General features: G+C 66.2%; 108 protein-coding genes and 1 pseudogene (1 of these 109 cut by a window edge). 49 read left to right on the forward strand and 60 right to left on the reverse strand.

Annotation, left to right across the window (positions count from 1 at the left end; translation table 11 throughout):
* Positions 1–566 precede the first annotated feature (566 nt).
* From ACFQZZ_RS19835 to narI, 4 genes are read left to right on the forward strand one after another with little or no spacing between them, the layout of a single operon-like run.
* Positions 567–4322 carry a nitrate reductase subunit alpha gene (locus tag ACFQZZ_RS19835; RefSeq protein ID WP_378682600.1) on the forward strand — a complete coding sequence of 1252 codons (3756 nt, stop codon included), beginning with the start codon at positions 567–569 and terminating at the stop codon, positions 4320–4322.
* A 1-nt stretch (position 4323) separates the two neighbouring features.
* The gene (gene narH, locus ACFQZZ_RS19840) at positions 4324–6045 is read left to right on the forward strand and encodes a nitrate reductase subunit beta (protein WP_378682603.1); all 1722 of its coding nucleotides are present in this window, start codon (positions 4324–4326) and stop codon (positions 6043–6045) included.
* Entirely contained in the window at positions 6042–6722 is a 681-nt protein-coding gene (narJ, locus tag ACFQZZ_RS19845; RefSeq protein WP_378682605.1) for a nitrate reductase molybdenum cofactor assembly chaperone, read from the forward strand. The genes narH and narJ overlap by 4 nt, the downstream gene beginning before the upstream one ends.
* Positions 6719–7459 carry a respiratory nitrate reductase subunit gamma gene (gene narI, locus ACFQZZ_RS19850; RefSeq protein ID WP_378682608.1) on the forward strand — a complete coding sequence of 247 codons (741 nt, stop codon included), beginning with the start codon at positions 6719–6721 and terminating at the stop codon, positions 7457–7459. The genes narJ and narI overlap by 4 nt, the downstream gene beginning before the upstream one ends.
* A 102-nt stretch (positions 7460–7561) precedes the next feature.
* On the opposite strand, the gene ACFQZZ_RS19855 is transcribed toward narI, so the two are convergent.
* The 8 genes from ACFQZZ_RS19855 to ACFQZZ_RS19890 all read right to left on the reverse strand — a co-directional run bounded on the left by ACFQZZ_RS19855 (position 7562) and on the right by ACFQZZ_RS19890 (position 12380).
* Complete coding sequence (locus ACFQZZ_RS19855; protein WP_378682610.1) at positions 7562–8014, reverse strand: VOC family protein; 453 nt, start codon at positions 8012–8014, stop codon at positions 7562–7564.
* Positions 8015–8132: 118 nt separating this feature from the next.
* Positions 8133–8579: a cupin domain-containing protein gene (locus ACFQZZ_RS19860; RefSeq protein WP_378682613.1), complete on the reverse strand. Its 447-nt coding sequence runs from the start codon at positions 8577–8579 to the stop codon at positions 8133–8135.
* Positions 8580–8705: 126 nt separating this feature from the next.
* Entirely contained in the window at positions 8706–9041 is a 336-nt protein-coding gene (locus ACFQZZ_RS19865) for a TfoX/Sxy family protein (RefSeq protein ID WP_378682616.1), read from the reverse strand.
* Between the two features lie 73 nt (positions 9042–9114).
* The gene (locus ACFQZZ_RS19870; protein WP_378682619.1) at positions 9115–10092 is read right to left on the reverse strand and encodes an alpha/beta hydrolase; all 978 of its coding nucleotides are present in this window, start codon (positions 10090–10092) and stop codon (positions 9115–9117) included.
* Between the two features lie 79 nt (positions 10093–10171).
* Positions 10172–10426: a hypothetical protein gene (locus ACFQZZ_RS19875; RefSeq protein WP_378682622.1), complete on the reverse strand. Its 255-nt coding sequence runs from the start codon at positions 10424–10426 to the stop codon at positions 10172–10174.
* Between the two features lie 122 nt (positions 10427–10548).
* Positions 10549–10845: a Clp protease N-terminal domain-containing protein gene (locus tag ACFQZZ_RS19880; RefSeq protein WP_378682625.1), complete on the reverse strand. Its 297-nt coding sequence runs from the start codon at positions 10843–10845 to the stop codon at positions 10549–10551.
* A gap of 15 nt (positions 10846–10860) precedes the next feature.
* Complete coding sequence (locus ACFQZZ_RS19885; RefSeq protein ID WP_378682628.1) at positions 10861–11121, reverse strand: hypothetical protein; 261 nt, start codon at positions 11119–11121, stop codon at positions 10861–10863.
* A 65-nt stretch (positions 11122–11186) separates the two neighbouring features.
* On the reverse strand, positions 11187–12380 hold the full coding sequence (locus ACFQZZ_RS19890) for a helix-turn-helix domain-containing protein (protein WP_378682631.1): 1194 nt from the start codon (positions 12378–12380) through the stop codon (positions 11187–11189).
* Between the two features lie 305 nt (positions 12381–12685).
* Between ACFQZZ_RS19890 and ACFQZZ_RS19895 the strand changes: the two genes are divergently transcribed.
* Positions 12686–12967: a hypothetical protein gene (locus ACFQZZ_RS19895; protein ID WP_378682633.1), complete on the forward strand. Its 282-nt coding sequence runs from the start codon at positions 12686–12688 to the stop codon at positions 12965–12967.
* A gap of 595 nt (positions 12968–13562) precedes the next feature.
* Here ACFQZZ_RS19895 and ACFQZZ_RS19900 read toward each other — a convergent pair.
* The gene (locus ACFQZZ_RS19900) at positions 13563–15197 is read right to left on the reverse strand and encodes a hypothetical protein (RefSeq protein ID WP_378682636.1); all 1635 of its coding nucleotides are present in this window, start codon (positions 15195–15197) and stop codon (positions 13563–13565) included.
* Positions 15190–15810 (reverse strand): IS607 family transposase, encoded by a 621-nt coding sequence (locus ACFQZZ_RS19905; protein WP_378682639.1) that lies wholly within the window; start codon positions 15808–15810, stop codon positions 15190–15192. The genes ACFQZZ_RS19900 and ACFQZZ_RS19905 overlap by 8 nt, the downstream gene beginning before the upstream one ends.
* Before the next feature lie 221 nt (positions 15811–16031).
* Here ACFQZZ_RS19905 and ACFQZZ_RS19910 point away from each other — a divergent pair.
* A pseudogene (locus ACFQZZ_RS19910) lies at positions 16032–16211 on the forward strand (DUF6968 family protein); the annotation flags it as partial.
* A 382-nt stretch (positions 16212–16593) separates the two neighbouring features.
* Here ACFQZZ_RS19910 and ACFQZZ_RS19915 read toward each other — a convergent pair.
* Positions 16594–17499 (reverse strand): saccharopine dehydrogenase NADP-binding domain-containing protein, encoded by a 906-nt coding sequence (locus tag ACFQZZ_RS19915; protein WP_378682642.1) that lies wholly within the window; start codon positions 17497–17499, stop codon positions 16594–16596.
* A gap of 141 nt (positions 17500–17640) precedes the next feature.
* Here ACFQZZ_RS19915 and ACFQZZ_RS19920 point away from each other — a divergent pair, with 141 nt between their 5' ends.
* Complete coding sequence (locus tag ACFQZZ_RS19920; RefSeq protein WP_378682645.1) at positions 17641–18600, forward strand: GlxA family transcriptional regulator; 960 nt, start codon at positions 17641–17643, stop codon at positions 18598–18600.
* A gap of 138 nt (positions 18601–18738) precedes the next feature.
* Here ACFQZZ_RS19920 and ACFQZZ_RS19925 read toward each other — a convergent pair whose 3' ends face one another.
* From ACFQZZ_RS19925 to ACFQZZ_RS19950, 6 genes are all read right to left on the reverse strand, one after another.
* A complete protein-coding gene (locus ACFQZZ_RS19925; protein ID WP_378682647.1) occupies positions 18739–19536 on the reverse strand; it encodes a sirohydrochlorin chelatase in 798 nt (265 codons plus the stop codon).
* On the reverse strand, positions 19533–20771 hold the full coding sequence (locus ACFQZZ_RS19930; RefSeq protein WP_378682650.1) for a uroporphyrinogen-III synthase: 1239 nt from the start codon (positions 20769–20771) through the stop codon (positions 19533–19535). Before ACFQZZ_RS19930 ends, ACFQZZ_RS19925 begins: the two co-directional genes overlap by 4 nt.
* Entirely contained in the window at positions 20768–21181 is a 414-nt protein-coding gene (gene nirD, locus ACFQZZ_RS19935; RefSeq protein ID WP_378682653.1) for a nitrite reductase small subunit NirD, read from the reverse strand. Before nirD ends, ACFQZZ_RS19930 begins: the two co-directional genes overlap by 4 nt.
* A gap of 64 nt (positions 21182–21245) precedes the next feature.
* Complete coding sequence (nirB, locus tag ACFQZZ_RS19940) at positions 21246–23795, reverse strand: nitrite reductase large subunit NirB (RefSeq protein ID WP_378682656.1); 2550 nt, start codon at positions 23793–23795, stop codon at positions 21246–21248.
* A 26-nt stretch (positions 23796–23821) separates the two neighbouring features.
* Positions 23822–25318, reverse strand: coding sequence for a nitrate/nitrite transporter (locus tag ACFQZZ_RS19945; RefSeq protein WP_378682659.1), 1497 nt, complete (start codon positions 25316–25318; stop codon positions 23822–23824).
* Between the two features lie 305 nt (positions 25319–25623).
* Complete coding sequence (locus ACFQZZ_RS19950; protein WP_378682662.1) at positions 25624–26883, reverse strand: MFS transporter; 1260 nt, start codon at positions 26881–26883, stop codon at positions 25624–25626.
* Positions 26884–26948: 65 nt separating this feature from the next.
* Between ACFQZZ_RS19950 and ACFQZZ_RS19955 the strand changes: the two genes are divergently transcribed.
* The 4 genes from ACFQZZ_RS19955 to ACFQZZ_RS19970 all read left to right on the forward strand — a co-directional run bounded on the left by ACFQZZ_RS19955 (position 26949) and on the right by ACFQZZ_RS19970 (position 30867).
* On the forward strand, positions 26949–27635 hold the full coding sequence (locus ACFQZZ_RS19955) for a FadR/GntR family transcriptional regulator (protein WP_378682664.1): 687 nt from the start codon (positions 26949–26951) through the stop codon (positions 27633–27635).
* A 148-nt stretch (positions 27636–27783) separates the two neighbouring features.
* Positions 27784–29268, forward strand: coding sequence for an MFS transporter (locus ACFQZZ_RS19960; protein WP_378682667.1), 1485 nt, complete (start codon positions 27784–27786; stop codon positions 29266–29268).
* 128 nt (positions 29269–29396) lie between these two features.
* Positions 29397–29969 carry a GNAT family N-acetyltransferase gene (locus ACFQZZ_RS19965; protein WP_378682670.1) on the forward strand — a complete coding sequence of 191 codons (573 nt, stop codon included), beginning with the start codon at positions 29397–29399 and terminating at the stop codon, positions 29967–29969.
* Positions 29970–30006: 37 nt separating this feature from the next.
* Positions 30007–30867 (forward strand): hypothetical protein, encoded by an 861-nt coding sequence (locus tag ACFQZZ_RS19970; RefSeq protein WP_378682672.1) that lies wholly within the window; start codon positions 30007–30009, stop codon positions 30865–30867.
* A gap of 17 nt (positions 30868–30884) precedes the next feature.
* Here ACFQZZ_RS19970 and ACFQZZ_RS19975 read toward each other — a convergent pair whose 3' ends face one another.
* From ACFQZZ_RS19975 to ACFQZZ_RS20005, 7 genes are all read right to left on the reverse strand, one after another.
* The gene (locus ACFQZZ_RS19975; RefSeq protein ID WP_378682675.1) at positions 30885–31871 is read right to left on the reverse strand and encodes an SCO2521 family protein; all 987 of its coding nucleotides are present in this window, start codon (positions 31869–31871) and stop codon (positions 30885–30887) included.
* Position 31872: 1 nt separating this feature from the next.
* On the reverse strand, positions 31873–32934 hold the full coding sequence (locus ACFQZZ_RS19980; RefSeq protein ID WP_378682677.1) for an SCO2522 family protein: 1062 nt from the start codon (positions 32932–32934) through the stop codon (positions 31873–31875).
* Positions 32935–32965: 31 nt separating this feature from the next.
* Complete coding sequence (locus ACFQZZ_RS19985) at positions 32966–33883, reverse strand: SCO2523 family variant P-loop protein (protein WP_378682680.1); 918 nt, start codon at positions 33881–33883, stop codon at positions 32966–32968.
* Positions 33884–33887: 4 nt separating this feature from the next.
* Positions 33888–35744 (reverse strand): SCO2524 family protein, encoded by a 1857-nt coding sequence (locus ACFQZZ_RS19990; protein WP_378682682.1) that lies wholly within the window; start codon positions 35742–35744, stop codon positions 33888–33890.
* 312 nt (positions 35745–36056) lie between these two features.
* Positions 36057–36908 carry a TIGR02569 family protein gene (locus ACFQZZ_RS19995; protein WP_378682684.1) on the reverse strand — a complete coding sequence of 284 codons (852 nt, stop codon included), beginning with the start codon at positions 36906–36908 and terminating at the stop codon, positions 36057–36059.
* 145 nt (positions 36909–37053) lie between these two features.
* Complete coding sequence (gene moeZ / locus ACFQZZ_RS20000; RefSeq protein ID WP_378682687.1) at positions 37054–38238, reverse strand: adenylyltransferase/sulfurtransferase MoeZ; 1185 nt, start codon at positions 38236–38238, stop codon at positions 37054–37056.
* 129 nt (positions 38239–38367) lie between these two features.
* Positions 38368–39399, reverse strand: coding sequence for a DUF3152 domain-containing protein (locus tag ACFQZZ_RS20005; protein ID WP_378682690.1), 1032 nt, complete (start codon positions 39397–39399; stop codon positions 38368–38370).
* 279 nt (positions 39400–39678) lie between these two features.
* On the opposite strand from ACFQZZ_RS20005, the gene ACFQZZ_RS20010 reads away from it, so the two are divergent.
* Entirely contained in the window at positions 39679–40344 is a 666-nt protein-coding gene (locus ACFQZZ_RS20010; protein ID WP_378682693.1) for a TetR/AcrR family transcriptional regulator, read from the forward strand.
* An 89-nt stretch (positions 40345–40433) separates the two neighbouring features.
* Here the strand turns inward: ACFQZZ_RS20010 and ACFQZZ_RS20015 are convergent, their stop codons facing one another.
* Complete coding sequence (locus ACFQZZ_RS20015) at positions 40434–40661, reverse strand: DUF3107 domain-containing protein (protein ID WP_378682696.1); 228 nt, start codon at positions 40659–40661, stop codon at positions 40434–40436.
* Between the two features lie 144 nt (positions 40662–40805).
* The gene (locus tag ACFQZZ_RS20020) at positions 40806–41360 is read right to left on the reverse strand and encodes a YceI family protein (protein WP_378682699.1); all 555 of its coding nucleotides are present in this window, start codon (positions 41358–41360) and stop codon (positions 40806–40808) included.
* Between the two features lie 101 nt (positions 41361–41461).
* Between ACFQZZ_RS20020 and ACFQZZ_RS20025 the strand changes: the two genes are divergently transcribed.
* On the forward strand, positions 41462–42298 hold the full coding sequence (locus ACFQZZ_RS20025; protein ID WP_378682702.1) for a helix-turn-helix transcriptional regulator: 837 nt from the start codon (positions 41462–41464) through the stop codon (positions 42296–42298).
* A gap of 5 nt (positions 42299–42303) precedes the next feature.
* Here the strand turns inward: ACFQZZ_RS20025 and ACFQZZ_RS20030 are convergent, their stop codons facing one another.
* The 3 genes from ACFQZZ_RS20030 to ACFQZZ_RS20040 are packed head-to-tail and all read right to left on the reverse strand — an operon-like array spanning position 42304 to position 44981.
* Positions 42304–42984: a ferritin-like fold-containing protein gene (locus tag ACFQZZ_RS20030; RefSeq protein WP_378682705.1), complete on the reverse strand. Its 681-nt coding sequence runs from the start codon at positions 42982–42984 to the stop codon at positions 42304–42306.
* 28 nt (positions 42985–43012) lie between these two features.
* A complete protein-coding gene (locus ACFQZZ_RS20035) occupies positions 43013–44068 on the reverse strand; it encodes an alpha/beta fold hydrolase (protein ID WP_378682708.1) in 1056 nt (351 codons plus the stop codon).
* A 55-nt stretch (positions 44069–44123) separates the two neighbouring features.
* Entirely contained in the window at positions 44124–44981 is an 858-nt protein-coding gene (locus ACFQZZ_RS20040; RefSeq protein ID WP_378682711.1) for a hypothetical protein, read from the reverse strand.
* Positions 44982–45398: 417 nt separating this feature from the next.
* Here ACFQZZ_RS20040 and ACFQZZ_RS20045 point away from each other — a divergent pair, with 417 nt between their 5' ends.
* The 5 genes from ACFQZZ_RS20045 to ACFQZZ_RS20065 all read left to right on the forward strand — a co-directional run bounded on the left by ACFQZZ_RS20045 (position 45399) and on the right by ACFQZZ_RS20065 (position 50368).
* A complete protein-coding gene (locus tag ACFQZZ_RS20045; protein ID WP_378682714.1) occupies positions 45399–47138 on the forward strand; it encodes a DEAD/DEAH box helicase in 1740 nt (579 codons plus the stop codon).
* 30 nt (positions 47139–47168) lie between these two features.
* Positions 47169–48404: a hypothetical protein gene (locus ACFQZZ_RS20050; RefSeq protein ID WP_378682717.1), complete on the forward strand. Its 1236-nt coding sequence runs from the start codon at positions 47169–47171 to the stop codon at positions 48402–48404.
* A 145-nt stretch (positions 48405–48549) separates the two neighbouring features.
* Positions 48550–49161, forward strand: a complete 612-nt coding sequence (locus tag ACFQZZ_RS20055; protein ID WP_378682720.1) for an acid phosphatase — start codon at positions 48550–48552, stop codon at positions 49159–49161.
* Positions 49162–49178: 17 nt separating this feature from the next.
* Positions 49179–49658, forward strand: a complete 480-nt coding sequence (locus tag ACFQZZ_RS20060; RefSeq protein WP_378683166.1) for a GNAT family N-acetyltransferase — start codon at positions 49179–49181, stop codon at positions 49656–49658.
* Positions 49659–49687: 29 nt separating this feature from the next.
* A complete protein-coding gene (locus ACFQZZ_RS20065; protein ID WP_378682722.1) occupies positions 49688–50368 on the forward strand; it encodes an endonuclease V in 681 nt (226 codons plus the stop codon).
* A gap of 14 nt (positions 50369–50382) precedes the next feature.
* Here the strand turns inward: ACFQZZ_RS20065 and ACFQZZ_RS20070 are convergent, their stop codons facing one another.
* The gene (locus ACFQZZ_RS20070; protein WP_378682725.1) at positions 50383–50820 is read right to left on the reverse strand and encodes a hypothetical protein; all 438 of its coding nucleotides are present in this window, start codon (positions 50818–50820) and stop codon (positions 50383–50385) included.
* 102 nt (positions 50821–50922) lie between these two features.
* Between ACFQZZ_RS20070 and ACFQZZ_RS20075 the strand changes: the two genes are divergently transcribed.
* On the forward strand, positions 50923–51867 hold the full coding sequence (locus ACFQZZ_RS20075) for a diacylglycerol/lipid kinase family protein (RefSeq protein ID WP_378682728.1): 945 nt from the start codon (positions 50923–50925) through the stop codon (positions 51865–51867).
* Positions 51868–52118: 251 nt separating this feature from the next.
* Positions 52119–52373 carry a WhiB family transcriptional regulator gene (locus tag ACFQZZ_RS20080; RefSeq protein WP_011211115.1) on the forward strand — a complete coding sequence of 85 codons (255 nt, stop codon included), beginning with the start codon at positions 52119–52121 and terminating at the stop codon, positions 52371–52373.
* A gap of 321 nt (positions 52374–52694) precedes the next feature.
* Here the strand turns inward: ACFQZZ_RS20080 and ACFQZZ_RS20085 are convergent, their stop codons facing one another.
* Both ACFQZZ_RS20085 and ACFQZZ_RS20090 read right to left on the reverse strand, forming a co-directional pair.
* Positions 52695–54209 (reverse strand): sensor histidine kinase, encoded by a 1515-nt coding sequence (locus ACFQZZ_RS20085; RefSeq protein WP_378682733.1) that lies wholly within the window; start codon positions 54207–54209, stop codon positions 52695–52697.
* A 24-nt stretch (positions 54210–54233) separates the two neighbouring features.
* Positions 54234–54449, reverse strand: a complete 216-nt coding sequence (locus ACFQZZ_RS20090) for a biotin/lipoyl-binding carrier protein (RefSeq protein ID WP_378682736.1) — start codon at positions 54447–54449, stop codon at positions 54234–54236.
* Between the two features lie 90 nt (positions 54450–54539).
* On the opposite strand from ACFQZZ_RS20090, the gene ACFQZZ_RS20095 reads away from it, so the two are divergent.
* Positions 54540–54614: a 50S ribosomal protein bL37 gene (locus ACFQZZ_RS20095; RefSeq protein WP_022597109.1), complete on the forward strand. Its 75-nt coding sequence runs from the start codon at positions 54540–54542 to the stop codon at positions 54612–54614.
* Positions 54615–54698: 84 nt separating this feature from the next.
* On the opposite strand, the gene rsrA is transcribed toward ACFQZZ_RS20095, so the two are convergent.
* Together rsrA and ACFQZZ_RS20105 are read right to left on the reverse strand one after the other, a co-directional pair.
* Positions 54699–54992, reverse strand: coding sequence for a mycothiol system anti-sigma-R factor (gene rsrA / locus ACFQZZ_RS20100; protein ID WP_378682739.1), 294 nt, complete (start codon positions 54990–54992; stop codon positions 54699–54701).
* Positions 54993–55065: 73 nt separating this feature from the next.
* The gene (locus ACFQZZ_RS20105) at positions 55066–55758 is read right to left on the reverse strand and encodes a sigma-70 family RNA polymerase sigma factor (RefSeq protein WP_378683169.1); all 693 of its coding nucleotides are present in this window, start codon (positions 55756–55758) and stop codon (positions 55066–55068) included.
* Positions 55759–55964: 206 nt separating this feature from the next.
* Here ACFQZZ_RS20105 and ybaK point away from each other — a divergent pair, with 206 nt between their 5' ends.
* On the forward strand, positions 55965–56459 hold the full coding sequence (ybaK, locus tag ACFQZZ_RS20110) for a Cys-tRNA(Pro) deacylase (RefSeq protein WP_378682742.1): 495 nt from the start codon (positions 55965–55967) through the stop codon (positions 56457–56459).
* A gap of 71 nt (positions 56460–56530) precedes the next feature.
* Complete coding sequence (locus ACFQZZ_RS20115; protein WP_378682745.1) at positions 56531–56842, forward strand: hypothetical protein; 312 nt, start codon at positions 56531–56533, stop codon at positions 56840–56842.
* A gap of 39 nt (positions 56843–56881) precedes the next feature.
* Here ACFQZZ_RS20115 and ACFQZZ_RS20120 read toward each other — a convergent pair whose 3' ends face one another.
* Positions 56882–57694 carry an SOS response-associated peptidase gene (locus tag ACFQZZ_RS20120; RefSeq protein WP_378682748.1) on the reverse strand — a complete coding sequence of 271 codons (813 nt, stop codon included), beginning with the start codon at positions 57692–57694 and terminating at the stop codon, positions 56882–56884.
* Positions 57695–57876: 182 nt separating this feature from the next.
* Here ACFQZZ_RS20120 and ACFQZZ_RS20125 point away from each other — a divergent pair, with 182 nt between their 5' ends.
* The 3 genes from ACFQZZ_RS20125 (at position 57877) to rsgA (ending at position 62142) form a co-directional block, all read left to right on the forward strand.
* Complete coding sequence (locus ACFQZZ_RS20125; protein WP_378682751.1) at positions 57877–59385, forward strand: aldehyde dehydrogenase family protein; 1509 nt, start codon at positions 57877–57879, stop codon at positions 59383–59385.
* A 445-nt stretch (positions 59386–59830) separates the two neighbouring features.
* On the forward strand, positions 59831–61141 hold the full coding sequence (gene aroA, locus ACFQZZ_RS20130) for a 3-phosphoshikimate 1-carboxyvinyltransferase (RefSeq protein WP_378682754.1): 1311 nt from the start codon (positions 59831–59833) through the stop codon (positions 61139–61141).
* Complete coding sequence (gene rsgA / locus ACFQZZ_RS20135; RefSeq protein ID WP_378683172.1) at positions 61138–62142, forward strand: ribosome small subunit-dependent GTPase A; 1005 nt, start codon at positions 61138–61140, stop codon at positions 62140–62142. The genes aroA and rsgA overlap by 4 nt, the downstream gene beginning before the upstream one ends.
* Here rsgA and ACFQZZ_RS20140 read toward each other — a convergent pair.
* From ACFQZZ_RS20140 to secA, 3 genes are all read right to left on the reverse strand, one after another.
* Positions 62139–62516 (reverse strand): nuclear transport factor 2 family protein, encoded by a 378-nt coding sequence (locus ACFQZZ_RS20140; RefSeq protein WP_378682757.1) that lies wholly within the window; start codon positions 62514–62516, stop codon positions 62139–62141. The two genes, rsgA and ACFQZZ_RS20140, sit on opposite strands and share 4 nt — an antisense overlap.
* A gap of 21 nt (positions 62517–62537) precedes the next feature.
* The gene (locus tag ACFQZZ_RS20145) at positions 62538–62822 is read right to left on the reverse strand and encodes an SDR family NAD(P)-dependent oxidoreductase (protein ID WP_378682760.1); all 285 of its coding nucleotides are present in this window, start codon (positions 62820–62822) and stop codon (positions 62538–62540) included.
* Between the two features lie 119 nt (positions 62823–62941).
* Positions 62942–65773 carry a preprotein translocase subunit SecA gene (gene secA / locus ACFQZZ_RS20150; RefSeq protein WP_378682763.1) on the reverse strand — a complete coding sequence of 944 codons (2832 nt, stop codon included), beginning with the start codon at positions 65771–65773 and terminating at the stop codon, positions 62942–62944.
* A gap of 689 nt (positions 65774–66462) precedes the next feature.
* Between secA and ACFQZZ_RS20155 the strand changes: the two genes are divergently transcribed.
* From ACFQZZ_RS20155 to bluB, 6 genes are all read left to right on the forward strand, one after another.
* Positions 66463–67884, forward strand: a complete 1422-nt coding sequence (locus tag ACFQZZ_RS20155; RefSeq protein ID WP_378682766.1) for a wax ester/triacylglycerol synthase family O-acyltransferase — start codon at positions 66463–66465, stop codon at positions 67882–67884.
* 40 nt (positions 67885–67924) lie between these two features.
* A complete protein-coding gene (locus ACFQZZ_RS20160; protein WP_378683175.1) occupies positions 67925–68461 on the forward strand; it encodes a DUF6912 family protein in 537 nt (178 codons plus the stop codon).
* Between the two features lie 137 nt (positions 68462–68598).
* Positions 68599–69756, forward strand: a complete 1158-nt coding sequence (locus tag ACFQZZ_RS20165) for a ferredoxin reductase (RefSeq protein WP_378682769.1) — start codon at positions 68599–68601, stop codon at positions 69754–69756.
* 79 nt (positions 69757–69835) lie between these two features.
* Positions 69836–71260 carry a fatty acid desaturase family protein gene (locus tag ACFQZZ_RS20170; RefSeq protein WP_378682772.1) on the forward strand — a complete coding sequence of 475 codons (1425 nt, stop codon included), beginning with the start codon at positions 69836–69838 and terminating at the stop codon, positions 71258–71260.
* Between the two features lie 99 nt (positions 71261–71359).
* Complete coding sequence (locus ACFQZZ_RS20175) at positions 71360–72607, forward strand: fatty acid desaturase family protein (protein ID WP_378682775.1); 1248 nt, start codon at positions 71360–71362, stop codon at positions 72605–72607.
* Positions 72608–72786: 179 nt separating this feature from the next.
* Positions 72787–73407: a 5,6-dimethylbenzimidazole synthase gene (gene bluB, locus ACFQZZ_RS20180; protein WP_378683178.1), complete on the forward strand. Its 621-nt coding sequence runs from the start codon at positions 72787–72789 to the stop codon at positions 73405–73407.
* A 50-nt stretch (positions 73408–73457) separates the two neighbouring features.
* Here the strand turns inward: bluB and ACFQZZ_RS20185 are convergent, their stop codons facing one another.
* Positions 73458–74750 carry an acetyl-CoA C-acyltransferase gene (locus tag ACFQZZ_RS20185; protein ID WP_378682778.1) on the reverse strand — a complete coding sequence of 431 codons (1293 nt, stop codon included), beginning with the start codon at positions 74748–74750 and terminating at the stop codon, positions 73458–73460.
* A 324-nt stretch (positions 74751–75074) separates the two neighbouring features.
* Here ACFQZZ_RS20185 and ACFQZZ_RS20190 point away from each other — a divergent pair, with 324 nt between their 5' ends.
* From ACFQZZ_RS20190 to ACFQZZ_RS20200, 3 genes are read left to right on the forward strand one after another with little or no spacing between them, the layout of a single operon-like run.
* A complete protein-coding gene (locus ACFQZZ_RS20190) occupies positions 75075–75779 on the forward strand; it encodes a helix-turn-helix domain-containing protein (RefSeq protein WP_378682781.1) in 705 nt (234 codons plus the stop codon).
* Positions 75780–75791: 12 nt separating this feature from the next.
* Positions 75792–76223 carry a hypothetical protein gene (locus ACFQZZ_RS20195; RefSeq protein ID WP_378682784.1) on the forward strand — a complete coding sequence of 144 codons (432 nt, stop codon included), beginning with the start codon at positions 75792–75794 and terminating at the stop codon, positions 76221–76223.
* A 58-nt stretch (positions 76224–76281) separates the two neighbouring features.
* Positions 76282–76800, forward strand: a complete 519-nt coding sequence (locus tag ACFQZZ_RS20200; protein ID WP_378682787.1) for a hypothetical protein — start codon at positions 76282–76284, stop codon at positions 76798–76800.
* 75 nt (positions 76801–76875) lie between these two features.
* Here ACFQZZ_RS20200 and hpf read toward each other — a convergent pair whose 3' ends face one another.
* From hpf to cofD, 15 genes are all read right to left on the reverse strand, one after another.
* Entirely contained in the window at positions 76876–77580 is a 705-nt protein-coding gene (gene hpf / locus ACFQZZ_RS20205; protein ID WP_378683181.1) for a ribosome hibernation-promoting factor, HPF/YfiA family, read from the reverse strand.
* Positions 77581–77810: 230 nt separating this feature from the next.
* Positions 77811–78455 (reverse strand): ComF family protein, encoded by a 645-nt coding sequence (locus tag ACFQZZ_RS20210; protein ID WP_378682790.1) that lies wholly within the window; start codon positions 78453–78455, stop codon positions 77811–77813.
* Between the two features lie 69 nt (positions 78456–78524).
* On the reverse strand, positions 78525–80339 hold the full coding sequence (lpqB, locus tag ACFQZZ_RS20215; protein WP_378682793.1) for an MtrAB system accessory lipoprotein LpqB: 1815 nt from the start codon (positions 80337–80339) through the stop codon (positions 78525–78527).
* The gene (gene mtrB / locus ACFQZZ_RS20220; RefSeq protein ID WP_378683184.1) at positions 80336–82117 is read right to left on the reverse strand and encodes an MtrAB system histidine kinase MtrB; all 1782 of its coding nucleotides are present in this window, start codon (positions 82115–82117) and stop codon (positions 80336–80338) included. Before mtrB ends, lpqB begins: the two co-directional genes overlap by 4 nt.
* A gap of 38 nt (positions 82118–82155) precedes the next feature.
* Positions 82156–82833, reverse strand: coding sequence for an MtrAB system response regulator MtrA (gene mtrA, locus ACFQZZ_RS20225; protein ID WP_378682796.1), 678 nt, complete (start codon positions 82831–82833; stop codon positions 82156–82158).
* A gap of 78 nt (positions 82834–82911) precedes the next feature.
* Positions 82912–83559, reverse strand: a complete 648-nt coding sequence (locus tag ACFQZZ_RS20230; protein WP_378682799.1) for a dTMP kinase — start codon at positions 83557–83559, stop codon at positions 82912–82914.
* Complete coding sequence (ahcY, locus tag ACFQZZ_RS20235; protein ID WP_378682802.1) at positions 83559–85043, reverse strand: adenosylhomocysteinase; 1485 nt, start codon at positions 85041–85043, stop codon at positions 83559–83561. Before ahcY ends, ACFQZZ_RS20230 begins: the two co-directional genes overlap by 1 nt.
* 68 nt (positions 85044–85111) lie before the next feature.
* Complete coding sequence (locus ACFQZZ_RS20240) at positions 85112–86215, reverse strand: alkane 1-monooxygenase (protein WP_378682804.1); 1104 nt, start codon at positions 86213–86215, stop codon at positions 85112–85114.
* A gap of 247 nt (positions 86216–86462) precedes the next feature.
* A complete protein-coding gene (locus ACFQZZ_RS20245) occupies positions 86463–87083 on the reverse strand; it encodes a TetR/AcrR family transcriptional regulator (protein ID WP_378682807.1) in 621 nt (206 codons plus the stop codon).
* A 40-nt stretch (positions 87084–87123) separates the two neighbouring features.
* Complete coding sequence (locus ACFQZZ_RS20250) at positions 87124–87306, reverse strand: rubredoxin (RefSeq protein ID WP_063047281.1); 183 nt, start codon at positions 87304–87306, stop codon at positions 87124–87126.
* Positions 87303–87476 carry a rubredoxin gene (locus ACFQZZ_RS20255; protein WP_378682811.1) on the reverse strand — a complete coding sequence of 58 codons (174 nt, stop codon included), beginning with the start codon at positions 87474–87476 and terminating at the stop codon, positions 87303–87305. Before ACFQZZ_RS20255 ends, ACFQZZ_RS20250 begins: the two co-directional genes overlap by 4 nt.
* Entirely contained in the window at positions 87473–88738 is a 1266-nt protein-coding gene (locus tag ACFQZZ_RS20260) for an alkane 1-monooxygenase (protein ID WP_378682813.1), read from the reverse strand. The genes ACFQZZ_RS20255 and ACFQZZ_RS20260 overlap by 4 nt, the downstream gene beginning before the upstream one ends.
* A gap of 244 nt (positions 88739–88982) precedes the next feature.
* Positions 88983–89501: an NUDIX hydrolase gene (locus tag ACFQZZ_RS20265; protein ID WP_378682816.1), complete on the reverse strand. Its 519-nt coding sequence runs from the start codon at positions 89499–89501 to the stop codon at positions 88983–88985.
* A gap of 13 nt (positions 89502–89514) precedes the next feature.
* A complete protein-coding gene (locus ACFQZZ_RS20270) occupies positions 89515–90876 on the reverse strand; it encodes a coenzyme F420-0:L-glutamate ligase (protein ID WP_378682819.1) in 1362 nt (453 codons plus the stop codon).
* Positions 90873–91871 carry a 2-phospho-L-lactate transferase gene (gene cofD, locus ACFQZZ_RS20275; protein WP_378682822.1) on the reverse strand — a complete coding sequence of 333 codons (999 nt, stop codon included), beginning with the start codon at positions 91869–91871 and terminating at the stop codon, positions 90873–90875. The genes ACFQZZ_RS20270 and cofD overlap by 4 nt, the downstream gene beginning before the upstream one ends.
* 492 nt (positions 91872–92363) lie before the next feature.
* Between cofD and ACFQZZ_RS20280 the strand changes: the two genes are divergently transcribed.
* From ACFQZZ_RS20280 to ACFQZZ_RS20310, 7 genes are all read left to right on the forward strand, one after another.
* Complete coding sequence (locus ACFQZZ_RS20280) at positions 92364–92597, forward strand: WhiB family transcriptional regulator (protein ID WP_040709504.1); 234 nt, start codon at positions 92364–92366, stop codon at positions 92595–92597.
* A 62-nt stretch (positions 92598–92659) separates the two neighbouring features.
* Entirely contained in the window at positions 92660–93139 is a 480-nt protein-coding gene (locus ACFQZZ_RS20285) for a metallopeptidase family protein (protein WP_378682825.1), read from the forward strand.
* Positions 93140–93261: 122 nt separating this feature from the next.
* Positions 93262–93639, forward strand: coding sequence for a DUF3499 domain-containing protein (locus ACFQZZ_RS20290; protein ID WP_378683187.1), 378 nt, complete (start codon positions 93262–93264; stop codon positions 93637–93639).
* 54 nt (positions 93640–93693) lie between these two features.
* Positions 93694–95070, forward strand: a complete 1377-nt coding sequence (locus tag ACFQZZ_RS20295) for a phosphomannomutase/phosphoglucomutase (protein WP_378682828.1) — start codon at positions 93694–93696, stop codon at positions 95068–95070.
* An 88-nt stretch (positions 95071–95158) separates the two neighbouring features.
* Entirely contained in the window at positions 95159–96385 is a 1227-nt protein-coding gene (locus ACFQZZ_RS20300; RefSeq protein ID WP_378682831.1) for a tobH protein, read from the forward strand.
* On the forward strand, positions 96385–97620 hold the full coding sequence (manA, locus tag ACFQZZ_RS20305; protein WP_378682834.1) for a mannose-6-phosphate isomerase, class I: 1236 nt from the start codon (positions 96385–96387) through the stop codon (positions 97618–97620). The genes ACFQZZ_RS20300 and manA overlap by 1 nt, the downstream gene beginning before the upstream one ends.
* A gap of 102 nt (positions 97621–97722) precedes the next feature.
* Complete coding sequence (locus tag ACFQZZ_RS20310) at positions 97723–98643, forward strand: cation diffusion facilitator family transporter (protein WP_378682841.1); 921 nt, start codon at positions 97723–97725, stop codon at positions 98641–98643.
* A gap of 142 nt (positions 98644–98785) precedes the next feature.
* On the opposite strand, the gene ACFQZZ_RS20315 is transcribed toward ACFQZZ_RS20310, so the two are convergent.
* The gene (locus ACFQZZ_RS20315; RefSeq protein ID WP_378683190.1) at positions 98786–100252 is read right to left on the reverse strand and encodes a phytoene desaturase family protein; all 1467 of its coding nucleotides are present in this window, start codon (positions 100250–100252) and stop codon (positions 98786–98788) included.
* 174 nt (positions 100253–100426) lie between these two features.
* Between ACFQZZ_RS20315 and ACFQZZ_RS20320 the strand changes: the two genes are divergently transcribed.
* On the forward strand, positions 100427–100858 hold the full coding sequence (locus ACFQZZ_RS20320) for a DUF4267 domain-containing protein (RefSeq protein WP_378682843.1): 432 nt from the start codon (positions 100427–100429) through the stop codon (positions 100856–100858).
* Positions 100859–100944: 86 nt separating this feature from the next.
* Positions 100945–101160 (forward strand): DUF4287 domain-containing protein, encoded by a 216-nt coding sequence (locus ACFQZZ_RS20325; protein WP_378683193.1) that lies wholly within the window; start codon positions 100945–100947, stop codon positions 101158–101160.
* Positions 101161–101217: 57 nt separating this feature from the next.
* On the opposite strand, the gene ACFQZZ_RS20330 is transcribed toward ACFQZZ_RS20325, so the two are convergent.
* The gene (locus ACFQZZ_RS20330) at positions 101218–102576 is read right to left on the reverse strand and encodes a cation:dicarboxylate symporter family transporter (protein WP_378682846.1); all 1359 of its coding nucleotides are present in this window, start codon (positions 102574–102576) and stop codon (positions 101218–101220) included.
* A gap of 205 nt (positions 102577–102781) precedes the next feature.
* On the opposite strand from ACFQZZ_RS20330, the gene ACFQZZ_RS20335 reads away from it, so the two are divergent.
* The gene (locus ACFQZZ_RS20335; protein WP_378683196.1) at positions 102782–104299 is read left to right on the forward strand and encodes an ATP-binding protein; all 1518 of its coding nucleotides are present in this window, start codon (positions 102782–102784) and stop codon (positions 104297–104299) included.
* Entirely contained in the window at positions 104296–104994 is a 699-nt protein-coding gene (locus ACFQZZ_RS20340; protein ID WP_378682849.1) for a response regulator, read from the forward strand. The genes ACFQZZ_RS20335 and ACFQZZ_RS20340 overlap by 4 nt, the downstream gene beginning before the upstream one ends.
* 68 nt (positions 104995–105062) lie before the next feature.
* On the opposite strand, the gene ACFQZZ_RS20345 is transcribed toward ACFQZZ_RS20340, so the two are convergent.
* The 3 genes from ACFQZZ_RS20345 to rfbD form a co-directional block, all read right to left on the reverse strand.
* Positions 105063–106142, reverse strand: coding sequence for a sugar phosphate nucleotidyltransferase (locus ACFQZZ_RS20345; protein WP_378682852.1), 1080 nt, complete (start codon positions 106140–106142; stop codon positions 105063–105065).
* A 51-nt stretch (positions 106143–106193) separates the two neighbouring features.
* On the reverse strand, positions 106194–107084 hold the full coding sequence (locus ACFQZZ_RS20350) for a glycosyltransferase family 2 protein (protein WP_378682855.1): 891 nt from the start codon (positions 107082–107084) through the stop codon (positions 106194–106196).
* A 91-nt stretch (positions 107085–107175) separates the two neighbouring features.
* On the reverse strand, positions 107176–108033 hold the full coding sequence (rfbD, locus tag ACFQZZ_RS20355; protein WP_378682858.1) for a dTDP-4-dehydrorhamnose reductase: 858 nt from the start codon (positions 108031–108033) through the stop codon (positions 107176–107178).
* A gap of 145 nt (positions 108034–108178) precedes the next feature.
* Here rfbD and ACFQZZ_RS20360 point away from each other — a divergent pair, with 145 nt between their 5' ends.
* The 3 genes from ACFQZZ_RS20360 to ACFQZZ_RS20370 all read left to right on the forward strand — a co-directional run bounded on the left by ACFQZZ_RS20360 (position 108179) and on the right by ACFQZZ_RS20370 (position 111918).
* Complete coding sequence (locus tag ACFQZZ_RS20360) at positions 108179–109687, forward strand: LCP family protein (protein WP_378682860.1); 1509 nt, start codon at positions 108179–108181, stop codon at positions 109685–109687.
* A gap of 3 nt (positions 109688–109690) precedes the next feature.
* Complete coding sequence (locus ACFQZZ_RS20365; RefSeq protein ID WP_378682864.1) at positions 109691–110410, forward strand: TIGR03089 family protein; 720 nt, start codon at positions 109691–109693, stop codon at positions 110408–110410.
* Positions 110411–110589: 179 nt separating this feature from the next.
* On the forward strand, positions 110590–111918 hold the full coding sequence (locus ACFQZZ_RS20370) for a cytochrome P450 (RefSeq protein ID WP_378682866.1): 1329 nt from the start codon (positions 110590–110592) through the stop codon (positions 111916–111918).
* A gap of 12 nt (positions 111919–111930) precedes the next feature.
* On the opposite strand, the gene ACFQZZ_RS20375 is transcribed toward ACFQZZ_RS20370, so the two are convergent.
* Positions 111931–113498, reverse strand: the 3' portion of a protein-coding gene (locus ACFQZZ_RS20375) for a carboxylesterase/lipase family protein (RefSeq protein ID WP_378682869.1). 10 nt of this gene lie beyond the right edge of the window; the window shows 1568 of its 1578 coding nt (coding positions 11–1578); its start codon lies off the right edge, out of view; the stop codon is at positions 111931–111933.

Below are 113498 nucleotides of genomic sequence, written 5' to 3' on the forward strand. Positions count from 1 at the left end.
TGGATGCTCGAGAGCGACAGCGGCGCCTTGCCGAGTCAGCGGATGCCCTTCTGGCATGCCCCGCCACACTCCGGACCCCATCGAGGCAGCCGAGCCGGTGTAGGCGATGCCGTCGGAGTCGGCCAGGACGGCGGGATACCCGGAATCATCCGCTCACGACAGGTCGCCGAATTATCGGCAAATAAGCAGCGACACCTCAGCGCGTCCGCGATAATCGCTCCGGGCACCCCTGCGGCGGGGCCGCGCGGCACGGCAATCCATCCACAGCGCCCGTCGACAATGTGTTAACAAATGTAAAGCAAATAAGAACCAGCGGTTTCCAAAGCTTCACCGGCAAGCCCCCGAAACAACCGGTGGAAGCGGCATTTCAGCCGGTCAGACCGCATCGGTGCTGGTCACATCGATGTCGACAGCGTTTCGCCGCTATCGCACGGTGACCGTCATATTGCCGCGACCTCACAACTCACCGATAGCCGTCGCGCGTTGTGAGAGGATCATTTTGACGCACCATCTGACCTCCTTAGAGTCGGAGCATCAGCCCGATTTCACAGCTCGAAGGGGGCGTCGTGGTTAATTCACACACTCAGGGTCCCGCGCCCGCCGAATCGGCCGATCGGCCATCACCCGATGCAGGCGATGCGCTCCTTCGATTGGGCAAATACTTTCGGCGAGGCGAGGCCTCCGCCGATCAACGCAGCCTGCATCAAGTCGGCGGGCGCAGCGCCGACGAGTTCTACCGAGATCGGTGGTCGCACGACAAGGTCGTGCGCTCCACACACGGGGTCAACTGCACCGGGTCGTGCTCATGGAAGATTTACGTCAAGGACGGCGTGATCACCTGGGAGTCGCAGCAGACCGATTATCCCTCGGTCGGTGCGGACAAGCCCGAGTACGAACCGCGCGGCTGTCCACGCGGTGCCTCGTTCTCCTGGTACACCTACTCCCCGGCGCGGGTGCGCTACCCGTATGTGCGCGGCGTGCTGCTCGAGATGTACCGGGAGGCCAAGGAACGCTGCAAGGATCCGGTGCTGGCCTGGGGCGATATCGTCGAGGATCCGGCCAAGGCGGAGCGCTACAAGTCCGCTCGCGGCAAAGGCGGCTTCGTGCGGGCCGAGTGGTGGGAGGCCGCCGAGATCGCCGCCGCGGCACATGTGCACACCATCAAACGCTACGGTCCAGACCGGGTGGCGGGCTTCTCGCCTATCCCGGCCATGTCCATGGTCAGCCATGCTGTCGGCGCCCGGTTCATCTCCCTGCTCGGCGGTTCGATGCTGTCGTTCTACGACTGGTACGCCGACCTGCCGGTGGCCTCACCGCAGGTGTTCGGCGACCAGACCGACGTGCCGGAATCCGCCGACTGGTTCGATGCGGGCTACCTGATCATGTGGGGCTCCAATGTGCCGGTCACCCGAACACCGGACGCGCACTATATGACCGAGGCCCGCTATCGCGGGCAGAAGGTCGTCGTGGTCTCCCCCGACTATGCCGATAACACCAAGTTCGCCGACGAATGGGTGCCCGCGCGGCCGGGAACCGATGCGGCCCTTGCTATGTCGATGGGGCACGTCATCCTGAAGGAGTTCTTCGTCGATCGTGGGACACCGCGGTTCCTGGACTACATCAAGCGCTACACCGACCTGCCTTTCCTGGTGTGCGTGGATGATCCGGAGGGCTGGGACGCCGAGGGCGTGTACCACCACGACGGCGCGCTGCCGGGCAAGTTCCTCACCGCAGCTGATCTCGGCCACACCGGAGAGGCTGTGGCGCACAAGCCGGTGCTGCTCGACGATGCCGGAAAGCCCGTGGTGCCCAATGGTTCTCTCGGGCACCGCTTCACCGCGGGCGATGCGGGCAAGTGGAATCTCGACCTCGAAGGTGTCGATCCGCTGCTGACACTGCACGGCAGGCCAGGCCAGGAGCCGGTCGCGGTCCGGCTGCCGCGCTTCGATTCCGACAAGCCCGGTGTCCTGGTGCGCGGCGTGCCGACCGTGATGGTCGGCGGCAAGCGCGTCACCACTGTCTTCGACCTGCTGCTTGCCCAATACGGCGTCGGCCGCGATGGACTGCCCGGCGAGTGGCCGACCGGCTACGACGACGCCACCGCGCCGTACACCCCGGCCTGGCAGGAGACCATCACCGGCGTGCCCGCCGCGCAGGCACAGCGGATCGCCCGCGAATTCGCCGATAACGCCGACAAATCCGGCGGCCGCTCGATGATCTTGATGGGCGCGGGCACCAACCACTGGTTCCACTCCGATCAGATCTACCGCGCGTTCTTCACGCTGACCCTGCTCACCGGATGTCAGGGCGTCAACGGCGGCGGCTGGGCACACTACGTCGGCCAGGAGAAGTGCCGACCGGTAACCGGTTGGGCGACTTTAGCTTTCGGACTGGACTGGCAGCGACCCCCGCGGCAGATGCAGGGCACGGTGTTCTGGTATCTGAGCAACGACCAGTGGCGCTACGACCCGTTCACCGCCCAGGCCTTCGCCTCCCCCTTGGGCAGCGGAGCTTTCGCGGGACGGACCGCCGCCGACAATATCGCGCTGGCCAGTCGGCTCGGCTGGATGCCGAGTTACCCGACCTTCGACCGCAATCCGCTCGACCTCGCCGACGAGGCCGAAGCGGCGGGCAAGAGCGCCCCCGACCACGTGGTGGACAGCCTTAAGTCGGGTGCGTTGCGTTTCGCCTGCGAAGACCCCGACGCACCGGAAAACTTTCCGCGCTGCCTGACCGTGTGGCGGGCCAACCTGCTCGGCTCTTCCGGTAAGGGCAACGAATACTTCCACCGACATCTGCTCGGCGCGGACTCCAACCTACAGACCACCGACGACACCGGCGTGCGGCCGCAGGAGCTGGTCTGGCGCGAGGACGCACCGACGGGGAAGCTCGATCTCTTACTCTCCCTCGACTTCCGGATGACAAGCACCACCCTGTTCTCCGATATCGTGCTGCCCGCGGCGACTTGGTACGAGAAGCACGACCTGTCCTCGACCGACATGCATCCGTTCGTGCACGCCTTCTCCCCCGCCATCTCGCCGCCATGGGAGGCAAAGACCGATTTCGACGCGTTCCACCGGATCGCCCGCGGCTTCTCCTGGATGGCCGAAAAGCACCTCGGCACGCGCAAGGACATCGTCGCGGTGCCACTACAACACGATTCACCCGACGCCCTCGCGCAAGCGGGTGGCCGGGTGCTGGACTGGAAAGCCGGTGAGTGCGAGCCGATTCCGGGCAAGACCATGCCCAAGATCGTTGTGGTCGAGCGCGACTACTCGAAGATCGCGGAGAAGATGGCCGCGCTCGGGCCGCTCGTCGAAACGCTCGGACTCACCACCAAGGGTGTCACCACCCACCCCGGCGAAGAGGTCGCCTACCTCGCCGGGGTGAACGGCACCGTGGTTTCCGGTGTGGCGCAGGGCCGCCCGTCGCTGGCCAAGGACACGCACGCCGCGGAGACGATCCTTGCGCTGTCCGGCACGACCAACGGCAGGCTCGCGGTCGAAGGCTTCCAGGCACTGGAGCGGCGCACCGGGACCCAGCTGGCCGACTTGGCCGCCGAGCACGAGGGTAAGCGAATCACCTTCGCCGATACCCAGGCCCGGCCGGTGCCGGTCATCACCTCGCCGGAGTGGTCCGGCAGCGAGACCGGCGGGCGGCGGTATTCGCCGTTCACCATCAACACCGAGCGGCTCAAGCCGTGGCACACCCTCACCGGGCGCCAGCACTTCTATCTCGACCACGACTGGATGGTCGAGCTCGGCGAGCAGCTGCCGATCTTCCGGCCGCCCTTGGACATGACGGCCTTGTTCAGCGAGCCGGATGTGGGCAACGTCGGCACCAACGGCGTGACGGTCCGGTACCTCACGCCGCATTCGAAGTGGTCGATCCACTCGGCCTACCAGGACAACCTGCACATGCTGACGCTCTCCCGTGGCGGCCAATCGATCTGGATGTCGGAGAAGGACGCCGCGAAAATCGGTGTGGCCGACAATGATTGGATCGAGGCGGTCAACCGCAACGGCATCGTTGTCGCGCGCGCGATCGTGAGCCATCGGATGCCGGAGGGCACCGTCTTCATGTACCACGCCCAGGACCGGGCGGTGGGTGTGCCGCGCATCGAGACGACTTCCGAAGTCAACGATGCGCGAGGCAAACGCGGCGGTATCCACAACGCGCTCACCCGGATCATGATCAAACCCTCACACCTCATCGGCGGCTACGCGCAGCAGTCCTTCGCGCTGAATTACCACGGCCCCACCGGAAATCAGCGCGACGAAGTGACGACGATTCGCCGCCGCTCGCAGGAAGTGGAGTACTGACATGCGCGTGATGGCACAGATGGCCATGGTGATGAACCTCGACAAATGCATCGGCTGTCACACCTGCAGCGTCACCTGCAAACAGGCGTGGACCAATCGTGGTGGCACCGAGTACATGTGGTTCAACAACGTGGAAACCCGTCCTGGGCAGGGCTATCCGCGGCAGTACCAGGACCAGGAGAAGTGGAAGGGCGGCTGGGAACTCACCCGGCGCGGCAAGCTGACGCTGAAGTCCGGCTCGCGGATGAAACGGCTGCTGAACATCTTCGCCAACCCGGACTTGCCGACGGTGAGCGACTACTACGAGCCGTGGAGCTACGACTACGACAACCTGCTGTCGGCTCCCGCCATGGACACCACCCCGGTGGCACAGCCGAAATCGCTGATCACCGGGAAGAACACCGAAATCACCTGGGGCGCGAACTGGGACGACGATCTGGGCGGCGGCCCGGAGCAGATCGGCAAGGATCCACTGCTCGCACGACTGTCGGACCAGGTCAAGCTGGAGTTCGAGCAGACCTTCATGTTCTACCTGCCGCGGATCTGCGAGCACTGCCTCAACCCGTCGTGCGTCGCCTCCTGCCCCTCGGGCGCGATCTACAAGCGCTCCGAGGACGGCATCGTGCTCGTCGATCAGGACAAGTGCCGAGGGTGGCGGCAATGCGTCACCGGCTGTCCGTACAAGAAGATCTACTTCAATCACAAGACCGGCAAGGCCGAGAAGTGCACCTTTTGCTACCCGCGGGTGGAAGTCGGCATGCCGACGGTGTGTTCGGAAACCTGCGTCGGGCGGCTGCGCTATATCGGCGTGATGCTGTATGACGCCGACGCCGTGCTTGCGGCCGCGTCGGTCACCGACACCAAGGATCTCTACCCGTCGCAGCTGGGTGTGTTCCTCAATCCGCATGATCCGCGCGTCGTCGCCGAGGCCGAACGAGCCGGGATCTCGCCGGAATGGATCGACGCCGCACAGAACTCCCCGGTGTACAAGCTGATCGTCGACTACCAGATCGCCCTTCCGCTGCATCCGGAGTACCGGACCATGCCCATGGTTTGGTACGTGCCGCCGCTGTCGCCGGTGGTGGATGTGCTGTCGGAGACCGGGCACGACGGCGAGAACGCGTCGAATCTGTTCGGCGCCATCGACGCGCTGCGCATCCCGATCGAATACCTCGCCGAACTGTTCACCGCCGGCGAGGTCGGGCCGGTACGTGCCGCGCTACAGCGGCTTGCGGCGATGCGATCGTTCATGCGCTCGGTGAATCTCGGTGTGGAGCCGGATCCTTCGATCGCGCCGTCGGTGCGACTGGAGCCGGAGGAGATCGAGGCGATGTATCGGCTGCTTGCCATCGCGAAGTACGAACACCGCTACGTGATTCCGACCGGTGCGGGGACCCAGGCGCACGAGTTGGACTCTCTCGCTACCGGCTGCAGCCTGGACACCGATGGCGGGCCCGGTATGACGGCATTCGACACGATGGTGGAGAAGTTCCACCTCACCGACACCAATGGCGCTGCGCCGGAGGAGAAGTCGAATCGGATCAATCTCCTGAACTGGGACGGGCGCAACACCGAGGGATTGCTTCCCGTCGCGAACGTGACCAATGGCAACGGCGCCAACGGCCACGGCGCGAACGGCGATGGCGCGAACGGAACCAACGGGGCGAAGAACGGCGTAGTCAGCGATGGTTCCGCCGCTACGCCGACCGGAGCGCAGCGATGAGTCTGCTGAAGGTCCGTCGACGACCCGAACCGGTCGTCCCGATGCCCGAGCGGGACCGCCGCCTGGTGTGGCGGATCGCCGCATTGCTGCTCGACTATCCCGGCGAACAGCTGCTGGCCGAGATCGGCCAGATATCCGATGCGGCAGCGCAATTGCCGGCCGAGGTCCGCCCGCACCTGTTGGACTTCCTCGCCCACCTGGGCAGCGCCTCGCAGATCGAGCTGGCGAAGAAGTATGTCGAGACCTTCGATATGCGCCGCAGATCCAGCATGCACCTTACGTTCTATGCCTACGGAGACACCCGCAAGCGCGGGATGGCGCTGTTGCGGTTCAAGCACGCTTACCGGCACGCGGGGGTCGAACTCGGCGATGAGGAACTGCCCGACCACCTTCCGGTGCTACTCGAGTTCGCCGCGACCATCGACCCGATCGGCGGCGAGCGGCTTCTCGGCGAGCATGTGCCGGTGGTCGAACTGCTGCGGCTGTCGTTGGCCGACAGCGGTTCCCCGTATGCCGGGGTCCTGGCCGCCGTGGTCGCCACATTGCCGCCACTGACCACCGCAGACCGGCGCCGCATCGCCGAACTTGCCGCGCAGGGACCACCGGAGGAAGAGGTCGGGCTCGATACCTTCGCCATGGATCCCGCGCTCTTCGACGGATCGGGAGCCCGCCGATGACAACCACCTTTTGGATGACACTGCCCTACGTGGCATTCACCTCGTTCCTGCTCGGCCATCTGTGGCGCTATCGCAACGACCAATTCGGTTGGACCACAAGGTCATCGCAGATCTACGAGAGCCGCCTGCTGCGCCTGGGCAGCCCGCTGTTCCACTTCGGCATGCTCGGCGTGATCGGCGGACATGTGCTCGGTGTGCTGATCCCGGAGTCCTGGACCGCCGCCGTCGGCATCTCCGAGCACACCTACCACCTGATCGCGGTGTCGGCGGGCTCCGTCGCCGGACTCGCGGTGCTGCTCGGCGTCGGCATCCTGCTCTATCGCCGCATCACCGTGCCCGCCGTCCGCAAGGCCACCACCCGCAACGACCAGCTCATGTACACGCTACTGGCCGCCGCCCTGGTCACCGGCCTGCTCAACACATGGGGCAGCAACCTGCTGTGGGGCACCTACAACTATCGCGAGACGGTCTCCCCCTGGTTCCGTAGCCTTTTCACGATCCACCCCCAACCCGAGCTGATGGTCGGCACCCCATGGACCTTCCAAGTCCACGGCCTTGTCGTGCTGACACTCATCGGGATCTGGCCCTACACCCGCCTCGTGCACATGTTCAGCGCCCCCGTCGGCTACCTCACCCGCCCCTACATCGTTTATCGCAGCAAGGAATCCAACGCCCCCGACAAGCGCCGCTACGCCCGCGCCTGGGATGCCCCCGTCACGCCGGAACACTGGCGCTGACCCACGAGTTCGGGTCCTCTCACCCGATGCCGAGTAGCCCCGCCCCTCCGCATCGGAAGGGCGGGGCTACTCCATATCCGGGGCTTGCCCCCATGTCCAGACTCAGGCCTGGTCGTAGGCGTCCTGCAGAACCTTCATGTCGAGCTTGGACATGGTTTGCAGAGCAGCGCCGACGGCGGCGGTCTTGGTGGGGTTGTCTCCGCTCATGAGGGCGGGGAGGGCGGCGGGCACGACCTGCCAGGACAGGCCGTAGCGGTCGGTGAGCCAGCCGCAGGGACCCGGCTCACCACCCTCGACCAGGGCGTCCCACAGGCGGTCGACCTCGGCCTGGGTGTCGACGATGAGCTGTACCGAGGCGGCGTCGGTGAGCGGGTGGCCAGGGCCGCCGTTCATCAAGGTGTAGGACTGGCCGTCCAGTTCGATGGAGACGATGAGCGCCGAACCATCCGGGTTGCGGGTCACGTCGACGACGCGGGAGTCGGGGACGATCTCGGTGTAGCGGGTGGCGGCTTCCTCGGCCTTGCTGTCGAACCAGAAGAAGGTGGTGACGGTCATGATGGCTCCTTGCTCGGTGGATGACTTGCTGTCACCCTTCGGTCGGAGCCGGTCATCACGCTTCGACGTATCTCGGCAGATTTCTCGAGATTCTTTTTTTGTGGTCTACCCGGCGCGGTCATGCGCAGCGCGGAGCATCCGCGTCCTCGAAGAGTGGCTTGCCGGTGGGCGGGGCGTAGACGACATCGAGGACCAGCGGCTCGGAGCCGAGATTGCGGCCGATATGGACGTTCCAGGAGCCCGCGGGTTCGTAGATGAACTCGCCCGTGCGGTACACCGGTGCGACGCAGTCCGGGCCGGGGTGGGTCAGCGTCCCGGAGCGAACGAAGCCGAAAACCGGACCGTCGTGGTAATGCCAGCCAGTGGAACCGCCTGGTGCGACGGTGATTTCGCGGACGACGAGGTCGGTGCCCGCGACGAATGGCAGCAGCCCGGCCGGTATCTGTGCCTCGGCGAGGGTGACCGCGGTGATGTCAGACCCCGGGGTAGCGTGCGCGGTTGCCGCCCCGAAGACTGAACCGCCCAGCATCAGCACCGCAATGCCCGCATGTGTGAAAGGCGTCATCGAGGCAGCCTAATCATCGCGACAGCGCCGGGGAAGGCCCCGATCGGCCGAAAGTGCCACGGCCGCTGGAGCATTCGCCCACTTTGCGTTGATTGTCCGAATCGCAGCCCGACGCAGCTCGCGGCGTTACTTCTTCGCGGGCAACGAGCGGGCGTAATCGACACTGCGCTCCACCCATTCGTGCAGCGCCTCGTCGCTCGCCAGCGCTTCGTCGGTGACCCGCAGCCAGCCGCGCATCGACCGGCCGCCCATCACCATCGACTCGACGAAGTCGTTGGCGAGCAGCACGTCGGATTGCTCGGGATCGACCCTGGCCAGCAGCCCGCCCTGCCCGCTCGCCGCCACCGCCATATTGCCGCCGATCAGGAACGCCAGACCGCCGAACATCTTCTTCTCGGTCAGATCGGGTCCGGGTTCGATGAGCTCCCGGATCCGGTCGGCCAGTTCCACGTCGTATGCCATGGGCACATTGTCGCCCCGAGTACCGACAGGTTCGCGGCATCGCCTTCGGCGCGGTGAGCCCGCTCGCCTGCGGTTATGCGCCGATAGCCGCAGCGAACATCGGCCAGGACTCGTGCAGGTCGTCTTGCCAGTAGGTCCAGGCATGTGTGCCGGGGCGCAAAGTCACGATCGCGGGAATGCCGAGCGCGGCGAGGCGGTCGGTGAAGGGGCGGGTGCAGCCGCCGATGACGGTTTCCATGACGCCACCGACGAGCATGCGGTCCGCCAGTCGCACGGGGTTGCCGTCGATGCCACGGTCACCGAGGGTCTCGTGCGCGCCGGGAGCGCCGCTGCCCGCCGAAATGTAGAGGGCGAGGCCGCGCAGGCGCTCGGCCTGCACCGTCGGGTCGTGCTCGGCCCACAACGGGTTGTCGGCTGCGCCCCACATGTTGTCGGCATTCGCGCCGAACGCCGCGAGCGAGGCGTGGACATAAGCATTCGCCAACGGGTCACTGGTCCGCGGACAGCCGCTGTAAGCGCCGACGGCCTGATAGAAGCCGGGTGCGCCGATCGCCAGGTTCAGTGCGGACGTCGCGGACATGGACAGCCCCGCGACGGCATTGCGCCCGGTCATCTCGAAGCGCGACTCGAGCAGCGGGGGCAGCTCCCTGGTCAGGAAGGTGGTCCACTGATTGCGGCCGAGCGCAGGATCGTCGCGCACCCAGTCGGTGTAGTAGCTGGCGCGCCCTCCTACCGGCACGATCACGTTGACGTTCTTGTCCGCGAAGAACTCCGCGACATCGGTGCGGCGCATCCACGGGCCGCCCTCTTCGCCGCCGTCCACGGCGTTGAGCAAATACAGAGCAGGCGCGCCCGAACCAGGATGCGACATCCACAGCGTGATCGGACGATTCATCGCCGCCGAGTGGACCACCACCTCGAGTTGCCGTCCACCGAGCGGGCGCACATCGAGGATGCTGGAGTCGCCAGGGTCGGCCGCAGCCACCGTAGCTGGGACTATCGCAGCCGAAAGGGCAAGGAGGGAAACCAGGCATCGCATCAGCCGGTACATATCCTGGATTCTTGCGCATCGGAACGCTGGAGTCTCGGACATTCAGCGCGCGTGTTCTCCTGCCGAATGCACCCGCATGTCAGTGACGCCGTCGGGGACGCAGTCCGCGCACCGCATCCGTCCAGCAATCGACCAGCGCGGCATCCGGGGCGACATGCGACAGGTAGGCATACAGCCACTCCGTGCAGCGACGGGGAACGGAAAAGTCGGCGTTCAGCATCTCGCCGAAGCAGAATCGGGTGCTGTCATGGTCCGCTGCTGATGGCGTCGGCAGGTTCGGCGATACGCTCGAGGTGCCGAAACCAATCGAACGGGTAGCGGCCCGGCGCGTCACCCTCGGCGATGACGGAGATAACGTCGCTTGTCGCCCACCTGAAACGCCTGGGGATCCTATCCCGGATGCACGACACCGCCCCGACCTCTGCCATGAGCAGGAGTCGGGGCGGTTTTGTCGTGTCAGGCGGACTTGCTGACCGGGTGGATGGATGTCGTGCCGTCGAGCCGCCGCACCCGGTACTCGCCCGGCCCCGGCAGCGGCGCATCCATGAACTGGGTCAACCTCCGAACGAGTTCGGCCGGGTCGACACCCATCCGATCCCGTAGTTCCCGGGTTGCAACGGCGTCGGGATCGGAAAAGATCGCGACCGCGAGGTGTTCGGTGCCTACGTATCTGTCCCCGCGATCGCGCGCGATCTTCTCGGCAGCGGCCACGAGCTCAGCGAACATGGGCGTCTGGATGATCTGATCCGCCATCGGTCTACCTTCCCACTACGAACCGAGAACTTCGGTCCAGTCGTAGTACTTGTTCCCCCACTGATCTTTGCTGTCGGGGCCCGCCTCCGACTCCGGCCAGGTGGCGGAGTCACTGCCGCGGCATGCCGAGTTTTCGTCGTTGGGGTCGACATGCCCGAACAGGCAGGGCCCGGCGAGGCAGAATCGGGTGCCGTCATGGTCCGCTGCTGATGGCGTCGGCAGGTTCGGCGATACGCTCGAGGTGCCGAACCAATCGAACGGCGGATCGAATCGCACGTCTTTCCGCTGGTTCCTCTGAACGGGGCCGCTTGTGGGGTGCTTTCCTGCGTTTGAGGAGAAAGTCAGTACGGAACGTTCACGAAATCGGCCAACTCCCTGATCTCCGGCGTCAGCGTTCGCCGCTTCTCAATTATCCCCACGAGGATGTCACGTGCGAACCGTTGCTTCACAAGCCATTCGGGCAGTTCTCGCCGAATCTGCTGAAGCACTGTCAACGCTTCGGGATACTGACGCATGGCAGCGTGCGCGGCGGCAACATCGAGCCGGTGTCTTTGCCACGGCCACGGCAACGGGTATTTCACCCCCGCCAATTTCGCACCGATCGCAAGCGTTGCTTCCGGCTTGTCGACAACCATCGCGTTCTCGGCGGCGAGCATCTGAACAGTCACCGGTCCGAAGGCGTGCAACAGACCATCTTTCGAGTCATGCTCACCATGGCGTATAGCCATGCCAGCCACGCGGGCAAACGCTAGCGCGTCCTCGGCTTCACCGGGCCGGTTGTCACGAATCGCGGCTGTCGAAACCCGTTGCAGCATAAGCCCCCACGATGCGAGGTCTTCGCGGGACGCCTTGGATATCCGGCGTGGCTCGAGGTCGTCTGCCCATCGGGTTGCCACTTCCCGCGCCTTCGCAAGATCCCCCTGCCGAATCCATCGCCAGCAGTCGGCGTCGGCGAGTGGCGCGGCCGTCCGAATGTCAGGTGCATCATCCAGAGCTAGGGCGATAGCGTGGTCTGCCACATCGAACTGCCACGTAAGGCACATCTGCCACGCCACCATTTGTCGTATCCGAGACCGCAGACGACGGGCGTCGGTGTTCCCCGAATCTGCCACGGACACAAGATAATCGGCGTCACGAAGCATCGGTACAAGTGTTGGCGCAAGCTCGATGAATTGCCCGCCGCGGAACAGTGGCTTCGCTTCCGCGAACGTGGCGTCGACACCGCCGACCGTCGGCGGTTCGGCGAACTCGTCGGCGGGGTAGATCCCGGCCAACGCCTGGCGCACTTCGGCCCACAGCTCCACATCTGTGGTTTCTGGGTCGGCGCTGTCAGGCTTGACGATCAAGGCCGAGGTCTCGACACGTAGCGCGGTCGCCAACTTGCGTGCGGTCTCGGTACGGGTCGTCTCCTGCCCGCCTTGTTCGAGCAGTTGAATCAGTTGCACCGATACGCCGGATCGGTCCGCAAGTTCTCGCTGTGTAAGCCCGCGCCGCTTGCGAATGTTGCGCAGGCGGTCCCCTAGCTGTGCGCCCATAGAGCAACGGTACGCGGCGCTGTTCACCTCTGTGAGTCCTCAAAATTAGTAGTTTGCAACATAGCTGGTCAGGACTCTCATTGTGACCTTCGCCAGGGCTTGTGAGGCTGGTTCCAGCACACCCGGCCGCCGGGTTGAAGCCTCGCCCGCGACCCCCTCTCGGCAAGGGCACATCGGGCGAAGTGAGTCCGTCGCGGTGGTCCCCGGCGGCCGGTGTGTGCCCAAGGGGTGAACAAGACCACGGAGGCCAGTCGATGACCTGGGATGAACTGAAACACGCTCGTGCACGGCTCGAGGCGTGCGAGATGAACACAGAGGATCTGATCCGGTTGCGTGACGCGCTAGTGGACCTTTCGGAGACGATCGAGGACGACGCCGATGTACCGACTCAGTGGGCACGCAACAACGACGGCACATGGAGCCCAGTGTTTCCCGACGGGCGAACGGGTGGCGAGTTCACATGGGCTCAGATGCTCGCTGCCCGTGGCGAAGACATCGGCGACGTTATCGAGTCGCTGATCGACGCTGGACTCATCGCCGAGGTTCAAGAGGCCGGAATTGACGTGTTCGACCACGGCAGGGGATGACGGTGGGGTTCAACTGGTGGCGGGAAGACGATTCGGAACGCGCATCAGTGCAAGACGTTGTGGACCATGTACAGGCCGAGTGGAGAGCCGAGCAACGGCGCATAGAGTCCCGGAAGACGCGCCCCGCTGATGCTGAGTTATGGCCTAGCGGTTGGCCGCACGACGCACCCGACGGCCCCATGAGCGTGGATGAAGCCCACATGACGATGCAACGGCACCGCGGGTGCAGCGCTGACGAATGCCCCCGGAAGGCGGCGGCACGGCAAACACTGATCCAGGCGGGCCGGATGAAGCCCGATGCATCACAAGCGTACTGATTGGCAAGGGGTTCGCCCTCTCATGACCGTGTGCACAGCAGCAAGAACGCGGGCACCACCAGGGCGAAACATTCTTGGTCGCAACATATTTAAACTTCCGGCTGCACTTCCAGGCTCAAGTCGTTCCAAAGACACCCGGCTCTGTAACCGGGGTTGTCCGATCCTCGGACGGCCTGCTCGGTTGTCGCGGGCGTCGGTTCTGCGGTGGGCTCGCGCAGCTTTCCCGACGGCGATGGCCAGCCAGATAGACCAGCTACGGGCATTGGGCGGTACCGTTCCTAATTAGTGAGCGATAGTGAATACTGCTCGGTTGCGGCCCGAACGGTCTTGGCCGCGGGCGTGTGGCGCTTGCTGCCGGACCGCTTCGGCCTCACTTCAGGACCGGGGGTGGGGCAGGGCTTCTCACACGTCGCACGCACCCGATTCGATACGGTCGCCAGGCTCGATGGTTGGCCCGTGACGCTCCTCTGTGCGTTACGGGGACCGCTCGAGTGACGCGACAGCTTGAATCCAAGTCCGCGTCTACCGATCGCGACAGCCGCACCGTGGTGGGTGGTGACCGTGTAACCGGAAGTCTGTGTTTGTTGCTGTAAGGGTGTGCGCCAGGATCTGCGCCCGGCCTTGCTGGTGTAGGCGGGATCGACCGCCATCACGGTGATATCGCGTTGTGCGGCCATGCCGCGCAGGCGTTCTCGGAATTTGGCGGTGGGGATGCTCGCGACGGTTCGACGGAATCGTTTGCCGCGCTGGCCGCGTCCCATCGTTTCTCGGCCCGTGCTGCGGGCGTCGTCGAAGTCGAGGTTCTCGATCACGATCGCTGCGCAACCGGAGTGTTCGGCCCTGTCCAGGAGTGCGGTGATCGCGGCACGCAGCTGACCGTCACGCTGCGACGCTGGTAAGCCTTGTTTTGCCACCGCGATCGTGGCGGGCTCGCCGATCGGGTTTCCGGATTTGTCCAGGACACAGGTCGCGAGATGCCCGTCGTTGAGATCCACACCTAGAACTCGCCCGGTTCGAATGGCGCTGACCTCGACAGACGCGGTGGGCGCGATGCCCCAGGATGCGTCCAGATACCAGCGTCGGCGGGCCGGGTCGTACACGACGTCGTAGCGCACGGCACGGTTGCGCTCGATCCGATCGCGCCACTCCTCGCGCCGATGATGGAACACCACCTCAGCAGCGATGCCCAGGTAGGTGCCGAACTGATCCGCCAGAGCGGCGGGAACTTTGATCCGCAGCTGCCCCGTGGCTGGTGTGACGCGGATGGTTTCGTTCCCACCGGTTTTGCCGGTTTCACCATCGGCGGTAAAGAAGATGCGCGCGGCATCCCAACCCTGACGCCACTCGGTCTCGGACTGTCCCGCGTCGGCGAGGCGGTTGCGGTTGCGCCACAACCGTTTCCCGCCCATCACAATCACCGGGCGCCCCTCGGCGAAATCGTGGCGAGCCTGCTCAACGCGGTCGCGCAGGGCCGCGAGGCGACGAGTCTTGGCGAAGCGTTCTGCGGCGTCTCGATAGCCGGTATTCTTCCCGTCGCGTTCGTTCGGCGCGAGAGCGCAACGCGCCTGAAGAGTTTCGATCGCCGAGTCCATGCTGCGCACGTGCGCGCCCAGCGCGCGCATTCCCAACTGGTATTGATCCTCGACAGATCGGGTGATCGCCCCGGCCCACCGCGACGAGGTATCGGCGGTCAGTGCGCGTTTGCGTTGGGTCCGGTGTTCTCCCTGTTGCTTGCGGTCCAGCGTGCCTTGCTCGATGCGCGCGGCAAGCTCGTGGCGATACAACCGGCCGTTGAAGTTCCCTATCTCCCACAGCACCGACGCCTCGCCGGAGGTGGGGTGCAGCCGGGTACGGATGCGCACACCCGCGGGTGCGGCAATGACGAACGGTGACCGGCGCCGGGACCTACCCACGGGCCTGGCCACCACACCCGACATCGACAAAATCGGCGAGGCCCACATCACGGTGCGCACAACCAACAGCCTTGACCGCACGGTTGCGCGCCGATCGGCGCCCGTACAAGCGCGCGCAGAACGAGGTCAGCACCTCGACCATGTCCCGCACCAGATCATCGGTCACCTCACCAGGATCGATGACCACCAACCGTCGCCCGTGCGCGGCTAGCGCGGATTCGACCAACTCGGTGTTCATCCGACCCAGCCGGTCCCGATGCTCCACCAACACCGTCACCACGTTCGGATCCGCCAGCAGCCGCCGGACCTTCCTGCGGGCACCATTCATACCGGAGCCGACCTCGGTTTCGACGCGCACCACGGTGGCACCAGCCCGACCAGCCCACTCGGCCAGCCGCGCGATTTGGCGATCCAGGTCAGCCCGTTGATCATGCGACGACACCCGCGCATACAAACCCACACCGCCCGCCGCGCTCGTCGCGGCGACCGGATTGACCAGTACCGTGCGCTGATTCACCCGCACCGCCGGAACCGGCAGCGTTCCCTCACGGAACCAGCGATACGCAGTCTGGGGATGCATCCCCTGCGACCTGGCCCATTCCGTGAGATTCACACCACCAGGATACGTAATTAGAACGTATATTCGCTCAGTATTACGCAGTATTGGGAAACAGTTGCAACCCCTTGTGCGCGTGTGTGTTCCGTGTAGTTGGAAGGCGCACCCAGCGCCAGGGTCCCGGACTGTCCGCCTCGCGACTGGGTAGCTGTTCGGGGGCCACCGGCCCCGGCGCTGGGTGCTGACCTGACGGTATGGCGTAGGGCGGCTCCTACTCCTGCCTGGTGCGGATCGAGGGCATGGAGCCAGAATCGTTGACACGTGCGATCTTCGGTGTCGACGCGGTACAGGCGCTCATCGAGGCGATGACCTTCGCCGGTCGCTTGCTCGACGCCAGCGAGGGTGAGTACACCTTTCTCGGAGAGACCAACCTCGGATTCCCGCGAGGCGGACAGTAACGCAGCAACGACAGAATCCCCGGTGACAACCCCTACCGTCACCGGGGTTCCTGAATGACCGCTGTCGTGCCGGATCCGGTTGCCCCACTTCCGATGCCCGCGCAAGAGGTGCCGCCCGACCGCGCCGCTTGATGTGCGGTCCGTGATCATGACCGCGAAAATTGTTGTGCCGCAAGCACAATAGTTCGATGCGCACGCGCTCGATCGGCATTGGCCACGGGGAGCCCGCCGCCTGGCGGTCCGCCCGACCCCGCGGGGATCATCGAACGCCAGCCAATCGATGCGGTGCCGACCGGCGTGTTCTGCTCCGTCGTAACGTGCTGCGGCGGTATCACACTGCGCCGCACCATCAGCACTGCGCCCGGGCGTAGCCGGATGCCGATTACGGAACCACCTCCGCGAGTATGTCATCGAGATCGCTAGCGGTAACCCCGAAAGTGTTCCGGATCGCCGAATCGTCGACGGTGAACTTCTGGTGCGACATGTGGTAGGTCTCGAACAACTCGGCCCAGAACGGGTCGGTATTGCCGAGCAGCGTCAATTCCCGGTCGGTCATCACTGCCAGTTGCGGCGCGGGCGCGCCTGCCGCGACGGCGAGCCGCGCCGCGACCTCGCGGACAGTGGACGTGATGGTCGGCGCCAGCCAGGCCCTGCCCCACGCCCGATCGTCACGGGCCACCGCGACCAGCGCGGCCGCGGCGTCGCCGATCGCGGTGTAGGCATGCGGCAGGTCGAGTTCCTGAGGCACCAGCGCAAGCTGTCCGGCAAGGACTTTCGGCTGCACCACGATCGAGAACAGCGACACCGCGCCCGCGCCGAGGAACTGGCCGGCCCGCACCTCGGTTGCGCGCACCCGACCCGCATCGTGTGCGGCCTTCGCTTCCTGCCACATCTGCGCGCGCACCCGGCCCTTGGGCCCGGTCGCCGCGAGCGGTGCGTCATCGGTGACAACGCTGTCCGACGGGCCGTAGCCGTACATATTGCCGAGCATCACATAGTTCGCTCCGGACTGCTCCGCGGCCGACTGGATGGACCCGAACAAGGGCGGCACCGTCTGCGGCCACGTGTGATAGGCGGGCATGGCCAGGTTGAAGACGGTGTCTGCACCCTTCGCCAGTGCGGCGAGGGCGGCTGTATCACCCGCGTCGAGCGCGATCCGTTCGATATTCGGAGCCTCCGGGCCCGCACCGCGGCGGCTGACCATCCGTACCCGGTCTCCGGACTCGGCAAGCAGTACCGCGGTTGCCGAAGCGGTGCCGCCACTACCGATGATGACATGCGAAGACATACGACTTCCCTTCTGAGACAAGATAATTCAGACGATCGTCAATGGCGTACAAGCCGGTTGCCGATCGCGTGGGATCAACATTGCCCGCCGGACGGGAGGTAGGCTAGTGGCCGAACAGCCAGCTATCCCAAGGATCAGGCCATGAAGACTGTCGCAGTTGTCGCCGTAGCACCGGTGAAAGCCTTCGACCTCGCCATGCCCGAAACACTGCTCGGCGATGTGGCGGTGGACGGCGCGCCCGGGTACCGGATAGTGGTGTGCACCGCCGAGCCCGGCGTGGTCGAGGCAACCCTCGGCGGCTTCGATGTCGTGGTGACGCACGGCTTGGACGCCATCGCCGAAGCGGACACTGTCATCGTGCCAAGCACGGGCAGCCGCGGCACCGCCGACGAGGCCACCCTGACAGCACTGCGGCATGCGGTCGAGCAGGGCAAGCGCGTCACCTCGATCTGCAGCGGCGCCTTCGTGCTCGCCCAGGCGGGCTTGCTCGCAGGCCGCACCGCGACCACCCACTGGGGACTTGCCGACGAGCTGGCCACGATGTTCCCCGAGGTGACCGTCCGTAGCGACGCCCTGTTCATCGAAGACGGACCGGTGACCACCGCCGCGGGCGCCGCCGCGGGAATCGACCTGTGCCTGCACCTGATTCGCAGCGACTACGGCGCGACCATTGCCAACGCGGCCGCCCGCGCCGCCGTCGTCACGCCGGTGCGCCCCGGCGGCCAGGCTCAATTCGTCGACGCCCCACTCCCACCCGAGAACGGTCTTTCCCTCGCTGCCACCCGCAGCTGGGCCATGGAACGCCTCGACACTCCGCTGTCTCTGGACGAGCTGGCCACGCACGCACGCACCAGCGTGCGCACCCTGACCCGCCGCTTCCATGAGGAAACCGGCCTCAGCCCGCAGAAATGGCTCCTACACCAACGCATCCACCGCGCCAGGGAGCTGCTCGAATCCACCGCACTGCCAATGGATCAGGTCGCCAGGCATAGCGGCATCGGTTCCGCGGAATCCTTGCGCCAGCACATGATCCGCCATGTCGGCGTACCGCCTACCGCCTACCGCGCCTCATTCACCCGGACGCCACGTCAATCTGCCTGAGCAGCAATCGAAGTCACGAATCTCCCCGGCAGCAGACTCGGCCGACCGCCGCGATCCCGCGCACCCACTGTCTGCTGGCGATGTCCTGTTACGTCGTCGCCGGACGGCCACTGCGGGGCCGCGAGCAGGCGCAGTCGGCTAAACCCGCACCAATTCGCGTGCGGCGGTGCGGTAGCGGTCCGCGATCAGACGAACGACCGCGGGATGGACGCCGATCGGCTCGGCGACACCATCGGCGCCCGCCTCGTGCAGGCGCTGCTGAAACAGACCGTGCGCCAGTAGGTAGGACGCGATGAACACGCGCTCGGCACCCGAGTCACGCAGCGAGCCGACGACTTCCGGAACCCGGGGCGCTCCGGTGGCGACGTAGCCGATGCGGACCGGCGCCCCGAGATGCTCGGCGAGCATGGCGGCGGCACGCCGAACATCCTGGCGGGCACGGGCATCCGAGGAGCCCGCAGCAGCGAATACCACGGCGTCACCGGGCCGCCAGCCCGCGGAACGCAGGCGCATCGCCATGATCCGGGCAAGCGCCGGATCGGGACCCATGGCCGAAGTGACCGCAACGGCCGGGTGCGCGCTCTGGGCCACCTCACGAGGCACGTCCTGGTACACGTGATAACCGGAGGCGAGGAACGCCGGAACCACCACGGCGGGAACCGACTCCCCCGCCGCATCGGTCAGGTCGCGTAGTACCTCCGACGGCGACGGACCGAGCACGTCCACGAATGCGGTACGTACCCAGGGCTGCTCCAGCGCATCCACCATGGAACTATCCGCGTCGACCGAAGTCACCGCCTCGAGAGAACCGGCGCCACGCCCCGAAACCGCGGCGCCGAGCTCCCGAGCCACCGCCTCCGCCAGCGCGGCGATCATCTGCACGCCCCTGGTGCTCCTGGTGCCGTGTGCCACCAAGACCAGGGCCGGAGCCGTCACCAATTCCCCGCGATCTGTGCGTATCGCGGGGCCGGGGCCGGGGCCGGGGCCGGGGTGCCGATACCGGACACCGGGCCGACAGGCCGTGGGTAGTCGGTGCATTCGGCGGCGTCCAGCGCCAGCCGGTAGCCGCGTTTGACCACCGTCTGAATCGCCTTCGGCGTGCCGAGCCCGGCGCGCAACCTGGCGATCGCGGTCTCGACGGCATGCGTATCGTCACCGCCACCGGGCAGCGCGGCGAGCAAGTCCTCTCGGGACACGACCCGGCCTGGCTGGCGAGCCAGCGACCGCATCAGTGCCATCGGCGCGGGGGCCAGCTGTCGCACCGTCCCGTCGACCACGACACAGGCGCCGCGCACGCTGATGTGGTGGCCGGCAGCCTGAATCCGGTTGGCGCGCCGCGGAAGTTCCTCGGCGACATGTCGAGCCAACGCACCCAACCGCGCCCGCCCCGGCATCGAGGTGGACACGCCGAGTTCTTCCAATGGCGCCGCGGTGATCGGCCCGACGCAAGCAGGCAGCACCCGGCCCCGCAATGCGTGCAGCACACCCTCCAGCAGCCCGGTTTCCTTGGCGCGCATCAGCAATGACGCCACTGCGGGCGCGCTGGTGAAGGTCACGCAGTCCAGGCTTCCGGTGACGATGGCCTCGATCAGGTTGTCCATCGGACCCTGATCCTCCGGCGGGATCCAGCGATACACCGGGACGGGAACGACATCCGCGCCCGCGCACCGCAATACCTCACAGAAGTCGGGAACCGGCTCCCATTCGGTCGTGGCGCCGTGCAATTGGACCGCGATCCGCACACCCTCGACGCCCTCGGCGAGCAGATGGTCGAGCACTTCGGCGGAGGACTCCGAAGCGGGCGACCACTCCTCGCGCAGTTCCGCGGCGCGGATGGCTCCCTTGGCTTTCGGCCCGCGCGCAAGCATCCGGGTAGAGGCCAACGTAGTGCGCAGGTCTTCGGCGATCCCCCACCCCTCGGCCGCCTCCATCCAGCCTCGGAAGCCGATTCCGGTGGTGGCCACCGTAATCTGTGGCGGTTGCGCGACGAGCAGGCGAGTTACCCGCTCCAACTCGGTGTCGTCGGCGAGCGGGATGATTCGAATAGCCGGGGCAGAGACGACGCAGGCGCCCCTTCGTACCAGCAGCGTGGCGAACTCTTCCGCTCGCCTGGCCGCCGTGATGCCGACCGTGAATCCAGCCAGGCAGGCGCCCGCATCGATTGTTGTCATGCCGATCCACCGTCCGCGGAGGAGTCGAGCTCGGTGGCGACCGGCTCGTTGGAAACCGAAACGATGCCGTCGTAGACGCGCACCGCGTACACCGGCAGCGCTGCCGAATCGTCATCGAGGCAATGCCCGTCGAGCAACGAGAACGCCTGCTTCAGCAGTGGTGAGGCCACAACGGGGACGCCGCCGCGATCACCGACGATCCCACGCGACATCACTGCCGCCCGGCCGATCGGGTCGATATTGCCGACGGCGTGGAACGTGCCGTCCGATAGCAGGAACAGAGCAGCCTGCCGGCCACCCTTCAGCAATACCGCAACGCCGCGGCCGGGAATCAAGTAGTCGAGCCCGCAAGCCTGGGTCCACCCGACGGTGGTAGCTGCGGCAATGCCGGTGGTATCGATCACGGTCATCGGTGTCATCCTCCAAACGCCTTACCCATTGGTACCGGCGTCCTGTTTCTAGGGGGTTACGCGGTCATTGCCCGCTCGAGGCAACCGGAATTTCCGGCATCCCGAGCAGCACCGGAACCTTGCGTTCCCCGCTGTCGTCGAACGAAATGGTCGGATCGGACTCATCCGGAGCGTTGACGAAGGACACAAACCGCGACAGCTTCTCCTCGTCGTCGAGCACTGCGGCCCACTCGTCGCGGTAACCAGCGACATGCTGGGCCATCGCGGTCTCCAGATCGTCGGCGATGCCGAGGCTGTCCTCGCAGACGACCTGCTTGAGGTAGTCGATGCCGCCCTCGAGGGCTTCCTGCCACGGCGCGGTGCGCTGCAGCCGATCGGCGGTGCGGATGTAGAACATCAGATATCTGTCGATGTATCGGATCAGCGTCTCGTCGTCGAGGTCGCCTGCCAGCAGCACCGCGTGCTTCGGCACCAGCCCGCCGTTGCCACCGACATACAGGTTCCAGCCGTGCTCGGTGGCGATGACGCCGACATCCTTGCCGCGCGCTTCGGCACACTCACGGGCACAACCCGAAACGGCCAGCTTCAGTTTGTGCGGCGAACGCAGCCCGCGGTAGCGCTTTTCCAGCAGGACTGCCATGCCGACCGAATCCTGCTGCCCGTAGCGGCACCAGGTTGAGCCGACACAGCTCTTCACGGTCCGCAGCGACTTGCCGTAGGCGTGGCCGGATTCCATTCCGACATCGACGAGGCGCTTCCAGATCAGCGGCAGCTGTTCGACGCGGGCGCCGAACAGGTCGATGCGCTGGCCACCGGTGACCTTGACGTAGAGGCCGAATTCCTTGGCCACCTCACCGATGGTGATCAGCTGCTCGGCGGTGACCTCGCCGCCGGGCATCCGCGGCACGACCGAGTAGGTGCCGTTCTTCTGCATGTTGGCCAGGAAGTGGTCGTTGGTGTCCTGGAGCGCGGCCTGCTCGCCGTCGAGGATGTGCTCGCTCGAGGTGGAGGCCAGGATGGAGGCGACCGTCGGCTTGCAAATGTCGCAGCCGGTGCCCTTGCCGTGCTTGGCAATCAGGCCGGAGAAGGTACGGATACCTGTGACCTGGACGATCTGGAACAGCTCGGCGCGCGACTGGGTGAAGTGCTCGCACAGCGCCTTGGACATCTCGACGCCGGACTGCTCCAGCAGCTTCTTGAGCATGGGAACGCAACCGCCGCAAGAGGTTCCGGCGGAGGTGCACTTCTTGATGCCCGCGATGTCGCAGGCGCCCTCTTCGATGGCTCCGCAGATCGCGCCCTTGGAAACGTTATTGCAGGAACAGATCTGGGCGTCGTCGGGCAACGCGTCGGCGCCGAGTTCGGCACCCGCCGGGGAGATCAACGCCGCGGGTTCGGCAGGCAGTGGGCGGCCGACCAGCGGACGCAGCGACGCGTAGGCGGTGGCGTCGCCGACCAGGATTCCACCGAGCAGGATCTTGGCGTCATCGGAGACAACGAGTTTTGCGTAGGTGCCCTTGGCAGCGTCGTGCAGTACCACCGAGAGCGCGCCCTCGGTGGTGCCGTGCGCGTCACCGAAGCTGGCCACATCGACACCGAGCAGCTTGAGCTTGGTCGACATATCCGCACCGGGGAATTCGCCTGCGCCACCGAGCAATCGGTCCGCGACGATCTCCGCGGTGGTGTAGCCGGGTGCGACCAGGCCGTAGCAGGTGCCCTCGACGGCGGCACATTCGCCGACCGCGTAGATGTTCGGGTCCGAGGTCCGCAGGCCGAGGTCGGTGATGATGCCGCCACGCGGACCGACCTCGATGCCGGAGTCACGGGCAATCTGGTCGCGCGGGCGGACACCGGCGGAGAACACCACCATTGCCGCGTCGATCACCGTCTCGTCGGAGAGGGTGACCTTCAACCGCCTGCTCGGTGTGCCGTCCACCTCGGCCTCGATCGACGAGGTGCCGACGCCCGTGTGCACTTCCAGGCCGAGATCGGTGACCAGGCGCTCCAGGATGGCGCCACCACCCTCGTCGACCTGTGCGGGCATCAGGCGGGCGTTGTACTCGACCACGTGCGGAGTCATCCCGAGCAAGCGCAGCGCGTTGGCCGCCTCCAGACCGAGCAGACCGCCGCCGACCACCACACCGACCGCGCCGGGGCCGGCCGCTGTCGCGGTCGCCCGGATACCGTCCAGGTCGTCGAGGGTGCGGTAGACGAAGCACTCCGGCAGATCGTGGCCGGGCACCGGCGGCACGAACGCGTACGAACCGGTGGCCAGCACCAGCGCGTCGTAAGCGATGGTGTCGCCCGCGGAGGTGGTGACCTTGCGGGCTTCCCGGTCGATGGCCTCCGCGCGCTGACCGAGCCGCAACTCGACCAGGTCGTCGCCCGCGTAATCGTTACCGGGCAGCGCGAGCGCGCTGGAATCCCATACACCGACATAAGAGGACAGACCGACGCGGTCGTAGGCGGGCAGCTGCTCCTCGCTGAGGATGACGACATGCCACTGGCCTGCCTCGTCCCTGGACCGCAGTGCCTCCACGAACCGGTGCCCGACCATGCCGTGGCCGACGACCACTGCTGTCTTGCGCAGGGTGGGTTCGACTGTCGAGTTCATGACTGTCCTCCGTTGGAATTTCGGCGTCAGGCTCGGGCCGACGTGCTGGCGGACTGGGACGTGGTGCTGATCGAGTCGGCTGCCTCGGCCTCGAGGACGAGTGCCTCGGCCTCGACAACGACCTCGGAGTCGAGGCTCGTGTCGGCGGGCACCGACCGCATGCTCGGGCGGCGCAGGAAGACCATCCAGGTCACCACGGCGCACGCCACATAGAAGGACATGAAGACCCAGAAGGCGGTGGTTGCCGATGCGGTCGAGGCGTAGGAGGAGCGCAGCACCAGGTTGATGCCGACACCGCCGAGCGCGCCGATGGCGCCGACGAAACCGATGAGGGCGCCGGAGGTGTTCTGCGCCCACGCGGCCTTGGAGGCCGGGCTCACGTCCAGGCTCTCGGACTTGGCCGCGAAGACCGACGGGATGATCTTGGTGACCGATCCGTTGCCGATGCCGGACACGATGAACAGTGCGATGAAACCGGCGACCAGCGCGACCATCACCGCACCGCTCGGCACACCGCCGTTGCGGTCACCGACGGTGCTCGCCACGGCAACCAGGACCGCGGCCGCCGTCATGGCACCGAAGGTGTACAGCGTGACCCGGCTACCGCCGATCTTGTCGGCCCACTTGCCGCCATAGGGACGCGCCAGCGACCCGAGCAGCGGTCCGATGAACGCGATCTGCGCGGCGTGCAACGCGGCCTGCGCCCCGGTATCGCCACCGGCCTTGAAGCTGATCTGCAGCACCTGCCCGAAGGCGAAGCTGTAGCCGATGAACGAACCGAAGGTGCCGATGTAGAGGAACGCGATCGCCCACGACTGCGGCACCTTGAGCGCCGTGATCATGTAGGAAAGGTCGGCCTTCTGGTTCTTCAGGTTGTCCATGTACAGCGCGGCGCCGACACCTGCCAGCGCGACGAGCACCAGGTAGATCGCGCAGATCAGCGAGGCGTAGTCGTTGCCGAGAGTGGCGATGACCAGCAGGCCGATCAGCTGGATGACCGGAACACCGATATTGCCGCCGCCCGCGTTCAAGCCGAGGGCCCAGCCCTTGAGTCGCTGCGGGTAGAAGGCGTTGATATTGGTCATCGAGGAGGCGAAGTTGCCACCACCGAAACCGGCGAAGGCCGCGACGACCAGGAAGGTCGTGTACGAGGTGCCGGGCTGGTTGATGAAGTACAGCGTGAGCAGCGTCGGGATGAGCAGCAGCATCGCGCTGAAGATGGTCCAGTTGCGACCGCCGAACCGCGCCGTGGCGACGGTGTAGGGAATCCGCAGGATCGCGCCGACCAAGGTCGGCACGGCGACCAGGAAGAACTTGCCGGCCGGATCGATGCCGAAGGTGTCGGTGGGCATGAACAGCACCATCACCGACCAGATCGACCACACCGAGAACCCGACGTGCTCGGCGACGACCGACCAGATCAGGTTGCGCTTGGCGACGTCTTTACCGCCGGCCTCCCAGGCCGTGACATCTTCGGCATCCCAATGCTCGATGTTGTGGTTACGCGTCAGCGTGCTCAACAAGGGCCTCCCAAATCGGTTAGCCCAACCGTAGGAAACGGGTATTGCCGAAATGCTGCGGGAAATGACCGTTAAATCAACGGTTGCTCACGATTGCCCGATTCGGTGGGTGAGTTCCTACCGAATGTTTCGGGGATGTGACACAACGGTTTCCACGGGTCACAAACAGCCGATTTCGAGATTGCCGGCCGGTGAGGTGTGACATGCACAGCATTCCCAACCCAACACCGGCTCGCAACTCGAACGCTCGGATTCGCTTCCGCAATGTCCACCGAATCCGCATAGTGTCACCCGATGAACGCCAGCACCTATTTCCAGGTGTCTTCGAGCATCCGCGGCTTGCACGCCTGCCATGCGCCGGCCAGCAGCACCAGCACCGCGATGAAGAGCATCGCGAACGGAGCCAGCCATCCGTCGGTCGCGGTGTGCAGCATGCCGAACAGCAGCGGGCCCACACAGGCCACCGCGTAGCCGACACCCTGGGTGAAGCCCGACAGCGAAGCCGAACCCTGCGGAGTCCTGGTGCGCATATTGATCAGCGTGAGCGCCATCGGGAACGTGCTCGGCCCCAAGCCGAGCAGCACGACCCACAGCAGCGGCACGCTCATCGGCGCGATCAACAGGCCGGCGAACGCGACGAAAAAGAAGGCCGCACAGCCGACCACGAACGGGAACGGATTACGGAAGCGCGCCACGATGGTCGGGGCGGTGAATGCCGACACCAGACCCACGAGCGCGAACAGCCCGACCATGGTCCCGCCGAACGCGGCGCTCGCGCCCGCCTCGGCCAGGATCTTCGGCAACCAGGTGAACATCGCGTAGGTGGTCAGCGAGGTCATACCGAACATTCCCGCCATCCCCCACGCCAGCGGAGAACGCCACACCTTGCCCTTGGACTCCGCTGCGGCGGCAGCCAGACCGGTGACGTCCACCCGATCCCGGCCGCGACGATCGCGCAGCACACCGATCCACGGCAGTGCCGCGGCGAATCCGAGCACAGCCCACAGGCCGAGCGAGATCCGCCAGCCGTGTGCCTCGGCGACCGGGACCGCCGTGAGCGCGGGCACGACCGTGCCGAGCTGCACCATGGTGATGTACAACGAGCTCACCACCGCCAGCCGATCCGGGAAGTACCGCTTCACCAACGGCGGGATCACCACATTGCCGATGCCCATGCCGCCCAGCGCCAGCGCGGAGAAGACGAACAAGGCCGCGGTGCTGCCGACGGTGGCCCGGATCAGCATGCCGAGCCCGGCCATCAGCATGGCCACCATGGCGGTGCGTTCGAGCCCGAACCTGCGCACGAAGACCGATGTCAGCAGCCCGGACGCCGCGAACATCGCGGTCGGGATCATGCCGAAGACACCGATCACGGCGGTCGTGTAGCCGATGTCCGTGCCGATTCGCTCGGCAAGCGGACTGAATGCGGTGACGGCAACACGGAGCGTGAGTGCGGACACGACAATCGCCGCGAGGACCAGCAGGCGGCCCTCGGTCAGTGCACGTCTACGCCGCTCGACCCGGTCGGATACCGGGCGAGTTGTTGTCTCCTCGATGGTTGCGGTCACCGCGAAATCATAGGATGACCCGATGATAGGAGGCAACCATTTGTGATGGGCGGTACTCTGTTCCGGTGCAACCAGTCCGGCGCACCAGCCTCATAGCTCAGGTCACCGAGCAGCTGCGTGCCGAAATTCGTTCCGGCCGTTGGCCTATCGGCTCCCGCATCCCTACCGAACCGGAGCTCACCGAGCTCACCGGAACCGGGAGGAACACCGTGCGTGAGGCGGTGCAGGCGCTCGTCCATGCGGGCATGCTGGAGCGCCGCCAAGGCTCCGGCACCTATGTGATCGCCGCCTCGGAGGTCGGCGGCACGCTCGCGAAGTACTTCGCCGACGCGGAGGAACGTGACGTCCTGGAACTACGCCAGGCTCTCGACTCCACCGCCGCCGCGCTGGCCGCGCGCCGCCGCGACGACACCGACATCGCCAACCTGCGGCGCCTGCTGGAGGAACGCAACCAACAGCGCTGGAGCGAGCAGAACGCGGCGGCCATCGAGGCCGACGTCGAACTGCACCGCGCGATCGTGGTCGCCAGCCACAACGCGGTGTACCTCGAGTTCTACGATTCGCTATTGCCTACTATCGAACAGGTGATCCGGGCGCGGACCAAGAAATCCGACGACGCCTTCGACGCGGAACACAACGAGTTGGTGCAGGCCGTCATCGACGGCGACGCCGACCGAGCGGGTCAGGCGGCGCGCTGTTTCCTCGGCACGCTCATCGCGGAGTACCCCGCCCGGGACGAACCTGAACAGTAGGTAACCAACTGGTCACCGGCGGTCTTCCCACCATGTGAGTCGGATTTGCCTGGAACGTCACCGACGGCCATTCACACGCAACAACCGACTTCTACCTTTGTCTCGACCGTAGCTGGGCAACAAGCCGAGCCCAATCGAGAGGAAGCCGATGACCGCCGCAGTAGCTGCCACCGGCCAGCAGTCGGACACAACAACTTTCGAGCACCAGAAGCGTGGACGCTGGCTGGACACCTGGGAGCCGGACAATGAAAAATTCTGGGAATCGGGCGGCAAACTCACCGCTCGCAAGAACCTGATCTTCTCCGTGTTCGCCGAGAACCTCGGCTTCAGCGTCTGGGTCATCTGGGCCATCGTCGTCACCAATATGGGAAACGCCGGCTTCCCGTTCCTGGCCGGGCTCGGCAAGGGCAACCCGACCTCGGTGAGCAACGCACTGCTGCTGACCTCGATCCCGACCCTGGTCGGCGCCATCCTGCGAATTCCGTACACCTTCGCCATCCCGAAGTTCGGCGGCCGGGCCTTCACCGCGTTCAGCGCGGCGATGCTGTTGATCCCCACCCTCGGCCTGGCGTACTTCATCAACCAGCCGAGTACGCCGATGTGGGTGTTCGTCATCCTGGCCGCGCTGGCCGGTTTCGGTGGCGGCAACTTCTCCTCGTCAATGGCGAATATCTCGTTCTTCTTCCCGGAGAAGGCGAAGGGCACCGCGCTGGGCATCAATGCCGCGGGCGGCAACCTCGGCGTCGCCAACACCCAGCTGATCCTGCCGCTGGTGATCACCCTCGGCACCACCATCATGGCGAAAGATCCTGGCGGCTATCGCTTCGGTCTGACCATGGCTGTGCTGGTCTGGGTGCCGTTCATCCTGTTCGCGACCTTCGGCGCGCTGCGGTACATGGACAGCATCAGCACGGCCAAGTCGGACGGCAAGTCCTACAAACTGGCGTTGATCAACCGGCACACCTGGATCATGTCGTTCCTCTACATCGGCACCTTCGGTTCGTTCATCGGGTTCTCCTTCGCCTTCCCGACTTTGATCAAGGCCAACTTCCCCGACCTCACCAAGATCGGCTGGATCACCACGCTCGGTAACCTCGCCTTCCTCGGCGCGCTGGTCGGTTCGTTCAGCCGCCCGTTCGGCGGCTGGGTCTCGGACAAGGTCGGCGGCGCGAAGATCACCATGTGGGTGTTCGGCGGCATGGCGGTGGCCACCGGGTGCATCATGATCGCGCTGGAGCTGAAGAGCTTCCCGCTGTACCTGCTCGCGTTCCTGTTGCTGTTCGTGCTCACCGGCATCGGCAACGGCTCGACCTATCGGATGATCCCGATCATCTTCAGCGCGGAGGCCAAGAAGTACGCCTCGGAGCACGGTCTGGAACTCACTGACGCACTGGCCTCGTCGAAGCGCCAAGCAGGCGCGGCGATCGGTGTCATCGGTGCGATCGGCGCCTCCGGCGGCTACCTGCTGCAGCAGGCACTTCGCTTGTCCAACATCAACTTCGGCAGCATGGCCCCCGCGTTCTGGACCTACTCCGGAGCGTTCCTCTTCATGGCGGCCGTCACCTGGTTCTTCTACCTGCGGTCCTCGTTCGCCGTCGGTCGTGTCTCGTCCCTGGCCTACGCCAACGTGTAACCACCAGCGCCGCAGTACAAGCCGAACGTCACGCTGTGGCGTTCGGCTTTACTGCGTCTCGACCCCCGCACGGCGCCAACGCTTTACGCTGGATCCCAGACTCACATCGGGGTGACAGAGGTGAGCATTTGAATATCAGCAAGAAGTCGCAGACGCCGGTGTACCGGACTGCGACGCGGGAGGATCTTGCCGACATCGCCGCGTTGGAGAAGCAACAGCTCGGGGATCTGGCCTGCTCCTTGGTGATCCTGCGCCAACTGTTCGACTTGCACGGATCACATTGGGTAGTGGCCGATGTCGACGGCCATGTCCGCGGGTACGCGCTCGTCGGCATCAACGCCGCCCAGCGGGCCTGGGTGCTCGGGCTGGCGGTCGCGGCGGGATACCAGCGTCGTGGATTCGGCACAGCCCTACTCGCACAAGCCATATCGGTTTGCCGCGCCGCCCTGGTCGACCGGGTCTACATCACCGTACGACCCACCAATCAGCGCGCGGCCAATCTGTACAAGAACGCGGGATTCCTTTGGGCCGGACACGAACAGCGGTATTTCGGTGAAGGCGAACCGCGCGACGTGCTCGTGCACCGTATCCAGCGCGCGCCCGTCGGCCCGCCGATCGCCGATCCGAAGGACAAGCGGTGGCTCAAGGAATCCGCCGCCGCCACCACCAATAGCCGAATTCCATTGCTATGGTGGAAATAACGTCTTGCCGACGTGTCACTCCCGGGGGAGATTCACTATGACCGATCAACCGGATCTGTCATCAACCTTCGTCGCGTCGATGACCACCCGGATCCATCGGCACGCCGCTGTGTACGCGGACGAGATCACCGGCCACTTCGCTGGGCTCAACGGCCGACACCGGCAGCCGCGCGAGGGACGCCTGCTCGACTCCTTCAACACGCATGTCGAAACCGTCGTCGCCAGTTACGTACCACCCGGTATTCGACGCCGCGGCGACAGCCTGGTATTCGCCGATCTCTACACCGCCACCCGCGAACCGCATACCGATGACGCCGAACACGGCACCATCCCCGTCGAGTTTCTGGCCGCGCTGCTTGCCGCCGAGGTCGAGTTCCGAGGCCCACTGCGGCTCAGTGGCACCCAGAACACCATGCTCGCCGAGGTCTACGAGCGGCTCGGTGACTGCCTGCTCTCGACCGGACTGCCCGCCCACGCGGCGCTCGCGTTCCGGCGCGCAGGCGGTCTGCACCGACAGAACGAGGACGACGACGATGCGGACCGGTGTGGCCTCGCCCAGGCTCGCGCGCGGTTCGAAGCCCTCCCACCCAGCTGGCGCCGGACCGGAGGCCACATCTCGGATCTATTGTGCGGCTACGGATATCAGCCATTCCGACTGCTCGCCTGGATGGCTGTGCTTTTGATCGCGTTCACGCTCACAATCAGTCTCATTGCCGGCGTGGAGGTTCCGACGACCTTCTACCTGTGCTTGATGAATTTCCTCAATCCGGTCGGTGTCGGCGACGCCGAGGAGATCGGTGGAGTCGGCCAGACCCTGCTGGTGATCGAAGCGTACGTAGGAACGGTCTCGACCTCGGTGTTCTTCGCGCTGCTCGTGCGACGCTGGTTCCGGTTGTGAACACCAGCCACCGACGGCTACCAGTTCGTCGTGGCCACCTTGGCTTCACGCAGCGCGGCCAACGTCGCCACCGAAAGGCGGTTGCGCAGCTGACCGACCCGACTGTCCCAATCACGAGTGAACCCGGGCCGCACTTCCAGTTGCTCCCACAGCCCGAGGAACCGGGTCGGCGTATGCGCACCCGGCATCCAGAGGTGTGCCAGGTGCTCGAGGACCGCGGCAAGCACACGCGCGGACTCCTGTCGCGCCGTGTCGTATCGATCCGCCTCCTCGACCGCGTTGACGACAGCGGTCAGCAGCCAGTCGTGAATTGCGAGGTCGGCGCAAAACTGTTGGGCGACAGCAAGATCCTCGAGTTCACCCACAGTGATCCGCACCGTGCGGATCTCGTCGTCTTCGAGTCGGAACTCGACGTGTGGGGCCGCTACCTCACCGAGCCGTGCTGTCCACCGCAGCCGAGTCGAGCCGACCAGCAGCGGCGATCGCTGATCCAACCCACGATCCAGCCGCACCTTCGCCAACAGCCGTTCACTGATCGAGCCGAGATCCAGCGTGTCGGGCCCCGTCGGCTTGTTCAGAAAACCGTTTGCCAGGTCTGTCCCGATACCGCTGCTGATCTTGTTGATCACCTCGGTCACCCCACCCCTGCGCAGATAGTGTTCCCACTTCTCGCGCTGTGGCTGGGCGGCGCGGACAACTGCCGTACGCACCGAACTCTGCAGTACCCGACCGCCGACCACCACCGCATTGGTAGCCACCGTGCCTCTGCTCTGCGCCCTCGCGCCGGACTCGGTGGCCAGCAGACAATCCACGCCGACCAACATCGTTGGCGAGATCGCCATCGAGATGGGCCGCTCCCACGACCGCACCGGACGGCCGGACTTGAGCGCGAGCAGATTGCGAACCTCGACACGACTCAACGCCCCGGAGGCCGGCACCAAGCAGGTGCGGACTTCGCCGAGGACGATCAGCGTGCGTTCCGGATAGACCATCGCATCGGCCATCTCAGGCTGTCGTCGCGCGGTCGGCCCAGGTTTCCGGGAGGAACAGGTGCTCGAGCCGTTGCGTGACCGGACGCGGCACCGTGACACCGTCCTTGATACCGCTTTCCACAGCCAAGTCGATCACCTCGTCGTCGATCTCGAGGTGGCCGAGGATGACCTCGACCGAATGCTCGATGCTGACGTAACTGCGCGGCAGAATCGACACTGCCCGGTAGGCGGCGAACGGATGGGCGTCCGGGTTCAACTGCACCACGGCAGGCATATCACGCCATGCCTTCGGCCATTTGAAATCATCGGAGCCCGAGCTGTCGGAGATAGGCCACAGTTGTGGTTGTGCCACCACCGCACCGTCGTAGCGCAGCAGGTCCAAGCGCAGCAATTGCCAGATCGAGGCCAAGAAGGGACAGGCCCACACTCGGTCCGCGTCGGGGCGAACCCTCGACTTCTTGGTCGGCGCGGCCCACAGTTGGGTATCGAGGAAGATCGAATGCTCGCGGCGGCCGTACGCCTCGGGCGGGCGGTATTCACCGCTGCGCATTGCCTGGACAGTGTCGTAGTCGGAGGATCGGCGACCGTTGCACAGCCAGCCCGAGACATCGGTGGGTGGCCTGCGTCCTGTCGTTTGCAGAATCGGCTCGGGAACGATCCAGGAAGCGACCATCTCGGCCAGCGGGATCCGCGCCCCTGTCGCGACGCCATCCAGGTACACCGGGGATTCGAAGCAGCCTTCCTCGCGGGCGAGATAGTCGATCGTCATCCCGATCTCGTCGGCGGCTTTCAGCAGCTTCCCGATGATCTGGCCCGGGTCGGTATCGGGCCCGAAATAGTCGTCGATCAGAAAGCAGGTGCTCACCTTGGCCTTCTGACCGAATTCGTCCCTCGCGTAACCGATATTGGAGTCGAGCCGCTTCTTGACCTCCTTGAACTGCGCTCTTATCCGATCCTCGCCATTGGTGAGGTCGTGCATATAGAAATGGCCGACCTCGATAGACAGATGCGAAAGCGGCGCCGACGTGATCGTCGCGCTTGCCGTCGCCTCGCTGTAGCCCGCAGCGGTGTCCACTGGCGATCGAAATCCTTCCTCGAAGGGTGGGTCAGAACGATTCCCACACGGCGTCATCGGTGAGCTGACGGGCGAGTTCACCGAAAGCGGTGGTGGTCTCGAGATTGGCGATCTTCGCGTCGACATCGGCATCGAGGATCACTTGCTCGCGCCACTGCAGCATCGGCTCCATCGGGGTTTCCCCGAGCAGCGTGCTCTGCCCCAATTTCTTGGTGGACGCCAGCTTCTTGAGCGCCGCGTTCTGCTTCAGCAGCCATCTGGCCTGAGCGGACTCCTCATTGCCCGGCTGGGTGAACGGATTGGGGACCGCGGTGCGGATAAACCGAATCGACTCGTGCAGCGTTTTCTCGTCATGCCCATATCCGACACCGGACTCCAGGAGTCCACTCGGCCCGTGCACCAGCGCGCTGGCCGCCATGATGTGCTGTCGCGTCCAGCGATGGAAGATCAACCAGCGGACGGTCTTCTCGGCCAACTGCGGTTGCGCTGTCGCCTCCAGCACAAGCTGCGCGGCCGCGGAACGTCCCGCGCTGAGATCCACGATGACGACATGGAATTCATCCATCACCTTCGACAAGAGCTTCACGCACTGCTCGACCATGGCTGTGCCGGTGGTGGGGAATTCAGCACCGCCCTCGTCGCCGGGGAACAGGACGAGCTTTCCGGAACGAGTCGGCATGCGACACAATTCGACCCGATCGGACTTGGCGCGCACATCGATCCTGGTCGTCGTCTCGTTCTCGTTCAACAGATACGAGTGCAGACCGCCGCCATCGGAGACGCCGCGCTCCACGGCTCCGATCTCGAATAATGCTCCCGCGGTCGGTGAGCCGAAGTCGAAATCCAGGTAGGCGACGTTCTTTCCGCTCATACACAGTCGAAACGCGATATTGCAGCTGGTCACCGACCGGCCGGTGCCACCTTTGTCGGATGTCGAGAACACGAGCATGGCGTCAGTTGCTCCTCATCGCATCCTGGTCGGCATACGCCAACTCGTCGAGTTGGTCCAGCGCTCGCATCGTGAGAACGACCGCGGTTCCTGGCCTTTCGTCGATCAGCCGTCGCGCCCGGTCCAGATGACGCTCGATTCTGGCAAGTGCCCTGCGGTTGGCCGTGAAGTCGGCGGCATTGACCTCGAGCAACTCACGATTGAGCAGGTGCTCGGCCTCGTTGAGCAACGCCACCGCATCGTCGACCAGTGTCACCGGGCGCAGTGGCAGCGAACGATAGGTCCGGTCGGCGGTGACGAGACCCTCGATCACTCGCTCGGTCAGATACCACGACGGCTGTGACGGCGAGGTATCCGTCAGACCGAACGCACGCGCGGAATCGTCCCACAGTCCGGCCGCGGGTCCCTCCTGGATAACCCGTGAATCCAGGTGCTCCATCACCGATTTCGCGAGTTCCATCAAACGGTCGCGGGCGGTCACATTGCCGGACAACCGAGCCGCCTGCAGAATTCGCTTGAGCAACACCGGCGCATAATCTGAGACGATCCAGGACAGCCGGGGACCGTCGCCGATGCCCTCGGTACCGACCAGCGACATCCGCACGCCGGGAACGTGCACGGCGACCGCGGGATCGTCCTTGGTGACGCGTCGGGTAATTCGGCCACGCCGGGCCAGCTCGTCGAAGATCTCCACCGCTCTGGTCAGATCCTCGTCATTGGCGGTGCGGTTCACCAGGTCCTGGATCAGCACAGCGGAAACGACGAGGCTGTAGTAGTCGGATTCCTGACCGTCGGAGGTTCGCCAGGGGATGTCCTCCAGCGGCCAGCGGCCGGCGCCGAATCGGGCGACCGTGGACCAGTAGAGCTGGGTGAGGTGCCAACGGGTCTGCAGCGCCTCGGCCAGCCTGCGTTGATTCTCGTCCAGCAGGTCCAACTGCCGGGTCCGTTGCGAGGTGAGGTCGTTGATGCCGTCCAGCGCGACGACGCTGAAATACAGATACGGGCGCGGGTCCGCGGTGCCGGGCTGGTCGGCGATCTTGGCCTGCACGAAATCGATACTGTCCGCGTCCTTGGCGATGCCCCAGGTCCAACCGCACTCGAACAACATGTCATCGGCCCCGAGCTCGGCGCCGGGCACCATGGCGAGCTTGATGCCGCGCAGCTGGGTGCGCACCGGTTCCAGACCGCGGATAATGTTCTCCGCCATCACCTTCGGCGGCTGCCCGGTCTGGTTCAACATCTTGATGATCGTTTCGCCTGGGTCCGACTTCGTCGTCACCGTGTTGACCACGAAACTACGAAGCAGGCCGACCATCGCCGCTGTCAGCCGGGTACTGATCTTCGCGCTGACCACGTTGATCCGGTCGACGAGTTCTTTGGCCTCGTCGTAGGTCTGTGCTTGCGCGAACCCTCTGAAGACGCGAAGAAAACCCAGCGACGCGATGCTGAGGGTCAGTGACATCGAATACGAGTCGACGACTTCGATCTCACGTTGTTTCTCGGTGGGCTCGCGTCCACCGTTCGCCCGAAGATAGCTTCCCGCGGCGAATTCGGGCTCGCCGTCGAGACCGGTGTGGTTCGCGATGTACTCCTCGAGCACGCGGACAACCACCTCACCGATCCGCGTCGCGCCGCCCATCGCCTCGAGGGTGTCCTTGACGTCCTCCGCCATGTCGTCCGGACGATCCAGGGCAAGGACATTGATTTCGGTGGCGGGATATAGCAGGCACAGCAACTGCTCCGCATCACTGATCGAGTTGGCGCCATCCCGGCCGCCCCACTCCCACTTGCCATCCTTATAGCAGGTGGCGATCAAGGTCTTCCACACGTTCAAAATCTGTGCCCGAGGCTGAATTCTCACCTGCCGCCGTCCTCACCCCATGTCGCAGACATCAAGCAACCCAACGGATTACCGGACCGGCGACTTCGTCCAAATTAGCACGGGCGCCACGGTTTTCGCGCGGCGTCCGTAAGGGTAAAACCAACCTGACACCAACGCCTGCCGAGCCAGGTTTGCAACCGTCAGAACGCGGGCAACTGCCGAAGAGATAGGGCAGTTGTCGAAGCAGAACGCAGCCGCCGGAGCGCAGGCGGTCGTCAGAGCATAGAGCAATCGTGACGCAGGCCACAGTAGGCCCCTCCGAACACCCTCGAAGCAGCCGACCAACAGTCGCTAGAGCAGGAGGCGGACCATGTCCGCGGTCCGCGCCAGGCCGGGAAAGGCCTCCGGGGTCGACCGCGGGTGCAGCGCATGCACGGCGAGCCGAAACATGACCGCGCGCAACAACATCTGCGGCCACTCCGGAAGGTCGGACCAACGCTGTAACAGTCCGTCGTCGGCGCCACCCCACGCCAACGCGTCTACCACGATTACACCGGCCGCCCAGGGCGCCGGGCGCCAATACGGAGTGATGTCGGTGAGGCCGGGAGTGTAGTTGCCGGCGAATAGAACTGTGCCGAACAGGTCACCGTGCACCAATTGGGGCGGTGTCTGCACCGGCTTGCGCAGTGTGGCCAGCTGACCGATGAGCTCCATGCTGCGCAGACCGTCCGGCGAGGTCGCCGGCGGCGTGCCGCCTGACCGCAGGCTGCGCAGCGGGACCGCTTCCCAGGCGGCTCGGTCGGCCGCGACGAACACATCCACGTCCACCCACGGGGCCACCGGCGGCTGCACCAGGAAGCGGGGCCGCTCGAGTTTCACCGTTGCCTGATGGAGTCGCAGCGAAACCGAGACCACCTCGTCGTGGCGCGGCTCGGGAATCCCCTCCAGGAAAGTATCTGCGCGCCAACCGGATACGACATACCGGCCGTCGGTCGCGCGGACCGGGCGGGCCAGGCGCAGCCCATCGACCTTCAACGTCTCGCGCACCTTCGCCGACCACGCGGCCCTGGCATGATCGGCAACGGGACTGAGTACTACGTCACCGAGACGCCAGCCGCCATCCCAGTCTCCCAGCGAAACCGGGGTCACTTCGCGCAGACCGAACGTGGCGCGCACGTGCTCGGGGGGTTCCACAGAAGTCACGGCCGTACCGTACTCCCAGCATCTACGCCATAAAGGACGCCGCGCCGAAGGATCCGACGCCATCGGCGCGGACCGCGGCGAACACCATCCCAGCGACGCCGGGACCCGTAGCGGGCCCCGGCTTACGCGGGACGAGGCAGGCGGGTCAGTACACCGGCAGTGCGGGATCGACCTGGTTGGCCCAGGCGATGACACCGCCCTGCAGGTGGGTGGCGTCGGCGAAACCGGCGCGCTTGAGTGCGGCGAGGGCCTCGGCGGACCGGACACCGGTCTTGCAGTGCAGCACGATCGGCCGGTTTTGCGGCAGTTCCGAGAGCGCGTCACCCGAGAGGATGCGGTCTTTCGGGATCAGCTTGGCGCCCTCGATGTGCACGATGTCCCACTCGACCGGCTCGCGCACATCGATGAGCTCGATGTCCTTGCCCGCGTCGATGAGGTCCTTCAATTCACGCGCGGTAATCGTGGAGCCCGCGGCGGCGGCAACGCCCTCCTCGGACACCACACCGCAGAACGCCTCATAATCGATCAGCTCGGTGATCGGCTGACGCTCCGGGTCGCGGCGCAGCTTGATGGTCCGGTAGTTCATGTCCAGTGCGTCGTACACCATCAGCCGACCGAGCAGCGGTTCGCCGATGCCGGTGATCAACTTGATCGCCTCGGTCACCATGACCGAACCGATCGATGCGCACAGCACACCGAGCACACCGCCCTCAGCGCACGAGGGCACCATGCCGGGCGGCGGGGCCTCCGGGTACAGATCGCGGTAGTTGATGCCGCGGCCGTCCGGTGCGTCCTCCCAGAACACCGAGACCTGACCCTCGAAGCGATAGATAGAGCCCCATACATAAGGCTTGCCCGCGAGCACCGCCGCGTCGTTGACCAGGTAGCGGGTGGCGAAATTGTCGGTGCCGTCGACGATCAAGTCGTAGTCGGCGAACAACTCGACCGCGTTCTCCGGCTCCAGCCGAATCTTGTGCAGCCGGACGTCGATGCCGGAATTGATCTCCAGGATCGAGTCGCGCGCGCTGTCGGCCTTCGGGCGGCCGATATCGGACTCGCCGTGGATGATCTGTCGTTGCAGGTTGGAGGCGTCGACCTCGTCGAACTCGACGATGCCGAGGGTACCGACGCCCGCGGCCGCCAGATACAGCAATGCGGGCGAACCAAGTCCACCTGCGCCGATCACCAGCACCTTGGCGTTCTTCAACCGTTTCTGCCCGTCCACACCCAGATCCGGAATGATCAGGTGGCGGCTGTAGCGGGCGACCTCGTCCCTGGTCAGCTCCGCGGCCGGCTCGACAAGCGGCGGGAGGGACTTAGGTGATGACACGTCCAGGACTCCTCGAATCGAATTGGCCGATCGCAGTGCGGTAGCCGCGCTCCTGGCGCGACTCCTCTTACTCAACACCGGCGACGGGACCGTTCTTCCCGCCCCATCGTCCCGTACCCACGACCCGCTCTAACCGCGGGGGTAAGGCCACGGGTTGAAGCGACATCGCTTGCCGTCCATCGGTACCACTCCGTCGGGATCCAGCGCGGCGATGTCGTTGTTCTTGATGCCGAAGGTCTGCTGCATCATCACCGGGGCGAGCCCGCCGTCGGTCTCGCACGGCTGATGCTGGTGGTAGCCGATGGCGTGGCCGACCTCGTGATTGATCTGGTACTGCCGGTAGGAGCCGATGTCGCCCTCGTAGGCAATGGCGCCGCGCACCCAGCGCACCTCCGAAAGCACCACCCGGCGCCGGTCGGAATTGAAGCACGACGAGTCGATAGGAATGTCGAAACCGCATGCCTTGCGCGAGGATTCACGCGACGTGAGCGAGATGCGGAAATCCGGTTCGCCCTGATCGATGCGTCGAAAGGCGAACTTGCTGTCGTGCGCCCAGCTCTTCGGATTGGCCAGCGTGGTGTCCACCATCCTGGCGACGGACTGGTCGCCGCCGAACCCGGAGGTGTCGATACCATCCTCGATCTCTACGGTGTAGCTGAACTTGAACTCCGAGCCCGTACCGACCTGCGCCGTGGTTCCCGGCACCACATGCCATGCTCCGGTGCCGGTCTCGGTGAAGGCGCCACCGTCGGGCAGTGCCCCGGTGGGCAGATCGGTCGGGAAGTGGCCGTCGCCGGGTGGGGCGCCGATGATGCCCGCGGATGCCGCGTGCGGGCTCAGCCGCCCGAATCCCGGCGCCCCACCGGCGGCGCCTGCCGCGTCCGGTCCGCCGCGCACCGCGTCCACGATCACCAGCACGGTCACTACGAACAGCACCGGCAGCGCATACGCGCGCCAACCATAGGTGGATACGAATCTGCCCAGCGCACTTTGCTTTTTGGTGTCGCGTTCGGGCCGTGGCCGCTGGCGGCCCTCGTCAGGTGCGGTGGGATCCCAGCGGGCCCGCAACGGTTGGTGGGATCGGTCCGGGGGTTGGTGCAGACCGGACGGGTCATAGACCTCGACCCCGCCTCGATCACGGGCGGTTGGAGACCTGGCCACGGGACCAGACCCTACGGAACCGGACGCGTCGGAGCCAGCGGGGCGGTGCGCATTTCGCCCGCCGCCGGGTCTTTCCGGTCGGTCGGTCACACACACCAGACTCTCACAACGCGCAAGGCCCGAAAGCCGGGCACACCACACGGCCCGGTTTGCTGCGACATTTCTCACCAGCGGGCAGGAGTGCCATCCCGGGTCCGCATATGGTCGGTGACCGGGTATCGTTCATGGGATACCCGGTGTACACCCCCTCTTGCCGGGGCATCGACTGGGAGAGCCGAAATGACTGACCTCGTGGACCGGATGACGTCCCGCAGATCGTCGTCCGACGCCGTGGCACCGACCAAACGTGGTACCCGGCTTCCACGCGACGAGCGACGGTTACAGCTACTCGCGGCGGCAAGCGAAGTATTCGTCCAACGCGGCTATCACGCCGCGGGCATGGACGAGATCTCACAGTGCGCCGGAGTCAGCAAACCGGTGCTCTACCAGCACTTCGCCAGTAAACTCGAACTCTACCTCGCGGTGCTGCAGAACTACGTCGACATGCTGGTGTCGAGTGTCCGGCAGGCGCTGCGCTCGACCACCGACAACCGGCAGCGCGTGCGCGCCGCGGTGCAGGCGTACTTCGACTTCGTCGACAACGAAATGCAGGGCTTCCGACTGGTCTTCGAATCGGACCTGACCAGCGAGCCGCAGGTGCAGCGTCGGGTCGAGCAGGCCACCGAGGCCTGTGTCGACGCGGTCTTCGACCTGGTCGCACATGATTCCGGGTTGGACCCCTACCGCGCCAGGATCCTCGCCGTCGGCCTGGTCGGCACCAGCCAGTTCACCGCCCGTTACTGGCTGGAGGCGGACCGCCCCATTCCGAAGGAAGAGGCGGTCGACACCACAGTCCAGCTGGCCTGGGGTGGTCTGTCGCACGTACCGCTGCACCCCATCGGCTGATTGTTTCGAAACAGCGAGTGCCGCAACCGTCAGGACGACGGTTGCGGCACTCGCTGGTATTGCCTGCAATCCGCACGCGGCGGATGAACTCAGACGGCGGCGAAACCGACCCGGCCGCCGGTGGGCGTGCCGATCTCGACATAGGCGACTTTGGCAGCCTGGATCAGGAACTTGCGGCCCTTCTCATCGGTCAGCGCCACGACGCCGCTGCCACCGCTCAGCGCACCGGACACCAGCGCCTCGACCTCGTCGGGAGTCTGCGAGCTGTTGATCACGATCTCCCGCGGGCTATCCGAAATACCGATCTTGACCTCCACGGCCAACCTCCGAACCTAGAGTCCTGTGCGGCGTGCGGACCTGCGTCCACCCGAGCGCTCTTCGCTGTCCGATCAAGGCTAGTGCAGGGCCACATCGCGCAGACACACGACCGCCTGCGCTCTCAGCGAACAGGGCCGCGCTGGTTACTTCGGTTCGATCAGCTGGATTTCGAGTTCGATCTTCACCGTGTCGCTGAGCATGCCGGGCAGCGGTCCGCCGACACCGAAATCGGTGCGCTTGATGGTGCCGGTCGCCGAGAATCCGGCATGCCGATCGCCGGTCGCACCGAAGTCCTGCACCCCGCCCCATTCGACCTCGAGGGTGATCGGCTTGGTGATGGCGCCCAGCGTGGCCTCACCTTCCACCGCGAAGGACTCCGCGATCCGGACCGGCTCGGTGGCACGGAACGACAGCGTCGGCCGGTTGGCCACATCGAGGAAATCCGCATTGCGGACGTGCGCGTCCCGATCGGCGTTGCCGGTGTCGAAGGAGTTCAGATCGATAACAGCGCCGATGGTGGCGGCGCCGGATTCGTCGACGACGAACTCGGTCTCGAAGCGGGCGAATCGACCGCGGACCTTGGAAATACCGAGATGCCGGATGGTGAATTCGACCGAGGAATGCAGCGGGTCGAGCGCCCAAGAACCGGTGGTGAGCGATGTGGCCGCGGCGGTATTGGATTCGGAAGAAATTGTCATGCCTTCGACGATTGTCGAGCCGCCGTCTGGTAGCCAGACCGCCGTTATCCTGGACCTGACAGGGCGCGGATAATCATCCCAGGACAAGGCACGATAGACGTATGGCACGAAACGGATTCGCGGAATTCCTCATCGCGCGCCGCGCCGAATTACGGCCGTCGGATGTCGGTATGCCCGAGGGCGGGCGGCGCCGCACCCCGGGGCTACGCCGCGAGGAGGTCGCGGTCCGCGCCGGAGTCAGCGCCGATTACCTGGCCAGGATGGAACAGGGCAGAGACACCAATCCCTCGGTGGCGGTGATCGATGCGCTGGCCAAGGCGCTGCTGCTGGAAGGCAAGGACCGCAACCACTTCGGCTGGCTCGCCTTGACCTCCAGCAACGAGGAGCGTTGCCCCAAGGCCCCTTCCGCCCAGGAAAGCGTCAGCCCCGGCATCCAAACGATCCTGCGGGCATTGCATCCCACCCCTGCCTTCGTCGTCGGCCGACGGCTGAACGTGCTTGGCTGGAATCCGGCATGGGAAGACCTCGCGACACCGCTCGGCCTGCTCGACGATCCGACCCACGTGAATCTGGCCTGGTACACCTTCATGCATCCGCTGGCCAGAAAGGTCATACGGAACTGGTCGGAGGCCGCGGACGTCTTCTCGGCCGAGCTGTGCCGGGCCAAGCTGCGCTGGCCCGGCGACGAGCAACTGCTCCAGGTGATCGACGCGCTCCATCACCATCCGGATTTCGCGGGACGCTGGCAGCCGCATCGGCTGCACGAGCGCATCGTCGCCGAGCTGGATTTCGACCACCCCGAGCACGGCATCCTGAAGGTCGCCTTCGAGACACTGGAAGCCGGTCACGACCAGAGCATCATGGTCTGGCTCACCGATCAGGCCCAGGCCCGCGTCCCGGAACTGCGCCTGGTGTCCAAGCGCGCGGTCAACGAATAGCCGCGTCAGATCCCGAGGACGGCCATGCGTTCGGCGTGGCTGGCCTGCATGCGCTCGAACAGCGCGGCGATGCCGTTGAGATCGCCGGTCGCGGTCAGCACGAGCTCGGTGAGTTCATCGCGCTGGGCCATCACGTACTGCGCCTGGGTGATGGCTTCGCCGAGCAGTCGCCGACCCCAGAGGGTGAGCCGGTCGCGTTCGGAGCGGCTCGTCGCGACCGCGCGACGCACCTCCTCCACCACGAATTCGGAGTGGCTGGTTTCGGCGAGTACGTCCCGGACCACGGCGGCGACCTCGGGAGTCAAGGCACCTGCGATCTCGGTGTAGAAGTCGGCGGCGATGCCGTCGCCGACGTAGAACTTCACCATCGACTCGAGCCAGGTCGAGGGGTCGGTGGAGTCGTGGTAGGCGTCCAGCGCACGCACATAGGGCGCCATGGCGTCGAAGATGTCGAGGCCGCGTTCGGCCAGCGCGGACTCCAGTGTCTCGAAGTGCCGCATCTCCGCGGCCGCCATCTTCGCGACGGCGACCTTGCCCCGCAGCGTCGGGGACAGCTTGGCCTCCTCGGCCAGCCGATAGAACGCGGAAATCTCACCGTAGGCGAGCACCGCGAACAGCTCGGTGACACCGGAGTGGTCAGCGGCGATGGACGAAACCTCTAGCGCGGCAGATGACTGGGCTCCCATAGTTCAACAGCCTAGTACTCGCCTCGGATCACGCGGCTTCTCGCAGGAACGTGTCGAGGTGTGTCCAGGTGGTGTCGCGGGCAGCGAGGCCCGCGAGGATGCCGAGGTGGCTGCCGGGGGCGGTTTCGTAGCGCACGGACTTGGCGCCGGTGAGGGTTCGGATGCCCGCCTCGACCGCGGCGGCCGGGGTGATGACATCGCCGGGTCCGCCGACCAGCAGCACCTGCGCGGTCACCTCGGCCAGTTCGATGCGGCGCGTGCCGAGTTGCACGACGCCGCGGCCGATGTCGTTGTTCAGGATCAGCCTGCCCCATAGCTGGCCGTAGAAGCGGCCGGGATAGCCCGGCATCTCGGCCATGAAACGGTCGATCGTCTCCATCCTTGCCAGGGTTTCGGTGCGGGCGATGTTGCTTGCCACGAACCAGGGACGAGTGAGTTCCCGGTCCCAGGCGGTGACCTTGTAGGCGAACCGCGTCAGCGAGGCCGGGATGCCGCCGGCGGCGCGCACCGCCGTCGACGTCGCGATCCCGCCGGTGAGCTTGGCGACCGCGCGCAGTTGCGGGATGCCGGTCATCTTGTCGTAGTCCAGCGGCGAGCCGACCGCGGTGATGGACCGGATCGGCAGCTCCGGGTGCGCGGCGGCGGCCAGCAGTGCCAGGGTCCCGCCGATGGACCAGCCGACGAGGTCGACCGGCCGACCGTCCTGATCGGCGGAGGTGCGCAGAATCGCCTCGGGCAGGATGTCGTCGATCCAGTCCTCGAAGCCCATCCGCCGATCGGCGAAGGTGATCTCGCCGTAGTCGACGACGTAGGGCGTGCGGCCGGTGTCGAGCAGGAAACGGGCCAGGCTCTGGTCCGGCCGCAGGTCGAAGCAGCTGGCTGGCGCCGCCAGCGGTGGCACCAGTAGCACCGCCGAACCCGGTGCCGCGCCGGAGGATTCGTGTCCCTCGAAGCGGCGCAGCTGCCGGTGCGGTGCGTCGGAAAGCACCGTCGACGGGGTGGGATCCGGCGCCTCGACGCCTGGGCCGAAGGTCAGGGCCCAGGCGTTGCGGGCGGCGATGGTGACGGTGTCTGCGAAGCTCACGAACAAGAATCTCTCACACCTGGTACCGGCGGTAACAGGCAAGTCCGGTTTGCGGCTATGCCTGCCCCATGCCGATGGGGTTGATCGGCGGCACCAGGGACTCCTGCACCTGCTTCACCAGCGGGGCAAGCACATACGCCAGCTCAGCGCTCGCGTCCTGCGACAACGTCGACAGCGCACCGTTCCACGCGGCATCATCGGTGCTCGCCTCCACCCGTGTCAGCAATTCCGCACCACTGACGGTCAATGACGGGCTTGTCGGCTCTCCCTTGATCAACCCACGTGCGCGCAGTTCGTCGGCGTTGTCGGACCACTCCTGCTCGGACCAGCCGCGCGCGGACCGCATCACCGACGCAGGCACCTTGCCCGCGGCCACCTGCATCACCAACGCCTGTGCTCCGGTCAATCCGTGCGCGACCAGCGCGGCCACATGGCCGTCCCCGCGATGCTCCCGCAACGACGTGGTCAGCTGCCACAGCGCGGCGACCGGATCGTCGGACAACGGCAATTCGGCATTCGCCGCGAACAGCGCCCGCCCGGTCGGATCGGCCGCGCGCTGCACCGGCACCAGCAACTCGACCGCGCGCGCACATTCCGGATTCCCAGCGCCCGCGCCGCGCAACAGCCCGGTCGACACGGCGAGCCGGGCATCTAGGCTCTGCTGCGGGGTCGACCTGGCCCACGCATCGGGCAGCGCCTTGCCGATCATGTCCGGGTGGAACCCAGCGAAGGTCGCGACCACTGTGCCCGCCGTCACAGCCCCCAGCGGCGCGGCTCGAAACGCGAAGTACGTCTGCCAATATCCGCGCAAGCCGATCGCTACTCCGGCGTCCTTGATCGGTGCCCCGAAATAGACCACGTCGTGCAGCGGTTCGAGGGTGGTCCAGATTCGTCGCGCAAGATGAATTGCCATGTCGCGCAGCGTACGTCGGTGAGCCGCGCGAGGAAACCGGACTTTTGCGCCGAAATTATCGTGGCGGCAATTCGGGCCGTGCACAATATCACGCTACAATCACTGCGGACAACGGAAAGTTTCGCCCGACCGAGTCGCCGGATCGTATGGTCACACGGGCACCGGGTGCGAGGTTTTCGACGTCCAGGAAAATGTGCGCGCACCAGATCCGCATCACCAGAGCGCCGCGCCGATGTCTCCAGGTAGCTGCCGTATAGACGGCACCCGCTGACATCAGGCTGTAGCCGGGGTGAGCATCACAGGCGGATACGTGGTCGTCGCGGGCCGACCGGTCCGCCCCACGCCTCGTGCGCGCGTGACGCGATAACGAGGAAAGGCACGAACCTGAGCAAGATCACTATCGAACAGGAACCGGGCTTGGCAGACACGCTGCTGACCGCCGAACTGGACGAAACCCACACTGCACCGACTTTTGCCGAATTGGGCGTGCGCGAGGAAATCGTGCGAGCGCTCGGCGAGATCGGAATCGAACGCACTTTCGCAATCCAGGAACTCACCCTTCCGTTGGCTCTCGCCGGTGAAGATCTCATCGGTCAGGCGCGCACCGGCATGGGTAAGACCTTCGGATTCGGCGTGCCGCTACTGCACCGCATCGCCACCGCCGACACCGGCACCACACCGCTGGACGGCACCCCACGGGCATTGATCATCGTGCCGACCCGCGAGCTGTGCATCCAGGTCACCCAGGACCTCGAGAACGCAAGCAAGTACCTGAAGAACCATCAGGGCCAGCTGCGAGTGCTGTCGATCTACGGCGGCCGTCCCTACGAGTCCCAGATCGCGGCGCTGCGCTCCGGCGTCGACGTCGTGGTCGGCACCCCTGGCCGGCTGATGGACCTGGCCGACCAGGGACACCTGATTCTCGGCAAGGTCGGCGTGCTCGTCCTCGACGAGGCCGACGAAATGCTCGACCTCGGCTTCCTACCGGATATCGAGCGCATTCTCGGCATGGTGCCGACGCAGCGCCAGACGATGCTGTTCTCGGCGACCATGCCGGGTCCGATCATCACTCTGGCCCGCACCTTCTTGTCCCGGCCGACGCATATCCGGGCCGAGGAGCCGCACGATTCCGCCATCCACGACCGCACCGCGCAGTTCATCTACCGCGCGCACGCACTCGACAAGAGCGAATTGGTCGCCCGCATCCTGCAGGCGGAAACCCGCGGCGCGACGATGATCTTCACCCGCACCAAGCGCACCGCGCAGAAGGTGGCCGACGACCTGGCCGAGCGCGGGTTCTCCGTCGGCGCGGTGCACGGTGACCTCGGGCAGATCGCCAGGGAGAAGGCGCTCAACAAGTTCCGTAAGGGCGCCATCGACGTGCTCGTCGCGACCGATGTCGCGGCGCGCGGCATCGACATCGACGACGTCACCCACGTCGTCAACTACCAGTGCCCGGAGGACGAGAAGACCTACGTGCACCGGATCGGCCGCACCGGCCGCGCCGGGCGCACCGGTGTCGCGATCACCCTGATCGACTGGGACGAACTGAACCGCTGGGCGAGCATCGATAAGGCGCTCGGCCTCGGTATCCCGGAGCCGGTGGAAACGTACTCGCGGTCACCACATCTGTACTCCGAGCTCGGTATCCCGGAAGGTGTGACGGGCACCGTCCGCACGGCGAAGGTGGAGCGCGACGAGGACGCCGTCGTGGTCGACCGGCCAGCGCGGGCGCCGCGCAAGCGCAACCGCAGGCGGACACGAGCCGGTGAGCCGATCGACCCGGCCGAGGTCAACGGCACCGAGGACAGCGCTGTCGCAACGTCTTCGGATACCGCGGCACCCGTCGACAACGCCGATGACGCGGACGAGAACGCCGACAAGCCGGCCCGTCGCCGTCGCCGCAGGCGCAAGCCCGCGGGAGACTCCGACGCAACCGCGGACAACGGCGGTACGGACGATGCAGCCGCCGACAACGGCAGCGTCGAAGCACATACGACCCCGGACAACGGCAGCGACGACGCGGAGACGGCCGACCAGCCTGCGCGACGTCGGCGTCGTCGGCGCAAGCCCGCGGGCGAGAACAGCGCCGAGAACGGCAACGGAGCCGCAGTAGAGGTGGCCGCGGCTACCACCGCAGCCGCTGCGTCCGTCTAGTCCCTCACCGGATCCGCTACTCTCGCAATCGTGCTCGAACCTGAGCGGCGGACGCGCGCCGACATCATCTCCGCAGTCGCGATCGCCGTGCTCGTGGCGATCGCGGCGGCGTTGGTGTGGGCGCGTGGCGACGCCAGCGGCACCGAATCGGTGACCGCGGAACATCCGGTGTCGACGCCGACCGCGGCGGACCAACTGCCCACCACCCTGCGCGAACTGTGGCACGCCCCGGACGGCGCGACGGCAAGGGCCCTGGTCGCCGCGGGGGCGGTGATCACCGGCGATGACGGCACGGTCACCGGCCGCGATCCGCGAACCGGTGTACAGCTGTGGCGCTATCGGCGCGACATGCCGTTGTGCGGGGTGGAATCCCAATTCGGCACAGTGGTCGCGGTGTACCGGGATCAGCGCGGCTGCAGCCAAGCCACCCTGCTCGCGGGCGAGGACGGTGCCCGGCGCACCGCACGCAGCAGCTACATGGACGAGACCCTGCGGTTGTCCGTCGACGGCACCTACGTGCTCGCCCAGGGACCGCAGCGGCTGGAGCTGTGGCGCTCGGACCTGGTGCGCACCCTCGAATACGGCTACGTCGACGCGCCGGTGAACGTGAAAACCCAACCGCGCAAGGGCTGCTCACTGCTCTCGGCCGGGTCGAGCGCCACCAGGCTCGCCGTGCTGGAGCGCTGCCCCGAGGACCCCGCCGACCGGCTGACCGTGCTCAACCCGGCACCGAAGGACAACACCGTCCCCGAGGAACACGGCTCGCACGTGCTCATCGGGCCCGGCACGGATTCCGCCGACGCACGCGTGATCGCGGTGTCGGACAACCGGATTGTGCTGTACCTACCCGGTGCACCCGCGACGGCAGGAGTGGAAGCCGCGACACCGCGGCTGGCCGTCTACGACGGCACCGGGAATCCGCTTATGGTGCACCAGCTTTCCGCGCCGCTGACCGACAAGGCGACGACCACCCGGATCAGCTCGGCCTTCTTCGTTTTCACCGGCAACAGCGTGATCGCGTTGAGCGCCAGCACCTTCGACCCGCTGTGGACCGTGCCGAACGCCATCGGCGGACCCGCGTTCATGGCGGGTCGCCTGCTTGTCCCGGTGGCCGGAGCGATCGCCGCGCTCGATCCCGCATCGGGCGCCGAGGTCGCCCGCATCCCGGTGAATCGCCAGGGTTCCGAAGGCTCCCCCATCTCGCTCGCCGTACTTGGCACGACTGTCCTGGAAAAGCGCGGCACAGCGATGTACGCGCTCGGCTAGCGACGACTGATTTCGCAAGAACATGGGTAACTCGCCGGGTACGCCGAAGGATCAACCCACACGCACCGCCGGCCCGCGACGCGACTATCGAGGCACCCACGACCGGCAAAGACGCGGAGAGGCGGATTAGCCCATGATGGAAAGCATGTCCGCACTCGATGACGCCCGGCTGGTGCTGCTCCGGCACGGCGAAACCACCTGGTCGACTCAGCGCCGCCATACCGGCCGCACCGATCTGCCGCTCACCGAGCGCGGTGAGGAGCAGGCGCGCGGCGCCGGTCAGCTGCTGACCGCGCTGAAACTGCGCGATCCGCTGGTGCTCACCAGCCCCAGGCAACGCGCCGTGCACACCGCCGCGCTGGCCGGGTTCATCGACACCACCGTCGACGACGATCTGGCCGAATGGGACTACGGCGATTACGAGGGCCTCACTACCGCACAGATCCGCGAAACCGTACCCGGCTGGACCATCTGGACCGGCGCGGTGCCCGGTGGCGAGACCGCCGAACAGGTGCGCGCCAGGGCTGATCGAGTGCTGACCTCCGTCGAACCCGCGCTGCCCGGCCGCGATATCGTGCTGGTCGGGCACGGACACTTCTCCCGGGCGCTGATCGCCCGCTGGGCCGAGCTCGACCTCAGGGAGGGTCGCCGCTTCACCATGTCGACCGGCGCGGTCACCGTGCTCGGTTTCGAACACGACGTGCGAACCATCCTGGCGCACAACCTCGTTCCCGCACCGAACGGAGCAATCCTGTGACTCGACCCGGCAACGGCGTGATCCGCCGCGCCACACCCGCCGATGTACCTGCTCTCGTCGAGCTGGTCTACGACCTCGCCGAGTACGAAAAGGCAAGGGACGAGTGCACATTGACCGCCGAACAGCTGCACACCGCGCTGTTCGGGCAGACGCCTGCGCTGTTCGCGCACGTGGTCGAGGAGGAAGACGGCCTGGTGGTCGGCTGCGCCATCTGGTTCCTGAACTTCTCCACCTGGGAGGGCGTGCACGGCATCTACCTGGAGGACCTGTACGTCAAGCCGGAGACTCGTGGCAAGGGATATGGCAAGGCGCTGCTGACCACGCTCGCCGAGGAAGCGGTCGCCAACGGCTACGGCAGGGTCGACTGGGCGGTACTGACCTGGAACACCCCGTCCATCGACTTCTACAAGTCGCTCGGCGCCGTCGGGCAGGACGAGTGGGTCGGCTACCGGCTCGAGGGTGCGGCTTTGGCAGCACTGGGTAGCGGCGGCCGGTAACCGCGCATCGCACGAAGCAAGGACGGAATATGCGGGTGACCGCGCCTGCCGAGTGGCCGACAACGGCGGACGAAGCGGTGGCGATGCAGGACGAGCTTCGTCCGTCGGTTGTCACGAAAAACCTTGGTACGGCAGAGTTTCGGACTGTCGCGGGACTCGATTCGGCGTACCACGACAATGGCGCTGTCGCCGCCGCCGCCGTCGTATTGGACAGCGCCACATTGGAACCCGTCGAGACCGTGGTGGCGCACGGCACCGTCACCTTCCCGTACGTACCCGGCCTGCTCGCGTTCCGCGAGTTGCCCACCACCGTCGCGGCACTCGAAAAGCTCAGCACCACACCGGATCTGCTGGTCTGCGATGGCCAGGGCCTGGCACATCCGCGACAGTTCGGATTGGCCTGCCATCTCGGTGTACTCACCGGGGTGCCGACCATCGGAGTGGCCAAGTCGGTGTGGGGCGATTACACCGAGCCGGGGCGGGAACGCGGTGCGACCTCCGACATCACCATCGACGGGCGGGTTGTCGGCCGAGTGCTGCGCACCAGGACCGAGGTCAAGCCGCTCTTCGTTTCGGTCGGCCACCTCATCGACCTCGACACCGCCTGCACCCAGGTGCTCGCGCTCACCCCGCACTACCGGCAACCCGAAACCACCCGGCGTGCCGACCAATTGTGCCGACAGGCGTTGCGCGACGCGACCGGAGCCTGAGCAAACTCCTGGACCTAGTCGGTACGTGGTTCCTCGGCATCGATGCCGTACTCCTGGGCCATCCAGCGCGACGAGGGCGGCGCGAACAGCAGCACCAGCGCGGCGATCGCCACCACGCCGAGCAGTGCTCCGTAGACCGGCTGGTGTGAGTCGGTGAGCAACGACCAGGCGACCGGCAGCAACAGCAGCTGGGCGATCACCGCGATCGCCCGGCCCCACCGCCGGCCGAGCAGCAATCCGATACCGGCGGCGAGCACGGCTCCGCCGAGAATGCCGAACCACGCCGCCGTGCCGTACCCGCTCGCCGCGCTCTGGTCATGCCCGAGCAGCCCGCGCACCACCAGCACGATCGCCGTGATCACGGCGACGCAGCCCTCCAGCGTCACCAGTCCACCCGCACCGCGCACCGTGGTCGGCACACCGGAAAACTCGCCTTTGTCGGTCTCAGCCACGCGCCCAGCCTAAAGGGCATTCCGGTAGGCCCCGCCCGCGCTCGCCCAAGCGCAGGACCGGCGACGGACTATGTCCGGCGGCGCCCGATTAGGCTTCGAAGCGTGCGTACGTTGCTAATCGTGAATCCCAATGCCACCTCGACTACACCGGCGACACGGGATCTGCTGGCACACGCCCTGGAAAGCCGGACCCAGCTGACCGTTGCGCACACCCAGCATCGCGGGCACGCGGCGGAATTAGCGCAGTGGGCGTCGACCAACGAGATGGACCTCATCGTGGTGCACGGCGGCGATGGGACGGTCAACGAGACCATCAACGGCTTCCTGCCACTGCCCGAGCTGAACGATGGCCAGGCGTGGCTGCCTCGGCTCGGCGTGATCCCGGGCGGCTCCGCGAATGTCTTCGCGCGGGCACTCGGTATTTCGCCGGATCCGGTGACCGCGACCAACCAATTGATCGACCTGCTGACGCTCGACCGCGACCGCAAGATCGGTCTCGGAATCGCCGACGACCGCTGGTTCACCTTCAGCGCTGGAGTCGGCCTCGATGCCGATGTGTGCGAGGCGATCGACGCCAGCCGCGCCAACGGTCGAACGGCGACTCCGGCCCACTACGTTCGAACAACCGTACGACAATTCTTTCGGGCAAAAGGCAAGGAGCCGAGCGTCCGGATCGAGATCCCAGGACACGAACCGGTGGACGGTGTCCATTACGCGTTCGTAACGAACGCCAGCCCATGGACCTACCTGAACTCCACCCCGGTGCACACCAACCCGGGCACCACCTTCGAGACGGGCCTCGGCGTGTTTGCCGTGCGTTCGATGGCGGTGGTCCCCACGCTGCTGCTGGCGCGCCAGTTGCTGGCAACCGACGGAAATCCCAAGTCCCGCAATTTGTTTCGCGAGGACGACGTGCCGTCGGTACGGATCGTCGCCGCGGAACCCATCGGCCTGCAAATCGATGGCGATTTTATCGGAAAGCGCAACATGGTGGATTTCACAGCTGTGCCGAACGTCCTCGAAGTCGTCGCTCCCCGACCGTCCTGAGCACGAAACGCGCGAAAAACTACGCGTTTGCGCTGCGAAAACTGGGTAGAGCGAGTACAAAGGACCGGGCAGGTTCCCCTAGGGGAACCTTGAGAGCGTGAGCTTCCCCACGGTGCACCGGATACCTATTGACATCTACGGTGTTCGTGAAAGCATTCACAAGCAACCGTGCGGAAACATTCGAGTCGCACAAGTGAACGATCCACAAACCGTAGGCGCCCTATTGCGGCGCCCAGCAAAGGAGCAGAGGAATGGACTGGCGCCACAAGGCCATCTGTCGTGACGAGGACCCTGAGCTGTTCTTCCCGGTGGGTAACAGTGGTCCTGCGCTCGCGCAGATTGCCGATGCCAAGCTGGTCTGCGCTCGCTGCCCCGTTACCGCCGACTGCCTGTCCTGGGCCCTGAAGTCCGGGCAGGATGCCGGCGTGTGGGGTGGTATGAGCGAGGACGAGCGCCGCGCGCTCAAGCGTCGCAACGCGCGCACCCGCACCCGCACTGTCGTCTGATTTTCGAGACGACCGGCGTTGCCGGACCATTCAGCCCGGCCCGGTAACGCATTGAGCCCGGCACCCGCAAAGGTGCCGGGCTGTATTGTTTTGCAGCCCTGCGTTTTTGGCAGCGCCTGCGGCGCTGCGTGTTCGCGGCCCCCTTGGTCTCGCGTCCGAGCGGGCGAGACTCGCGCCTGCGGCGCATGCGCTTCGCCCACTCGGAAGCGAGACGGGCCGCGAACTCTAGTACTCGGTCTCGCTTCGCTCGGAAGACGGTGTCGTGGCGAGTGGAATTGGTTGGCGCTCAGCGTCACGATCCAATTGATGGCCACATGCTGATCAGCGACCGGATCGCCGACCCAGCGGGACCCGCAGAACCGCATCTGTGCCGATGTCCGCGCCAGGGTGCAGGCCGATGGAACCGCCCAATTCGGCGGTGACCAAGGTGCGCACGATCTGCAGGCCGAGGCGGTCGGAGGATTCCAGGCTGAAGCCGGGCGGCAGGCCGCGGCCGTCGTCGCTGATGATCACGTCCAGCCAACGAGCCGACCGCTCGGAACGGATTGTCACCGAGCCGTTCTCGCCGGAATCGAAGGCGTGCTCGATGGCGTTCTGCACCAGCTCGGTCAGCACCATCACCAGCGGTGTCGCCCGTTCCGCGGAGAAAACGCCGAGCGAACCGGACCTGCGCACCTTGATTCTGGCGGTGTGCACGGTGGCGACGTCGGCCATGATCGGCAGCAGCCGGTCGACGACCTCGTCGAGATCGACCTCTTCGTCCACCGACATCGACAGCATCTCGTGCACGGACGCGATCGAGGTGACTCGGCGCACCGACTCGGTCAGCGCGACCTGTGCCTCCTCGTTTTCGGTGCGACGCGCCTGCAGCCGCAGCAGCGCGGCAACGGTCTGCAGATTGTTCTTGACCCGGTGGTGGATCTCCCGAATAGTCGCGTCCTTGCTGAGCAACGCCCGGTCCCTGCGTTTGACCTCGGTGACGTCACGTACCAGCACCGCGGCGCCCGCCAGCTCGCCGTGCGGGCGCAGCACCAGGGTGCGCAGCAGCACGGTGGCCCCACGCGCCTCGACCTCCATCCGGCGCCCGGTCCGGCCGGCCAGCGCGGCCTGGATATCGCCGACCACTTCTTGCGCGTCGAACGGATCGGTGATCAGCGAGCGCGTGGTGACGGCAAGATCCTGACCCGCCAGATCCGCCTGCAGACCCATGCGGTGATAGGCGGACAACGCATTCGGGCTCGCGTAGACGACGATGCCTTCGGTGTCGAGCCTGATGAAACCGTCGCCCGCACGCGGGCTGGAGTGGGTGGCGGCGCGATCCTCCGTGGTCGGGAAGGTGCCGTCGGCGATCATCTGGCACAGATCGTCGGCACAGGCCACGTACGCGATCTCCAGGGTGCTGCGCACCCGGGAACGCTGCAGGTCGGTATCCCGGCTCAGCACCGCGATCACATCGTCGCCACAGCGCACCGGAATGGCCTCACGAATGGCATGTACCGGATGCGGGTGGTAGACCCCTTCGGCCTCGACATCGCTGTCGGCGCGCACGATCTTGCCGGTCACCAGCGCGTCGAACACCTGCGGGTGTTCGGCCTGCAGCGCAAGCCCACCCACCCGATCCTCCGGATGCACGGTGGGCGCGGTCGTCGGGCGGCACTGCGCGACACAGACGATGTCCGCACCATCGGTGATCGGGCCCGCGCCGACCCACAACAACAGATCGGCGAAGGAGAGATCGGAGAGCAGCTGCCAATCCCCCACCACCCGCTGCAGGTGGTCTACGGCGACGCCGGGTAGATCGGTGTGCTCGGCCAGGAGCTCGCTCAGTGTCGCCATGTTCGGTCTACCGCTTCGGTTCGCTCAGGAAATGACGGCGATCAGGTCGCCCTGCTGTAGGACCTGGCCCGGCGCGACGGCGATCGAAGTGACTTCACCATCGATCTCGGTAAGCACCGGGATCTCCATCTTCATGGACTCGAGTAGCACCAGGGTCTGGTCGTGACGCACCTTGTCGCCGACGGCCACTTCGACGGTAAGCACGGTCGACACCATCTCCGCGCGCACTTCCTCAGCCATGACACCCCATTCACTAGTCGGCCCTGTATCCGCTGAAGGTACAGCCAACCACACATGAAACAATGGCCTTCAACAGAAGGGAGACTACCGATGGGTAAGCGTGGTCGTAAGAAGCGCAGCCGCAAGGGCAACGCAGCAAACCACGGCAAGAGGCCAAACGCCTGAGCCGTTATGCTGACAGCACATGAGCGGCACGCTCCTCCGTGACGGAAGGGCGTGCCGCTCAGTCGTTTCGGGGGTTACCCGCGATCAGGATTCGGTCGACTGCTGCGACTCGACCTGAGTGATCGTCACCGATCGCCGGATCTCCACGGTCAGCCGGTCGCGCAGCGACTCCGGTGCGCGGTCGCCACCGCATTTGCGACTCAGCAGACCCTTGATCTTCTCCTCGATGCCATAGGCCTCGATGCAGGGCGAGCAGTGATCCATGTGGTGCTGCAACCTGGCTCTGGTCGCGGCGTCACATTCGCCGTCGAGCATCAACCAGACATCGGCGAGTACTGCCGTGCAGTCGAGCTCCATATCGGGGTCGCGCTCGGTCACGACTGCACCTCGCTGGCGCTCGGCTCCGTCGCACCGGAAGGTGCTGTGCTTGTGATTCGCTCGCTACGCTCGCTCATGCCTGCTTGACCTCCTGGCGTTCCGCCTCGTTGCGGTTGAATCCACGTTCGCGCGCCACATCCGCGAGCAAACCCTTCAGCTGCTTGCGACCGCGGTGCAGCCGGGACATCACCGTACCGATGGGGGTGCCCATGATGTCGGCGATTTCCTTATACGGGAAACCCTCGACGTCGGCGTAGTACACCGCCATCCGGAATTCCTCCGGCAGCTCCTGCAGCGCGGCCTTGATGTCGTCGTCCGGCAGCGCGTCCAGCGCCTCGACCTCGGCCGAACGCAGACCCTGCGAGGTGTGCTCGGCGGTGGCCGCCAGCTGCCAGTCGGTGATCTCGTCGGTCGGGTACTGCGCGGGCTGACGCTGCTTCTTGCGGTAGGAGTTGATGTAGGTGTTGGTCAGGATCCGGTACAGCCAGGCGCGCAGGTTGGTGCCCTCCTTGAAGGACTTGAATCCCTGGAACGCCTTGACGTAGGTCTCCTGGACCAGATCCTCGGCGTCGGCCGGGTTTCTGGTCATCCGCAGCGCGGCGCCGTACAGCTGGTCGAGCATCGGGAGCGCATCCCGCTCGAACCGCTGCACCAGCGCGGTTTCGTCGACCGCGGCGCCGACCTCACCGTCGGTCACCACATCGTCGTCGCTCGTCACACCTGTCCCTTCGATCGCCGTACCTGCCAAATCTACCGGCAGCGGCATGTCGAATGGGAACCGGTCATTTGTCGGCGACACCTCGGTCCATACCGGACGTTCCTCGATAAGAACGGGCACCCGACATCTCCTTCGCGTCGTACACAAGGCTGCTTGTGTATTTCCGTCAACAGACGTGGCCCCGACTGTGTTCCCATGGCAACGTCGTGGCATCGAAACCGTTGCCTGTCCGTGGCGCAACTAGGGTGTCCCGCATGGCAGGAGCCTCGACCCCGGCGATCCGCACCCTGGCCGAAGCCGGTGTCGCCCACCACGTACACACCTACTCCCACGATCCGCGCGCCGACTCCTACGGCACCGAGGCGGTCGACGCGCTCGCCGGACAACTCGGCCTCGACGCCGCGCAGATCTTCAAGACGCTGGTGCTCGAGCTGTCCACCGGAACGTTGGCAGTCGCGGTGCTTCCGGTGCCGAATACGTTGTCGCTCAAGGCAGCTGCCGCGGCGCTCGGCGCACCGAAGGCGGCGATGGCCGACAAGGCAAAGGCCGAACGGGTCACCGGTTATGTGCTCGGCGGCATCTCACCACTCGGGCAACGCAAGCTGCTGCCGACGGTGGTGGACGCCTCGGCGCTCACCTGGGATCGGATGCTGTGCAGCGCGGGGCGGCGGGGTCTGGAGATCGAGGTGGCACCTGCGGATTTGGTTCGGCTGACCAATGCGGTCACCGCGCCGGTTACATCGGTATGAGCGCGGATTCCGGGCAAGCTGTGCGTTACTTGACGGACCCAGATTCGTCCGACCCGAGGATGTGATGCGAAATGTCTGTGCGCACCATGATCGTCTCCCTGTTCGGCGCGCTGGTCCTAGCCCTGGGTTCGGTGGCGCTACACGCTCCTACGGCCGCCGGCGCTCCGGACCGTCCCTCGGTGACACAGATCGGCGACTTCCCGTTCGACGGGCAGGGCATCGACGACGCACCGAGCAAAGAGGGCACTCCGAAAAAGGATGAAAGAGCCGAGAAGGCCGAGAAGCTCGGCGGTGGTGTCACCAGCAAGGTCATCGACCTGATCACCGGTGTCATCAAGTGCGGGCTGAACATCGTGACGCCCAGCGTCAAGTGTCAGCTCTGAACAACCGCCGGCGCAGCTGAACACCGACAGGCCGGGCGATCACAACAGGCTGATCTGCCCGGCCTGCTCCGTGTCCGCCGCCGCCCCGCCGGCTACCCGGGCCAGTAGTTCCGGACCGTTGTTGCGCACGCTGTTGACCAGATCCGGCACCGGGCGCGCCACGATCTCCGACACCGCATCGGCACTCGGCGTCTCCAGCAACGTGGCAGGCGCGGGATGGTCCGGATCCAGCCAGGCGTCCCAATGCTCCCTCGGCATCGGCAGCGGCATCCGATCGTGGATGCGCGTCAGATCGCCGACCGCGTCGGTGGTCAGAATCGTGCACGACAACAGCGGCTGCCCCTCCGGCTGCGAGCGATCGCGCCACACCGACCACAGACCCGCCATATACAGCCGGGAACCGTCCGCGGCCGACATGTAGAACGGATGCTTGGCCACCTTGCCCTTGGCCCCGCCGAGCGCATCAGGCTCGACGACCCATTCGTACCAACCGTCCATCGGGACCAGGCAGCGCCGGTACTTCACGGCATCGCGGAACGATGCGGTGGTGACCGCCTTGTCGGCGCGGGCATTGAACAGCGGTTTGCCCTTGACCGGCACCCCCGGCTCGGCGGCCTTGGTCCACACCGGAACAAGGCCCCAGCGCATCCGCCGGATCCGCAGCCGCGGATCGTCGTCCTTGTTTCCGTGCTCATGGCGCTCGACCACGGTCAGCACCTGAGTCGTCGGCGCGACGTTGTAGTTGGTGAAGCCGCTGGTCCGCGCGTCGGTTCCGGCATCGGTCTCATCGATGGCATCCAGCTCGACGGCAAGCCGGCCGGGATCGGTGGTCGTCGCATATCTTCCACACATAGCTCGATACTCCCACCGAGGGCCGACAGAGTCGGGAACAATTGATAGGTAGTTGGTGACCTCGTGAGAGTTCTGACATAGCATTCTCTCAAGGAATGGGTGGTAACTTATGCCGCCCGTTCCGGCACGCGCACCCCACCGCCACGCCCGGCCGCCGTTACCGGCAAGAGGAGAAACCCACCGTGACCACCATCGAGACCACCCCGGCCGCGCCCGACACGGCGCTGACGTCGGTCGACCCTGCCACGGGCGAGGTCATCGCCACGCACACCGTCGCCGACGAAGACGCGGTGCATGCGGCCGTGGCCAAGGCCCGCACCGCCGCCGCGACCTGGGGCGCGCTGAGCTTCGACGAGCGCCGCAAGCATCTGCTGCGCTGGTCGACCCAGCTGGTCACGAGCTCCGACGAATTCTGCGCGCTGATTCACAAGGAAAACGGCAAGCCACTCGACGACGCCTTCCTGGAATTGATGCTCGCCCTCGAGCACATCGCGTGGGCCGCGAAGAACGCCAAGAAGATCCTCTCACCCAAGAAGATCTCTCCCGGCATGCTGATGTCGAACTTCTCCGCCCGCCTCGAGCAGCGTCCGCTCGGCGTCGTCGGCGTGATCGGCCCGTGGAACTACCCGGTCTACACCCCGAACGGCTCCATCGCCTACGCGCTCGCCGCGGGCAACACGGTGGTGTTCAAGCCGAGCGAATTCTCTACCAGCATCGGTAATTTCCTCTCCGAGGCCTTCAAGAAGGCCAACCCGGAACTGCCGGAGGGCGTCTTCGAGACCGTCAACGGTTTCGGCGCCACCGGTGCCGCGCTGGTCAAGTCGGGCGTGGACAAGCTCGCGTTCACCGGTTCCACCGCCACCGGCAAGCGGATCATGGCCGCCGCCGCAGACACCCTGACCCCGGTGCTGCTGGAATGTGGCGGTAAGGACGCGGTGATCGTCGCGGCTGACGCCGACGTCGAGGCCGCCGCCGACGCGGTCGCCTGGGGCGCCACCGCCAACAGCGGCCAGACCTGCGCCGGTGTGGAGCGGGTGTACGTGGATCGTTCGGTACGCGATGCGTTCGTCGCCGAGGTGAAGCGCATTCTGACCGACGTCAAGCCCGGATCCGGTGCCGAAGCCGCCTACGGCCCGATGACCATGCCGAGCCAGGTCGACATTGTGCGCCGCCATATCGAGGACGCGCTGAAGAACGGCGGCACCGCGGTGCTCGGCGGGCCGGAATCGGTCAAGGCGCCGTTCATCGAGCCGGTCGTGCTCGTCGATGTGGACGAGAACTCCGAGGCGGTGTGCGAGGAGACCTTCGGCCCGACCATCACCATCCGCACCGTGGACGGCGTGGACGAGGCGGTCGAACTGGCCAACAAGTCCAAGTACGGCCTGTCCTCGGCGGTGTACTCGAAGAAGAACGGCCTGGAGATCGCGCGCAGGCTGCGCGTCGGCGCCACCTCCGTCAACTCCGTGCTCGCCTTCGCCGCCATCGCCGGCCTACCCTTCGGCGGCGTCGGCGATTCCGGCATCGGCCGCATCCACGGCGAGCCAGGTCTGCGCGAATTCTCCCGCCCGCACTCGATCGCGGTGCAGCGCTTCGCCATCCCCGGCATGGCGCTGCTGAGCTACTCGCGCACCGACTCCACGATGAAACTGCTGCGCAAGGTAGTGCCCTTCCTGCACGGCCGCCACAAGTAAGTCGAGCACCCGGGTGCGCTGCCCGGGTTTGCCGACAAACCGGTCACCGACTGGCAAGCCTCGCGAGCACTCCGTCAGCGGCAATGCCGCTGTTCGGTCGTCGAGAGCGATGCCAGGACCTCCGACATCGCTTCTGGTCCAGGAAGCTATGCCGTCCGGTGGTTTACCCGGGGCAGTGCTGGGCGGGTCGGGTGCCGTACCCGACGCGCCCAGCACTGCCCGGTAAACCACCGGACGGCACAACCTCCCAGGACGGCTATCCGACACGCCCATTGCTACCGATCCACGCGAAGGCACGGCCAATTCGGCACAGCCGAGTGCCCGAAGCCCAAGCACCGAACGCACTGGTCTCGACTGTTCGGACGCGAGCCAAGGGAGCCGCGAACACGCAGGCCCGCGGGCGTTGCAAATACAACACAGCACCGCCCGCGTGTCCATCGGCGCTATGCGGGAAGATGGACAGGTGAGTTTCTGGCCAGCGCCCTATGTCGATGTCCCCGTGCACGCGACCGTGACCCTGCCCGGATCTAAATCCATTACCAACCGGGCGTTGATTCTGGCCGCCTTGGCCGATGGCCCTTCGACGATCTCCGGCGCGCTGCGCAGCCGTGACACCAATCTGATGATCGGTGCACTGCGGGCAATGGGCACAGGCATCGAGGGTGACGGCGACACGCTGTCCGTCACGCCCGCTCCGCTGGGCGGCGGCACTGTCGACTGTGGACTGGCAGGCACCGTGATGCGGTTCCTGCCGCCGGTGGCGGCGCTGGCGAGCGGCGATGTGGCGTTCGACGGCGATGAGCAGGCTCGGGCTCGCCCACTCGGCACCATCCTGGACGCACTGCGCAGGCTCGGTGCAGATATCGACGGAAACGCAATGCCGTTCACCGTGCACGGCAAGGGTGCGCTGCGCGGCGGCAAGGTCACCATCGATGCTTCAGGGTCCTCGCAGTTCGTGTCGGGACTGCTGCTGTCGGCGGCCCGATTCGACCAGGGTGTGATCGTGCACCACGACGGCAAAGCACTGCCGTCGATGCCGCATATCGAGATGACCGTGGAGATGCTGCGGCGGGCCGATGTCGCCGTCGATGCTCCCGCGGACAGCCGCAAGGCGCAGACGTGGACCGTGACACCGGGACCGATCCGCGCGGTGGATTGGGATATCGAGCCCGACCTGTCCAATGCCACGCCATTCCTGGCGGCCGCCGCGATCACCGGCGGCGAGGTCCGTATTCCGCACTGGCCGCGGATCACCACCCAACCCGGCGATGTGATCCGGGAAATCCTGGTGCGCATGGGCGCCGAGACGAGCCGCTTCGATGGCGTCCTCACCGTGCGCGGCCCGGAGCGCCTGGCAGGCATCGATATCGACCTGCACGACGTCGGTGAGCTGACCCCCACCGTGGCCGCGCTTGCCGCACTGGCGGATTCGCCGTCCTGGCTGCGCGGCATCGCGCATCTGCGCGGCCATGAGACCGACCGACTCGCGGCGCTGTCCACCGAGATCAATCGACTCGGCGGCAACGTCACCGAGACCGAGGATGGGCTGGAAATCACCCCGGCACCGCTGCACGGCGGTGTCTGGCACTCCTACGCCGACCACCGAATGGCAACGGCGGGGGCAATTCTCGGCCTGCGGGTGCCCGGCATCGAGATCGAGGACATCGGCACAACGGCCAAGACGCTGCCCGGGTTCGTGTCGCTGTGGGAGCAGATGCTCGATCCGACGTTCTCCGATCAAGGAGCGACGCGCTGAGGCGTCGCGAGTACGACGAATCCGACGTCCGGGTACGCCCGGGTCGGAGTTCGCGGCCTCGGACGAAAACCCGTCCGCAGCACAATGACGCGGAATCCGCGATGGTGGTCGCGGTAGACCGCGGGCGTTGGGGTTGTGTGCTCGACGGTGATCCGAACCGGCCGATCGTCGCCATGCGCGCCCGCGAACTCGGCCGCACGCCGATCGTGGTCGGCGACCTGGTCGACGTGGTCGGCGACCTGTCCGGCAAGGCGGACACCCTCGCCAGGATCGTCCGCGTCTCCGAACGCCGAACGGTGCTGCGCCGCACCGCCGATGACACCGATCCCTTCGAACGTATCGTGGTCGGCAACGCCGAACAGTTGTTCATCGTGGTCGCGCTCGCCGACCCGCCGCCGCGCACCGGTTTCGTCGAGCGCGCCATGGTCGCCGCGTATGCCGGTGGGCTGCAACCGATTCTGTGCCTGACCAAACACGACCTCGACGCCGAATCCGAATTCGCTTCCCTCTTCGACGGTCTCGACCTCACTATCGTCTACGGCGGCATCGACGATTCGCTGGAGCCGGTGAACGCGCTGCTCGACGGCCGCCTCACCGCACTCATCGGCCACTCCGGCGTCGGCAAGTCGACACTGGTGAATCGTCTTGTCCCGGACGCGTATCGCGCCGTCGGCGTCGTCTCCGGCGTCGGCAAGGGACGCCACACCTCGACTCAATCTGTCGCACTCCCCCTGCCCGCGGGCGGCTGGGTGATCGACACCCCCGGCATCCGCTCCTTCGGCCTGGCGCACATCGGCCCCGACGACGTGGTCGCCGCCTTCAGCGACCTCGCCGCCGCCATCGAGGACTGCCCGCGCGGCTGCACCCACCTCGGTCCGCCGACCGACCCGGAATGCGCCCTGGACAAACTCCCGGGCAAGGAGCGCCGAGTGGCCGCGATCCGCCTCCTGCTCACGGCACTGAACTCCAACGAATCCTGGAAAATCGACCGCGGCGACTAGTGCCCGTCGGGCTGCCCCGGCGCGAACGGCCACTCCTCGAACCATGTGCAGCGACCTGCCGAGTCGAACCGCAGCACCCACAGATCGCGCCACCGAGACGGCTGATCCCGGGCGTACTCGACCGCGACCCGTACGACCGCGGTGGCTGCGTCTACCGCGACGATCTCCGACCGCATGGTGAACGCCTCGTCGGGTCCGTCCCGCCCTGCCTCCCAAAACATCTCCAGCGCAGCCAAACCGATCAACGGCTCAGCCCACGGCGACATCCGATATCCGACGTCGGCGGCGAACAGATCGCCCAACGCCTGCGTCCCCGGCGCCCGCCATGCCCGTTCGTATCCAGCGACCCATTCCTCGACAGCGCTGCGGTCCATGTCTCGAACCTAGCGGCGCTCTCACGAGTTGTTCACCAGCAGCGTGTGTGGCGATTCGGCCAGCAGCGCCGCGGCGGACAACAGTCCTGCTGGAGAGGCCAGGTCCGCGACCAGGTAGCCGTGTCCGGGGCCGAGTTCGGCCATCAACTCGACAAGTGAGTTCTCGTGGCGTGCGACAGCGGTCACCGAGTAGCCCGCCTCCGCCAGGGAGGTCGCAAACGCTCGCCCGATACCTGCGCTCGCACCGGTCACCAGTGCCTTCACCGCTCCCGCCGCCGGGCTGGTCGTCCTCGTAGCGGTTGTCATGGCGGGTCCCTCATGGTCACCTGTGTCAACACCACGGATGCCGTGTGCGACAACAAAGGCGCCCATGGACCGATGTCCATGGGCGCCTTCGTAATTCGGTTCAGTGCAGGGCTACACCCTCAGTGGCGGCGACGCGTCTTCGGGGCTCGCTTCGGCTTGGCCTGGCCGCGGGCCGCCTCGCGGCGTTCCCGGCGGGTGGTGCCGTCGCCGTACTCCTCGGCGTCGTTGTGCACCTCGGCGTGACCGCCCTCGTCCGGGCCCGAGTAGTGGAAGCCGCGGGAACCGGAGTCAGCGATTCCCTTGGCGCGCAGCGCGGCCGGTGCACCGTTGGCGACCGGGGCGGCCTCCTGGGTGGGCAGCGGGCGTGGCGCCGACATGGCGCCGACCGGCGAGCGCAGGCCCGCGTCGACCGAAACGCCCTCGGGCTGCGGCTGCTGGACCTCGACCTGCAGGTTGAACAGGAAGCCGACCGACTCCTCCTTCAGGCCCTCCAGCATCGCGGCGAACATGTCGAAGCCCTCGCGCTGGTATTCGACAAGCGGGTCGCGCTGCGCCATCGCGCGCAGGCCGATGCCCTCCTTGAGGTAGTCCATCTCGTAGAGGTGCTCGCGCCACTTGCGGTCGAGCACCGAAAGCAGCACCTGGCGTTCGAGATTGCGCATGCTACCTGCGCCGGCGAGACCATCGATCTCTTCCTCGCGCTTCTCGTACGCGTCATGCGCATCATCGAGCAGCGCCTCGGACAGCTCCTCCTTGGACAGGTCACCGGCCTCGCCGACCGAGGTCTCCCCGGTCAGATCCTTGTAGTCGATGTTCACCGGATACAGCGTCTTCAACGCCGTCCACAGCTTGTCCAGATCCCAGTCCTCCACGTAGCCCTCGGCGGTAGCGCCGTCGACATACGCGGTGATCACGTCGGCGATCATGCTCTGGACCTGGCCCTCCATGTCCTCGCCGCGCAGGATCCGGTTGCGCTCGCCGTAGATGACGGTGCGCTGCTGGTTCATCACCTCGTCGTACTTGAGCACGTTCTTGCGGATCTCGAAGTTCTGCTGCTCGACCTGCGTCTGCGCGCTCTTGATGGCCTTGGAGACCATCTTCGCCTCGATCGGCACATCGTCGGGCAGGTTCAGCCGGGTCATGATCGCTTCCAGCGCCGCGCCGTTGAAGCGGCGCATCAGCTCGTCACCGAGCGAAAGGTAGAACCGGGACTCGCCCGGGTCGCCCTGACGGCCGGAACGACCGCGCAGCTGGTTGTCGATACGGCGCGATTCGTGCCGCTCGGTGCCGAGCACGTACAGGCCGCCCGCATCGCGCACCGCATCGGCGTCCTCGGAGGTTGTCTCCTTGACGCGCTCCAGCGTCGGCAGCCACGCGGCCTGGTACTCATCCGGCGTCTCGACCGGATCCAGACCTTCCTTGCGCAGAATGATGTCGGTGATGATGTCCGGGTTGCCACCGAGCACGACGTCGGTACCACGACCGGCCATGTTGGTCGCCACGGTCACCGCGCCTGGCCGACCGGCCTCGGCGATGATCTCGGCTTCCTTCTCGTGGAACTTCGCGTTCAGCACGTTGTGCGGGATACCGCGCTTGGTGAACTGCTTGGACAGGTACTCCGAGCGCTCGACGCTGGTGGTACCGATCAGCACCGGCTGGCCCTTTTCGTGCCGCTCGGTGACGTCGTCGACGACGGCGGCGAACTTGGCCTCTTCGGTCTTGTAGATGAGGTCCGACTGGTCCGCGCGGATCATCGGCCTGTTCGTCGGGATCGGGACCACGCCGAGTGCGTAGATCGAGTGCAGCTCGGCCGCCTCGGTTTCCGCGGTACCGGTCATGCCCGAGAGCTTGTCGTAGAGCCGGAAGTAGTTCTGCAGCGTGATCGTGGCCAGGGTCTGGTTCTCCGGCTGGATCTCGACGCCTTCCTTGGCCTCGATCGCCTGATGCATGCCCTCGTTGTAGCGGCGGCCGACCAGGATGCGACCGGTGAACTCGTCGACGATGATCACCTCGCCGTCGCGGACGATGTAGTCCTTGTCGCGCGAGTACAGCTCCTTGGCCTTGATGGCGTTGTTCAGGTAGCTGACCAGCGGCGAGTTGGCGGCCTCGTAAAGGTTGTCGATGCCGAGCTGATCCTCGACGAATTCGACGCCGGCCTCGTGCACGCCGATAGTGCGCTTCTTGATGTCGACCTCGTAGTGCAGGTCCTTCTTCAGCAGCGGCGCGATCCTGGCGAACTCGGCGTACCACTTGCTGGAGGCGTCCGCAGGACCCGAGATGATCAGCGGGGTGCGTGCCTCGTCGATGAGGATGGAGTCGACCTCGTCGACGACGGCGAAGTTGTGCCCGCGCTGCACCAGATCATCGAGCGAGTGCGTCATGTTGTCGCGCAGGTAGTCGAAGCCGAACTCGTTGTTGGTGCCGTAGGTGATGTCGGCGTTGTAGGCCGTGCGCCGCTGCGCGGGCGTCATTCCGGACAGGATCACCCCGACCTCGAGGCCGAGGAAGCGGTGCACACGACCCATCCACTCGGAGTCGCGTTTGGCGAGGTAGTCGTTGGTGGTGACGATGTGCACACCCTCGCCGCCGATCGCATTGAGATAGGCGGGCAGCACCGAGGTGAGCGTCTTGCCCTCACCGGTCTTCATCTCGGAGATATTGCCGAGGTGCAGCGAGGCGCCACCCATGATCTGCACCTTGTAGTGCTTCTGGTTCAGCACCCGCCAGGACGCCTCGCGGGCGACCGCGAACGCCTCGAGCAGCAGGTCGTCCAGCGACTCGCCGTCGGCGTAGCGTTCCTTGAACTCGTCGGTCTTGGCCTGCAACTCGGCGTCGGTGAGCAGCTCGATCTCCGGACCGAGCGCGAGGACCTCGTCCGCGAGATGGGCCAGACGCTTGACCGTGCGTCCCTCACCAATCCGTAGCAACCTCGTCAGTGTCAGCGCAGGCACGGGTCTCGTCAGTCCTCTGGTCGGTGTGTCATCGTGTTGTCGGCCGCCGCCCGCGTCAGGCCCGCGTGCGGAGCCCTGCCGGGCCGGTGCGCACGAGCCCGTCGGGTATGACGGAATCCGCAGCACGCTTCATGGTAATGCGGCACCCATGGTAAGCGTCGACGAGCAGCGTTGTGCTGACTCACCCCGGCCCCGCCATGTGGTCTCGCCCGTTGCTCCTCACCGTACCCGCCGCGCGGCACGCACCCCAGGCACGGTCGGGTATTGCAGCTGGTCGAACGCGCGCGTACCCGCGGACGCGCCGAAGTGCGACCGAGGCGAACTTTCAGCGAATCGAACTGCTGCGAAACCTGTTCTACCTTCGGTGTCGTACGATGTTATTCGTCTATCGTCCTTGCGCGCCGATCTGCTCCGGTCCTGGTCAGCCCGCTAGGAGACGGCATGCGATGAGGACAGGGCAGCGCGGCTCATGTGGAGCAGGCGAAAGTGACGATCGTCCACTGTGCACAACACTTCCCCCTGTGATCGAATCGAGTTCCCCGAGCTCGGATCGGCGAAGCTTTCCACGGAACCCGGCAGGGGTAAAGGGGTGTGCCGGTTTCGCTGGATATGCCACAGGGGACGAGACGAACCGTTGTGGGCGACAACAATTGGGCGTCGACAAGGCATCGGAAGGAGCATCGGGCAGCGTGATCACGAGATTGACGCCGCAGGACGCGTCGTTCTATCAGCTCGAGTCGAGTAGCAATCCGATCCATATCGGCTCTCTCGCGATCGTCCGAAGTACCGACCCCGGGCGCATATCCGGGGAACCCGCACTCGACTACGACCGACTGGTCGATCTCGTCGAGGCCAGGCTCTCGCTGGTGCCGCGCTATCGCCGCAAGGTCCGCGAGATCCCGTTCGCGCTCGGTCGGCCGGTCTGGGTGGAGGACAGCGCCTTCGACATCACCTACCACATTCGGCGTTCGGCGCTGCCCGCTCCAGGAACCGACGAGCAACTGCACGACCTGGTAGCGCGGCTGGCCTCGCGGCCGCTGGACCAGAGCAGGCCGCTGTGGGAGATGTACCTGATCGAAGGTCTGGCCGACGGCCGGTCGGCGATTTTCACCAAGACGCATTCTGCGCTGGTCGACGGGGAAACCGCGCTCGAGATCGGGCACGTCATCCTCGACAGCAGCGCGTCACCGCGCGCCTTCGCCGACGATGCCTGGCACGCGCCGCGTGAACCCAACGAGATGGAGCTTTTCGTCGGGGCGCTGACCCACTTGGCGGCGCAGCCCCGCGAAGCGCTGGAGGTGGTCCGCGACGCGAGCGCGGGCGCCTTCGCGGTGATCGGCACCGCGGGCAAGGCGGTGGACTCGGTGGTGTCGGCGGTGCGCGCGGCAACCACAGGGGCGCCGGACAGTCCGCTGAACGCCAAGACCTCCCGCAACCGGCGCTTCGATGTCGTCCAGACGGATCTGGAGGACTACCGCAAGATCCGCACGCGCTTCGAATGCTCGACCAACGACGCGATCCTCGCGGTGGTCACCGGCGCACTGCGCAACTGGCTGCTCTCCCGCGGCGAGGCGCTCACCGAATCGACGGTGCTGCGCGCGGTGGTGCCGATGTCGGTCTATGTCGAGGGCGTTGACGGCGATCAATTGCAGCCTGCCAGCGAGGTGTCCTCATTCCTCATCGATCTGCCGGTCGGCGAACCGAATCCGGTGATGCGGCTGTCGCACATCGCGCACGCGACCGAGGCAAACAGCAAGCATCGGCGCGGCGTACGGGCGCGCACCCTGGTGCACCTGGCCGGGTTCGCTCCGGCCAGCCTGCATGCGATGAGTGTGCGGGCGGCGAGTACGTTCGCAGAGCACACGTTCAATCTGGTGATCACCAACGCGCCGGGTCCGCAGACGCCGATGTTCATCGGTGGCGCGCGGATGCTGGAGATGTATCCGGTGTCGCCGCTGCTACGCAACCAGGCCTCGAGTATCGGGATCACGTCCTACGACGGGCGCGTCTTCTACGGGCTCAATGCCGACCGCGACGCGATGGCCGACATCGGCGTGCTTGCCGCGTCGGTGCACGAGTCCATGGAGGAGATGCTCGGTGCCTGTATCTGATCAGAACAAGCTGCGGGTCTACATCCCGGCGACGGTGCCGATGCTGCGCGAACTGGTGGCGAACCGGGAATTGCGCGCGGTCAGCGACACCGCCTTCGCGGTCACCCCGACCTTGCGCGAGGCTTACGCCTCCGGCGACGACGACGAACTGGCCGAGGTCGCGATGGGCGAGGCCGCCCGGGCCTCGCTGCGGCTGCTCGCCACCGAACGCGAGGAGTTCGCCGAATCGGCAGACCCAGAGCCCGCTGACGGAGCCGACGACGAGCCGGCGGCCACGCACAGCCATAGCCCGGTGTACCGGCGCGCGGTGATCGCCGCCGACGTGACCGGCGCGAAGCTCCGCTCCGACCTCGACGACGCCGTGGTGCGGTTGACAGGCCCGATCACCTACGACCAGATCGCTTCCGTGCACCTCGACCTCGCCGAGGCCGAGCCCGAGGTGGCGAAGGCCGTCGATGTGGTCGACGCCGCCGATCTCGGCGACACCGATGCCGAGTTCGTACTCGGCGACGCCGAAGACCACCAGCTCGCCTGGTACGCCGCGCAGGAACTCCCCTTCCTACTCGATTTGCTGTGAGCGACAGCCTCGCGCAAGGCAAGCGCCGGTAGATCGCATATCTGAACCTGCGACCCCCTCACAAACCTACGATGCCGTAACCTGACTGCGAGGTGGCCGTGTCAGCGGGCGCTACGACAGGGAGACGAACGGCAGCGATGGTCTTGAAAAAAGGGGGATTCTCGGTGCGGGGTGTTCGGGAGTGGCTGGAAGCACCTGCCGCCGATGTCGCCGAGCGCGGCGGGCGGCTGAATGTGCTGCGCGGCGCGGTCGCCCGGGTCACCACCCCACTGCTGCCGGATGACTACCTGCATCTGGCCAACCCACTGTGGTCGGCACGCGAGCTGCGCGGGCGAATCGTCGAGGTACGCAAGGAAACCGGCGACTCGGCAACCCTGGTCATCAAGCCGGGCTGGGGCTTCGACTGGAAGTACGAGCCCGGTCAATACATCGGCATCGGCATTCTGATCGATGGCCGCTGGCATTGGCGGTCGTACTCGCTGACCTGCCCGCCGAACTGGACCGACCCGGAGCACGGCGGCAAGCGGCTGATCTCCATCGCGGTCAAGGCCATGCCGGAGGGATTCCTCTCCAGCCACCTGGTCAGCGGCGTCGCCGCGGGCACCATCGTGCGACTCGCGGCGCCACAGGGCGGATTCGTACTGCCCTTCCCGCCGCCGGAGAAGGTGCTTTTCCTCACCGCGGGCAGCGGCATCACCCCGGTCATGTCGATGCTGCGGGCGATGGACCGCCGCGACCTGGTGACCGACGTCGTGCACGTGCATTCCGCACGAACCGACGACGACGTGATGTTCGGCGCCGAACTGCGCGACCTGCACGACCGGCACCCGAGCTTCTCCTCGCATCTGCAGCTCACCAGCGAGCAGGGCAAGTTCTCGCTCGCGCGGCTCGACGAGCACTTCCCCGATTGGCGCGAGCGGCAGACCTGGGCCTGCGGCCCGGCGGCGATGCTCGACGAGATCGAGCACCACTGGCGCGACGCGGGCATCACCGACCGACTGCACGTGGAGCGGTTCGAGATCGAGCGCTCCGCCGTCGGCGAGGGCGGCACCGTCACCTTCGGGAAGACCGGGCGCAGCGCGGAGGTGGACGGCGCGACCAGCCTCCTGGAGGCGGGCGAGTCGGCCGGGGTACAGATGCCGTTCGGCTGCCGGATGGGTATCTGTCAAACCTGCGTGGTGACCATAACTTCCGGGCACACGCGCGATCTGCGCAACGGCGACGAGCGCCGCGAGGGCGACAAGGTGCAGACCTGCATCTCGGCCGCGGCGGGCGACTGCACACTCGACGTGTGACAACGGGCACCGCGAGCGCACCCTTGCCGGAGTCGCCGCCAGGTACCCTCGAGGTAATTCCAGCAGCGAAAGGACCCCGGTGGCCATCACCGATATCAAGACGTTCGCCCATCTCACGGCAGCGGACATCGAAACACTGGGGCAGGAGCTCGATTCGATCCGGCGCTCGGTAGAGCTGTCCCGCGGCGAACGTGACGCGAAGTACATCCGTCGCACCATTGCCGCGCAGCGGGCACTCGAAGTGGCAGGGCGCGCAATGCTCTTCGGCAGCCGCAAGCGCTGGGCCTGGCTCGGCGGCACCGCGCTGCTTTCGGTCGCGAAGATCATCGAGAACATGGAGCTCGCACACAACATCAGCCACGGGCAGTGGGACTGGATGAACGACCCGGAGATCCACTCCAGCACCTGGGAATGGGATCAAACCGGGCCCTCGTCGCAATGGCGGCGGGCGCACAACTACTCCCATCACACCTACACCAACGTGCTCGGCAAGGACGAGGATCTCGGCTTCGGCATCTTGCGGATGACCCGTGACGAGGAGTGGCGGCCGATCCACCTGGTCCAGCCGTTCGCGAACGTGCTGCTCGCCGCGACGTTCGAGTGGGGCATCGCCCTGCACGACTGGGACATCGAGAAGGAACTGTCCGGCACGCCCAAGGAGCTGATGTCGGAGCCGAACAAGGAGTTCGCCCGCAAGATCACCCGCCAGGTGGCCAAGGACTTCGTGTTCTATCCCGCGCTGACCGGCCCGGCGTGGAAGAGCACGCTGAAGGCGAACGCGACGGCCAACTTCGTGCGCAACCTGTGGGCCTACGCGGTGATCTTCTGCGGCCACTTCCCCGACGGCGCCGAGAAATTCACCGTCGAGCAGCTAGAGGGCGAGACCAGCGGCGAATGGTATCTGCGGCAGATGCTGGGCAGCGCCAACTTCAAGGCCGGACCGGCGATGGCGTTCATGAGCGGCAACCTCTGCTACCAGATCGAGCACCACCTGTTCCCCGACCTGCCGAGCAATCGGTATTCAGAGGTCGCGGTGCGGGTGCGCGAGCTGTGCGACAAGTACGACTTGCCTTACACCACAGGCTCGCTCGGCAAGCAGTACCTGCTCGCCTTCCGGACCATTCACAAGCTCGCGCTGCCGGATCGGTTCCTGCGGCGCACCGCCGACGACGCCCCGGAGACCTCCTCCGAGCGCAAGTTCGCGGGTATCACCCTGCCCTCGCTGCCCAATACGGACCGATGGTCGGAGACTACGGAGCGGTGGTCGGAGACGTGGGCGGAGACCCACATCCTGCCGGTGGATCCGGCGACCGGCCGCAGGTACGGACTACGCTCCGCCATGCGCGAGGCCAAGGTCGTGCTCAAGGAGAAGGCTCGGCACGAGAAGGAAGTGCTGCGCGAGGCCAAGCAGGCGCTGCAGGAAAAAGCCCGTCAGGAACAGGCGACGCTGCGCCGGAAAGCCGTGCGTGAGCGGGCGTTACGCCGGATCCGACGCACGCGGTGACATAGCAGTCCCCGGTCGCGTTCGCAATGGGGGATTTGCCACATTTCGAGGCTCATCCGCGTAACCTACGGTCTCGTAACTTACGGTACTGTAACCGCCATGGCGATCTCGGATGTCAAGGAATACGCGCATCTCACCGAAGCCGACGTGGAAGCGCTCGGCGCGGAGTTCGACGCGATCCGCCGCGATATCGAAGCTTCGCGCGGCGTGCGCGACGCACAGTACATCCGTAACGTCATCCGATTGCAGCGCGCACTCGAAATCAGTGGTCGCGCCGTGCTTTTCGCCAGCTTCCTACCACCGGCCTGGCTGGCGGGCGTGGCACTGCTCGGCACCGCCAAGATCATCGAGAACATGGAGATCGGGCACAACGTCATGCACGGCCAGTGGGACTGGATGAACGATCCCGAGGTCCACTCCAGCTCCTGGGAGTGGGACAACACGGGCCCGTCCAAGCACTGGAAGCAGACGCACAACTACCTGCACCACAAGTACACCAACGTGCTCGGCATGGACGACGACATCGGCTACGGGCTGCTGCGCGTCACCCGCGACCAGCGCTGGAAGCCGTTCAATATCGGCAACCCCGCCTACAACCTGCTGCTGCAGCTGTTCTTCGAATACGGCGTCGCGGTCCAGCATCTCGAGCTCGGCAAGGTGGGACGGTACAAGGAGGGCTCACCCGAACGGGCGGAGTTCGAGGTCAAGCGCCGCGAGGTGTTGCTGAAGATCGGCAAGCAGGCCGGCAAGGACTACCTGCTGTTCCCGCTGCTGACCGGGCCCGCGTTCCTCTCGACGCTGACCGCGAATATCGCCGCCAATATGGTTCGCAACGTCTGGACCAACGCGGTGATCTTCTGCGGGCACTTCCCCGACGGCGCCGAGAAGTTCACCAAGGCCGACATCGATGGCGAATCCAAGGGCCAGTGGTACCTGCGCCAGATGCTGGGTAGCGCCAACATCTCCGGCAGCCCGCTCATGCATTTCATGACCGGCAACCTGAGCCACCAGATCGAACACCACCTGTTCCCGGATCTGCCGAGCAACCGGTATGCCGACATCGCGGTAAAGGTGCGCGCCCTGGCCGAGAAGTACGACCTGCCCTACACCACCGGCTCGCTGCCGGTGCAGTACTTCAAGGCTTGGCGGACGATCGCGAAGCTGGCACTGCCGAACAAGTACCTGCGCGCGACCGCCGACGATGCCCCGGAGACCGCTTCGGAGCGCAAGTTCGGCGGCGACGCCTATCCGACGATCGACCCGATCACCGGCAAGCGCCGCGGCCTGCGCACCGCTCTCACCGCGAGCCGCAAGAAGTTCACGCGCCGCGTAGCGCCGATCGGCTGAGCGCGGCACGCCCCATGGGCGTACCCCCTGGCGCCGACGATATCCGCACGTGATTTCGTACGCACATGGATAACTCGCCGGGTACGTCCAGAACCGAGCCAGGATTTCAACCGCCCGCCAGCAATGAAAGCCTCGCGGCACCTACTGGTGCGCTGGATACCAGGAGAAGCGGGCGAGTTCTGAGCGTGTACGAGGCGATCCGGTTGCGGCGCGATGTGCGCGCGGAGTTCACCGGAGAAATCGTGGACGATGCGACGCTGTGGCGGATTCTCGATGCCGCGCATCGGGCACCCAGTGTCGGCAACTCACAGCCGTGGGACTTCGTGGTGGTGCGGGAAGCGGCGACGTTGCGGAAGTTCGCCGACCACGTCGCGGAGAAGCGGATCGAATTCCGGAACGCGCTGCCTCCGGAGCGCGCGACAACCTTCGAACCGATCAAGATCGAAGGCATTACCGAGAGCGGCACCGGCATTGTGGTCACCTACGACCACGGTCGCGGCGGTCCGCAGGTGCTCGGCCGCGCCACCATCCCCGAAACCGGCATCTACTCGGCCGTGCTCGCGATCCAGAACCTCTGGCTCGCGGCAACCGCGGAGTATGTCGGCGTCGGCTGGGTCTCGTTCTACGACGCGGACTTCCTGACCGACCTGGTCGGTCTGCCGGACGGCATCCGCCCGGTGGCCTGGCTCTGTGTCGGACCGGTTCACGAATTCCAGCAAATCCCCGACCTGGAACGCTTCGGCTGGCGCACCGGGCGGCCTTTGTCCGATGCCGTCCACCACGAATCCTTCCGCGTCTGACCAGCACACCCAAAGGATGTGCGGACTATTCCGCTATCCGGAGACTGGGATCAGACCCGTTCGAGGACCGCGGAGGCACCGATGCCGCCGGCGGCGCAGATGCCGAGCAGGGCGGCGTTCTTGCCGGTGCGGGCGAGCTCGTTGGCCATGGTGGTGACCATCCGGGCACCTGTCGCGCCGAATGGGTGGCCGAGCGAGACCGAGCCGCCGTGCACGTTGAGCTTGTCGATGTCGACCTCGCCGACCGCGGTGTCCCGGTCGAGCCGGGTCTTCGCCCACTCGTCACTGTTCAGCGCGGCGAGCACGGCCAGCGTCTGAGCGGCGAAGGCCTCGTGGATATCGACGAAGTCGATATCGCCCAACGACATTCCGGCCTTGTCCAAGGCCCGAGGCATGGAGATGGCGGGGCCGATGAGCACCTGGTCGGCAGGGTCGACGCTCACGTAGCTCCAGGAGCGGAACGCGGCCAGCGGCCGGTAGCCGAGGGCGCGCGCCTTCTCCTCGCTCATCAACAGCACCGCGGCGGCACCGTCGGTGAGCGGGCTGGCATTGCCCGCGGTGACGCTGCCGTCGGCGGCGAACACCGGCTTCAGCTTCGCGAGCCGTGCCACGCTGGTGTCGGCGCGAACCAGTCCGTCACGCGAGATCTCGACGCCCTCGGGCGTGCGCACCCGCAGCACCTCGTCGTCGAAGCGCCCCGAATCGATGGCGGCGGCGGCGCGGTGGTGCGAGCGCGCGGCGAATTCGTCCTGGTCGGCGCGGCTGATGCCGTGGATGCGGGCCATCTTTTCGGCCGACTCCCCCATCACCTCGCCGGTGGTGCGTTCGGCGATCTTCGGCCTGCTCGGCAGCAGGTCGGTGAACGGCGCGAGCTGCGAGATCGCGGACAGGTAGTCCTTGGGCTTCGGCTTACCGAGCGCAAGCGGCGCGGCCGCGTGCACCACCTTCTGCGGCAGTTTCACCTCGGCATTGCTGGTGGAATCACTGCCGCCGGCGATCATGATGTCGTATTCGCCGCGCTCGATCGCGGCCGCCGCCGACGTCACCGCCTGCAGTCCGGACGCGCAGGCCCGCGTCACCGTGTACCCCTCGCACCCGGCGTCGAGCCCTAGATCCAGCGCGATCTCCCGAGCGATATTCGGCGCAACGCTCGGCAGGATCACCCCGCCCCACACCATGGCCTGCACCTGCGCGCCCGGCAGCCCGGTCCGCTCCAGCAAACCCCGCACCGCCGCATCCGCCAACGCGATCGAGTCCATCCGCGTGTAGTCCGTGAACGCCCGCACAAACGGCGTCCGTGCACCGGAAACAATGACAGCACGGCGAGCAACTTTGGTAGCCATGGGTTTTCCCTTCGAGAGCCTCGGCCACCTAACTTACTCCAAGGTAAGTTCTGGCGCCACGGCCCCGGCTCAGCGATCCCCTCCAGTGCCGCTGAGCCGGTTCGTCGCCGGTGAGCCGACCTGTCGCGCGCCGTTGCGCAACAGACCGGGCGCCAGTCCCGGCGAACGCCCCTGCTCGTTCCGGAACTGACCGAAGCCGACACTCAGCAAGGCCGACGTCGTTCACTCGGCGCGAAGGAACAGTAGCAATTTTGTCATGGATTTTTCAAACTTTTTCTATCAAGTTGTCTTTTCGATTAGGCTGGATCTACCATGAGGCCCACTATGCAAAGCCCTTCGGAGCTGTCGCGACAGAAGCGCTTCGGCCGCATCATCAAGGAGCGCCGGGATGAACTCGGCCTGACCCAGATGCAGATCGGTGATCTTGGAGGGCCCTCGGCGCCGACGATCAGGAAGATCGAAGACGGCGACGCGGCGATCAGCACGCACACGCTCAACAAACTCGACGCCCCTTTGCGCTGGCTGCCCGGCAGTGCCGCGCGCACCTACGCAGGCGGCACTCCCGCCGCCAACGACGTCGATGTGTACGCACCGAAATCCGACGAGTCGATCGTGTCCGGGCCCGATTCGATCCGCTTCGAGATCTCGGATCTGACCGGTCTACTCGCGGCGGCAGGTCGACTCAACGACGCCGTCGAGCGCGGCCGGACGACCGAACCCCATGTGGTATCGGCGATCTCGGACCTCAACGCCGTCGTCTCCCGATTGTCGGCGCGCTACGCGACGGCGATGCTCGAACGCAACGGTGGGCCGGGCAGGCATCTGCATCCGCTTGTCGAGATGGCGTTTTCACATCTGCTCGAGGTACCTGCCGAGGCAGACGATCCGACAGAATTCGAAGAGCGCCGTTATCGCCGCTGGCTGGCAGGCCGAACCGAGGATGTGGACACCAGCACGGAGGCCCGGTTTCGAGCCCGCTGGCTGGCAGCAAACAATGGTGCGATACCGATCCGAAACGGCAGGCACTGAGGGGTGATGGACATGACCGACGACGCGGCAGCTCGCGCAAAGCTCGCGCTCAGTCACAAGATCAACCGGCTGTTCACCACCGTGCACCCGCGCTCAGCGCCGGAACGTACAACGTCATCGGTGGCCGAGCATGTCAGCGACCAACTGCGGCGCGAGGTGCGCACGACTGACATCGAGAAAATGCGGCGCGGCGAATTCGACAGCGCGACTGCCGCGGTCGACGTCGCCGTCCTCACCGCGATCGCGCAATGCTTCGGCGTGAGCGCCGACTACCTGACCACAACGGGGCCCGCCGCGGTCGCGATCGACCGAGAGTTGGAGTTGCTCGCCACCATGCGCGACGCCAATGTCGCCAGCATCGCGCTGCGCGGTTCGGACATCGATCCCGCCATGCTCACCGCCATCATCGAGAGCGCGGATCGGCTCGGACCACCGACTCGGTAACATCTTCTCCTACCGGGGCGGGGACCGTTGAGCCGCTGTATGTAGGAGATCGCATCGAATGACCGGTATGGACAACCGATTTCGGGAACTTGCCCAGACCGTTCCGATACCCCGACCCTGGGATCTGCCGACCTACCTGAACGCGGTCGCCGCTCATCGCGGCCGCACGATCACGCTGCTTCCGGTCGACACCGCCATCCTCGCGGGCACCGGCTGCGGTACCGGCAGCGGACTGTGGATCGCCAAGCATGACAGCGACGTGATCGCCTATGGCGCCGACACCACCGAATGGCACGCCGAGCACATCATCGTGCACGAACTCGGGCATATGCTGCTCGGGCACGGGGCGGAATCGTCGCGCACCGAAAAGTCCCCGACACAGACCTACGCCGCGATCGCCGGCCTGCTCCCCTCGATCTCCCCGGAATCCATCGCACACGTCCTCGGTCGCAGCGATTACGAATCCACCCGCGAGCGCGACGCCGAAACCTTCGCCGACCTTGTCATGCTCCAGGCCATGCGCCCCCAACGCCGAGAATCCTTGCTACACAAGACATTCTTCCGCGACAGACGGTGACAACGACCTCGCGCATCGCAATTCTCCGGGCACCCAACTCGTGCGCCGACTACCCGGAGAGGTGGAGCGCGGCAACTACGCGAGCCGGATGAGGCCGTAGTCGAAGGCGTGGCGACGATAGACGACCGACGGTCGGTCGGTCTCTTTGTCTTGGAAGAGGAAGAAGTCGTGGCCGACGAGCTCCATCTCATAGAGGGCATCGTCGACGGACATCGGGGTCGCGGTATGCACCTTGGTGCGGACGATATGGCCGGGACCGGCCGCATAGTCCGTCGCATCCGACTGCTCGGGAGCACGGCGGCTCTCACCCTCGGGGTGGTCGTGCGCCGTGGTGGATCCGTCGGGAACGAAAAGTGAATCGTCGATCAGGTCCGCGGTGGCCTGGGCAACCGACACGGGGGTTTTGTCACCGTAGTGCACCCGGCGCCGATCCTTGGTACGGCGTAGGCGGCTCTCCAGCTTCCCTGTCACCGACTCGAGCGCGGCATAGAAACTGTCCGCGCAGGCTTCCGCCCGGACGACCGGACCCTTGCCACGCGCGGTGATCTCCACCCGCTGACAGCTCTTGCGCTGTCGACGATTACGTTCGTGGAACAGCTCGACGTCGAAGAGGAAGATCGACGGATCGAAGCGTTCGAGTCGGGAGAGTTTCTCCGCGACGTAGATTCGGAAATGATCGGGTACCTCGACGTTGCGACCTTTGACAACGACGTCTGCGCTAGGGGTCCTAGGGCGGTCCGCTGGGGTTTGCTCTGTCTGATCCTTGGCGCCGGAATCCAGCACCAAAGAATCGGCATCTTTCACTGAAGGTCGTGAAGAAGTCGTCACGCGTACCTCCCGGATATGGCCGCACAAACCGATGCGCGTGCGGCGGGATGAGCCGTGCCGATTGACAATCTCTCGGCACATGATGTCCGAGGCGCCACCTCCAAACTGCCGGTTCGGGTGTGTGATCGCGACGGTAGTACGCCAACGGGCGGTCCGCCAGTGTTCACGCAAATTTCCCGGAGTCAAGCCGAACACGTCACCAGCACGGCACGTACCGACACCCCGATCCCGGCAAGCACGCGGACCGATTCGCTGGCTGTCGCGCCGGTTGTCAGCACGTCGTCGACCAGCACTACCTCGGCATTCGCCGGCACCTCCGCCCGGTCGCGACGACCGGGCACCGCGACGATCCGGCCGCACAAATTATGTTGCCGCTCACTTGGTGTCAAGCCCACCGAATCCCGCACTCCCCACCACATCCGTATCAGTGGTACCACCCGGCAATCGGGCAGCCACCTCACGGCGGCGTGCGCCGCGCGCACCACCGGATCCCCACCCCGGCGCCTGGCCGCCGCCGCCCGGCTCGGCGCCGGAATCAGCACCAGCGCCCGATCCTGCGCCCGCAACCGCGCCAGCCCACCCGCGAGCGCCAGCCCGAGCGGCGCCGCGAGATCACGGCGCCCGCGCTCCTTCGCCGCAAGCACCGCGCGCCGACCTGGGCCCGCGTACCGTCCGAGCGCCCAGCACGGCACCCCGGGATCGGTACGCGGCCAGACCCGCACCGGCGGCCCCGCAAGCGCGCCAGCACATTCCGCGCACCAACCCACGCCGACCGCACCGCAACCGGCGCAGGCCTCGGGCAGGATCAGATCCAGCAGCGTCCGCATCGGCACAGTGTGCTTGCGCCCACCGACATACTCCGAAACCCGGTATTGCGGTAGGCGTTCGGTCAGACCTCAGCCCGGCAGCACCGGAACGGCATTCGCGCCGAGCCCGGGCACCTCGCGCCAGTAGGGCTCGCCGCCGCCGGGGTTACTGGTCAACTCCAGCACCGCGCGCAAGTCGGCGACGTACTGGTGTTCCGGTGATGCGCTGACCAGCCGCACCGGCGGGGTCAGATTCTGGCTTGTCTGCGGGAGGGGTTGCGAACCATCCACCGACACGCTGCTGACCGGGTCGACATTGCCTTCACGAGCGATGAGCAAGGTGTCGCCACCGAACCAGTCCACCGACACAGCGGCCGTGCTCAGTCCGACACCCACCGGAAGCGGTGAGGTCAGTGCGTACTTGCCGTTGGGCTGCGGGACGACGACCGCGAGGTAGACCTTGCCATCGGCGATCATCGCGGCGCGCACGCCGGTTCGAGAGATCCGCAGTTCGGTGATCGGCAACCGGAATGTCGGGCTGGGAATCACCGCGGTCAGTGCCGAGATGTCGACATCCTGTACCGAGACGGTTCCGGTGGCCCGGTCGTTGACCGCGCGGATGACCCGTTCGCCGTCGATGACCGCCCAGGCGGCGCTGCCGTCGGCATTCCAGGATGGCCTGCTGATGGTTGTGCCTTCGGCGACCGGGAAGGCATTGCCGCCGTAGCTGCCGACCATCAGGGTGCGTGGCGGTTCGGGTGGCGGCCGCCCGGCATCGGCGACGGCGGCGACGAGTTGGCCGTCCGGCGACAGCGCGACCGACTGCAGATTGTTCACGGCGCCGAAGTAACCGGGCGGGGTGACCATGCCGTCCGCGGTGACCTGCACAAGGGATCCGTTGCGCAGGGCGTGCAATCCGATCTTGTTCTGCGTATGCGCCGCCAAGCTGAGCTGTTCGACGTCGGCGACCGACCAGCCGTTGGCGGCGAATCGCTCGTCCAGCGGTTTGCCGTCGGCCAGCAGCATGTACGGGCCGAGGATGTCGGCGCCCGCGAGGGTGAGAACCACCTGCCCGGCCAGCAGTTCGCGGTCCCGTGGCGACAGGTTGGCGGCGCCCGCGAAGTCGATGCGCACGCCGCCGAGCCCGACACCGACTTCACCGGGATCGCTGCCCGCCTTGGTGACCGGGCCGCGCAGCGCGACAGGCGGCGCCAGCTCGTTGCGCACCACTGTGGCCAGCGCGGGCTGACTGCCCGCGAGGAGCAGGCTCAGCAGCCGCTGGGTCAGTTGATTCTTGGCCACCGAGATCCACCGCAGATCGGGCACAACGGTGCTGCCCGACGGGTCGATGAAGTACAGCACGTAACGCCGGTAGGACTTGGCGAATGCGGATTTGTCCACGATCACGCCGTCCGGCAGCTCGTCGATGCGCCACTCTCCGTCGACCTTGGACATTTCGATCTTGTTTTCCAATGGCCCGTCGTACGCCCGATAGGCGCCGTCCGGCGACAGCTCACCGACCTTGTGCGTCCGGATGACATAGGTCGCCTTGTCGCCCACCCGGGATTCGCGCAGCGTGTCCGTCTTCTCGACGATGGTCGTGCTCGCCGTGTCGTCCCACTGCGCCGACGCCGACGGCGTCATGTACTGCCTGGCGGCGAGGTGTCTGCTGGACGGATCGGCGGTGGCCTGCAGGAAGTCACGCAGCAACAGGTCCGGATCGCGACCGGCGATGGGCGGCGGTGGTCCGTCGTTGGTCGGTTCCCTGTTGATGGTGCCGAGCGCCTGCGGTGCGGAGGATTCCGGCAGGCTCGCGCAGCCGGTGAGTATCAGCAACGTGGCGATGGCGACCGCGCCGAGCGCGGACCGCCGGTGCGACATCGGATACCAGGCACGCATCCTCATGACTGTACGTCCCCCGGCTCAGCGACTTCGGTGTCGGCAACGGCACTATTGTCGGCCTGCGGTCCCACGCCATTCGTCGACTCGACCGGCTCGACCGGCTCCGGCCGCGGCGGCGCGGCCGCGGCCTGTTCGACCTCGCCATTGCCCGCCGGTTCGGATTCGACCGCGCGCAGCTGCGCGTGCTTGCGCAACGCCGGCTCGAGCGGCAGTGGGCTCGGGCCGAGCTTCTTGCCGCGCACCAGCGGCAGCGTGAGCCGGAAGCAGGCGCCGACGCCGATCTCGCCCCACGCCTCCAGCTTGCCCTCGTGCAGGTTCGCGTCTTCGACACTGATCGACAGACCGAGTCCGGTACCGCCCGAGCGGCGCATCCGCGACGGGTCCGAGCGCCAGAACCGGTTGAAGACCAGCTTCTCCTCGCCCGGCCGCAGGCCGATGCCCTGATCGCGGACGATCACCGCGACCGCGTTGGCGTCGAGATCGCCGCGCATCCGGATCAGCACCGGCTTGCCCTCGCTGTGGTCGATCGCGTTGGCGAGCAGGTTGCGCAGCACCCGCTCGACCCGGCGCGGATCGACCTCGGCGACGAGCGGCTCCTCCGGCATGTCGACGACGACCTCGACGCCGGCCTCCTTGGCAAGATGCCGGACGGTCGAAATCGCGGCCCGCGCACACATCCGCACGTCGAGGGATTCGACTTGAAGCTCGGCGACGCCCGCGTCGTGACGGCTGATCTCGAGCAGATCGTTCAACAGACCCTCGAATCGGTCCAGCTCGGTGACCAGCAGTTCGGCACTACGGGCCAGCGCGGCGTCGAGATCGTCGCTGCTGCCGTGGATCAGATCGGCGGCCATGCGCACAGTGGTCAGCGGGGTCCGCAGCTCGTGGCTGACATCCGAGGTGAATCGGCGCTGCAGATTGCCGAACTCCTCCAGCTGGGTGATCTGGTTGGACAGGCTCTCGGCCATCTCGTTGAAGGCCTGGGCCAGCCGCGCCATATCGTCTTCGCCGCGCACCAACATGCGCTCCTTGAGTCTGCCGTCGGCGAAACGGCCCGCGATCCGGGCGGCCGAGCGGATCGGCAGCACCACCTGACGGGTGACGAGCGCGGTGATCGCGGCAAGCAGAACCAGCAGCACGATGCCGCCGATCATCATGGTGCCGCGCATCAGCGACAGGCTGCGTTCCTCGTTGGCCAGCGGGAAGATCAGGTAGATCTGCAGCGTGGGGATCTCGGCGCTCGGGCTGCCGATGATCAGCGAGCGGCCCCGGTATCCATCGGGGTCGGCGACCGTGGCGAACTGATAGCTGACCTGGTTGCGATCGACGTAGCGGCGCAGCTCCTCCGGCACCTCCTGGATCGGACCGGTCGAGATCTGCTGCAGCGGGGTACCGCCGACGATGCTCAGCGCCGAGTCGAAACTGCCCGCCGCACCACTGGATTGGCCGGTCCCACCGCGGTTGGACAGCGCGTCGCGCGCGTCGGCGAGACGCTGCTGCTGGGTGCCGATGTCGTGCACGCCCGCGAGCTGGTTCTCCACCGTGTTGCGGGCGCGATCCATCTCCTCGACCGCCGCGTTGATCTTGGCGTCGAGTAATCGGTCGGTGATCTGACTGGTCAGCACCACGCCGAGGATCGTGATGACGATCAACGACAAGGTGAGTGTGGAGACGATGACGCGCAATTGCAGCGACCGTCGCCACACATGGCCGAGCGCGGTGCCGACCTCCTTGAACCAAGCGACCACCGGCGCGAGCGATCGTTCGAAACGCTGGGCCACCCCTTCCCTGTCGTTCGAACGATCGGCATCGCCTTCGATCACGGGGGTCCGGCCTTGTAACCGACGCCACGGACGGTGAGCACGATCTCCGGATTCTCCGGATCTTTCTCGACCTTCGCGCGCAGTCGCTGCACGTGCACGTTCACCAGGCGGGTATCGGCGGCATGCCGGTAGCCCCAGACCTGCTCGAGCAGCACCTCACGGGTGAACACCTGGCGCGGCTTGCGGGCAAGCGCGACCAGCAGATCGAACTCCAGCGGCGTCAGCGAGATCTGCAAGCCGCCGCGCGTCACCTTGTGCGCGGGCACATCGATGACGATGTCGGCGATGGACAGCAGCTCGGCAGGCTCCTCCTCGGTGCGGCGCAGGCGAGCACGCACCCGGGCAACAAGCTCCTTGGGCTTGAACGGCTTGACGATGTAATCGTCGGCGCCGGACTCCAGACCGAGCACGACGTCGACCGTGTCGGTCTTCGCCGTGAGCATCACGATCGGAACTCCGGAGTCGGCCCGCAGCACGCGGCATACATCGATGCCGTTCATGCCGGGCAGCATCAGGTCCAACAACACAAGATCGGGGCGGATCTCCCGAACCGCCGCCAGCGCCTGCGTACCGTCGCCGACCACATGCGGGTCGAACCCTTCCCCGCGCAAGACGATCGTGAGCATCTCAGCGAGCGCCATATCGTCGTCGACGACCAGAATCTTGGGCTTCATAATTACTATGGTGTCATCTCTCCGGCTCGGATCGGGCCGCCACGCCAACACTCGTGGGATCCCGCGGCACATCCAACCTTATCGGCCAGCAATTTCGGCGAGTCGCGAGGCCAATGAGGCCGGATCGTCACCGGATCGGTATATCCACCACGGACCGTGCCAGCTACTTTCGGCCAGCTCTCGGTACACCTCGGCGGTCCGCTGCTGTAGTCCGTCGTCGCGTTCGTAGGCATCGAGTGCGCGGGTCTCGTCGAGTTCCCCACGCCTGCGCGCCCGCTCGGCGGCGACAGCTGTCGGCACGTCGAGGTACAGCTGCACGGCGGGCACCGGCAGTCCGAAACGCCCGAACTCCAATTCGGCTGCCCACCGGGCGATCTCACCGTCGGCGGTTTGGTGCAGCCGCGCGCAGTTGTAGGCGACGTTGGACGCGACGTAGCGATCGAGGATCACGACGTCGTTGTCCGCCAAGAGCTTCGACAGCTCATCGCGGGCATCGGCGCGATCGAGCGCGAACAGCAACGCCATCGCGTACACCGATGCCGCGAGGTCGCCGTGCGCACCGTGCAGCGCCTCCGACGCCAAATCCGCGTGCACCGAACGCCCATAGCGCGGGAAGGCGAGCGTGGTCGCCCGCACTCCCCGCGCCGTCAACGCGGCGACGACGGCGTCGGTCAGCGTTCGCTTTCCGGCGCCGTCGAGTCCTTCCAGCGCGACAAGGACGCCCATCAGTACCGGTAGTGCTCCGGCTTGAACGGGCCCTCGACGTCGACGCCGATGTACTCGGCCTGGTCCTTGGTGAGCTTGGTCAGCGTGCCACCGAGCGCCTCGACGTGGATCTTCGCGACCTTCTCGTCCAGATGCTTCGGCAGGCGGTAGACCTCGTTGTCGTACTCCTCCGGCTTGGTCCACAGCTCGATCTGCGCGATCACCTGGTTGGAGAAGCTGTTGGACATCACGAACGAGGGATGGCCGGTGGCGTTGCCCAGGTTCAGCAGGCGGCCCTCCGACAGCACGATGATCGCCTTGCCCGACTCCTTGAACGTCCACAGGTCGACCTGCGGCTTGATGTTCAATCGCGTTGCGCCGGAACGCTCCAGCGCCGCCATGTCGATCTCGTTGTCGAAGTGACCGATATTGCCGAGGATGGCCTGGTCCTTCATCGCCTTCATGTGCTCGAGGGTGATGATGTCCTTGTTGCCGGTCGAGGTGATCACGATGTCGGCGTTGCCGATCGCCTGCTCGACGGTGACGACGTCGTAGCCGTCCATCAGCGCCTGCAGCGCGTTGATCGGGTCGATCTCGGTGACCTGCACCCGAGCGCCCTGTCCCGCAAGCGATTCCGCGCAGCCCTTGCCGACATCGCCGTAGCCGCAGATCAATACCTTCTTGCCGCCGATGAGCACATCGGTGCCGCGGTTGATGCCGTCGATGAGCGAGTGGCGGGTGCCGTACTTGTTGTCGAACTTGCTCTTGGTGACCGAGTCGTTGACGTTGATGGCCGGGAACACCAGTTCGCCCGCCGCGGCGAACTGGTAGAGCCGCAGCACGCCGGTGGTGGTCTCCTCGGTGACGCCCTGCACCGAGTCGGCGATCTTGCCCCACTTGGTCTTGTCGGTCTCGAGCCGCTCGCGCAGCAGATTCAGGAAGACCTTGTACTCGGCCGAGTGGTCCTCGTCCTCCGGCGGCACCACGCCCGCCTTCTCGAACTGCGCGCCGCGCAGCACCAGCATGGTGGCGTCGCCGCCGTCGTCGAGGATCATGTTGGCGGGCTCGCCCGGCCAGGTGAGCATCTGCTCGGCGGCCCACCAGTACTCCTCCAGGGTTTCGCCCTTCCAGGCGAAGACCGGGGTGCCCTGAGGCTCGTCCACGGTGCCGTTCGGGCCGACGACGACGGCCGCGGCGGCGTGGTCCTGGGTGGAGAAGATGTTGCAGGAGGCCCAGCGCACCTCGGCGCCGAGACTCACGAGGGTTTCGATAAGCACCGCGGTCTGGATCGTCATGTGCAGCGAACCGGAGATCCGCGCACCCTTCAGCGGCAGCACCTCCGCGTATTCGCGGCGCAGCGCCATCAGGCCGGGCATCTCGTGCTCGGCGAGGCGGATCTCCTTGCGGCCGAACTCGGCCAGCGACAGGTCCGCCACCTTGTAATCGATGCCATTGCGGACATCAGCGGTCAGGGACGTGCGTGCGGGAAGTTCTGAGGTCGTCATCTGCCTCTATCAGCCTCTCCTGGTTCGTCAGTACCGAGGCAAGGCTAGTCGCTGAATCGACCCACGGACTACGCGGTCACCCCGTAGTCGGAAAGAATACGGCGGCGCTTGCGGGGCTGGATGTTCGCCAGGGTGATGTCACCGTCGTAATGGGCCAGCACCCGGTGATCCATGACATGGCGCCACAGCGGCGGAATCGCCGCGAACACGATCATGGTGGCGTACCCGGCGGGTAATTGCGGTGCCTGCATCGAGCTGCGCAAGGTCTGGTATCGGCGACCGGGATTGGCGTGATGGTCACTGTGGCGCTGCAGATGGAACAGGAAAATATTGGTGACAAGACGGTCGCTGTTCCAGCTGTCGCGCGGCGAACACCGCGCGTAGAGCCCCTTCGGCCTGCGCGCCCGCAGCAGACCGTAGTGCTCGACGTAGTTCACCGTCTCCAACAGGGCGATCCCGATCACGGCTTGCAGCAGCAGGAAGGGCAGCACACGCCAGCCGAACAGGCCGAGCAGCAGGCCGAACAGCGCGAGGCTCATCGACCACGCCTGCAGGATGTGGTTGTGCACGCTCCACCAGCGGTGGCCTTTGCGCGTCAAACGCTCACGTTCCAGTGCGACAGCCGAGCGGAATCCACCGGAAACGGTGCGCGGCAAGAACTCCCAGAGCGACTCCCCCATTCGGGCGCTGGCCGGATCCTCGGGAGTGGCGACCCTGGCGTGGTGTCCACGGTTGTGCTCGACGAAGAAATGGCCGTACCCCGACTGCGCGAGCGCGATCTTGGCGAGCCAGCGCTCCAGGTGCTCGACCCGGTGCCCGAGTTCATGCGCCGCGTTGATGCCGATGCCGCTGACGAATCCCAAGGTGGCGGCGAGCCCTAGCTTGTCGACGACGCCCAGTTCGTCACCGGCCCACATGTAGCTGGCGATACCGAGGCCCAACAGCTGGATGGGCAGGAAAAGGTAGGTGCACCAACGGTAGTAACGATCGTTGGACAGCAACTCGTAGTCCTCGTCGCGCGGATTGCTGCCGTCGTCGCCGATCACCCAGTCCAGTACCGGGATGACGATCAGCACGATGATCGGGCCGAGCCACCAGAAGACGACAGCCCCGGTGTGCAGAACCAGCTGTGATGGCAGCAGCGCGCACGACGGTGCGAGTAGGCCCAGCACCCACAGATGGCGCTTGGGGTCTGGCGACCCCGTCGGTTTGCCAACCGATTGCACGTTTGCCCCGCTAAATAAGTACCCTGACTCCGACGCATGACAATACATACAGACCTTATGACTGCTACACACCGGGAAGACTCCCAAAAGTGTCGGCAGTTACATGCCTGACAGTTGGTTTTTAAGCACATTGACCTGTGACGGCAATCACCGCACACCCCTGGCTAACCAGTGCCGAGCCCCCGCAGCGGCGCTAGCTCAATTCCCGCGCCGCCAGGATTGCCTCGACGTACGGACTCAGCAAATCGCTCAGATCGGCGGGCGCGTTCCGACCCGGCGCGGGCGGTGTCGGAATGTAGCTCAAGGCGATGCGCACCAGCGCATGTGCGAGAACCGCCGATTCGGCCGCCGTCGCACCCACCCAACTGTGCTGGAACGCGACAGCCAGCCGCTCGGTGGCATGTTCGAGCAACGGCCCGGCATCGAGAGTGATAAGCCGCAACAGATCCAGCTTCACCTCGCCTGCGAGCAGGGACTGCACCAGCGGGTCTGCGGCGGCCTCGAGGAAGAAGCCACCGAGGCCCTCGTGGAACGCGGCCCGGACGTCACCGACATTGCCGTCGATCGCCGTACGAACATGATCGACCAGATCGTCGGCCAAGCGCAGCGCATAGGACTGCGCGAGGCCCGACCGCGATCCGAATTCGTTGTACAGGGTCTGCCTGCTCACCCCGGCCCTGGCCGCCACGTCGCCGAGGGTGATCTTCGACCAGTCCCGCTCGGTGAGTAGCTCACGCATCGCGTCGAGGACCGATGTGCGCAGGAGTACCCGCGCCGCCTCCTGATACGGAACCCTCGGTCCTGTGCGCGGCATACCCGCGACATTGTCACGGGGATATGCCGCAGTCAAAATCTCACGACCGCTCGATCTCGACCATGTAGAAGTCGGCCTTCGCCGCGCCACAGTCCGGACAGGTCCAATCGTCGGGAATGTCGTCCCAGCGGGTGCCCGGCTCGATGCCGTCCTCCGGCCAGCCCTTGGCTTCGTCGTATTCGAAGCCGCACTGGATACATTGGAACAGCTTGTATTCGGTCATCTGGCAGCTCCCATCACTTCGAAGTCGATCTTTTCCCGCACCCCACAGTCCGGGCAGCACCAGTCGTCGGGCACTTTGTCCCACGACGTGCCCGCCGGGAAACCCTCGTGCGGTGCACCTTTCGCCTCGTCGTAGACGTAGTCGCAGACGGGGCAACGAAACGAGCTCATGCTCCAGCCGCCTCCACACCCGAACCCGCGGCCGCGGACCCCACCCCGTAGCGGGCGATCACCTTGTCCCGCTTGGCCGGATGGATGTTCGCGCGGGTGATGTCGCCGCCGTAGTGCGCGAGTACCCGCTTGTCCATCACCCGGCGCCACAGCGGCGGGAAGTAGGCGAGCAGGATCATGCTGGCGTAGCCGCTCGGCAGGTTGGGCGCGCCGTCCCAGCTGCGCAGCGTCTGGTAACGCCGCGTCGGATAGGCGTGGTGGTCACTGTGCCGCTGCAGGTGGTACAGGAAGATATTGGTGACGATGTGGTCGCTGTTCCAGCTGTGCACCGGGGACGGACGCTCGTACCGACCGGACGCGGTGCGCTGGCGCACCAAGCCGTAGTGCTCCAGGTAGTTGACCGCCTCCAGCAGGCTGAAGCCGACCACTGCCTGCAGGATCAGATATGGCAGCACTCCGATGCCGAACACCGCGATCAGCACCGCATACAGCGCCACCGACATCAGCCAGGCGCTGAGCACCTCGTTCTGCAGGCTCCACGGCTTCTTGCCGAGCCGTTCGAGGCGCGCCTTCTCCAGCCGCCACGAAGACCTGAAGCTGCCCCACACGGTGCGCGGCCAGAACGCCCAGAACGACTCGCCCAGACGGGAACTCGCCGGATCCTCCGGGGTGGCGACGCGCACGTGGTGGCCGCGATTGTGCTCGATGTAGAAGTGCCCGTAGAACGACTGGGCCAGGGCGATCCGCGACAGCCACCGCTCCAGGTCGACCTTCTTGTGTCCGAGCTCGTGCGCGGTGTTGATGCCGATGCCGCCGATCATGCCGACGGTGAGCGCGAGGCCGATCTTGTCGATGATGTGCAGGCCGCCGTCGATACCGAGCCAGCTCACATTGTCGGCGGTAATCAGGTAGCAGGCCATGATCAGCGTCGCGTACTGGAACGGCAGGTACAGGTAGGTGAGGTAGCGGTAGTACTTGTCGTTCTCCAGGTACTCCATCACCTCGTCGGGCGGGTTGTCGCCGTCCGGGCCGAAGAAGATGTCGGCCAGCGGGATGAGGACGTAGACCAGGACGGGCCCGAGCCAGAACGGCACCTGGGCCAGCCTGTCCCAGCCGAGTTCATTGAATGCCCAGATCAGGGGCAGGCCGATGGTGAAAAGGCCGGTCGGCGCGAACAACCCCCACAGCCACATGTACCGCTTGCGGTCCCGCCACGCCGCCGCCTCGACCTGACGGCCCGAGGTATCGGTTTCTGTCGACATCGTTGTCTCTCCATTCGAGCGGCGCATCACATGTGATGCGCGATACCCACTCAATTGACATTAGAGATCTAATTGTCTTCTGTCTATACAAAACAGATGATTTGTACAGACTGGCGGAAACGGCAAATCGGACACCCCGGAGACCTCGTTCGGAAGTGGGGTGTGTTGCGAGGTACGAGAGACGAACGGAGTCGAATGGCGGCCAGGACCGGGCCGCCAATCGACTACCGCCGATGAGCGCCCATCAGCGCAGCAGCACGTCGGCGTCCGCTGGCAGCGCGTCGATCGGCCACCAGCGCAGGTCGGTGGATTCGGCGCTGCGGACCGGGATCGCGCCGGGTGGGGCCACGATCCGGAACAGCAGATCCAGATGCCTGGTCGGGACACCGAGCGAGCAGGTGATCGGATGCGCCTGCGCGCCATACAGTTCCGGATCCATCCGCAGACCCGTCAGACCCGACTCCTCGGTCGCCTCCCGCAGTGCGGCAGCGGCCACCGTCTCGTCGCCTTCCTCACAGTGCCCACCGAGCTGGATCCAACGACCCACCCGCGGGTGCAGCGTCAGCAGCACCTCGCGTTCATCATGCGAGAACACCACCGCCGATGCCGTGATGTGCCCGGGTACGTGCTCACGCAAGCACCCGCGCGGCGCCGACCCCAGAAACGCCAGCATCGCTTCCCGCAACGAAGCATCCGCCCCCACCACCGGCCGCCAAGCCTCGAGCAACTCCGTCGCCGAAGCATGCAGTGAACTCGCGCTCATCGATCCGCCTCGGTCACAGTTCGACCAGGCCGAGGCCGGTGGTGTGCACGGGGCGGGGGGTCAGTTCCTCCAAGGGGTGGCCGATGGCGATGCCGCCCAATGGGTTCCAGTCCTCGGCCAGGCCGAGGATGTCGCGAGTGATTTCCGGCGCGAAGATGGTCGAGCCGATCCAGCAGCTGCCGAGGCCCTCGGTGGCGAGGGCTACGAGCAACCCCTGGACGGCCGCGCCGACCGCGACGGTGAACATGGTTCGCTCGTTGGCACGGCGCCGCTCGTCCGGGTAGTCGTGCGCGCCGTCGGGCACGCAGAACGGGATGATCACCTCGGGGGCGTCGAAAAGGATTCGGCCACGAGCGATTCGGCGCTCGACCCGTTCCGGCGACAGCCCGTCGGCGGTGAGGTCTTCGCGCCACTTCTCCGCCATCGCCTCCAGCAACTGTTTGCGCAGTCCGGGCTTGCGCAGCCAGACGAACCGAACCGGACGAGTGTGATGCGGCGCGGGCGCGGTCAGTGCCACTGCGACAGCGGCGCGGACGCGCTCGGGATCGACCGATGCGTCAGCGAACTGCCGGACCGATCGGCGCAGCAGCACCGCTTCCGACCGGCCCTTCTCGATGGCCTCCGCGGTGCCGAGCCAGAAAAGGTCGTCGGTGCCGCCACGCAATAGATCGGCGGCGGTGGAACCGTCGTCGCTGACCGGCAGCCCGCGCACCACCGCGACCGGCACGCCGCCGAGTTTGCCCTTCACCAGATCCGCCGCGGCGGCGAGTTCGTCCGCCACCGCGACCTGAGTGACATGTAGTTCGTTGCCCTGGCCGTCGACAGCGCCCGCGTAGTCGTGCAGCACCCGCAGTCCGGAGGAGCCGATGGCGGCGTCGGTCTGGCCGGTGCGCCAGGCCCGGCCCATGGTGTCGGTGATGATCACCGCGACGGCAACCCCGAGCCGTTCGGACAACGCGGTGCGCAAGGCCTTCGCACTGGCGTCGGGGTCGGACGGCAACAGCACGAGTTCACCCTGCTCGACATTGGAGCCGTCCACGCCGGAGGCGGCCTGGACGATGCCGAGCTTGTTCTCGGTGATCAGCGTGCGGCCTTTGCGCGCGAGCACGCGCACGGCTTCCTGCTCGACAAGGGCGCGGCGCGCGGCATCACGCTCCTCCGGGTCGAGCGGGGCCTCGACGATCCTGCCCTCGGCCTTGGCGACGATCTTGCTGGTGACGACGAGGATGTCGCCGTCGGCCAGCCACGGCGCGCAAGCGGCGATGTGTTCGGCGAGATCGTCGCCGGGCCGGAACTCCGGCAGTCCGGTAATCGGCAAGATGCGCAGCTCCCCCGCCGCGTGATCGGTCGGGCCGAGCACACCTTCCGTGGTCATGGCTTCACTCCCGCGAGGTCGAGCGCCTCCCGCACCATTTCGGCGGTAGTCGGCGGATCGGTCATCAACAAAGGCACACTGCGCACCTCGACGCCCGGCACGTCGGCGGTGTCGGTGGTGTGGATCAACCAGCCGTCGAGGATGCCGGTAGCAGTGCGGGCGCCGTAGTAGCGGCCGATCGCCTCGGCGGTGGTCTCGACGCCGATCACCGAGAGGCACTCGTCGGCCATGCCGCGCAGCGGCTTCCCGTCGATCACCCCGGACACCCCGATCACCTTGGCGTCGGTGGTGCGCAGCGCGCCGCGAATACCCGGTACCGCGAGGATCGCGCCGATGCTCACCACCGGGTTGGACGGGGCCAGTAAGACGGCGTCAGCGCTCGCTATGATCTCCGTCACATTTGGCGCCGGCTTGGCTTCATCGGCCCCAATTGTGGCGAATCCATGGGTGTCGATGTTCGCGCGGTAGCGAACCCACCACTCTTGGAAATGGATCGCGCGGCGTTCGCCAGGGTTGTCGGGGTCGCTCACAACCACGTGTGTTTCGCATCGATCGTCCGTTGCCGGGATCAGTTTCACGCCCGGCTGCCACCTATTGCAGAGCGCCTCGGTCACCGCCGAGAGCGGGTACCCGGCACGCAACATTTCACTGCGAACCAAGTGCGTGGCGATGTCTCGATCGCCGAGACCGAACCAATCGGGCTGAGCGTGATATTTGGCCAGCTCTTCCTTGGCGTGCCAGGTTTCGCCGAGCCTGCCCCAGCCGCGCTCGGTGTCGATTCCTCCGCCGAGGGTGTACATGCAGGTATCGAGGTCGGGGCAGATGCGAAGGCCATGCATCCAGACGTCGTCACCGACGTTGACGATCGCGGAAACGTCTGCCTCGGGCAGCAGTTCCCGAACGCCTTGCAAGAAGCGCGCGCCACCGACTCCGCCCACCAGGACGGCAATCCGGGGCCCGCCGGCTGGTGCGGTGTCCGCTTGTTGTGGAGTCACATCCGCACAGCCTATGCGGTGCCGGAGCGGCCGCAGTTCATCCCATATTTGCTGCTCATTTGCTATTTGGCGGTTCAAGATCAATCTGGAATGCGGTTGCGGATAGTAACGGAATTGCGACGGCGGCTTGACCATCGACACGTCCGGCGTGTCTAATCACAGTCATGTCATTTCGGGTTCGCGTGAGAGATCAAGGCGCGGACGGCTTTTCGAACAGGTGTTCGCATCGGGATGACAAGCTCGGGGATGTCCGCGGGACAACGTCGCGGGGTAGGGCCGTCGGTGTGCGTGTTGGTCCGACGGAAAGAATCATTCTGCGCTAACACACAGTGAGGAGGCGGAGCGATGGCCAACGAAATGGTCTCGCCGACCGATTCCACAGCAGGCGCAGCACGTGGCGTCTGCGCAGACATCGGCCGGATCGAGCATGAGGGGGGTAACGAAGTCTCGGCACCACCCCGGCTCAGCCTGGTCGTGACGGGCTTCGACGAGATGTTCGAATCCATCGAGGAGCAGTGGCAGGAGCGCGCCCTGTGCGCGCAAACAGATCCCGAGGCGTTCTTCCCCGAGAAGGGCGGCTCGACCCGCGAGGCCAAGCGGATCTGCCTGGGCTGCGAGGTACGCGACGAGTGCCTGGAATACGCACTCGCGCACGATGAGCGCTTCGGCATCTGGGGCGGCCTCTCCGAACGCGAGCGGCGCCGCCTGAAGCGTGGTATCGGCTAGAAGACGCGAGGCCAGCCTGCCTCGGTGCGCGAGTTCGCGGCGGGCTGGCCTAGATTTTGTCCATGGCGCATTTTCGGAACCGACGACCGCCGACCGCTCGGTCGGTGATCCGCCGCGGCCGTGGGTTGCGCGGGCCGATGCTGCCGCCGACAGTGCCCGCGTGGCGAACCCGCGGCCAGCAGTTCGATCGGCTGGTGCTCGAAGCGTTCGCGCCGCTGGACACCCGCTGGCACGATCGGCTCACCAAGCTGGATATCGCGGTCGACGATGTGCCGAAAATCCGTCCGCTGCACCCTGATTCGGTCACCTGGCCGGACGAGGTCGTGGCCGATGGGCCGGTGCCGCTGTCGCGACTCATCCCGGCGGGAGTCGACCGGCACGGCGTGGCGACACGCGCCAGGGTGGTGCTGTTCCGCAAACCTCTCGAACTCCGTGCGGGCGACCCCGACGATCTCGTCGATCTGCTCCGCGAAGTCCTCGTCCAGCAGATCGCCACCTACCTCGGCGTCGACCCCGACCTCATCGACCCCGAGGGCGATTAGCACGAGATCAGTTGTCGCCGTGCGGACTCGCCGGCGGTGATCCGGACAAGTCTCATCCATTACCTGAGCGTGTCTGCCTCCATCGGGCGGCGTGGCGGGTTACTCTCATCGTCGTGATCCCCATGCGTCGTTGCTGCCGACCAGGCTGCAAGAATCCGGCCGTAGCGACGCTCACCTATGTGTACTCGGACTCGACAGCAGTCGTCGGACCGCTGGCCACGGTGGCCGAACCGCACTCCTGGGATCTCTGTGAAACGCACGGTTCCCGGATCACCGCCCCGAAGGGCTGGGAAATGGTTCGCCACGAAGGCGGATTCTCTTCGAGCACACCGGATGACGACGATCTGACAGCTCTGGCCGAAGCGGTACGTGAAGCGGGATTACGCCGTCGCCCGCCCGAGCACGATCAGCGCGGCTACTCCGACTACGCCCCGCCGCCGCGGGCCACCCGAACCGGTCGCCGCGGACATCTGCGAGTGCTGCCCGACCCCCCGAGCTGACCAGAGGGCGGGACCGTGTCAGGGGCGCCTCGGGCAACCACTAGGGTGGTTCCCATGACAGTCGCGCGCTCTGCCGAATTCGTGAACGCGGTGATCAAGGCCTACGACGTTCGCGGAGTGGTCGGTGAACAGATCGACGCGCAATTCGTAAGGGACGTAGGCGCTTCCTTCGCCAGGCTGATGCGCGCCGAGGGCGCGAACCGCGTGGTCATCGGACACGACATGCGGGATTCCTCGCCTGGTTTGGCCACTGCTTTCGCCGACGGCGTACTCGATCAAGGCCTCGATGTGGTGCACATCGGGCTCGCCTCCACCGACCAGCTGTACTTCGCTTCCGGCAGCTTGGACTGCCCGGGCGCCATGTTCACCGCCAGCCACAACCCGGCCCGCTACAACGGCATCAAGATGTGCCGTGCGAAGGCACTGCCCGTCGGTCAGGACACCGGCCTCGCCACGATCAAGAGCGAGGTCATCGAGGGCGTCCCCGCCTACGAGGGCGCGCGCGGCACCGCCACCGAGGTCGACCTGCTCGCCGACTACGCGACGTACCTGCGCGGGCTGGTCGATCTCGACGCGATCCGCCCACTGACCATCGCGGTGGACGCGGGCAACGGCATGGGCGGGCACACTGTGCCCGCGGTGCTCGGTGCTCTGCCGCAGCTGAAGATCGTGCCGCTGTACTTCGAACTGGACGGCTCGTTCCCCAACCACGAGGCGAACCCGCTCGACCCGAAGAACCTGGTCGATTTGCAGGATCTGGTGCGCAAGTCCGGCGCCGACATCGGCCTCGCGTTCGATGGCGACGCCGACCGCTGCTTCGTGGTCGACGAGAACGGCGACCCGGTGTCCCCCTCGGCGATCACCGCGCTCGTCGCCGAGCGCGAGCTGGTCAAGGAGCCGGGCGCGGTCATCATCCACAACCTCATCACCTCGCATGCGGTGCCGGAGCTCGTCACCGAACTCGGCGGCACCCCCGTGCGCACCAGGGTCGGCCATTCGTTCATCAAGCAGGAGATGGCCGCCACCGGCGCGGTATTCGGCGGCGAGCACTCCGCGCACTACTACTTCCGCGATTTCTGGGGTGCTGATTCCGGGATGCTCGCGGCACTGCACGTGCTTGCCGCACTCGGCGAGAAAGACCGGCCGATCTCGGAGCTGATGTCGTCGTACGCAACGTATGCGGCCTCCGGAGAGATCAACTCCACAGTGGCGGACGCACAGGCGCGGACGATGGCTGTCGTGGAGGCATTCGGGAACCGGACCGTATCGGTGGACCGGTTGGACGGGGTGACCGTGCAGCTGCCCGACAACGCCTGGTTCAATCTTCGCGCGTCGAATACCGAACCGTTGCTCAGGCTGAACGTCGAAGCCCGATCGCCGGAGGAAGTAGACGCACTCGTGACCGAGATTCTGAGCATCGTTCGCTCCTGACTGGAATAGTGGAATCACAGGCCTTGGATTCGCCCGATCTGGGTTCGGTGTGGATGGCACAGCGCGATGAGGGGAGGTGGGACGCCCGATGATCGCTGGAACACCGGTGCTCGACCTCGACGATGCTGCTTCGCTCGAGGCAGCCGATGCCGGCGGCGCCCTGCGCTCGGCCGCTTCCGGCGGCGCTCAGGTGCGCGCCACCGCCGCAGCCGTCGCTGAAGATGCGCTCGCGCGCCTTGCCGATCTGCGCCCACGCAGCGTGGTGCTCGTCTCCGGCGCAGGCCGAGCCGCGCGCGCCGCTGCGCTGCTCGTCGCCGCGCTCGGCGATCGAGCAAGCTTCCCCATCGTTCCCGTCTCGTCGCTCCCGCCGTGGGTCGGTCCGCTCGATGTGGTCGTCGTCGCCGGTGACGACGCGGGCGATCCACGACTGATCGATGCCGTCGACCGCGCGGTGCGCCGTGGCGCCGAGGTGGTGGTCGCCGCTCCGCACGAGGGACCGCTACGTGCCGCTGCAGCAGGCCGGGCGGTGCTGTTGGAGCCAAGAGTCCAGGTGCTCGATCACAATCGGCTGCTGCGCTTCCTGGCGGCGGGAATGGCCGTCCTGCGGATCGTCGACCCGACGCGTGCGGGCGCGGCGGTGCCCGACCTGACCGAACTCGCCGATGTGCTCGATGCGGAGGCGCTGCGCGACGGCCCGCACAACGAGGTCTTCCACAATCCGGCCAAGACCCTCGCCGCTCGCATGCACCAGCGTGGGGTCGTGCTGGCAGGAGACTCCCCCGCCACGGCCGAATTGGCCGAGCACAGCACCGAGGTGCTGCTGCAGTCTGCGGGCCGAGTGGCTGCCGCGGTGAATCTGGCCGAGGCCGTAGCCGCCAATCCCCGAATGATCGAGGCCGCAGGGCAATCCGCGCCGAACTTCGATCCGATGTTCCACGACGAGGAACTCGACGGGCCGGTACCGGTGGAGCGCATGCGCGTGTTCGTGCTCAGCTGCGATGCCGATCAGTCCGCCGCGCGGCGCAGGCTGGCCGTGTTCGGCGCCGCCGGGTCCGGGCTGGTGGACGCCGACCTGGTGCGCGCCGACGTCGACCTGCTGCACACCACGCTCACCGACCCGTCCGTCCCCACACCGGCCAGGCAGGACGAACCCGGCCGCGGTGACAGTGGCCTCGGCACCACCGGGCACGGCACCGAGCTCGAACAGCTCGCGGTGCTGGCGCTCAGACTGGAAATGGCCGCCGCCTATCTACGGCTGATCGGTTCTCGCGGTAGCGCGACCGAGGGCCAGGGGCAGTACGGGGGACGCTACTAGTGCACGAACTCGTTGGTGCGCTGCGTTCCTACGCTTGGGGTTCACGCACCGCGCTCGCTCAGTTGTGCGGCCGACCGGTACCGTCCGCGCATCCGGAAGCCGAACTCTGGTTCGGCGCGCATCCCGCCGATCCGGCGCATGTGCGCATCGACGGGGACAGCAGGTCGCTGCTGGAACTGGTCTCGGCCGACCCGGATCGGGAATTGGGCGCGGCCGCATCGGAGTTCGGTGGTCGGCTGCCGTTCCTGTTGAAGATTCTCGCGGCCGAGGAGCCGCTGTCGTTGCAGGCGCATCCGAGTTCGGCACAGGCCCGTGCCGGGTTCGAACGGGAGAACCGGACGCGAGTGCCGTTGGACTCGCCGATGCGCAACTACCGCGACGAGAACCACAAGCCGGAGTTGGTCGTCGCGCTGGATCGGTTCGAGGCGCTGGCCGGATTCCGTGATCCGCGCCGCACCGTCGAGCTATTCCGCGCACTGGACGTGCCCGGGTTGGATCCCTACGCGAACCTGCTTGCCGCCCAACCGGATTCGGCGGGTCTGCGGACACTGTTCACCACCTGGATCACGCTGCCGCACGCCGCGCTGAGCAAGCTGCTGCCGCAGGTACTCGACGGCTGCGTGCAGTACCTGTCGGGCGGTGCCTCGCTCCCCAAGGGACGTCGGGAGTTCGTCGCCGAGGCGCGCACCGCGCTCGAGCTCGCCGAGGCCTATCCGGGCGATGCCGGAGTGCTTGCCGCGCTGCTGCTCAACCGGCTGACCCTGGAACCGGGGCAGGGCCTGTTCCTAGCGGCCGGCAATCTGCATGCGTACCTGCGCGGACTCGGCATCGAAATCATGGCCAACTCCGACAACGTGTTGCGCGGCGGGCTGACGCCGAAGCATGTCGATGTGCCGGAGCTGTTGCGGGTGCTGGATTTCGAACCGATCGACCTGCCGGTGGTGCTGCCGGAACCGGTCGGCGACGGATCGGTCTGCTATCGGACGCCCGCGCCGGAATTCGCGCTGCGCCGCTTCGACTTGATCGAGGGCTCGGCACAGGTGCCGCTGACCGCGGCCGGGCCGGGGATCGTGCTGTGCACGTCGGGCTCGGTGCGCCTACTGCACGGCAGCTCACAGCTGGTGCTCGAGCGCGGCGCGGCGGCCTGGATCTCGGCTGCCGACACCGATATTCGCGCCCAGGCGGTGGACGGCAACGCGCAACTGTTCTGCGCGTGTGTAGGTGGCCCGAACTAGCCCGTCCGGATTGCCCGGCTCGTTTGCCCTAGTCTGTTTCGAGCGCGGCAGTGTGTCCGCGGGTGGCGGGACGATCGAAGACAGCAGAGAGGACCAAACCGTATGTCGGCTGGTGGTGGCAAGAAGGCGATCCTCGCGGCGTTGACGGCGAACGCAGGAATCGCGGTGGCAAAGTTCATCGGCGCGGCGATCACCGGTTCGGCGTCGATGCTTGCCGAGGGCGTGCACTCGGTGGCCGACACCGCCAACCAGGGACTGCTGCTGGTCGGTCAGCGCCGCGCCGAGCAGGAGGCCGATGAGCTGCACCCGTTCGGGTACGGGCGCAACCGCTACTTCTACTCCTTCATCGTGGCCCTGGTGCTGTTCACGCTCGGCTCGGTCTATGCCATCTACGAGGGCATCCACAAGATCCAGCATCCGGAGGAGCTGAGCTCGCCGATCGTCGCGGTCGTCATCCTCGGCATAGCGATCGCGTTGGAGGCATTCAGCTTCCGCACGGCCATCCGGGAATCCCGGCCGCTCAAGGGCAATGCGAGCTGGTGGAAGTTCATCCGCAACTCGCGCAGCCCAGAGCTGCCGGTGGTGCTGCTCGAGGACAGCGGCGCGCTGATCGGTCTGGTCCTCGCCTTCGGCGCGGTCGTGCTGACCATGGTCACCGGTGATCCGATCTGGGACGGCATCGGCACGCTGGCCATCGGCATCCTGCTCGGTGTCATCGCGATCGTGCTGATCATCGAGATGCAGAGCCTGCTCATCGGCGAGGGCGCCACCCCCGACGAGGACCGCGCCATCCGCGCGAACCTGGTCGACGACACTCGCATCGATCGCGTGATCCACGTGAAGACCCAGTACCTCGGACCGGAGGAAATGCTCGTCGCCGCCAAGGTGGGGATCACCCCTGGGCTGGACATCGAAAATATCGCCGCCGCGATCGACGACGCCGAGACCCGGGTCCGCGCCGCCGTGCCCGCGGCGCGGATCATCTATCTGGAGCCGGATCTGTACCGCACGAAGGACGTATAGGGCGGACATCCGGCCACGGCGTCCTGGTCGACACCGCAGGCCAGCGCCCGCGCGCCCTTGTCGGTCTCGAGCACGGCAGATACACCAGCGGAGCATGTAGATCGCCCGAAATGGCTTGCTGCTCGCTGACCTTCGACGGACGTCAGGCCGATACCTGCGGCGCGCGCAAGAGCTCCAGCGGATCGGTGTCGATGCCGAATTCGTGGCGCAGCACGTGCCGGGCGGCGTGTAAACCGTTCATGCCGTGCACGCCGGGGCCCGGTGGGGTCGATGCCGAACAGAGGTAGACACCCGGCAGCGGCGTGGCGTAGGGATTCCATCTCGGGGTGGGACGGAAGACGGTCTGACGCAATGTCATTGCGCCCGCGGAGATGTCGCCGCCGATGTAATTGGCATTGTGGGAGGGCATTTCGGCGCCGGTGCGGACATGGGTGGCCAGAATCAGGTCACGGAAGCCAGGGGCGAAGCGCTCGACCTGCGCGATCACGGACTCCGTCATGTCGCGGGTCGAACCGTTCGGCACATGCGCGTAGGTATAGAAGGTGTGACCGCCCGCCGGTGCGCGGCTCGGGTCGACCACACCGGGCTGGATGGCGAGCACATACGGTCGCGCCGCGTGTTGTCCTGCGGCGATGGTCCTTTCGGCGGCCATCGCCTGCACCCGAGTGCCGACCAGGTGCAGGGTCCCGGCAAGATCGCAGCCCTCGGCCTGCCACGGCACCGGTCCGGACAGTGCGAAGTCGACCTTGCACGCGGCACCGCCGTAGCGGACGCGGCCAAGGCGCGCGGCGTAGCGGTCCGGCAGTCGAGTTCCCGCGAGGCGCAGCAGTTCAGCTGGGGCAGTATCCAATACGACCGCCCGGGTGCCGCCGAATTCCTCCAACGAGTCGACGCGGTGGCCGGTGACGACGCGACCGCCGAGACGCGCTAGCTCGGCGATCAACGCATCCGGAATCGCCTGGCTGCCGCCCCGGGGAAGCACCCAGCCGCCCGCGTGCGCGAGGGTGCCGAGCAACAGACCGGCGCCGACGGCAGGAAAGGCGCGCGGTGGGGTGATCGCGTGGGTGGCAACACCGGTCAACAGCGCCGGCGCGGCCTCCTCGCGAAATCGCATGTTCCACAACGGCGATCCCTGCTCCATCATGCGCAGGCCGAAGCGCACCGCGGTCGACAGATCCGCGGGGAGATGGCGCAGATCCGACATCGCCAGATCGACGACCGCACTCGCGCGGCGGACCAGGGGCCCGAACAGCGAGCGCCATGCCGCGCCGTCGCGGCCGAGACCGTCCACGGTTCGGTCGAGATCGCGCCAGGCCAGCCCGGCCGTCCCGCCGTCGAGCGGATGCGCGTAGGACACCTGCGGCGCAAGCAGTTCCACCCCGTGCGCGGGCAGATCGAACGCACGGAAGAACGGCGACGCCAGCGCCATCGGATGCGCACCGGCGCAGACATCGTGCCGATAGCCGGGGAGGGTCAGCTCCGCGGTCCTGGAACCGCCGCCCGCGGTGTCCTGTGTCTCGTGCACCTCGACGGCCAGTCCGGCCCTGGCCAGGATCACCGCCGCGGCGAGTCCATTCGGTCCGGATCCGACGACCACAACATCAGGCATGTCCACCACTCTGCCCTGCCCGACACTCCAGCGCTCCCAGGTGCCGTCCTCGACAGACTTTCGCATCCGCTTGTCTAGCAACGCTAGACAATCTATCTAAGCTCCGTTAATGTTGCTCACATACCTAGCGACGCTAGATTTCAGAGCATCGAGAACGCGCACCAAGGAGCGACCATGAACATCTCCCGCATCGCCACCGTCCTTTCCCTCATCGGCGCGGCGTTCATCCTCTACATCGGCATCAGCTACCTGATCACGCCGGAGACCATTGCCACCGGATTCGGCCTGCCGGAATGGCCGAAGGGCGACGCGGTCGCGTTCATGAACCTGAAGGGCGTCCGCGACACCGTCTCCGGGGTGCTGATCCTGGCGTTGCTCGCGACGCGGCAGCGGTTCGCGCTGGGCATTGTGATGCTGGTCCTCGCGCTGGTCCCCACCGGCGACATGCTGACGGTGCTCAGCTGGAACGGCTCGGCGGGCGCGGCATTCGGCATCCACGGCCTCACCGCCGTCCTCGTCGCTCTCGCCGGCGCACTGCTGATCCGCGAGCACAGCACGTCGAACAAGACCGTCACCGAGCCGGTAGGCACCGCGGTCGCCGCGTGATCCAGACCACACACGCTCGCCGATGAATTCGCGAGCGGAGGTTCGTCTACTCCACTGAACGTCCGAACAATCAGGAGATGACCGCCATGACGACCAAGCCGCACGGCCCCGCGTCCTACTTCCCGTCGATCGAGGCCAAGTACGGCCACACCATCGATGAGTGGAAGTCCCTGATGCGCGAGTCGGGCCTGGCGTCGCACAAAGAGCTGGTCGCCTGGCTTAAGGATGAGCACGGCTTCGGCCACGGCCACGCGACCGCGGTCACCCAGCACCACCTCAACCCGGAGAAGTGGGCGTCCTGACGCACACACCACGAGGGGCCCGCAGATCCTGCGGGCCCCTTCGTTTTCGGTTGCAGCCTAGGCCGTGACCAGGTCCTTGGACTCGGGCTCGGGCTGCGGCCGCGGATCATGGACATCGTCGACCATGGTCCGCTCGTCGAAGGGCAGCTCACGGTCGAGCACCGTGCGAACCCGATCGACGTCGACCGTCTTGGTCCAGGTGCCGACCAGCAGCGTCGCGACAGCATTGCCGGAGAAATTGGTGAGGGCACGAGCCTCGGACATGAAGCGGTCGATACCGACGATCAGGCCGACGCCGTCGAGCAGTTCGGGTCGGTGGCTCTGCAGTCCGCCCGCCAGCGTCGCCAGCCCGGCGCCGGTCACGCCTGCCGCGCCCTTCGACGCGACGATCATGAACAGCAGCAGCCCGAGCTGTTCGCCGATGCCGAGCGGCTTGCCCATCGCGTCGGCGATGAACAGCGAGGCCATGGTCAGGTAGATGGCGGTGCCGTCCAGATTGAACGAATACCCGGTCGGCACAACAACACCCACCGTGGTGCGCTCGACACCGAGGTGCTCCATCTTCGCGATCAGGCGCGGCAGCGCGGACTCCGAGGACGAGGTGCCGACGATCAGCAGGTACTCCCGCGCCAGGTAGCGGACCAGCTTGAAGATCGAGACACCGGACACCGTCCGCAGCAGCACACCGAGCACACCGAAGATGAACACCAGACAGGTCAGATAGAAGGCGATCATCAACAGCCCAAGCTGCTTCACCGCATCGAGCCCGGTCTTGCCGACCACGTTCGCGATCGCACCGAAGGCGCCGATCGGGGCCAGCCACAGGATCATCGACAGGATGCGGAACACCAGCTTCTGCAGCGTCGCCACCCCGCGCAGCACCGGCTCGCCCGCACTCCCCATGGCCTGCACCGCGAATCCGACCAGCAGCGCCACGAACAGCGCCTGCAGCACGCTGCCCGCGGTGAGCGAGGAGACCAGCGTCGTCGGGATGATGCCCTGCATGAACTCCCAGGTGCCGCCCGCGGCGTGCGCCTGATCGGCCAGCTTCGTACCCTGCTTGGCGGTCTCGGCGATGTTCATACCCGTGCCCGGCTCCAGCAGATTGCCGACGACGAGACCGATGCCGAGCGCCACGGTCGACATCACCATGAAGTACCCGATGGCAAGGCCGCCCACCTTGCCGACGGTGGCCGCCGCACGCACCGAACCGATGCCGAGGACAATGGTGCAGAAGATGACCGGTGCGATCATCATCTTGATCAAATTCACGAACATGGTGCCCAGCGGCGCCATCGACTGACCGACACCGGGCGCGAGCCAGCCGACCAGAATTCCCGCCCCGACGGCGACGATGACGGCTAGATACAGCCAATGGGTACGGTCGCGCCGCTGCTGTTGCGTTGTGTCGCTCATAGCGAGTGCTGTCCTCTTCAGTGGTACCGGCGTGAGGTGGGTCACCACCCCTTGTGCACAATGTTGGCGGCCGGAGTGATGCCGGTCACGCTTTGGTGCATTACGTTCAAGAAAGACAGTGTTCAGCGGAGGACAGTTTGTGAGACGTGGTCGGCTAACTCTGGCCGGGCAGGCATTCGTACTGCAACTGGTTGTGCTCGCGCTGATGATCGGCATCGGAGCGGTCCTCGCGGTATTCGATGCACGCCACGACAGCGATGTGACAACCACCCGCGAGGTCACCGATGTCGCGGTGGCGGTCGCGCGGGCTCCCTCCACGCTCGCCGCGGTGCAATCCCCCGATCCCACGGCGCTGCTGCAACCGGTGACCGAGCGGATTCGCAAGGACACCGGCATGGACTTCATCGTGGTGATGGCGCCGGACCGGACGCGGTTCACCCACACCACGCCCGAACGCATCGGACAACCCTTCAGCGGCAATATCGATCGCGCACTGGCTGGGCAGACATTCACCGAGACCTACACGGGCACGCTCGGGCCATCGATACGCGCGGTGACGCCGATCTACGACGACGGTCGAGTCGTCGCGCTGGTGTCGGCCGGCGTGACCCGGGCCCGCATCGGCGACCAGGTCGCCACGCAACTGCCGGTGATCCTCGGCGTCGCGGCCGCTGGACTGATGGTCGCGGCGGCGGGTTCCTTCCTGTTGAGTCGCCGGCTCCGCCGCCAGACGCACGGCCTCGCGCCGGACGAACTGCGCGCCATGTACGAGCAGCACGATGCGGTGCTGCACTCGATCCACGAAGGCCTCGTGGTGTTCGGTCCGTTCGCCGAGCATGCGGAGGTCGTCAACGACCAGGCCCGCAGGTTGCTCGACCTGCCGTCAGGTCCGGTGCAGCGCAACGATCTGCCGCTGTCGATGCAGAGCATGAGCTGGGGCGTGGTGCGCGACGAGATGCACGTGACCACCGACCGGATACTGCTGGTCAACCAGGATGTGGTGGCCTGGGAAGGCCGACCGATCGGCACCGTGATGACCATCCGTGATCACACCGAATTGCGAACCGTAATGGGCGAACTCGATTCCGTGCGCGGACTCGCGGAATCACTGCGGGCACAGGCACACGAATCGGCCAACCGGTTGCACACCGTGGTAACCATGGTGGAACTGGGCCGCTACCGGGAGGCCGTGGAATTCGCGACCGCCGAACTCGAACTGTCCCAAGCACTCATCGATCGGCTGCTCACCTCGGTCGGCGACCCGGCGCTCGCGGCACTGCTGCTCGGCAAGGTGAACCAGGCCGCCGAACGCAGCGTCGAATTGACCATCACCGAGGACACCGCCCTCGACTCGACCGCGCCCCTGTCCGCGCACGAAACGGTGACGCTGGTCGGCAATTTGATCGACAACGCCATCGATGCGGCCGCGGACGGCGCCGACGGCTGGGTGGAAGTGACCGTGCGCCAACTGGATTTGGCAGACGGGGCGGCCAGCCACCAGGATTCAGCGCTGTACCTGCATGTCGCGGACAGCGGCCCCGGCATGTCCGCCGAGACATTCGCCCGTGCCGCCGAACGCGGCTACTCGACCAAGGCCGACCATCAGGGGCTCGGCCTGGCACTGGTGCACCGGCTGGTCGCCCGGCACGGCGGCGCGATCCATACCGAGCGAGATCCGGAAAGCGCGGTCTCCGTGACGATTCCACGAAAGGTCGCACCATGATCCGGGTCCTGATAGTCGAGGACGAACCACTGATCGCCGAGGCGCACCGCGCCTACGTCGAACGCATCCCCGACTTCACCCCGGTCGGTATCGCGCACACCGGTCGCGACGCGATGCGCGCTGCCGCCGACGCCGCGGCCGAGGGCACCCCGATCGACCTGGTACTCATGGACATCGGCCTGCCCGATGCCAGCGGCCTCGATGTAGCCGCCGCGCTTACCGGCCTGGCACCCCGCCCCGATGTCATCGCCATAACCTCGGCCCGCGATCTGGCCATGGTCCGCACCGCCGTGTCCCATGGCGTCGTGCTCTACCTGCTGAAACCGTTCACCTTCGCGGCATTCCGCGACAAACTCGAACGCTACCGCGAGTTCCGCACCGCGCTACCCGCAGGCGAAACCGCCATCTCCCAGCAAGACATCGACCGCGCCCTCAGCGCCCTACGCACCTTCGACCAACGCGCCACCGCCCCCAAAGGCGTTGCCCCGCAAACCCTCGACGAAATCTCCCGGGTGGTCCGTGACGCGCCCGAAGGCGTCACCGCTGCCGACACCGCGACAACCATCGGCGTCTCCCGCATCACCGCATGGCGCTACCTGGAAAAACTGGCCGAAGACGGCTTGGTCGACCGGCGCTCCGACTACGGGCGAGCGGGTCGTCCCAAAACCCGTTACCTGTGGAAGATCCGGAGCTAGGACTTCTCAGCTCGAGCCGACCGAAACTGCCGTCGCCGAACCACATGTCGACGACGGCAGGCGAATCACTACACGTCGGTGGAGAAGCGGATGCCACCGTCGGGGATGTCGACGCCGGGCCACACACGGGCCCCGCGTAGTAGTTCGCAGCGGGCCCCGACGTTCGCGCCGTCACCGATGACGGCATCGCGGACGAGGGCGCGCGGGCCGATGCGGGCTCCGAAGCCGATGATGGAGCGTTCGACGGTGGCGCCTGCTTCGATGCGGGCGCCGTCGAAGAGGACCGCGCCGTCGAGGCGAGCGCCCGCGCCGACCTCCGCGCCGCGGCCCACGACGGTGCCGCCGATGAGCAGGGCGCCTGGGGCGACGCCCGCACCCTCGTGGACGAGGAATTCGCCACGCTGGCCGGGCAGCGCCGGTGAGGGGGCGATGCCACGCACCAGGTCGGCGGAGCCGCGGACGAAGTCCTCCGGCGTGCCCATGTCACGCCAGTAGGAGGAGTCCACGTGGCCCTGCACGCGGGCGCCCTCGGCGAGCAGCGCGGGGAAGACCTCACGCTCCACCGAGACCGGGCGTCCGGCCGGAATCTTCTCGATGTATTCGCGACGGAAGACGTAACAGCCCGCATTTATCTGGTCGGTCGGCGGATCCTGTGTCTTCTCCAGGAACGCGGTGACCCGGCCGTTCTCGTCGGTCGGCACACAACCGAAGGCGCGCGGGTCGCTGACCCGCACCAGATGCAGCGTCACATCGGCCTTGGTCGACTCGTGGGTGTCGAGGATCGAGCCGAGGTCGGTGCCGCCGAGCACGTCGCCGTTGAACACCATGATGTTGTCCGCGCGCAGCTTGGACAGCACATTGCGGATACCGCCGCCGGTGCCGAGCGGCTCGGTCTCGGTGACGTACTCCAACTCCAGGCCGAGCTCGGACCCATCGCCGAAATGCTCCTCGAACACCTCCGCCTTGAAGGAGGTACCGAGCACGACGTGATTGATCCCGGCCTCGGCGATGCGGGCGAGCAGATGCGTCAGGAACGGCAGTCCGGCCGTCGGCAGCATCGGCTTTGGCGCCGACAGGGTCAGCGGACGCAGCCGCGTACCCTGCCCGCCGACCAGAATCACGGCGTCGGTGCCTGCATTTCCTGCCATCGAGCTCCCCTGTTCACAGTGGATTGTTCGGCTGTGCGCCAGTTGACGCGGCTAGCTCTGCGCCTGTTGACGCAGCGCAGATCGAACCGCAATCCGCGATCGGATCGCAAGTCCAGCGCGCAACGCGAGCCGCAGCGGCGCCTGCCACCAGTGCGGATGCCGGTCGGCTTGGAAGCGGTATGCGCTCGCGTGGTGCGCGGGCAGCATTATTTCCGGGTGGCGTCCAGCTGCGTGCCCCTTGGCGTGAGTCACCTCCGCGGACGGCACGAACACGTTGTGCCAACCGGCCTTGCCCATCCGGTCGCCGAAGTCGACGTCCTCCATGTACATGAAGTAGCGGGAGTCGAATCCGTCGATGGAATCGAAGGCCGCGCGTCGCACCAGCAGGCACGATCCCGACAGCCAGCCGACGGTCCGCTCGGAAATCTCTTCGTTCTCCTGCCGGTAGCGCCGCGTCCAGGGATTGGACTTCCACACCGTACCGAGGATCGCGTGCCCGGCGCCGTCGAGCAGGCCGGGCACCGAGCGCGCCGATGGGTAGAGGCTGCCGTCCGGTTCCAGCACCTTCGGACCGAGTGCGCCCGCGCGCGGCCAGCGTTTCGCGGCGGCCAGCAGTTCATCAATGGAATCGGTGCCCCAGCGGATGTCCGGGTTGGCGATGATCACGAACTCGATATCGGGATCGATCTCCGCGACGGCCCGGTTGATCGCCCCGCCGTAGCCGATATTGCCGCCGGTACGCAGCAGCCGCACGTGCGAATTCGCCTCGGCCGCCAGCTCCGGCGTGCCATCGACGGAGCCGTTGTCGGCGAGGATCACCTGTGGCTTCTCGCTGGTCGCATCGGCCAGCGTGGTGATGAAGTGCTCGAGGTGCTCGCCAGGTGAATAAGTCACCGTGACGACGACAAGCCCGCCTGGGGCCGCAGAATCGGAAGCGCTCATACCTCCGCCTCGCTGACGCTCGGCTCCGGCATGACCGCTCGGGCGGCTGTTTCTCTGGTTCGCTCGCTGCGCTCACTCACGACGGTTCAGCCTAGTCGGACAGACGCGACAGCGCGTCCCCGAGTGCCTGCTGCCAATCTCGCAGCGGGCTGAGCCCCGCACCGATCCACGAATCGTTGGACAACACCGAATATGCCGGGCGCCGTGCAGGTCTCGGAAACGCGGACGAGTCACACGGACGTACGCGGGCGGGGTCGGCGCCGATTCCGGCGAATACCGCCTGCGCCAATTCGAACCAACTCGCCTGTCCCGCATTGGTTGTGTGTAGCAGCCGGGGCGCGTCCGGGCGGCCGACCAGCTCCAGCAGACCCGCGGCCAGGTCGCCTGCGTAGGTCGGGGAGCCGAGCTGATCGTCGACCACGTCGATGGTGTCGCGTTCGCGTTCCAGCCGCAGCATGGTGGCGACGAAATCATTGCCCGCGCCCGCGTACACCCACGCGGTCCGCACCACCTGCGCATCCGGAGCCAACTTCGATACTGCCTGCTCACCTGCCAATTTCGACCGGCCGTATACAGTCGACGGCCCGGTCGGATCGGTGGTGTCGTACGGCCGGTCGTTGGTACCGGGGAACACATAGTCGGTCGAGAGATGGATCAGCCTGGCGCCTGCGGCGGCGCAGGCGGCCGCGAGCACGGCCGGTCCGGTCTCGTTTCCGGCGAAGGCCGCGTCCGGATCGGATTCGGCCTGGTCGACGGCGGTGTAAGCGGCGCAATTGAGCACCACGTCACCGGGTTCGATCACCGCACGCACCGCGGCCGAGTCGGTGATGTCGAGTTCACGGTGACCGAAGGCACGGGCGGCGGGTGCGCGGCGGAGTATCTCCCGTCCGAGCTGCCCCCGTGCCCCGGTCACGATCAGACGTCCTGGGGCTGCGGTGTCGGCGGTCACGGCCGCAAGTCTGGCACGCCGAGACACCTGCGGTTGATGTCCGCTGCGGTAACCGTTGGTTAGCCTAGATGGACGGGCACGGGGGTTTACCGGAAATTGGGGGCGGTCTGGCGCTGTCTGGAGAGAACCTGAGTTAATCGAGAGGATGCAGAAGTTGCCGCAGCGGAGCAGGACGTCGGTGCGATCGCGACTATCCGGCGCTGATGCCGGATCGGGCGCGTTCGGTCCGCTGCGCGTGTTCATCGCGATCGGCGCGGTGTTGGTCCTCGTCCTCACCGGCTTCGCTTGGCACAGCGTCGATGCGCTGATCTCCAATATCGAACGCATCGGCAACCTCGGGCTGGGCGGTGGCCGCGACGGCGCCGTGGACATCCTCCTCGTCGGCGTGGACAGCCGCACCGACGCGCACGGAAACGCGCTGAGCGACGAGGAACGCGCGATGCTGCACGCGGGCAACGAGGTCGGCACCAACACCGACACCATCGTGCTGATGCGCGTCCCGAACGACGGCCGCTCCGCCACCGCTATCTCCATCCCCCGCGACTCGTATATCGATATCCCTGGCCTCGGCATGGGAAAAATCAACTCCGCCTACGGCGCGACCAAGGAAACCCAGCGGCTGAAGCTGATCAACCAGGGCGTTTCCGCGGCCGACGCGGAGAAGCAGTCCACCCAGGCAGGCCGTCAGGCACTGATCAAGTCGGTGGCCAATCTGACCGGTATCACCGTCGACCACTACGCCGAAGTGAGCCTGCTCGGCTTCGTGCTGCTGACCGACACGGTCGGCGGTGTCGAGGTGTGTCTGAACAACCCGGTCGACGAGTGGATGTCCGGCGCCGACTTCCCGGCCGGTCGCCAGCGGCTCGACGGGCCGCAGGCCCTCGGTTTCGTGCGCCAGCGCCACGATCTGCCGCGCGGTGACTTGGATCGGATCGTGCGCCAGCAGGTCTTCATGGCGCAGTTGGTCGGTCAGGTGCTCAATGCGAAAACGCTGGCCAACCCGGGCAAACTGAAACAGCTCAGCGATGCGGTCGGACGCACCGTTGTACTGGACGATAATTGGGACGTGCTCGCGTTTCTGCAACAGCTGCAGGATCTTTCGGGCGGTCAGGTGAAGTTCGAGACGGTGCCGGTCACCGATCTGAACAGCATGACAAGCAGCGGCGAATCGGTGGTCCGTGTCGATCCCACGGCCGTCAAGACCTATGTGGCAGCGCTGGTCGACGGCAAATCCGAGCAGTCCGCTGCGGCCACGGTCGACCCGGACACCGTGAGCGTCAGCGTGTTCAACGCGAGCGGCGTCGGTGGACTTGCGGGACAGGTGGCGCAGGCGCTGGCCGCGAAGGGTTTCCACGAGGGGCTGGTGAGCAACTACACCGGTCCGAGTGTCACCAGCAGCAGGGTGCTTGCCGCGAACACCTCGGACCCGAAGGCCAAGGCCGTGGCGAAGGCACTCGGCGGACTGACGGTGGTCGCCGATCCGTCGTTGTCGCCGGATTCGATCAGCGTCGTGCTGGCAAGCGACTATTCTGGGCCGGGCTCGGCTGCGAGCAGCATGTTCGACATCTCCGGGACGTCGACGGCCACCGCAACGCCGGTCCCACCCGCCCCACCGATCGACGCAGGCCAGACAGGACCGAAATGCGTGAACTGAACGATGCGTGACAAAGACCAGAGACTGACCCTCACCGAGGCGGTGCTCGATCCGATCCTCGAACGCGAACCCGCGGGTCCGCGCGTCACCTACTACGACGACTCCAGCGGCGCCAGGATCGAGCTATCCGGGCTGACGCTGGCGAACTGGGCGGCCAAGACCGCCAACCTGATTCGCGACGAGTTCGGCCTGAGTCCCGGCGCCAGGGTCGCGGTATTGCTGCCCGCGCACTGGCAGACCGCCGCGGTCCTGCTCGGCTGCTGGTGGGCGGGCACCGAGGTGGTGCTGCGGCCCGATCCCGACGCCGATCTGGCCCTTGCCACGGCCGAAAGGCTCGACGAAACCGACGGTGTCGCCGAGGTTGCCGCTTTGTCACTGGATGCCTTCGGCATGCCGGTGCGCGATCTTCCGGTCGGCATCACCGATTTCGCCACCTCGGTGCGCGTGCACGGTGACCAGTTCCTGCCACGCGGAGCAGGTATGGCACTGGACGGCATGCCGGTGTCCGAGGTATTGGCCGAGGCCAAAAAATCCGCACTGCTGCAAGGGTTTTCCGAGGGCGACCGGGTGCTGTCGAGCGCGTCGTGGGATACCCCCGCGGAGTTGATCGACGGTCTGGTCTCGGTGCTGGCCGCGGGGGCTTCGCTGGTGCAGGTGGTCAATCCCGACCCGGCTCAGTACGAGCGGCGCGTGGAATCCGAACGGGTCACGGTTCGACGCTGAAACTCGGCTGAATCCCGGCGTTCGCCGGGAGGACAGTGGCGTTCACTGGGAGAATCGATAGGTGCGGCGGTTGACGGCTCCTACCACGGTATAGGGCCGCCATCCGACCATGGGACGTTCCACAATCACAGACGAATCCGTAGGGTGGATATATCGCACAACGATGGGGTTGGTGAGAAATGAAGCCGCAGTATTGGTTGCGTTGGCTATCGGTGCAGGGCGCCCCCCGGTTCGCCTTGCGAACGCACGCCTGGCGTGGTGACCCGTTCGCCCAACTGATGGGCGGACCCAGCGGTCTCGCAGACCCGTATCCACTCATCGAACACCTACGCGAGCAGGTGACGCACGGACCGAGCAGGCTGCTGCGCACCCCGATCGCCTGGGCCACCTTCGATCACGATCTGTGCCGAGCCATTCTGCGGGACAGTCGTTTCGGCGTGCGCTCCACCGAAAGCTTCAACATCCCCAAGCCACTCCAGAAGATCGCGGACCGCTTCCCGCTGCCACCGAGCCCGGTTGAGCCGCCGTCGATGCTGGTCATCGATCCGCCGGACCACACAGCGATGCGCCGTCCGGTCTCCTCGGCCTTCACCCCGCGCGCTATCCGCAGGCTGCGCGACCGCGTCGAAATCGTCACCGAGGAATTGCTCGACGCGCTGCCCTCGGACGGCTCGGCCGACCTGATCGAATCCTTCGCCGCGCAGGTCCCCATCGCGATCATCTCCGAAATGCTCGGATTCCCCGAACGGGACCGCAAGATCTTCCTCGACTGGGGCGACAAGGCGACGCCCCTGCTCGACGTCGGAATCTCCTGGCGAACGTTCCGCAGCGGGGTGGGCGCGATGGATGTCATGAACGAGTACCTCGACGACCACATCGAACGCCTGCGCCGCGAACCGGGCGACGATATCCTCAGCAACCTGGTCACCGCCGGTGAACTGGACACCTTTGCCCTCAAAGCAACCGCCAGCCTGCTGATGGGCGCCGGTTTCGAAACCACGGTCAACCTGATCGGCAACGGCGTCGCCCAGCTCGTCGCCCACCCCGAACAGCTCGACCGGCTGCGCGCCGAACCGGAACTGTGGCCCAACGCCATCGAAGAGGTGCTGCGCATCGACGCTCCGGTGCAGACAACGGCCCGCACTGCCCTGTGCGACGTAGAACTCGAGGACATCGCGATAAGTAAAGGCAGCACGGTCGTGCTGTCATTGGCAGGCGCCAACCGTGACCCCGCGGTCTTCACCGACCCGGCCACCTTCGACGTCGCGCGGCCCAATGCCAAGGAGCACCTCACCTTCAGCAGCGGCATGCACGCATGTCTCGGCGCCAGCCTGGCCCGCATGGAAGCGGTCTATGCCCTGCAATCGCTGTTCGACCGCTTCCCCGACCTCACCCTCGACGGCCCGCCGCAACGCCGAAAGCTGTTCACCCTGCACGGGTACGAGCACATGCCGGTCCGATTGGGCCGCCGCGCAACCACTCCGGCTCCGGAACCGACGGCCGTTTAGGACACGGACGGCTCAGCTGAAACCGACGGCCTGTTCGCCCCAGGCCGTATGCAGTTCGCGGTCTGGGTTGTCCACGATGCGGTCGATGGCGTCTATCACCAAGGTGGTGCGGTTCGACGGGCGGTAGGGCGGCCAGTGTTTCGAGCCGTCCAGCGCCGCGGGAACGCCGTGGGTGGCGAAAGCCAGCCAGCGGCGCATAATGCGACCGGATACCTCGGTGGCCACTTTGCGGCCGCCGAGCCAGAAAGTCGGGTCGTGGTCGAAGGTGCCGAAATTGCCGAAGACGTACGGCAATTCGGTGGCGTGGCCTGCCCCGACGCGGGCCGCCTTCAACATCGGGGTCGCCTGGTCGAAGCGGTACATCCAGGTCGGTGAGTGCTGGGCATGCGCGTCGGCCACCCAGTGGGCCGGCATCCGGAAGGCCGCGTCGGTGGACATGGCCAGCGCGCCGCGGGTTTTGTCGAGATCGGGGTAGGCCGAGGTGATTTCGGCGATGCGCTCGTGCGACATCTCGGGGTGGTTGGCGGCGACATCGCGCAGCATCGCGTTCACCGCGTCCGGCGTCACCGGCATGATCGGCGAACGGAATACCCGAAACAGCGATGCCTCGTCCTTATTGGTCCCGATCATCAGCGGCACCCGGTGCGAGCGCCCGTGCTGGAAGCGGTCGATCGGGTAGGTGGGGAGCAGATCGCCGTCGACAACGGGCGCCGCGGCCAGCCTGCCCGGCTCTTTCAACGGGATCTCATCGAGCAGCACGCCCGCTGCGGTCACGATCCGTTCGAGTGGACACTCGAGCAGTTCCTTCGCCCGGGATTCAGGCAATTCCAACAATTCCAGGAAGCGCCGTGCGACACCTGCCGCCCGCTCCTGTCCGAACACCGTCGTCGCGGGCGGACTCTGCGCGATCGCCTTGTGGAACAACCCGGCCGAACGTGGCGAGGTCAGCAGCGCCGTCACGCACCCGGCTCCGGACGATTCACCGAACAGGGTCACATTGCCGGGGTCACCGCCGAATCCGGCGATGTTCTCGCGTACCCATTCCAGCGCCGCGATCTGATCGTGCAGGCCGAGGTTGGGGGTGAAGTCGTCCGACAGCGACGACAGATCGAGGAAGCCGAGTGCGCCGAGCCGGTAATTGACGCCGACCACCACGACGTCACCGGTCTCGGCCAGTTTGCGGCCGTCGTAGATGCCTTGCGCCGCGGTGCCGAGGCAGTACGCGCCGCCGTGCAGCCACACCAGCACCGGCCGTGGTTCACCCGTATCGGTGGCGTGCGGCGGCGCCCACACATCGAGCCAGAGGCAGTCCTCGCCCATCCGGAGCGCCGAATCGACGGGCACCATCGGGCCCAAGGTCTGCGGGGCGATGTCCCCGAATGTCACGCAGTCCCGAATCCCGTCCCACGATTGCGGCGGCATCGGTGGCCGAAAACGATCGGGCCCCGCGGCGGGCGCCGCGTACGGGATGCTGCGCCATACCGCGACAGGGCCGTCCCAGCGGCCACGCACGTGTCCCCACATCGTTCGTGAGACAGGCGCTGCGCCGCCCACATCCGAGCTCGGTTCCGTCTCGAACT

It is taken from the genome of Nocardia sp. GCM10030253 (genome assembly GCF_042675075.1).
Classification (GTDB): Bacteria; Actinomycetota; Actinomycetes; order Mycobacteriales; family Mycobacteriaceae; genus Nocardia.

What these genes read in the sequence shown, in the direction of transcription:
- ACFQZZ_RS19970 (WP_378682672.1), top strand. Translation starts at nt 30,007, where the DNA reads ATGACCGATCAACCGGATCTGTCATCAACCTTCGTCGCGTCGATGACC.
- ACFQZZ_RS20230 (WP_378682799.1), bottom strand. Translation starts at nt 83,559, where the DNA reads ATGGGCGTCCTTGTCGCGCTGGAAGGACTCGACGGCGCCGGAAAGCGA.
- ACFQZZ_RS20255 (WP_378682811.1), bottom strand. Translation starts at nt 87,476, where the DNA reads ATGAGCTCGTTTCGTTGCCCCGTCTGCGACTACGTCTACGACGAGGCG.
- mtrA (WP_378682796.1), bottom strand. Translation starts at nt 82,833, where the DNA reads ATGAAGCCCAAGATTCTGGTCGTCGACGACGATATGGCGCTCGCTGAG.
- ACFQZZ_RS20350 (WP_378682855.1), bottom strand. Translation starts at nt 107,084, where the DNA reads ATGAGCGCTTCCGATTCTGCGGCCCCAGGCGGGCTTGTCGTCGTCACG.
- ACFQZZ_RS20120 (WP_378682748.1), bottom strand. Translation starts at nt 57,694, where the DNA reads ATGTGTGGAAGATATGCGACGACCACCGATCCCGGCCGGCTTGCCGTC.
- ACFQZZ_RS19960 (WP_378682667.1), top strand. Translation starts at nt 27,784, where the DNA reads ATGACCGCCGCAGTAGCTGCCACCGGCCAGCAGTCGGACACAACAACT.
- aroA (WP_378682754.1), top strand. Translation starts at nt 59,831, where the DNA reads ATGCGGGAAGATGGACAGGTGAGTTTCTGGCCAGCGCCCTATGTCGAT.
- ACFQZZ_RS20105 (WP_378683169.1), bottom strand. Translation starts at nt 55,758, where the DNA reads ATGCCGCTGCCGGTAGATTTGGCAGGTACGGCGATCGAAGGGACAGGT.
- ACFQZZ_RS20145 (WP_378682760.1), bottom strand. Translation starts at nt 62,822, where the DNA reads ATGACAACCGCTACGAGGACGACCAGCCCGGCGGCGGGAGCGGTGAAG.
- ybaK (WP_378682742.1), top strand. Translation starts at nt 55,965, where the DNA reads ATGGCAGGAGCCTCGACCCCGGCGATCCGCACCCTGGCCGAAGCCGGT.
- nirB (WP_378682656.1), bottom strand. Translation starts at nt 23,795, where the DNA reads ATGAACTCGACAGTCGAACCCACCCTGCGCAAGACAGCAGTGGTCGTC.
- lpqB (WP_378682793.1), bottom strand. Translation starts at nt 80,339, where the DNA reads ATGAGGATGCGTGCCTGGTATCCGATGTCGCACCGGCGGTCCGCGCTC.
- ACFQZZ_RS19915 (WP_378682642.1), bottom strand. Translation starts at nt 17,499, where the DNA reads ATGTCTTCGCATGTCATCATCGGTAGTGGCGGCACCGCTTCGGCAACC.
- narJ (WP_378682605.1), top strand. Translation starts at nt 6,042, where the DNA reads ATGAGTCTGCTGAAGGTCCGTCGACGACCCGAACCGGTCGTCCCGATG.
- ACFQZZ_RS20010 (WP_378682693.1), top strand. Translation starts at nt 39,679, where the DNA reads ATGACTGACCTCGTGGACCGGATGACGTCCCGCAGATCGTCGTCCGAC.
- ACFQZZ_RS20280 (WP_040709504.1), top strand. Translation starts at nt 92,364, where the DNA reads ATGTTCGAATCCATCGAGGAGCAGTGGCAGGAGCGCGCCCTGTGCGCG.
- ACFQZZ_RS20285 (WP_378682825.1), top strand. Translation starts at nt 92,660, where the DNA reads ATGGCGCATTTTCGGAACCGACGACCGCCGACCGCTCGGTCGGTGATC.
- ACFQZZ_RS20200 (WP_378682787.1), top strand. Translation starts at nt 76,282, where the DNA reads ATGACCGGTATGGACAACCGATTTCGGGAACTTGCCCAGACCGTTCCG.
- ACFQZZ_RS20360 (WP_378682860.1), top strand. Translation starts at nt 108,179, where the DNA reads ATGCAGAAGTTGCCGCAGCGGAGCAGGACGTCGGTGCGATCGCGACTA.
- ACFQZZ_RS20365 (WP_378682864.1), top strand. Translation starts at nt 109,691, where the DNA reads ATGCGTGACAAAGACCAGAGACTGACCCTCACCGAGGCGGTGCTCGAT.
- ACFQZZ_RS20330 (WP_378682846.1), bottom strand. Translation starts at nt 102,576, where the DNA reads ATGAGCGACACAACGCAACAGCAGCGGCGCGACCGTACCCATTGGCTG.
- ACFQZZ_RS20030 (WP_378682705.1), bottom strand. Translation starts at nt 42,984, where the DNA reads ATGGGAGCCCAGTCATCTGCCGCGCTAGAGGTTTCGTCCATCGCCGCT.
- ACFQZZ_RS20190 (WP_378682781.1), top strand. Translation starts at nt 75,075, where the DNA reads ATGCAAAGCCCTTCGGAGCTGTCGCGACAGAAGCGCTTCGGCCGCATC.
- ACFQZZ_RS20115 (WP_378682745.1), top strand. Translation starts at nt 56,531, where the DNA reads ATGTCTGTGCGCACCATGATCGTCTCCCTGTTCGGCGCGCTGGTCCTA.
- ACFQZZ_RS19895 (WP_378682633.1), top strand. Translation starts at nt 12,686, where the DNA reads ATGAACACAGAGGATCTGATCCGGTTGCGTGACGCGCTAGTGGACCTT.
- ACFQZZ_RS20165 (WP_378682769.1), top strand. Translation starts at nt 68,599, where the DNA reads ATGGTCTTGAAAAAAGGGGGATTCTCGGTGCGGGGTGTTCGGGAGTGG.
- ACFQZZ_RS20300 (WP_378682831.1), top strand. Translation starts at nt 95,159, where the DNA reads ATGATCGCTGGAACACCGGTGCTCGACCTCGACGATGCTGCTTCGCTC.
- ACFQZZ_RS19855 (WP_378682610.1), bottom strand. Translation starts at nt 8,014, where the DNA reads ATGACCGTCACCACCTTCTTCTGGTTCGACAGCAAGGCCGAGGAAGCC.
- ACFQZZ_RS20295 (WP_378682828.1), top strand. Translation starts at nt 93,694, where the DNA reads ATGACAGTCGCGCGCTCTGCCGAATTCGTGAACGCGGTGATCAAGGCC.
- ACFQZZ_RS20210 (WP_378682790.1), bottom strand. Translation starts at nt 78,455, where the DNA reads ATGCGGACGCTGCTGGATCTGATCCTGCCCGAGGCCTGCGCCGGTTGC.
- narH (WP_378682603.1), top strand. Translation starts at nt 4,324, where the DNA reads ATGCGCGTGATGGCACAGATGGCCATGGTGATGAACCTCGACAAATGC.
- ACFQZZ_RS20175 (WP_378682775.1), top strand. Translation starts at nt 71,360, where the DNA reads ATGGCGATCTCGGATGTCAAGGAATACGCGCATCTCACCGAAGCCGAC.
- ACFQZZ_RS20340 (WP_378682849.1), top strand. Translation starts at nt 104,296, where the DNA reads ATGATCCGGGTCCTGATAGTCGAGGACGAACCACTGATCGCCGAGGCG.
- ACFQZZ_RS19865 (WP_378682616.1), bottom strand. Translation starts at nt 9,041, where the DNA reads ATGGCATACGACGTGGAACTGGCCGACCGGATCCGGGAGCTCATCGAA.
- ACFQZZ_RS20185 (WP_378682778.1), bottom strand. Translation starts at nt 74,750, where the DNA reads ATGGCTACCAAAGTTGCTCGCCGTGCTGTCATTGTTTCCGGTGCACGG.
- ACFQZZ_RS19860 (WP_378682613.1), bottom strand. Translation starts at nt 8,579, where the DNA reads ATGACGCCTTTCACACATGCGGGCATTGCGGTGCTGATGCTGGGCGGT.
- ACFQZZ_RS20195 (WP_378682784.1), top strand. Translation starts at nt 75,792, where the DNA reads ATGACCGACGACGCGGCAGCTCGCGCAAAGCTCGCGCTCAGTCACAAG.
- ACFQZZ_RS20140 (WP_378682757.1), bottom strand. Translation starts at nt 62,516, where the DNA reads ATGGACCGCAGCGCTGTCGAGGAATGGGTCGCTGGATACGAACGGGCA.
- ACFQZZ_RS20245 (WP_378682807.1), bottom strand. Translation starts at nt 87,083, where the DNA reads ATGCCGCGCACAGGACCGAGGGTTCCGTATCAGGAGGCGGCGCGGGTA.
- ACFQZZ_RS20025 (WP_378682702.1), top strand. Translation starts at nt 41,462, where the DNA reads ATGGCACGAAACGGATTCGCGGAATTCCTCATCGCGCGCCGCGCCGAA.
- ACFQZZ_RS20325 (WP_378683193.1), top strand. Translation starts at nt 100,945, where the DNA reads ATGACGACCAAGCCGCACGGCCCCGCGTCCTACTTCCCGTCGATCGAG.
- ACFQZZ_RS20370 (WP_378682866.1), top strand. Translation starts at nt 110,590, where the DNA reads ATGAAGCCGCAGTATTGGTTGCGTTGGCTATCGGTGCAGGGCGCCCCC.
- ACFQZZ_RS20080 (WP_011211115.1), top strand. Translation starts at nt 52,119, where the DNA reads ATGGACTGGCGCCACAAGGCCATCTGTCGTGACGAGGACCCTGAGCTG.
- ACFQZZ_RS20320 (WP_378682843.1), top strand. Translation starts at nt 100,427, where the DNA reads ATGAACATCTCCCGCATCGCCACCGTCCTTTCCCTCATCGGCGCGGCG.
- ACFQZZ_RS20270 (WP_378682819.1), bottom strand. Translation starts at nt 90,876, where the DNA reads ATGACCACGGAAGGTGTGCTCGGCCCGACCGATCACGCGGCGGGGGAG.
- ACFQZZ_RS20160 (WP_378683175.1), top strand. Translation starts at nt 67,925, where the DNA reads ATGCTGCGCGAACTGGTGGCGAACCGGGAATTGCGCGCGGTCAGCGAC.
- ACFQZZ_RS19920 (WP_378682645.1), top strand. Translation starts at nt 17,641, where the DNA reads ATGAAGACTGTCGCAGTTGTCGCCGTAGCACCGGTGAAAGCCTTCGAC.
- ACFQZZ_RS19975 (WP_378682675.1), bottom strand. Translation starts at nt 31,871, where the DNA reads ATGGCCGATGCGATGGTCTATCCGGAACGCACGCTGATCGTCCTCGGC.
- ACFQZZ_RS20020 (WP_378682699.1), bottom strand. Translation starts at nt 41,360, where the DNA reads ATGACAATTTCTTCCGAATCCAATACCGCCGCGGCCACATCGCTCACC.
- ACFQZZ_RS20260 (WP_378682813.1), bottom strand. Translation starts at nt 88,738, where the DNA reads ATGTCGACAGAAACCGATACCTCGGGCCGTCAGGTCGAGGCGGCGGCG.
- ACFQZZ_RS20055 (WP_378682720.1), top strand. Translation starts at nt 48,550, where the DNA reads ATGTCCGCACTCGATGACGCCCGGCTGGTGCTGCTCCGGCACGGCGAA.
- nirD (WP_378682653.1), bottom strand. Translation starts at nt 21,181, where the DNA reads ATGACCGTGATCGATACCACCGGCATTGCCGCAGCTACCACCGTCGGG.
- narI (WP_378682608.1), top strand. Translation starts at nt 6,719, where the DNA reads ATGACAACCACCTTTTGGATGACACTGCCCTACGTGGCATTCACCTCG.
- ACFQZZ_RS20265 (WP_378682816.1), bottom strand. Translation starts at nt 89,501, where the DNA reads ATGAGCGCGAGTTCACTGCATGCTTCGGCGACGGAGTTGCTCGAGGCT.
- ACFQZZ_RS20040 (WP_378682711.1), bottom strand. Translation starts at nt 44,981, where the DNA reads ATGGCAATTCATCTTGCGCGACGAATCTGGACCACCCTCGAACCGCTG.
- ACFQZZ_RS19930 (WP_378682650.1), bottom strand. Translation starts at nt 20,771, where the DNA reads ATGACAACAATCGATGCGGGCGCCTGCCTGGCTGGATTCACGGTCGGC.
- ahcY (WP_378682802.1), bottom strand. Translation starts at nt 85,043, where the DNA reads ATGACGACCTCAGAACTTCCCGCACGCACGTCCCTGACCGCTGATGTC.
- ACFQZZ_RS20090 (WP_378682736.1), bottom strand. Translation starts at nt 54,449, where the DNA reads ATGGCTGAGGAAGTGCGCGCGGAGATGGTGTCGACCGTGCTTACCGTC.
- ACFQZZ_RS19890 (WP_378682631.1), bottom strand. Translation starts at nt 12,380, where the DNA reads ATGGGCGCACAGCTAGGGGACCGCCTGCGCAACATTCGCAAGCGGCGC.
- ACFQZZ_RS20315 (WP_378683190.1), bottom strand. Translation starts at nt 100,252, where the DNA reads ATGCCTGATGTTGTGGTCGTCGGATCCGGACCGAATGGACTCGCCGCG.
- ACFQZZ_RS20250 (WP_063047281.1), bottom strand. Translation starts at nt 87,306, where the DNA reads ATGACCGAATACAAGCTGTTCCAATGTATCCAGTGCGGCTTCGAATAC.
- ACFQZZ_RS19870 (WP_378682619.1), bottom strand. Translation starts at nt 10,092, where the DNA reads ATGTACCGGCTGATGCGATGCCTGGTTTCCCTCCTTGCCCTTTCGGCT.
- ACFQZZ_RS20290 (WP_378683187.1), top strand. Translation starts at nt 93,262, where the DNA reads ATGCGTCGTTGCTGCCGACCAGGCTGCAAGAATCCGGCCGTAGCGACG.
- ACFQZZ_RS20065 (WP_378682722.1), top strand. Translation starts at nt 49,688, where the DNA reads ATGCGGGTGACCGCGCCTGCCGAGTGGCCGACAACGGCGGACGAAGCG.
- ACFQZZ_RS19985 (WP_378682680.1), bottom strand. Translation starts at nt 33,883, where the DNA reads ATGCTCGTGTTCTCGACATCCGACAAAGGTGGCACCGGCCGGTCGGTG.
- ACFQZZ_RS19880 (WP_378682625.1), bottom strand. Translation starts at nt 10,845, where the DNA reads ATGGCGGATCAGATCATCCAGACGCCCATGTTCGCTGAGCTCGTGGCC.
- ACFQZZ_RS20345 (WP_378682852.1), bottom strand. Translation starts at nt 106,142, where the DNA reads ATGGCAGGAAATGCAGGCACCGACGCCGTGATTCTGGTCGGCGGGCAG.
- ACFQZZ_RS20085 (WP_378682733.1), bottom strand. Translation starts at nt 54,209, where the DNA reads ATGGCGACACTGAGCGAGCTCCTGGCCGAGCACACCGATCTACCCGGC.
- ACFQZZ_RS20310 (WP_378682841.1), top strand. Translation starts at nt 97,723, where the DNA reads ATGTCGGCTGGTGGTGGCAAGAAGGCGATCCTCGCGGCGTTGACGGCG.
- ACFQZZ_RS20335 (WP_378683196.1), top strand. Translation starts at nt 102,782, where the DNA reads ATGATCGGCATCGGAGCGGTCCTCGCGGTATTCGATGCACGCCACGAC.